Source organism: Mameliella sp. LZ-28, assembly GCF_012274245.1.
Classification (GTDB): domain Bacteria; phylum Pseudomonadota; class Alphaproteobacteria; order Rhodobacterales; family Rhodobacteraceae; genus Antarctobacter; species Antarctobacter albus.
Genome location: NZ_JAANYX010000008.1, coordinates 1 through 103,620 on the forward strand (window position 1 = coordinate 1; position 103,620 = coordinate 103,620).

The 103,620-nt window shown below is 66.1% G+C and carries 103 protein-coding genes, 1 tRNA gene, 1 pseudogene and 2 riboswitches; of the genes and pseudogenes, 66 read left to right on the forward strand and 39 right to left on the reverse strand.

The window, feature by feature from the left end; translation table 11 throughout:
- Positions 1 to 442 (reverse strand): acetyl-coenzyme A synthetase N-terminal domain-containing protein (locus G9Q80_RS05105; RefSeq protein WP_168246431.1); only part of this gene is annotated, 442 nt, incomplete at its 3' end.
- A 428-nt stretch (positions 443 to 870) separates the two neighbouring features.
- On the opposite strand from G9Q80_RS05105, the gene G9Q80_RS05110 reads away from it, so the two are divergent.
- The 3 genes from G9Q80_RS05110 to G9Q80_RS05120 all read left to right on the forward strand — a co-directional run bounded on the left by G9Q80_RS05110 (position 871) and on the right by G9Q80_RS05120 (position 4,034).
- On the forward strand, positions 871 to 1,887 hold the full coding sequence (locus tag G9Q80_RS05110) for a C4-dicarboxylate TRAP transporter substrate-binding protein (protein WP_088716741.1): 1,017 nt from the start codon (positions 871 to 873) through the stop codon (positions 1,885 to 1,887).
- Between the two features lie 117 nt (positions 1,888 to 2,004).
- Complete coding sequence (locus G9Q80_RS05115; protein WP_074623196.1) at positions 2,005 to 2,637, forward strand: TRAP transporter small permease subunit; 633 nt, start codon at positions 2,005 to 2,007, stop codon at positions 2,635 to 2,637.
- On the forward strand, positions 2,634 to 4,034 hold the full coding sequence (locus G9Q80_RS05120) for a TRAP transporter large permease (protein WP_043146503.1): 1,401 nt from the start codon (positions 2,634 to 2,636) through the stop codon (positions 4,032 to 4,034). The genes G9Q80_RS05115 and G9Q80_RS05120 overlap by 4 nt, the downstream gene beginning before the upstream one ends.
- A 63-nt stretch (positions 4,035 to 4,097) precedes the next feature.
- On the opposite strand, the gene G9Q80_RS05125 is transcribed toward G9Q80_RS05120, so the two are convergent.
- Positions 4,098 to 4,394, reverse strand: a complete 297-nt coding sequence (locus G9Q80_RS05125; RefSeq protein WP_088716740.1) for a hypothetical protein — start codon at positions 4,392 to 4,394, stop codon at positions 4,098 to 4,100.
- A 165-nt stretch (positions 4,395 to 4,559) separates the two neighbouring features.
- On the reverse strand, positions 4,560 to 5,759 hold the full coding sequence (locus tag G9Q80_RS05130; protein ID WP_088716739.1) for an aminotransferase-like domain-containing protein: 1,200 nt from the start codon (positions 5,757 to 5,759) through the stop codon (positions 4,560 to 4,562).
- A gap of 157 nt (positions 5,760 to 5,916) precedes the next feature.
- Between G9Q80_RS05130 and G9Q80_RS05135 the strand changes: the two genes are divergently transcribed.
- From G9Q80_RS05135 to arsJ, 4 genes are read left to right on the forward strand one after another with little or no spacing between them, the layout of a single operon-like run.
- Positions 5,917 to 6,744, forward strand: coding sequence for an arsenate reductase/protein-tyrosine-phosphatase family protein (locus tag G9Q80_RS05135; RefSeq protein WP_088671551.1), 828 nt, complete (start codon positions 5,917 to 5,919; stop codon positions 6,742 to 6,744).
- Complete coding sequence (locus G9Q80_RS05140) at positions 6,741 to 7,739, forward strand: ArsJ-associated glyceraldehyde-3-phosphate dehydrogenase (protein ID WP_043146499.1); 999 nt, start codon at positions 6,741 to 6,743, stop codon at positions 7,737 to 7,739. The genes G9Q80_RS05135 and G9Q80_RS05140 overlap by 4 nt, the downstream gene beginning before the upstream one ends.
- A gap of 16 nt (positions 7,740 to 7,755) precedes the next feature.
- Positions 7,756 to 8,499, forward strand: a complete 744-nt coding sequence (locus G9Q80_RS05145) for a hypothetical protein (protein ID WP_088716737.1) — start codon at positions 7,756 to 7,758, stop codon at positions 8,497 to 8,499.
- A 4-nt stretch (positions 8,500 to 8,503) separates the two neighbouring features.
- Positions 8,504 to 9,763, forward strand: a complete 1,260-nt coding sequence (gene arsJ / locus G9Q80_RS05150) for an organoarsenical effux MFS transporter ArsJ (protein WP_088716736.1) — start codon at positions 8,504 to 8,506, stop codon at positions 9,761 to 9,763.
- Positions 9,764 to 9,784: 21 nt separating this feature from the next.
- On the opposite strand, the gene G9Q80_RS05155 is transcribed toward arsJ, so the two are convergent.
- The 5 genes from G9Q80_RS05155 to cobU form a co-directional block, all read right to left on the reverse strand.
- Positions 9,785 to 10,669: a Hint domain-containing protein gene (locus G9Q80_RS05155; protein WP_088716735.1), complete on the reverse strand. Its 885-nt coding sequence runs from the start codon at positions 10,667 to 10,669 to the stop codon at positions 9,785 to 9,787.
- Positions 10,670 to 10,829: 160 nt separating this feature from the next.
- Complete coding sequence (locus tag G9Q80_RS05160) at positions 10,830 to 11,291, reverse strand: MarR family winged helix-turn-helix transcriptional regulator (RefSeq protein ID WP_069209546.1); 462 nt, start codon at positions 11,289 to 11,291, stop codon at positions 10,830 to 10,832.
- A gap of 121 nt (positions 11,292 to 11,412) precedes the next feature.
- Positions 11,413 to 12,165 (reverse strand): adenosylcobinamide-GDP ribazoletransferase, encoded by a 753-nt coding sequence (locus G9Q80_RS05165; RefSeq protein ID WP_088716734.1) that lies wholly within the window; start codon positions 12,163 to 12,165, stop codon positions 11,413 to 11,415.
- On the reverse strand, positions 12,162 to 13,169 hold the full coding sequence (cobT, locus tag G9Q80_RS05170) for a nicotinate-nucleotide--dimethylbenzimidazole phosphoribosyltransferase (RefSeq protein ID WP_088716733.1): 1,008 nt from the start codon (positions 13,167 to 13,169) through the stop codon (positions 12,162 to 12,164). Before cobT ends, G9Q80_RS05165 begins: the two co-directional genes overlap by 4 nt.
- Complete coding sequence (gene cobU, locus G9Q80_RS05175; protein WP_088716751.1) at positions 13,166 to 13,678, reverse strand: bifunctional adenosylcobinamide kinase/adenosylcobinamide-phosphate guanylyltransferase; 513 nt, start codon at positions 13,676 to 13,678, stop codon at positions 13,166 to 13,168. Before cobU ends, cobT begins: the two co-directional genes overlap by 4 nt.
- Before the next feature lie 6 nt (positions 13,679 to 13,684).
- Between cobU and G9Q80_RS05180 the strand changes: the two genes are divergently transcribed.
- From G9Q80_RS05180 to G9Q80_RS05195, 4 genes are read left to right on the forward strand one after another with little or no spacing between them, the layout of a single operon-like run.
- Positions 13,685 to 14,308: a histidine phosphatase family protein gene (locus G9Q80_RS05180; RefSeq protein WP_349237767.1), complete on the forward strand. Its 624-nt coding sequence runs from the start codon at positions 13,685 to 13,687 to the stop codon at positions 14,306 to 14,308.
- Between the two features lie 4 nt (positions 14,309 to 14,312).
- Positions 14,313 to 15,101: a propanediol utilization protein gene (locus G9Q80_RS05185; protein WP_168246432.1), complete on the forward strand. Its 789-nt coding sequence runs from the start codon at positions 14,313 to 14,315 to the stop codon at positions 15,099 to 15,101.
- Positions 15,098 to 16,033 (forward strand): adenosylcobinamide-phosphate synthase CbiB, encoded by a 936-nt coding sequence (gene cbiB / locus G9Q80_RS05190; RefSeq protein ID WP_088716731.1) that lies wholly within the window; start codon positions 15,098 to 15,100, stop codon positions 16,031 to 16,033. The genes G9Q80_RS05185 and cbiB overlap by 4 nt, the downstream gene beginning before the upstream one ends.
- Positions 16,034 to 16,041: 8 nt before the next feature.
- Entirely contained in the window at positions 16,042 to 17,019 is a 978-nt protein-coding gene (locus tag G9Q80_RS05195) for a threonine-phosphate decarboxylase (protein WP_088716730.1), read from the forward strand.
- 6 nt (positions 17,020 to 17,025) lie between these two features.
- On the opposite strand, the gene G9Q80_RS05200 is transcribed toward G9Q80_RS05195, so the two are convergent.
- The 4 genes from G9Q80_RS05200 to cobO are packed head-to-tail and all read right to left on the reverse strand — an operon-like array spanning position 17,026 to position 20,573.
- Complete coding sequence (locus G9Q80_RS05200) at positions 17,026 to 18,471, reverse strand: cobyric acid synthase (protein WP_088716729.1); 1,446 nt, start codon at positions 18,469 to 18,471, stop codon at positions 17,026 to 17,028.
- The gene (locus G9Q80_RS05205; RefSeq protein ID WP_088716728.1) at positions 18,468 to 19,076 is read right to left on the reverse strand and encodes an HAD family hydrolase; all 609 of its coding nucleotides are present in this window, start codon (positions 19,074 to 19,076) and stop codon (positions 18,468 to 18,470) included. Before G9Q80_RS05205 ends, G9Q80_RS05200 begins: the two co-directional genes overlap by 4 nt.
- Positions 19,073 to 19,960: a DUF1289 domain-containing protein gene (locus G9Q80_RS05210; protein WP_198550043.1), complete on the reverse strand. Its 888-nt coding sequence runs from the start codon at positions 19,958 to 19,960 to the stop codon at positions 19,073 to 19,075. The genes G9Q80_RS05205 and G9Q80_RS05210 overlap by 4 nt, the downstream gene beginning before the upstream one ends.
- A gap of 4 nt (positions 19,961 to 19,964) precedes the next feature.
- Positions 19,965 to 20,573, reverse strand: coding sequence for a cob(I)yrinic acid a,c-diamide adenosyltransferase (gene cobO, locus G9Q80_RS05215; protein ID WP_043146488.1), 609 nt, complete (start codon positions 20,571 to 20,573; stop codon positions 19,965 to 19,967).
- Positions 20,574 to 20,664: 91 nt separating this feature from the next.
- Positions 20,665 to 20,856: riboswitch (cobalamin riboswitch) on the forward strand.
- A 34-nt stretch (positions 20,857 to 20,890) separates the two neighbouring features.
- Between cobO and G9Q80_RS05220 the strand changes: the two genes are divergently transcribed.
- The 7 genes from G9Q80_RS05220 to cobJ are packed head-to-tail and all read left to right on the forward strand — an operon-like array spanning position 20,891 to position 29,010.
- A complete protein-coding gene (locus tag G9Q80_RS05220) occupies positions 20,891 to 21,310 on the forward strand; it encodes a DUF1636 family protein (RefSeq protein WP_088716727.1) in 420 nt (139 codons plus the stop codon).
- Complete coding sequence (gene cobW / locus G9Q80_RS05225; protein ID WP_043146487.1) at positions 21,307 to 22,362, forward strand: cobalamin biosynthesis protein CobW; 1,056 nt, start codon at positions 21,307 to 21,309, stop codon at positions 22,360 to 22,362. Before G9Q80_RS05220 ends, cobW begins: the two co-directional genes overlap by 4 nt.
- Before the next feature lie 34 nt (positions 22,363 to 22,396).
- Positions 22,397 to 25,759, forward strand: a complete 3,363-nt coding sequence (cobN, locus tag G9Q80_RS05230; RefSeq protein ID WP_088716726.1) for a cobaltochelatase subunit CobN — start codon at positions 22,397 to 22,399, stop codon at positions 25,757 to 25,759.
- Positions 25,756 to 26,901 (forward strand): ferredoxin-like domain-containing protein, encoded by a 1,146-nt coding sequence (locus tag G9Q80_RS05235; RefSeq protein ID WP_088716725.1) that lies wholly within the window; start codon positions 25,756 to 25,758, stop codon positions 26,899 to 26,901. Before cobN ends, G9Q80_RS05235 begins: the two co-directional genes overlap by 4 nt.
- A gap of 5 nt (positions 26,902 to 26,906) precedes the next feature.
- Complete coding sequence (locus G9Q80_RS05240; RefSeq protein WP_088716724.1) at positions 26,907 to 27,536, forward strand: precorrin-8X methylmutase; 630 nt, start codon at positions 26,907 to 26,909, stop codon at positions 27,534 to 27,536.
- Complete coding sequence (locus tag G9Q80_RS05245; protein WP_088716723.1) at positions 27,533 to 28,261, forward strand: precorrin-2 C(20)-methyltransferase; 729 nt, start codon at positions 27,533 to 27,535, stop codon at positions 28,259 to 28,261. The genes G9Q80_RS05240 and G9Q80_RS05245 overlap by 4 nt, the downstream gene beginning before the upstream one ends.
- Entirely contained in the window at positions 28,258 to 29,010 is a 753-nt protein-coding gene (gene cobJ, locus G9Q80_RS05250) for a precorrin-3B C(17)-methyltransferase (protein ID WP_088716722.1), read from the forward strand. Before G9Q80_RS05245 ends, cobJ begins: the two co-directional genes overlap by 4 nt.
- Here the strand turns inward: cobJ and G9Q80_RS05255 are convergent.
- Positions 28,983 to 29,738: a cobalt-precorrin-6A reductase gene (locus G9Q80_RS05255; protein ID WP_088716721.1), complete on the reverse strand. Its 756-nt coding sequence runs from the start codon at positions 29,736 to 29,738 to the stop codon at positions 28,983 to 28,985. The genes cobJ and G9Q80_RS05255 overlap by 28 nt on opposite strands.
- Here G9Q80_RS05255 and cbiE point away from each other — a divergent pair.
- The 7 genes from cbiE (at position 29,737) to G9Q80_RS05290 (ending at position 36,645) form a co-directional block, all read left to right on the forward strand.
- Positions 29,737 to 30,936, forward strand: a complete 1,200-nt coding sequence (gene cbiE, locus G9Q80_RS05260; RefSeq protein ID WP_088716720.1) for a precorrin-6y C5,15-methyltransferase (decarboxylating) subunit CbiE — start codon at positions 29,737 to 29,739, stop codon at positions 30,934 to 30,936. The two genes, G9Q80_RS05255 and cbiE, sit on opposite strands and share 2 nt — an antisense overlap.
- Positions 30,933 to 31,301, forward strand: a complete 369-nt coding sequence (locus G9Q80_RS05265; RefSeq protein WP_074623221.1) for a cobalamin biosynthesis protein — start codon at positions 30,933 to 30,935, stop codon at positions 31,299 to 31,301. The genes cbiE and G9Q80_RS05265 overlap by 4 nt, the downstream gene beginning before the upstream one ends.
- On the forward strand, positions 31,298 to 32,092 hold the full coding sequence (gene cobM / locus G9Q80_RS05270; RefSeq protein WP_088716719.1) for a precorrin-4 C(11)-methyltransferase: 795 nt from the start codon (positions 31,298 to 31,300) through the stop codon (positions 32,090 to 32,092). Before G9Q80_RS05265 ends, cobM begins: the two co-directional genes overlap by 4 nt.
- Positions 32,085 to 33,443: a cobyrinic acid a,c-diamide synthase CobB gene (locus G9Q80_RS05275; protein ID WP_088716748.1), complete on the forward strand. Its 1,359-nt coding sequence runs from the start codon at positions 32,085 to 32,087 to the stop codon at positions 33,441 to 33,443. The genes cobM and G9Q80_RS05275 overlap by 8 nt, the downstream gene beginning before the upstream one ends.
- Entirely contained in the window at positions 33,440 to 34,174 is a 735-nt protein-coding gene (gene cobA / locus G9Q80_RS05280) for a uroporphyrinogen-III C-methyltransferase (RefSeq protein ID WP_088716718.1), read from the forward strand. Before G9Q80_RS05275 ends, cobA begins: the two co-directional genes overlap by 4 nt.
- A complete protein-coding gene (gene cobF / locus G9Q80_RS05285) occupies positions 34,167 to 34,907 on the forward strand; it encodes a precorrin-6A synthase (deacetylating) (protein ID WP_088716717.1) in 741 nt (246 codons plus the stop codon). Before cobA ends, cobF begins: the two co-directional genes overlap by 8 nt.
- A gap of 184 nt (positions 34,908 to 35,091) precedes the next feature.
- Positions 35,092 to 36,645, forward strand: coding sequence for a trypsin-like peptidase domain-containing protein (locus G9Q80_RS05290; RefSeq protein ID WP_088716716.1), 1,554 nt, complete (start codon positions 35,092 to 35,094; stop codon positions 36,643 to 36,645).
- Positions 36,646 to 36,665: 20 nt separating this feature from the next.
- Here the strand turns inward: G9Q80_RS05290 and G9Q80_RS05295 are convergent, their stop codons facing one another.
- From G9Q80_RS05295 to G9Q80_RS05315, 5 genes are read right to left on the reverse strand one after another with little or no spacing between them, the layout of a single operon-like run.
- A complete protein-coding gene (locus tag G9Q80_RS05295) occupies positions 36,666 to 37,310 on the reverse strand; it encodes an energy-coupling factor ABC transporter ATP-binding protein (protein ID WP_088671529.1) in 645 nt (214 codons plus the stop codon).
- Complete coding sequence (gene cbiQ, locus G9Q80_RS05300; protein ID WP_088716715.1) at positions 37,307 to 38,095, reverse strand: cobalt ECF transporter T component CbiQ; 789 nt, start codon at positions 38,093 to 38,095, stop codon at positions 37,307 to 37,309. Before cbiQ ends, G9Q80_RS05295 begins: the two co-directional genes overlap by 4 nt.
- Positions 38,092 to 38,673 carry a NikL family nickel/cobalt ECF transporter subunit gene (locus tag G9Q80_RS05305; RefSeq protein ID WP_088716714.1) on the reverse strand — a complete coding sequence of 194 codons (582 nt, stop codon included), beginning with the start codon at positions 38,671 to 38,673 and terminating at the stop codon, positions 38,092 to 38,094. Before G9Q80_RS05305 ends, cbiQ begins: the two co-directional genes overlap by 4 nt.
- Entirely contained in the window at positions 38,670 to 39,287 is a 618-nt protein-coding gene (cbiM, locus tag G9Q80_RS05310) for a cobalt transporter CbiM (RefSeq protein ID WP_069209570.1), read from the reverse strand. The genes G9Q80_RS05305 and cbiM overlap by 4 nt, the downstream gene beginning before the upstream one ends.
- Positions 39,288 to 39,293: 6 nt before the next feature.
- Positions 39,294 to 40,091, reverse strand: coding sequence for a DUF4198 domain-containing protein (locus G9Q80_RS05315; RefSeq protein WP_232788316.1), 798 nt, complete (start codon positions 40,089 to 40,091; stop codon positions 39,294 to 39,296).
- A 128-nt stretch (positions 40,092 to 40,219) separates the two neighbouring features.
- A riboswitch (cobalamin riboswitch) is annotated at positions 40,220 to 40,422 on the reverse strand.
- Between the two features lie 132 nt (positions 40,423 to 40,554).
- On the opposite strand from G9Q80_RS05315, the gene G9Q80_RS05320 reads away from it, so the two are divergent.
- From G9Q80_RS05320 to G9Q80_RS05335, 4 genes are all read left to right on the forward strand, one after another.
- Entirely contained in the window at positions 40,555 to 41,244 is a 690-nt protein-coding gene (locus G9Q80_RS05320; protein ID WP_088716713.1) for a D-lyxose/D-mannose family sugar isomerase, read from the forward strand.
- Positions 41,245 to 41,309: 65 nt separating this feature from the next.
- Entirely contained in the window at positions 41,310 to 42,314 is a 1,005-nt protein-coding gene (locus tag G9Q80_RS05325; protein WP_088716712.1) for an aldo/keto reductase, read from the forward strand.
- A 32-nt stretch (positions 42,315 to 42,346) separates the two neighbouring features.
- Positions 42,347 to 43,042 carry a fumarylacetoacetate hydrolase family protein gene (locus tag G9Q80_RS05330; protein WP_088716711.1) on the forward strand — a complete coding sequence of 232 codons (696 nt, stop codon included), beginning with the start codon at positions 42,347 to 42,349 and terminating at the stop codon, positions 43,040 to 43,042.
- 272 nt (positions 43,043 to 43,314) lie between these two features.
- On the forward strand, positions 43,315 to 44,376 hold the full coding sequence (locus G9Q80_RS05335) for an acyltransferase family protein (RefSeq protein ID WP_157903883.1): 1,062 nt from the start codon (positions 43,315 to 43,317) through the stop codon (positions 44,374 to 44,376).
- On the opposite strand, the gene G9Q80_RS05340 is transcribed toward G9Q80_RS05335, so the two are convergent.
- Positions 44,324 to 44,749 carry a PACE efflux transporter gene (locus G9Q80_RS05340; RefSeq protein ID WP_088716709.1) on the reverse strand — a complete coding sequence of 142 codons (426 nt, stop codon included), beginning with the start codon at positions 44,747 to 44,749 and terminating at the stop codon, positions 44,324 to 44,326. The genes G9Q80_RS05335 and G9Q80_RS05340 overlap by 53 nt on opposite strands.
- Before the next feature lie 159 nt (positions 44,750 to 44,908).
- A complete protein-coding gene (gene hemN, locus G9Q80_RS05345) occupies positions 44,909 to 46,264 on the reverse strand; it encodes an oxygen-independent coproporphyrinogen III oxidase (protein WP_088716708.1) in 1,356 nt (451 codons plus the stop codon).
- A gap of 243 nt (positions 46,265 to 46,507) precedes the next feature.
- Between hemN and dusA the strand changes: the two genes are divergently transcribed.
- Genes dusA through G9Q80_RS05360 form a run of 3 tightly spaced genes read left to right on the forward strand, consistent with a single transcriptional unit; the run spans position 46,508 to position 49,091 of the window.
- Positions 46,508 to 47,503, forward strand: a complete 996-nt coding sequence (gene dusA / locus G9Q80_RS05350; protein ID WP_232788315.1) for a tRNA dihydrouridine(20/20a) synthase DusA — start codon at positions 46,508 to 46,510, stop codon at positions 47,501 to 47,503.
- Positions 47,504 to 47,508: 5 nt separating this feature from the next.
- Positions 47,509 to 48,324: a sulfite exporter TauE/SafE family protein gene (locus G9Q80_RS05355; RefSeq protein ID WP_069209577.1), complete on the forward strand. Its 816-nt coding sequence runs from the start codon at positions 47,509 to 47,511 to the stop codon at positions 48,322 to 48,324.
- Positions 48,315 to 49,091, forward strand: a complete 777-nt coding sequence (locus tag G9Q80_RS05360) for a phytanoyl-CoA dioxygenase family protein (protein ID WP_416045635.1) — start codon at positions 48,315 to 48,317, stop codon at positions 49,089 to 49,091. Before G9Q80_RS05355 ends, G9Q80_RS05360 begins: the two co-directional genes overlap by 10 nt.
- 128 nt (positions 49,092 to 49,219) lie before the next feature.
- Here the strand turns inward: G9Q80_RS05360 and G9Q80_RS05365 are convergent, their stop codons facing one another.
- From G9Q80_RS05365 to ccmI, 3 genes are all read right to left on the reverse strand, one after another.
- Complete coding sequence (locus G9Q80_RS05365; protein ID WP_043146464.1) at positions 49,220 to 49,456, reverse strand: DUF1289 domain-containing protein; 237 nt, start codon at positions 49,454 to 49,456, stop codon at positions 49,220 to 49,222.
- A gap of 16 nt (positions 49,457 to 49,472) precedes the next feature.
- Positions 49,473 to 49,970: a Holliday junction resolvase RuvX gene (gene ruvX, locus G9Q80_RS05370; protein WP_043146463.1), complete on the reverse strand. Its 498-nt coding sequence runs from the start codon at positions 49,968 to 49,970 to the stop codon at positions 49,473 to 49,475.
- 187 nt (positions 49,971 to 50,157) lie between these two features.
- A complete protein-coding gene (gene ccmI / locus G9Q80_RS05375) occupies positions 50,158 to 51,393 on the reverse strand; it encodes a c-type cytochrome biogenesis protein CcmI (RefSeq protein ID WP_088716707.1) in 1,236 nt (411 codons plus the stop codon).
- A gap of 170 nt (positions 51,394 to 51,563) precedes the next feature.
- Between ccmI and G9Q80_RS05380 the strand changes: the two genes are divergently transcribed.
- The 7 genes from G9Q80_RS05380 (at position 51,564) to G9Q80_RS05410 (ending at position 58,321) form a co-directional block, all read left to right on the forward strand.
- Positions 51,564 to 52,808, forward strand: a complete 1,245-nt coding sequence (locus G9Q80_RS05380) for a sarcosine oxidase subunit beta family protein (protein ID WP_088716706.1) — start codon at positions 51,564 to 51,566, stop codon at positions 52,806 to 52,808.
- Positions 52,805 to 53,164, forward strand: coding sequence for a hypothetical protein (locus tag G9Q80_RS05385; RefSeq protein ID WP_133066460.1), 360 nt, complete (start codon positions 52,805 to 52,807; stop codon positions 53,162 to 53,164). Before G9Q80_RS05380 ends, G9Q80_RS05385 begins: the two co-directional genes overlap by 4 nt.
- Positions 53,164 to 53,493, forward strand: coding sequence for a sarcosine oxidase subunit delta (locus tag G9Q80_RS05390; protein WP_043146459.1), 330 nt, complete (start codon positions 53,164 to 53,166; stop codon positions 53,491 to 53,493). Before G9Q80_RS05385 ends, G9Q80_RS05390 begins: the two co-directional genes overlap by 1 nt.
- 61 nt (positions 53,494 to 53,554) lie before the next feature.
- Positions 53,555 to 56,575 (forward strand): sarcosine oxidase subunit alpha family protein, encoded by a 3,021-nt coding sequence (locus G9Q80_RS05395; RefSeq protein WP_088716705.1) that lies wholly within the window; start codon positions 53,555 to 53,557, stop codon positions 56,573 to 56,575.
- A complete protein-coding gene (locus tag G9Q80_RS05400; RefSeq protein ID WP_088716704.1) occupies positions 56,568 to 57,140 on the forward strand; it encodes a sarcosine oxidase subunit gamma in 573 nt (190 codons plus the stop codon). Before G9Q80_RS05395 ends, G9Q80_RS05400 begins: the two co-directional genes overlap by 8 nt.
- Before the next feature lie 71 nt (positions 57,141 to 57,211).
- A complete protein-coding gene (locus G9Q80_RS05405; protein WP_088716703.1) occupies positions 57,212 to 57,628 on the forward strand; it encodes a hypothetical protein in 417 nt (138 codons plus the stop codon).
- 93 nt (positions 57,629 to 57,721) lie between these two features.
- Positions 57,722 to 58,321: a superoxide dismutase gene (locus G9Q80_RS05410; protein WP_088716702.1), complete on the forward strand. Its 600-nt coding sequence runs from the start codon at positions 57,722 to 57,724 to the stop codon at positions 58,319 to 58,321.
- A gap of 83 nt (positions 58,322 to 58,404) precedes the next feature.
- Here the strand turns inward: G9Q80_RS05410 and G9Q80_RS05415 are convergent, their stop codons facing one another.
- Positions 58,405 to 58,698, reverse strand: a complete 294-nt coding sequence (locus G9Q80_RS05415; protein ID WP_088716701.1) for a DUF1330 domain-containing protein — start codon at positions 58,696 to 58,698, stop codon at positions 58,405 to 58,407.
- Positions 58,699 to 58,949: 251 nt separating this feature from the next.
- Between G9Q80_RS05415 and G9Q80_RS05420 the strand changes: the two genes are divergently transcribed.
- Positions 58,950 to 59,486 carry a DUF3592 domain-containing protein gene (locus G9Q80_RS05420; RefSeq protein ID WP_088671517.1) on the forward strand — a complete coding sequence of 179 codons (537 nt, stop codon included), beginning with the start codon at positions 58,950 to 58,952 and terminating at the stop codon, positions 59,484 to 59,486.
- 69 nt (positions 59,487 to 59,555) lie between these two features.
- Positions 59,556 to 60,470: an EamA family transporter RarD gene (rarD, locus tag G9Q80_RS05425; RefSeq protein WP_088716700.1), complete on the forward strand. Its 915-nt coding sequence runs from the start codon at positions 59,556 to 59,558 to the stop codon at positions 60,468 to 60,470.
- On the opposite strand, the gene G9Q80_RS05430 is transcribed toward rarD, so the two are convergent.
- Positions 60,413 to 60,964: an LOG family protein gene (locus G9Q80_RS05430; RefSeq protein ID WP_088716699.1), complete on the reverse strand. Its 552-nt coding sequence runs from the start codon at positions 60,962 to 60,964 to the stop codon at positions 60,413 to 60,415. The genes rarD and G9Q80_RS05430 overlap by 58 nt on opposite strands.
- 128 nt (positions 60,965 to 61,092) lie before the next feature.
- Between G9Q80_RS05430 and G9Q80_RS05435 the strand changes: the two genes are divergently transcribed.
- Together G9Q80_RS05435 and G9Q80_RS05440 are read left to right on the forward strand one after the other, a co-directional pair.
- Positions 61,093 to 63,108 (forward strand): LysM peptidoglycan-binding domain-containing protein, encoded by a 2,016-nt coding sequence (locus G9Q80_RS05435; RefSeq protein ID WP_088716698.1) that lies wholly within the window; start codon positions 61,093 to 61,095, stop codon positions 63,106 to 63,108.
- A gap of 274 nt (positions 63,109 to 63,382) precedes the next feature.
- Positions 63,383 to 65,200 carry an ABCB family ABC transporter ATP-binding protein/permease gene (locus G9Q80_RS05440; protein ID WP_088716697.1) on the forward strand — a complete coding sequence of 606 codons (1,818 nt, stop codon included), beginning with the start codon at positions 63,383 to 63,385 and terminating at the stop codon, positions 65,198 to 65,200.
- Between the two features lie 78 nt (positions 65,201 to 65,278).
- On the opposite strand, the gene G9Q80_RS05445 is transcribed toward G9Q80_RS05440, so the two are convergent.
- Complete coding sequence (locus G9Q80_RS05445; RefSeq protein ID WP_043146826.1) at positions 65,279 to 65,908, reverse strand: CatA-like O-acetyltransferase; 630 nt, start codon at positions 65,906 to 65,908, stop codon at positions 65,279 to 65,281.
- A 154-nt stretch (positions 65,909 to 66,062) separates the two neighbouring features.
- Here G9Q80_RS05445 and G9Q80_RS05450 point away from each other — a divergent pair, with 154 nt between their 5' ends.
- The 3 genes from G9Q80_RS05450 to G9Q80_RS05460 all read left to right on the forward strand — a co-directional run bounded on the left by G9Q80_RS05450 (position 66,063) and on the right by G9Q80_RS05460 (position 70,235).
- Complete coding sequence (locus G9Q80_RS05450) at positions 66,063 to 68,213, forward strand: malate synthase G (protein ID WP_069209590.1); 2,151 nt, start codon at positions 66,063 to 66,065, stop codon at positions 68,211 to 68,213.
- A gap of 196 nt (positions 68,214 to 68,409) precedes the next feature.
- Positions 68,410 to 69,336, forward strand: a complete 927-nt coding sequence (locus tag G9Q80_RS05455) for a Hint domain-containing protein (RefSeq protein ID WP_232788314.1) — start codon at positions 68,410 to 68,412, stop codon at positions 69,334 to 69,336.
- A 122-nt stretch (positions 69,337 to 69,458) separates the two neighbouring features.
- A complete protein-coding gene (locus tag G9Q80_RS05460; protein ID WP_043146824.1) occupies positions 69,459 to 70,235 on the forward strand; it encodes a gamma-glutamyl-gamma-aminobutyrate hydrolase family protein in 777 nt (258 codons plus the stop codon).
- Positions 70,236 to 70,609: 374 nt separating this feature from the next.
- Here the strand turns inward: G9Q80_RS05460 and G9Q80_RS05465 are convergent, their stop codons facing one another.
- The 3 genes from G9Q80_RS05465 to G9Q80_RS05475 form a co-directional block, all read right to left on the reverse strand.
- The gene (locus G9Q80_RS05465; protein WP_133066459.1) at positions 70,610 to 70,990 is read right to left on the reverse strand and encodes a hypothetical protein; all 381 of its coding nucleotides are present in this window, start codon (positions 70,988 to 70,990) and stop codon (positions 70,610 to 70,612) included.
- Between the two features lie 131 nt (positions 70,991 to 71,121).
- Complete coding sequence (locus G9Q80_RS05470; protein WP_088716696.1) at positions 71,122 to 73,359, reverse strand: xanthine dehydrogenase family protein molybdopterin-binding subunit; 2,238 nt, start codon at positions 73,357 to 73,359, stop codon at positions 71,122 to 71,124.
- 3 nt (positions 73,360 to 73,362) lie between these two features.
- The gene (locus G9Q80_RS05475) at positions 73,363 to 73,818 is read right to left on the reverse strand and encodes a (2Fe-2S)-binding protein (RefSeq protein WP_043146821.1); all 456 of its coding nucleotides are present in this window, start codon (positions 73,816 to 73,818) and stop codon (positions 73,363 to 73,365) included.
- 90 nt (positions 73,819 to 73,908) lie between these two features.
- On the opposite strand from G9Q80_RS05475, the gene G9Q80_RS05480 reads away from it, so the two are divergent.
- Both G9Q80_RS05480 and G9Q80_RS05485 read left to right on the forward strand, forming a co-directional pair.
- Positions 73,909 to 74,493, forward strand: a complete 585-nt coding sequence (locus tag G9Q80_RS05480; protein WP_043146818.1) for a TetR/AcrR family transcriptional regulator — start codon at positions 73,909 to 73,911, stop codon at positions 74,491 to 74,493.
- Between the two features lie 190 nt (positions 74,494 to 74,683).
- Complete coding sequence (locus G9Q80_RS05485) at positions 74,684 to 76,123, forward strand: hypothetical protein (protein ID WP_133066458.1); 1,440 nt, start codon at positions 74,684 to 74,686, stop codon at positions 76,121 to 76,123.
- A 92-nt stretch (positions 76,124 to 76,215) separates the two neighbouring features.
- On the opposite strand, the gene G9Q80_RS05490 is transcribed toward G9Q80_RS05485, so the two are convergent.
- Complete coding sequence (locus tag G9Q80_RS05490) at positions 76,216 to 76,965, reverse strand: SDR family NAD(P)-dependent oxidoreductase (protein ID WP_043146814.1); 750 nt, start codon at positions 76,963 to 76,965, stop codon at positions 76,216 to 76,218.
- 124 nt (positions 76,966 to 77,089) lie between these two features.
- Between G9Q80_RS05490 and G9Q80_RS05495 the strand changes: the two genes are divergently transcribed.
- From G9Q80_RS05495 to G9Q80_RS05530, 8 genes and pseudogenes are all read left to right on the forward strand, one after another.
- Positions 77,090 to 78,043: an MBL fold metallo-hydrolase gene (locus G9Q80_RS05495; protein ID WP_043146812.1), complete on the forward strand. Its 954-nt coding sequence runs from the start codon at positions 77,090 to 77,092 to the stop codon at positions 78,041 to 78,043.
- An 89-nt stretch (positions 78,044 to 78,132) separates the two neighbouring features.
- Positions 78,133 to 78,564 carry a rhodanese-like domain-containing protein gene (locus G9Q80_RS05500; RefSeq protein WP_088716694.1) on the forward strand — a complete coding sequence of 144 codons (432 nt, stop codon included), beginning with the start codon at positions 78,133 to 78,135 and terminating at the stop codon, positions 78,562 to 78,564.
- Between the two features lie 43 nt (positions 78,565 to 78,607).
- Positions 78,608 to 79,057: a methyltransferase family protein gene (locus G9Q80_RS05505; RefSeq protein ID WP_168246433.1), complete on the forward strand. Its 450-nt coding sequence runs from the start codon at positions 78,608 to 78,610 to the stop codon at positions 79,055 to 79,057.
- Positions 79,058 to 79,419: 362 nt separating this feature from the next.
- The gene (locus tag G9Q80_RS05510) at positions 79,420 to 80,991 is read left to right on the forward strand and encodes a Re/Si-specific NAD(P)(+) transhydrogenase subunit alpha (protein ID WP_088716693.1); all 1,572 of its coding nucleotides are present in this window, start codon (positions 79,420 to 79,422) and stop codon (positions 80,989 to 80,991) included.
- 15 nt (positions 80,992 to 81,006) lie between these two features.
- Complete coding sequence (locus G9Q80_RS05515) at positions 81,007 to 82,452, forward strand: NAD(P)(+) transhydrogenase (Re/Si-specific) subunit beta (protein WP_088716692.1); 1,446 nt, start codon at positions 81,007 to 81,009, stop codon at positions 82,450 to 82,452.
- A gap of 110 nt (positions 82,453 to 82,562) precedes the next feature.
- Positions 82,563 to 83,174 carry a hypothetical protein gene (locus G9Q80_RS05520; RefSeq protein WP_133066457.1) on the forward strand — a complete coding sequence of 204 codons (612 nt, stop codon included), beginning with the start codon at positions 82,563 to 82,565 and terminating at the stop codon, positions 83,172 to 83,174.
- A 161-nt stretch (positions 83,175 to 83,335) separates the two neighbouring features.
- Positions 83,336 to 83,641 (forward strand): hypothetical protein, encoded by a 306-nt coding sequence (locus G9Q80_RS05525; RefSeq protein ID WP_043146800.1) that lies wholly within the window; start codon positions 83,336 to 83,338, stop codon positions 83,639 to 83,641.
- Positions 83,642 to 83,783: 142 nt separating this feature from the next.
- A pseudogene (locus G9Q80_RS05530) lies at positions 83,784 to 84,384 on the forward strand (biotin transporter BioY).
- Between the two features lie 55 nt (positions 84,385 to 84,439).
- Here the strand turns inward: G9Q80_RS05530 and G9Q80_RS05535 are convergent.
- Positions 84,440 to 85,846, reverse strand: coding sequence for an NAD(P)/FAD-dependent oxidoreductase (locus G9Q80_RS05535; protein WP_121497623.1), 1,407 nt, complete (start codon positions 85,844 to 85,846; stop codon positions 84,440 to 84,442).
- The gene (locus G9Q80_RS05540) at positions 85,749 to 86,960 is read right to left on the reverse strand and encodes a bifunctional alpha/beta hydrolase/OsmC family protein (RefSeq protein WP_088671503.1); all 1,212 of its coding nucleotides are present in this window, start codon (positions 86,958 to 86,960) and stop codon (positions 85,749 to 85,751) included. Before G9Q80_RS05540 ends, G9Q80_RS05535 begins: the two co-directional genes overlap by 98 nt.
- Before the next feature lie 85 nt (positions 86,961 to 87,045).
- Between G9Q80_RS05540 and G9Q80_RS05545 the strand changes: the two genes are divergently transcribed.
- Together G9Q80_RS05545 and G9Q80_RS05550 are read left to right on the forward strand one after the other, a co-directional pair.
- Positions 87,046 to 87,954 carry an endonuclease/exonuclease/phosphatase family protein gene (locus tag G9Q80_RS05545; RefSeq protein WP_088716689.1) on the forward strand — a complete coding sequence of 303 codons (909 nt, stop codon included), beginning with the start codon at positions 87,046 to 87,048 and terminating at the stop codon, positions 87,952 to 87,954.
- On the forward strand, positions 87,944 to 88,477 hold the full coding sequence (locus G9Q80_RS05550; protein WP_088716688.1) for an NUDIX hydrolase: 534 nt from the start codon (positions 87,944 to 87,946) through the stop codon (positions 88,475 to 88,477). Before G9Q80_RS05545 ends, G9Q80_RS05550 begins: the two co-directional genes overlap by 11 nt.
- 4 nt (positions 88,478 to 88,481) lie before the next feature.
- Here the strand turns inward: G9Q80_RS05550 and dddP are convergent, their stop codons facing one another.
- Entirely contained in the window at positions 88,482 to 89,822 is a 1,341-nt protein-coding gene (gene dddP, locus G9Q80_RS05555) for a dimethylsulfonioproprionate lyase DddP (RefSeq protein WP_088716687.1), read from the reverse strand.
- 159 nt (positions 89,823 to 89,981) lie between these two features.
- On the opposite strand from dddP, the gene G9Q80_RS05560 reads away from it, so the two are divergent.
- Entirely contained in the window at positions 89,982 to 90,722 is a 741-nt protein-coding gene (locus G9Q80_RS05560; RefSeq protein ID WP_088716686.1) for a heme-dependent oxidative N-demethylase family protein, read from the forward strand.
- Here G9Q80_RS05560 and G9Q80_RS05565 read toward each other — a convergent pair.
- From G9Q80_RS05565 to G9Q80_RS05580, 4 genes are all read right to left on the reverse strand, one after another.
- Entirely contained in the window at positions 90,703 to 91,371 is a 669-nt protein-coding gene (locus G9Q80_RS05565; protein WP_088671500.1) for a hypothetical protein, read from the reverse strand. The genes G9Q80_RS05560 and G9Q80_RS05565 overlap by 20 nt on opposite strands.
- A gap of 120 nt (positions 91,372 to 91,491) precedes the next feature.
- Complete coding sequence (locus G9Q80_RS05570; protein ID WP_088716685.1) at positions 91,492 to 92,292, reverse strand: lytic murein transglycosylase; 801 nt, start codon at positions 92,290 to 92,292, stop codon at positions 91,492 to 91,494.
- Between the two features lie 165 nt (positions 92,293 to 92,457).
- On the reverse strand, positions 92,458 to 93,861 hold the full coding sequence (glnA, locus tag G9Q80_RS05575) for a type I glutamate--ammonia ligase (protein WP_043146791.1): 1,404 nt from the start codon (positions 93,859 to 93,861) through the stop codon (positions 92,458 to 92,460).
- 72 nt (positions 93,862 to 93,933) lie between these two features.
- Positions 93,934 to 94,272 carry a P-II family nitrogen regulator gene (locus tag G9Q80_RS05580; protein ID WP_043146790.1) on the reverse strand — a complete coding sequence of 113 codons (339 nt, stop codon included), beginning with the start codon at positions 94,270 to 94,272 and terminating at the stop codon, positions 93,934 to 93,936.
- A 169-nt stretch (positions 94,273 to 94,441) separates the two neighbouring features.
- Here G9Q80_RS05580 and G9Q80_RS05585 point away from each other — a divergent pair, with 169 nt between their 5' ends.
- Positions 94,442 to 95,992 (forward strand): NAD(P)H-hydrate dehydratase, encoded by a 1,551-nt coding sequence (locus tag G9Q80_RS05585; RefSeq protein WP_088716684.1) that lies wholly within the window; start codon positions 94,442 to 94,444, stop codon positions 95,990 to 95,992.
- 6 nt (positions 95,993 to 95,998) lie between these two features.
- Here G9Q80_RS05585 and G9Q80_RS05590 read toward each other — a convergent pair whose 3' ends face one another.
- A complete protein-coding gene (locus G9Q80_RS05590; protein ID WP_232788313.1) occupies positions 95,999 to 96,397 on the reverse strand; it encodes a Hint domain-containing protein in 399 nt (132 codons plus the stop codon).
- A gap of 247 nt (positions 96,398 to 96,644) precedes the next feature.
- Between G9Q80_RS05590 and G9Q80_RS05595 the strand changes: the two genes are divergently transcribed.
- Positions 96,645 to 96,729, forward strand: a tRNA-Leu gene (locus G9Q80_RS05595).
- Between the two features lie 255 nt (positions 96,730 to 96,984).
- On the opposite strand, the gene G9Q80_RS05600 is transcribed toward G9Q80_RS05595, so the two are convergent.
- Entirely contained in the window at positions 96,985 to 97,743 is a 759-nt protein-coding gene (locus G9Q80_RS05600) for a class I SAM-dependent methyltransferase (protein WP_088716683.1), read from the reverse strand.
- Positions 97,744 to 97,866: 123 nt separating this feature from the next.
- Here G9Q80_RS05600 and G9Q80_RS05605 point away from each other — a divergent pair, with 123 nt between their 5' ends.
- From G9Q80_RS05605 to G9Q80_RS05625, 5 genes are all read left to right on the forward strand, one after another.
- Entirely contained in the window at positions 97,867 to 99,003 is a 1,137-nt protein-coding gene (locus G9Q80_RS05605) for an ABC transporter substrate-binding protein (RefSeq protein ID WP_088716682.1), read from the forward strand.
- Between the two features lie 56 nt (positions 99,004 to 99,059).
- Complete coding sequence (locus G9Q80_RS05610; RefSeq protein ID WP_088716681.1) at positions 99,060 to 100,121, forward strand: FecCD family ABC transporter permease; 1,062 nt, start codon at positions 99,060 to 99,062, stop codon at positions 100,119 to 100,121.
- Positions 100,115 to 100,870, forward strand: a complete 756-nt coding sequence (locus G9Q80_RS05615; protein ID WP_043146779.1) for an ABC transporter ATP-binding protein — start codon at positions 100,115 to 100,117, stop codon at positions 100,868 to 100,870. Before G9Q80_RS05610 ends, G9Q80_RS05615 begins: the two co-directional genes overlap by 7 nt.
- Positions 100,871 to 101,091: 221 nt before the next feature.
- Entirely contained in the window at positions 101,092 to 102,033 is a 942-nt protein-coding gene (locus tag G9Q80_RS05620; protein ID WP_088716680.1) for a helix-turn-helix domain-containing protein, read from the forward strand.
- A gap of 207 nt (positions 102,034 to 102,240) precedes the next feature.
- Positions 102,241 to 103,170, forward strand: a complete 930-nt coding sequence (locus G9Q80_RS05625; protein WP_088716679.1) for a Hint domain-containing protein — start codon at positions 102,241 to 102,243, stop codon at positions 103,168 to 103,170.
- Positions 103,171 to 103,620: the final 450 nt, after the last annotated feature.

The following is a 103,620-nucleotide window of genomic DNA, read 5'->3' on the forward strand; positions in this document are numbered from 1 at the left end:
GGAGGTAGATGATGACGCGGTCGCCCTTGCGCACGCCCAGGGATTCCAGGACGTTGGCCATGCGGCAGGTGCGGCGGTGCAGGTCGGCATAGGAGATGCTCTGCGCCGGTTCGTTGGGATCGTCGGGCTCGAAGATGATGGCGGTCTGGTTGGCGCGCTTGTCCAGGTGGCGGTCGATGCAATTGGCGGCGACGTTGAGCGTGCCGTCGCGGAACCACTCGATCTTGACCTGGCCGAGGGTGAAATCGGTGTTCTTGATCTCACTCGGCTGCTTCATCCAGTCCAGCCGCTGCGCCTGCTCCGCCCAGAAGGCCGCCGGATCGCTGACCGAGGCCGCGTACATCTGATCATAACGCGAAAGGTCGACGTGGGCGTGTTTCACCATGTCGGCCGAGGGCGGATAGACGGGGGTGGCTGTCTCGGGTGTGGTCTGTTCGGTCATGAAGGAGCTCCCTCTCCGTTTTGATCCGGCGGCACGCCATTCCCTAGCGTCACCGCGTTCAAGTGGGACAATACCCGAAACGGAAAAGAAATAAATATTGTTAGCGTTATGAATGATTTAGATGTAAATTATTTTCACTAATGGTCTGCAAATCGTAAACAAATTTGCCCGCGAGCCGCTAAGCCCCTTGTTTTAATGACGCCTCGGTCAGCACTTTGTAAGGGCGTCTGACCGCCAATTGTGCATCTTGTGGTTGTCGCGCTTGGCGGAGCAGGTGTGACAAAAGGATGCGGTATGCCGACGTATACCGATTGTTAGCGCTCGCCAATGCGAATCCCCTTTTGGCCCAAGGCCCTTGAACCGCGGGGGCATTCGACTAACCTCCCGGCGAGGCGGAGAATACCGCTGGACACATAGGGGAGGATCATATGTCCAATATCACTGCAAAACTGCTGGCGACGACCATTGCCGCGACCCTGGCCACACAGGCCGCCGCGACGGAATGGAACGTCTCGACCTGGGGCTCGCGTCGCGCCTTTACCGAGCACCTGCACAAGATCGCCGAACTGGTCTCGGAAAAGACCGGTGGTGCCTTCACCATGAACATTTCCTACGGTGGCCTGTCCAAGAACACCGAGAACCTCGACGGGATTTCCATCGGCGCCTTCGAGATGGCGCAGTTTTGCGCCGGCTACCATCCCGACAAGAACCGCGCGATCACCGTGCTGGAACTGCCTTTCCTGGGCGTGTCCACGCTGGAAGAGGAAGTGGCCGTCAGCCATGCCATCTATGACCATCCGGCGGTGGCCGAGGAAATGGCGCAGTGGAACGCCCGAATGCTGATGACCTCGCCCATGCCACAATACAACCTCGTGGGCACCGGAGAGCCGCGCGACGAGCTGACCGAGTTCGACGGCATGCGGGTGCGCGCCACCGGCGGCCTTGGCAAGGCGTTCAGCGCAGTGGGCGGTGTGCCGACCAGCGTGACCTCGTCCGAAGCCTACCAGGCGATGGACTCGGGCGTCGTGGACACGGTGGCCTTTGCCCAGCATGCGCACCTCTCCTTCGGCACGATCAACCAGGCGGACTGGTGGACGGCCAACCTGAACCCGGGCACCGTCAACTGCCCCATCGTGGTCAACATCGACGCCTATGACTCGCTGCCTGACGACCAGCGCCAGGCGCTGGACGAATCCGTGGACGAGGCGATCGCTTATTACCTCGAGAACTACGGCAAGCTGCTGCAGCGCTGGGACGAGGTGCTGGAGGAAAAGGGCGTTCAGAAGGTCATGATCACCGACGACGAGCTGGCCAAGTTCCGTCAGGTCGCCGGTCAGCCGCTGCACGATGCCTGGATCCAGGACATGAATGCGCGTGGCCTGCCCGCACAGGAACTCTATGACCTGGTGTTCTCGACCCTCGAAAAGGCGCGCGCCTCCAACTGAGGCGGGCCCATCGCGCCCCGGCCTTGGGCCGGGGCCTCCCGCCGGGTCTTCGTGATCCGGCCGGAGGTTCCGACATGGGGCTGGGGCCTGCGTTTCTCCGGACATGAGAGGTGAGCGATGGCGGGACATGCCTCCGTCCTCGAAGATGACAGCCTGCTGTCGCGGCTGGACCGTGCGCTTGCGCGGGTCGAATGGGGCATGGCGCTGGTTTCCGGCGTCGGGGCCTTTGCGCTGATGTGCCTGGCGGTGATTTCCGTCTCGGGCCGCAATTTCTTCAACGAGCCGCTTCGGGGGTACGTCGACTGGATCGAGGCGGCGATGCCCTTCATCGCCATTTTCGGCATTTCCTACGTTCAACGCGTTGGCGGGCATATCCGGATGGACATCGTCATCGGCGTCCTCAGGGGCCGTGCGCTCTGGATTGCCGAGTTCATCACGACGCTGCTGATCCTCGTGCTGATGGTGCTGCTGGTCTGGGGAACTTGGGCCCATTTCGACCGCAGTTTCGATTTCAGCGCCCCGAACTGGAGCCGTGACAGTTCGATCGACATCGGCTTGCCGATCTGGCCTGCGAAACTGGTGGTGCCGGTGGCCTTTGCCGTGATCTCGCTGCGGCTGGTTGTGCAGCTGGTGGCCTACGGGCGGGCCATCGTCCTGGGGCAGAGCGAGCCGGTGGCGGTGCCGCTGGTGATGTCCGCGGCGGAACAGGCGGCGGCCGAGGCCGACCAGGTACAGGGGCACGATACATGACGTCGATTGAAATTGGCCTCTGGGTCACCGGCGGCTTGCTGGTCATGGTGGTCCTCGGGATGCGTGTGGCCTTTGCCGCGGCCCTGGCCGGACTGGCCGGGCTAATCTGGATCTTCTGGTCGAAAAAGGGCTACGACCCGGAGGAATTCGGCTGGGCGCTGACCGTTGCGGTCAAGACCGCCGGGCAGGTGCCACATGGCAAGGTGGCGTCGCAGGCGCTGAGCCTGATCCCCACCTTCATCCTGATCGGCTACCTGGCCTATTACGCGGGGCTGACGCGCGCCCTGTTCGAGGCCGCAAAACGCTGGATCGCCTGGGTGCCGGGCGGGCTGGCGGTCTCCACCGTCTTTGCTACTGCGGGCTTTGCCGCCGTGTCGGGGGCCAGCGTCGCGACCGCGGCGGTCTTTGCCCGTATCGCCATCCCCGAGATGCTGAAGGTGGGGTATGACAAACGCTTTGCGGCGGGCGTCGTGGCGGCAGGGGGGACACTGGCATCGCTGATCCCGCCCTCGGCGATCCTGGTGATTTACGCGATCATCGTCGAACAGGACGTGGGGCGCCTGTTGCTGGCCGGGTTCATTCCGGGCATGTTCTCGGCCCTGGTCTACGCATTGCTGATCATCGGGCTGGCGCTGACCATCAAGGGCTTTGGTCCCCCGGTCGGCGGCTTTACCTGGCGCGAGAGGCTGGTCAGCCTGCCGCCCGCGCTGCCCATCGTGGCGGTGGTCGTCATCATCATCTTCTTCGTCTACAACCCGTTCGGCGGGGACAGTTGGGGCACGCCGACCGAAGGCGGCGCTATCGGTGCCTTCATCGTCTTCCTGATGGCGCTCTGGCGCGGCATGCGCCTGCGCGAGCTGAAGGACGCGCTGGTCGAGACTGCGAAACTGTCGATCATGATCTTCACCATCATCTGGGGCGTGCTGATCTACGTGCGCTTCCTGGGGTTCGCCGATCTGCCCTCGGCGTTTTCCGATTGGCTGACCGCCTTGCCCTATTCGCCGATGCTGATCCTGATCTGCATCCTGCTGGCCTACGCGGTGCTTGGGATGTTCATGGATGCCATCGGGATGCTGCTCTTGACGCTGCCGGTTGTCTACCCGGCGGTCATGGCGTTGAATGGCGGAATGTTCGTCAGCGCCGAAGAGGCGGCCTTTGGAATGTCGGGGCCGATGTGCGCGGTCTGGTTCGGCATTCTGGTGGTCAAAATGGCCGAGTTCTGCCTGATTACACCGCCCATTGGATTGAACTGTTTCGTGGTGGCTGGCGTGCGGCCAGAGCTTTCGGTGCAGGACGTTTTCCGTGGCGTGACGCCCTTCTTCGTGGCCGACGCGGTGACCATCGCCCTCTTGGTGGCCTTTCCGGGGATCGTGCTCTGGCTGCCCTCACTGGCCTGATACAGAAGCCGTAAATGCAAGACCCGCGCCTGGTGGCGCGGGTCCCTTTCAGTTCTCGGCAGGTCAACGGCGTCCTTTGCCGTTTCCGCCTCCGGTATCTCCTCCAGCCCGACCGGAGGCGCCGCCAGCCACTCCGCCGCCGCCCCGTGGGTTGTCCAGCTTGCCATGTGCCCGGCGGTTCATCACGCCACGCATCTCGTCCTCACCCGGCGTCCCGATGCTGCGTGCCTGGTTGGTGTCGTGGTTCTTGGCCAGAACCGTGTCATCCTCATCCGCCCAGGGGTTGGCGTGTTCGGCCTGAACCGGCGCCGACATCAGTGCAATTCCGATGGCCGCGGCAAGCGTCGTCTTGGCTGTCAATTCACTGCTCCTTCTCATACAGGCTTGGGCGTTGGTGCGCCCAAGTGATATGCAAAAAGATTTATATTTAATAAATGGAATTCGTTAGGGTGTGATTGACACAAGCAGCAATCCGCCGCCTTGAAGGCGGCGGGCGCAAAAGCGGTTTCGGTGCCAAGGGGAGAGTCAGGCGGCCCGTCTCAATTCTGTTCGTGTCGCCCTTGCCAGGCGGCGGATTCCCTCGGCCAGGACGTCGGGCGGGTTGAGCGTAAAATTCACCCGGATCGCACGCCGGTCCTGTCCCATCGGGTCAAAGACGCTGGAGGGCGAGATGCAGACACCGTGCTCCAGCCCGGTCTTCATGAGCCGGTCGGTGTCCAGGGCCGGGTCGCGCGCCACGGCCCAGACGAACATGCCGCCCTCGGGGACTTGCCAGGTGAAAAGGTCCGACAGTTCTGCCTGCATCGCCTCGCACAGCGCATCGCGCCGGGTGCGGTAGATATCCAGGATACCGGGGAGCAACTGTTCCGGAAGGCCACGTTCCATCGCCTCCAGCGCAATGCGCTGGCACAGCCCGCTAGTGAACATGTCCGAGCCCTGCTTGGCCGTGGTCATGGCCACGATGATCTCTGGCGCGGCGATGACCCAGCCGACACGCAGGCCCGGAGCCAGTTGTTTCGAGAATGTGCCAAGGTAGACGACCGGCCCGTTATAGACCTCGGCCCCGTTGGCGGAGAGCTCGAGCATCCGGGGCAGGGGGGCGCCGTCGTAGTAGAGGTGTCCATAGGGATCATCCTCGACCAGCCAGCAGCCCGTCGCCTCTGCCGCCGCCACCAGAGCGCGGCGCTGATCCTCTGGCACCAGCCGTCCGGAAGGATTCGAGAAATTGGGGACTGTGTAGGCGAACTGGGCCCCGGTCATGGCGGCCTCTGCGTCGAAGTCATTGGTCTCCATCACCATCGCACGATACTGCGGCGCGCGCGGCTTCCAGGCGTCGATGGCGCCCAGGTAGGCCGGGGACTGCGCCGCGATGGTCTGACCGGGGTCGAGAAAGACCTTGCCCAGCAGGTCCAGCCCCTGCATCCCGCCGGTGGTGATCAGCACGTTGTCCTGGGTCAGGTTCAGGTCGCCGTGGCTGAACTCTGCCGCGATGCGGTCGCGCAGGTCGGGCAGCCCGTCAATGGGCGAATAGCCCAGCACCTCGGCGGTGTGTTCGGTCACGACGCGGCCTGCGAAATCCGACAGGTCAGAAACCGGCCAGGTCGACGGATCGGGCAACCCGCCCGCCAGGTTCACGAGGTCGGGAATCTGTCCGGCGGCCAGAAAGGTCTGGGTCACATCGTTGGTGTCGTTCAGCCAGCGGGCAAGGGGCGCGCGTCCGGGCATGGGCTTTCTCCGGTCAGACAAGAAGCGAATATGCGGGTCCCCTAACATGCTTTGGTTAACGGGCGCCAACCGTCTGTCGAAATGGCCCATCCGTCTATTTCCGGAAAATCGGAAATACAGCTTGTCGCAAGGCTTATATTTCCGTATTTCCGGAAATATGAAATCTGAATCGCTCAACGCCCTTGCCGCTCTTGCCCACGGCCGTCGACTGGACGTGTTTCGCCTGCTGATGCGGCGTTTTCCGGATGCCGTTCCCGCCGGAGAGATCGCCTTGGCGCTGGACCTGGCGCCCTCGACGCTTTCGGCGGCCTTGTCACAATTGCGTAGCGCGGGCCTTGTAACCCAGTCCCGGCACGGGACCTCGCTGATGTACGCCGCCGATACCGAGGGCGCGGGGCGGCTGTTGACCTATCTCTGGGCGGATTGCTGCCGTGGCCGCCCGGATCTTTGCCTGCCAACATCCCTGACGGAGCGCGAAATGGCTGATCGCACCTACAACGTCCTGTTCATCTGCACCGGCAACTCTGCCCGGTCGATCTTTGCCGAAACCCTGCTGCGTGACCTCGCCGGAGGACGTTTTCGCGCCTTCTCGGCAGGGACCAATCCTTATAGTGAGTTGAACCCCCAGGCGCTGCAGGTCTTGCAGGACAAGGGGCATGACGTGTCCGACCTGCGCGCCAAGAACGTGTCGGAATTCCAGGGCGAGGGCGCGCCGCAACTGGATTTCGTCTTTACCGTCTGTGACCGGGCGGCGAACGAGGAATGCCCGCCCTGGCCGGGCCAGCCGATGACCGGCCACTGGGGTCAGCCCGACCCGGTCAAGGCAACCGGCACCGAGGCGGAAAGACATCTGGCCTTTCAACAGGTCTACGGCGCCCTGAAAAACCGCATCCAGGCCTTCACGGCCCTGCCCATTGGCACACTGGATCGCGAGAGCCTGCAGGCCCGGATCGACGACATCGCAAGAACGGAAGACTTCGCATGACCACCTACGCCATCAACGGGCTTGGCCGCATCGGCAAGCTGATCGTGAAACCCATGCTGGAGGCGGGGGACACGATCGCCTTTCTCAACGACGCGGTGGGCGATCCGGCCATGCATGCGCATCTGCTGGAATTCGACACCGTGCATGGCCGCTGGGACGCAGCGTTCAGCGCGGATGCCGACAGCATCACCATCGACGGCACCCGCATCCCGGTGTTCGGCACGCGCGACCTGGCGGACCTGCCGCTGGAAGGGGTGGATGTGGTCATCGACTGCACCGGCTATTTCAAGACCGCAGAGCGGATTGCGCCCTATTTCGAACGGGGCGTGAAAAAGGTGGTCGTGTCGGCCCCGGTCAAGGACGGCGGCGCCGTGAACATTGTCTATGGCGTCAATGATGACATCTATGACGCGGAACAGCACCGGATCGTCACGGCGGCCTCCTGCACCACCAACTGCCTCGCCCCGGTGGTCAAGGTGATCCACGAGAACCTCGGCATCAGGCACGGCTCGATCACCACAATCCATGACGTCACCAATACCCAGACCATCGTGGACCGCCCTGCCAAGGACCTGCGCCGCGCGCGGTCTGCGCTGAACTCGCTGATCCCCACCACGACCGGCAGCGCCACGGCGATCACGCTGATCTATCCCGAACTCAAGGGCCGCCTCAATGGCCACGCGGTGCGGGTGCCGCTGCTGAACGCCTCGCTGACCGACTGCGTTTTCGAGGTGGAGCGCGAGACGACGGCAGAGGAGGTCAACGCTCTCTTCAAGGCCGCGTCCGAAGGCGGACTGAAGGACATCCTGGGCTACGAGGAGCGTCCGCTGGTTTCGACCGACTACACCAACGACCCGCGTAGTTCGATCGTGGATGCGCCCTCGACGATGGTGGTCAACGGCACACAGGTGAAAATCTATGCCTGGTATGATAATGAATGGGGCTATGCGCACCGGCTTGTGGACGTGGCCCATATGGTCGGTGCCTCGCTCTAACCGCGGAGAAGTTCGGATGCGCGTTGCAGCCAGTCTCGTCATGGCATTCCTGGGCACATCGGCCTGCGCCGAGGGGCTTTCCTACACGGTAGGCCAGAGCGCCGCGCCGGTCGTTGGCGGGGGCTTCCTGCGTTTCGGGTCCGAATGGGTGAACGGCAGGATGGCGGATAGGGGCCACTACCTGTTCCGGGCACAGGCGGATGGCGCGGCGTCATCGGGCAAGCGCACCATTGCCGGAATGATCGAAACCTGCGGCGCCGATCCCGACCTGAACGTGGCCGTCTGCACAATCCTGTCCGGGGGCACCCGCTACGTGATCGCGGATGAAGGCACTGGCGATCCGGACCTGCTGCTGGCCCTCTTGATGGAGCCGGAATGGACCTCTGTCCTGGCGACGGTCGAGGTACTGGATGAGACCGGGACATCGGCACGGGCGACCTTGCTGGATCTGGAGGTGCGGGCGCAGGATGAATACACCCGGATGGTCGAGGCGCTTGCCGGCTCCTGGCGGGATGTTGCGCGACCCGGGTCCGGGCTGATCTTCGACGACACGCGCCTTGCCGAGACCCTGCAGGATGTTCCGATCAGAAGCGGGCCCTTCGACATCCTGTCCGAATGCCGGGACCTGCCGGGACCGCACCTGAGCGTTGCCTTCGACGACGGCGAACACCTGTGCTGGGTGATCCTTGACCAAAGCCCTGACCGTCTGCGCCTGCGCAGTGCACGCGACGGGACGGAATTCACATACGAGAAACGCTGACGCCATGAGTGACGCCACCCAAGCCCGGCCGCAGGGGTTCGCGGCCTATATCGCCGTGACCGCCGCCTACTGGGCCTTCATGCTTACCGACGGGGCGCTGCGGATGCTGGTGCTCTTGCATTTCCACACGCTGGGCTTTTCGCCGGTGCAGCTGGCCTACCTGTTCCTGCTGTATGAATTCGCAGGCATCGTCACCAATCTCTCGGCGGGCTGGATCGCGGCGCGGTTCGGGCTGACCTCGACGCTTTACGCGGGCCTGTCGCTGCAGGTCATCGCCCTGCTGGCGCTGGCCCAGCTGGACCCGGCGTGGAGCCTGACTGCCTCGGTGGTCTTCGTCATGGCGGTGCAGGGGCTGTCCGGCGTGGCCAAGGACCTGTCCAAGATGTCGGCGAAATCGGCGGTCAAGCTGCTGGCGCCAAGCGGGCAGGGCGGGCTGTTCCGCTGGGTCGCGGTTCTGACCGGGTCCAAGAACGCGATCAAGGGGCTGGGCTTTCTGACCGGCGCGGCGCTGCTGGCGCTGTTCGGCTTTGTCCCGGCGGTGCTGGGCATGGCGGCGGTGTTGGGTGCGGTGCTGCTGGCGGTGGCCTTGCGGATGCCCTCGGGCCTGCCCACCGGCAAGAAGGGCGCCAAGTTCAAGGAGGTCTTTTCCAAGGACCGCAACGTAAATTGGCTGTCGGCGGCGCGGGTCTTCCTGTTCGGCGCGCGCGATGTCTGGTTCGTCGTCGGCATCCCGGTCTATTTCTACGCGGTGCTGTCGGACGGCAGCGAAGAGGGCAACCGCATCGCCTTTTTCACCATCGGCAGCTTCATGGCGGTCTGGACGATCCTCTACGGCGCGGTTCAGGCCTATGCGCCGAAGGCCCTGCGCGCCGCCACGCGTCCGGCGGGTGAGATCGTGGGTGCGGCCCGGGGCTGGGCCCTGTCGCTGACGGTGATTCCGGCGGTGCTGGCGGTCCTGGTGCTGGCGGCGGGCGACCCGGCGCCCTGGCTGACGGCGACGATCATTGCCGGGTTGCTGGTCTTCGGGGCGCTATTCGCGGTCAACAGTTCGCTTCACTCCTACCTGATCCTGGCCTTTTCCAAGGGCGAGCGGGTGACGATGGACGTGGGTTTCTACTACATGGCCAATGCAACGGGGCGCCTGCTGGGCACGCTCTTGTCGGGGCTCAGCTACCAGGTCGGCGGGTTGCCTTTGTGCCTGGCAACGGCGGCTGTCATGGTGGCCCTCAGCGCGTTGGGCGCGGCGCGGTTGCGCGCCCGGTGACGGTTGCCCTGTGAGGCTTGGTCAGGCGACCTGGACCGGCGACAGCTGGCGCCGCGACGAGATCCGGGGCAGGGGCATCTCGCGGATCAGCCGGTCACAGCCGTTCAGCGCCAGGTATTCGTCGTAGTTGTCGAACCCGCCGCGGCGGGCATAGTCGACAAAGCTCTCGGTCGGGATGCCGTTGGCAAGGATGATCTCATGGGCATCCAGTTCGACGTGCCAGTAGGTAAAGCTTGCCGGCGCTTCCGAGGCGCGCATCATCCTGATGTCCGAATGGTTGATCAGGGCCGAGGCGTTGACCAGCATCCCGTCGAGCACCAGCGCGTGATCGGGCGAGACATAGAGGTCGCGCTTGGGCAATTCACTGCCGAGGGCGCCAGCGGCAATACGGATCGGCAACCGCCCGATGGGTTTGTTCACAGCCTGGGGGCGGACCTCCATCCGGGCAAGCCAGCGCAGGGGTAGGGCGCGGCCGTCGGCGGCAAGGATCAGGTCGCCATGCGCCAGCGTCTCTATCCGGCGAGAGCCGTCCGGGGTTGCGATGCGGGTCCCGGTCAGGAAGCAGTTGTAGACATTGGCATCATCGCCGGTCTGGGTGATGGCCTGCGTCACGGCAGAGAGGGTTAGCGCTGACAGATCCTCCTGCGCGGAATCGAAGGGGATATAGTATTCCCCCAACCCGTTGGTAAAGATTGCGTAGTAATTGCCACCGATGTTGATCGTGTAGCCGGAATAGCCGGTAGTGATCAGCCCGTAGTAATCCAAGGAGTCGATGTTGTCGTCGTTGTTGGAGTCGTTCACCGTTGCCAGTGAGGGCGTGAAGACATAGCCCGTCAGCGGCGACAGGGTCGTGCCCGTATCGGTTGCCGTGAAGGTCAAGACGCCGTCTGCTGCAAGATCTGCCATGTGCGGTCCCTTTTTTACAGGGACAGGTTAGGTCACGACATATTTGTGGCCTAGAAAATTACGCCAATGAATTACGGGGTTTATGTCGCAAGTTTAAGGAATTACAGATTGACCGTTCAATAGCGGTCGCCGCAGTGGCCGCCGAACGGGGGCGGCGGTATCACAGGTCGGGGGGCAGCGTGTCCAGAAGTCGATCCAACCCGGCCTCGAAATCGGCCAGCGTGTCGCCCAGACGGCGTTCCAGTTCCTCCTGGTAGGCCCTGGCCAGCGGCAGCAGCTCTGCCATGAGCGCGTGCCCCTTGCCTGTCAGGGCAAGGCGCACCAACCGCCTGTCACCCGCATCGGCGGCTTTTTCGATATAGCCCGCGGCCTCCAGCCGGCTGGCCGCGCGGCTGACCTTGCTTTTCTCCATCGCCACGCGGGCTTCGATGTCGCGGACAGAGACGGTGCCGCGCCCGTCCAGCGGCTGGGCCAGGTGGACCAGAACCCGCCATTCGGGGATCGAGATGCCAAAGCGCTCGCGGTACTGGCGGGCCAGCGCCTCTGAGGTCTTTTCGGCCGCAACTGCCAGCCGGTAGGGGGTAAAGCCTGAAAGGTCGAACTCTGGCAAGGGTTTGGTCATCGCGGGGTCCTGTATCAGTCTGGACGCAGTGTAGCCCTGTCCTCGTTGCAGGTGCAATGAGGGCGCAGGCCCAATTGGCAGGTCTGACAGACCTGCCCGCATTTCGAGCATCCGACCGGGTCTAGAGCACGACGGCCAGAACCAGCCAGCCCGCCGTCTCGCTGGACAGCTGTGCCGCTCCCAGCACGTCGCCGGTCTGTCCTCCCAGCAGCTTGCGGGCCCGCCAGGCGACCCAGGCTGCGGCCAGCATCATTGCAATCAGCACAGGCAGGGCAGCCATGCCGGTGGCAAGCGCCGCGCAGAGCGTCAACAGACCGCCCGGCAGCCACACGCGCCAGGGCGCGGCGATCCGGTCTGTGGCGGCCATCTGTCCCAACCCGTCGTGCCGGGCGGGTGGCATGAGGTCCAGCAGGACCAGCATCGCCAGGCGGCTGGCCGTGCTGACCAGCAACAGGCCTGCCCATGCGGCCGCGGGCAAGGCGCTCAGCGCAGAGGCTCCAAGCCCGGTGGCAAGGATCATTGCGATCACACCGTAGCTGCCGACCCGGCTGTCGCGCATGACCTCCAGCCGGTGCGCCCGGTCACGCCCCCCCATGCCGTCGGCGAAATCGGCAAAGCCGTCATGGTGCAACCCGCCCGTCAGTGCGGCCAGCACCGCCAGCACGGCAAAGCCAGTGGCCAGCGGAGGCAGGCTCAGCGCCTGAAGACCGGCCAGGATCGCCCAGGCCCCAAGCCCCAGCGGCAGACCGGCCAGCGGAAAGCTCCACCGCGCCTGTGCCAGTGTCGGCGCCGGATCATCCAGCCGTCCCATCGGCAGGCGGGTCAGCATCATCATCCCCAGCCGCAGCTCGTCGATGCGGCGGCGCAGGCTCATGCGTCCGAGACACCCGCTTCGGCGAAGGTGGCCATGCCGTTGTGGCAGGCCAGCGCACCCTTCACGATCCCGAGCGCCAGCGCCGCGCCAGAACCTTCGCCAAGTGCCATGCCAAGATCCAGCAGCGGCGGTTTCTCCATCGCATCGGCTAGGCGCCGGTGCCCCGGTTCGCGGCTCATGTGGGCGATCAGGCAATGCGCCAGAAGGTGGGGTGCGGCGGAATACAGCGGCGTGACCGCAGCGGTGCAGATGAAGCCATCCAGCAGCACCGGGATGCGGGCCATGCGCGCCGCAAGGACCGCGCCGCAAAGCGCCGCCTGCTCGCGCCCGCCAAGGGCGGCAAGGCGCATCATGGGCGCCAGCGCAGCGTGTTTCTCGACCGCCTTCGTCACGACGCGCGCCTTGAGGCTCATGCCATCGGCGTCCGATCCCGTGCCCGGGCCGACCCAGTCCGGTGCGGTGCCACCAAAGGCCGCAAGGGCCAGCGCCGCCGCAACGGTCGAATTGCCGATCCCCATTTCGCCCAACAGCAGGATATCGGCGCCGGTATCCACCGCCGCCGCGCCCCGGTGCAGCGCGTCAAGGCATTCCTCTTCGCTCATCGCCGGTTGATCGGTGAAATCCCGCGTCGGCCGGTCGAGGTCCAGCGCGATTACGTCCAGCTCGGCGCCCGTGGTCCGGCACAGCTGGTTGATCGCGGCGCCCCCGGCGGCAAAATTCGCCACCATCTGCGCCGTCACTTCCTGCGGAAACGGGTTCACACCCTGCGCGCAGACGCCGTGGTTTCCGGCAAAGACCAGTGCCTGCGCGCGTTCGATCGCCGGGCGATCGGTGCCGCGCCATCCGGCCATGAAAGCGGCCAGATCCTCCAGCCGCCCCAGCGAGCCGGGCGGTTTCGTCAGTTGCATCTGGCGCGCTGTCGCCGCCTCGGCCGCGGCCGTGTCGAAACCGGGAAGATCGAGAGAGGTCACCGCGTCCAGCGACGCAAGGGGCAGGGTGCTCATGCGGGTTTGACTTTCAGTGGGTGGCCCGCGACGCAGAACCAGAGTTCGTCGCAGGCTGTGGCGATACGTTGATTGACCAGCCCCGCCGCATCGCGAAAGGCGCGGGCCAGGGCATTTTCCGGGACGATCCCGGCGCCGACCTCATTGGTGACGAAGATCACCGGCGCGGATTGCGCGGGCAGGGCCTCTGCCAGCGCCTCGACCGCCGCCTGCCAGTCCTCTTCGGCCAGCATGAGGTTGGTCAGCCAGAGCGTCAGACAGTCGACCAGCCGGGGCGCCGTGCCATCGGTGTCCCGAAGGGCGCCCAGCAGGTCGCGCGGGGCCTCGACGGTCCGCCAGTCCGCGTCGCGGCGGGCCTGGTGCAGGGCGATGCGGTCGGCCATTTCTCCGTCATGGGCCTGCGCGGTGGCGATGTAGATCGCGGGCCGCCCGAGGTCGAGCGTCATGCGCTCTGCAAGGCTGCTCTTGCCAGAGCGTGCGCCACCCGTGATGAGGATCGACTTTCCCATGCGGTCGTGACAAAGCATGTTCCGATCTGGTTGAAAAGCCCCGAAATGACGCCGCCCGACGCCTCTGAACTGCTGTTGATTCGACATGCGCCCGCGCTGCATGACGGGCGTTTGTGCGGACGCATGGACGTGCCCGCAGAGCTGGGCGAGGCGGCGGTGTGGGCACCTCTGCGGGCCCTGGTGTCAGAGGTCGCGCACCGCGTGGTCAGCCCGGCGCTGCGTTGTCGGCAGACGGCGCAGGCGCTTTGGCCCGGGGCGGAACTGGAACAGGATCCACGCCTGTGGGAACAGGATTTCGGCGCGCATGACGGGCTGCGGTTCGACGAGATCCCGGACATCGGTGCGCTGTCCTCAGGGGAGTTGGCCGAACACCGTCCGCCCGGGGGCGAAAGCTTTGCCGACATGGTCGCGCGGGTGCGGCCCGCCCTGGAAGGGCTGGCGGAGAAGGCGCGGCAGGATGGGCCGGTCGCCGTCGTGGCCCATGCCGGTACGGTGCGCGGGGGAATTGCGCTGGCCCTGGGCGTTGTGCCGCCTGCGCTGGGGTTCGAAGTGGCGCCCTGGTCCGTGACACGCCTGCGCGCCTATCCCGGCGGGCTCTCGGTGATCTCCACCAACTGGCGTCCGATCTAGCCCAATGGTCTTTGTCGCGGGGCATTTCGGGGAATGGCTGCAGGGGCGGCTGGGGCCTGACGGGCCGGTGGCCCTGGTGACGCTGGCCTGCCCGGACCTGGGGGTCCGGGTGACGCGGCACGGTGATGGACCGTTGCGGGTTTCGGGCACGCCCGAGGTACTGGCGCCGGACATGGTGCAGTGCTTTCTGACGGCTCTTGGCGTGACGCTTGAGGGGCAGGTCACGATCACACCCGATTTCCCGCCCGGGGGCGGCGCGGGCATGTCGACCGCCGCGCTTGTGGCGCTGGGCCGGCTTGCCGGGAAGGATGGCGCTGAAGTGGCGCGGGCCTGCCTGCAGATCGAGGGCGCGAGCGATCCGCTGATGTGGCCGGGGTGCGACGGCCTGCTCTGGGCCTCGCGACGCGCAGAGGTGCTGGACGCACTCGGCCCGGTGCCGCACTGCGAGATCCTTGGCGGGTTCCTTGGCGCGCCGGAACGGACCGACCCCAACGACATGCGGTTTCCCGACGTGGCTGACCTGGTCGCCGACTGGCCGGGGTCTGGATTGGCGGGCAAGGCCGCGCTGGCCAGCGAATCCGCCCGGCGCTGCACGGCGTTGCGCGGCCCTGCCGATGATCCGACCGAGTCCCTGGCAAGGGACCTGGGCGCGCTGGGCCATGCCCGTGCCCATACCGGCCCCGCCCGCGCCTTGATCTATGCCCCGGGAACCTTGCCGGACGGGGCCGAGGCACAGATGCGGGCGGCGGGCTATGCCGGGGTCTTTCGCTTCATGACGGGAGAGCCGGAATGATCTTTGCACAGGTCATGCTGATCGGCTTGCTGCTGGACGTGGCACTGGGCTGGCCCTCGGCGCTGTTCCGGCGGCTGTCACACCCGGTGGTCTGGATCGGCTCGCTGATCTCGGCGCTTGAGGCGCGGTTGAACAAGGGGGGTGCACAGCGGCAGCTTGCCACGGGCGTGCTGACAGTGATGTTGGTCCTGCTGGTCTCTGTCTGTCCTGCCGTTCTGGTGACGGTTGTGCTGGGCAAGGGCTGGGCGGCGGTCCTGGTGCTGGGCGTATTGGCCTGGCCGCTGATCGCGGTGCGCTCGATGTACGATCACGTCGCTGCCGTCCGCGATCCGCTTTTGGCCGGGGATCTGCCCGCCGCGCGCCATGCCCTGTCGATGATCGTGGGCCGTGACCCCAGTGCGCTTGACGATGCCGGGATCAGCCGCGCGGCCCTGGAAAGCCTGGCCGAGAACACGTCGGACGGCATCGTCGCGCCTCTGTTCTGGGGCGTGGTGGCGGGACTGCCAGGTATCGTGGCCTACAAGGCGATCAACACGATGGATTCCATGATCGGCCATCGCAACGACCGATACGAGCATTTCGGAAAGGTGGCCGCACGGCTGGACGACCTGGTGAACCTTGTTCCGGCGCGTTTGACCTCGCTTGTTTTTGCATTGGCTGCCAATGGGTTTTGGAGGTCTCTTCGAGTTGTGTCTCAAGACGCCGCGCGCCACCGCTCGCCCAATGCGGGCTGGCCCGAGGCCGCCTTGGCGGGTGGGCTGGGCGTGCGTCTGTCCGGGCCGCGCGTCTACGGTGACCGCGTTGCCCAGGAACCCTGGGTCAATGAAGGTGCCGCCGATCCGGAGGCGCGTGACATCTCCCGGGGCCTTGCGCTTTATGTCCGGGCGATGTTTCTCTGCGGCGCGGTCCTTATCGGGCTGGCGATATTCTAGGGGAAAAGATGCGCGATCACGGCGGCGATCTGGACCGGGCCAAGGCCCGCTTTGGCGATGGCGACTGGCTGGACCTGTCGACGGGGATCAATGCCGTGCCCTATCCGTTGCCAGAGCTGCCGGCCCGGGCATGGGCAGCCTTGCCCACGCGGGTAGAGCTCGCCGCCTTGGAGACTGTGGCGCGGACAACCTACCGGGCCGAAGAGGACACCGAATGCGTCGCGCTCGCCGGTGCGCAGGCCGCGATCCAGCTGGTGCCGCGTCTGGGCATCGGGGGCGAGGCCCGCGTCGTCGGTCCCACCTACAACGAACACGCAGGAGCGCTGACGGCGCAGGGCTGGACCGTGACCCAGGCCGGGGATGCGGATGGCCTGAAGGGCGCGCGGCTTGGGGTCGTGGTCAACCCGAACAACCCGGATGGGCGGTTCTGGACGCCGGAAGAGCTGATCGACCTGGCGCGGGACGTGGGCCTTCTCGTGGTCGACGAAAGCTTTGCCGACCCGGCGCCGGAATATTCGATTATCCCTTTTCTCGACAGTTTGCCCGAGGGTGTCCTGATCCTCGTCCTGCGATCCTTCGGCAAGTTCTACGGGCTGGCCGGTCTGCGGTTGGGCTTTGCGCTTGGCCCGTCCGCGTTGGTGGGCGAAATGCGACGGCTGGCCGGTCCCTGGGCGGTCAACGGGCCGGCAATCGCAACCGGATGCACTGCGCTGGCGGATACGGACTGGCAAGTGCAGACGATCGCGCGGCTGTCGCGTGACGCGGTGCGCATGGATGCGCTGGCCGAGGCGGCGGGCTGGTCCGCGGTGGGGGGCACGGTCTTGTTCCGAACCTATGAGACGGGCGATGCCCTGGCCGCGCAGGAGCGGTTGGCCGAGGCGCGGATCTGGACCCGCGTCTTCCCCTACTCGGCGGGCTGGCTGCGGTTGGGCCTGCCGGGGTCCGAACCCGATTGGGCACGTCTGGAGGGGGTGCTACAGGGCTGACGGCGCTCAGCGCGCGGCGGCAAGAATTCCCTCGACGTCCAGATGTGCCTCCAGGTGATCGGCGAGCGCCTCCAGCGTCTGTTCAACCGTCGCATCATACGAGGCGCTGGCCGCGACCCCGAACCCGGTCAGCCATGCCGCGCGGAACCCGTCATCGCGGAACATGCCGTGCAGGTAGCTGCCCATGACCCGGCCATCGGCGCTGATCGCACCTTCGGGATTGTCCCCGACAAAAGCGAAAGGGCGGGCGCGGTCCGGGCCGTCGCTGCGACCGATGTGGATTTCGTAGCCGTGGAACGTGGTGCCCGTGGCCGCATGGCGGGCGTTGACCTCTGTCAGGCTCTTGTCAGCGGTCATGACGGTGTCGATCTCCAGCAGGCCAAGGCCGGGATCGCGGCCCGCCGGCCCCTCGATGCCCTGCGGGTCATCGACCACCCGGCCAAGCATCTGATAGCCGCCACAGATCCCCAGCACGCGACCGCCACGGCGGTGATGCGCCATCAGGTCCACGTCCCAGCCTTGTTCACGAAGAAAGGCAAGGTCGCCGCGGGTGGACTTGCTGCCGGGCAGGATCACGAGGTCGGCGTCGCCAGGGATCGCCTCGCCGCGCCGGAGCATGGTCAGGCGCACGTCCGGTTCCTGGGCGAGCGGGTCGAGATCGTCGAAATTGGCCATGCGCGAGAGGCAGAGGCACACCACATGCAAGCCTTCGGCACGGGTTTGAGTACGGATGTCCAATGCATCCTCTGCCGGCAGGCGCCAGGCCTCGGGGAACCAGGGGGCAACGCCATAGCCGCGCCAGCCCGTGCGCTCTTCGATCAGCTTGTAACCCTCGTCAAAAAGACGAGGATCGCCGCGAAACTTATTGATAAGAAAACCGGAAATGCGGTTGGCGTCATCGGTCGGCAGGATTGCCTGGGTCCCAACGATCTGGGCGATCACACCGCCCCGGTCAATGTCTCCGGCGAGGATGACCGGCACGCCTGCGGCCTCGGCAAAGCCCATGTTGGCGATGTCGCCCTTGCGCAGGTTCACCTCTGCCGGGCTGCCCGCACCCTCGACGATCACCAGGTCATGCGCGGACCTGAGGCGATTGAAGCTTTCGATAACGGAACCAAGAAGTTGCGGTTTCAACTTCGCGTAGTCGCGGGCCTTGGCGGTGGTCAGGCGCTTGCCCTGCACGACGACCTGGGCCCCCACATCCGTTTCCGGTTTCAGCAGCACCGGGTTCATGTCGGTGTGCAGCGGAAGGCCGCAGGCCAGCGCCTGAAGCGCCTGCGCCCGTCCGATTTCTCCGCCGTCAGAGGTCACGGCGGCATTGTTCGACATGTTCTGAGGTTTGAACGGTGCCACGGACAGCCCGCGCCGCCGCGCCGCACGGCAGAGGCCCGCCACCAACATGGACTTGCCCACGTTGGACCCGGTGCCCTGGATCATTACCGCGCGGCTCATGGCGCGATCCCCAGCCGCTTTGGCAGGTCATTGCGGTTGCGCGCGTCGAAATGAAAGGTCTGCCAGCCGCGTCGGGCGGCGGAGGCCAGGTTCTGGCGGTTATCGTCGATCAGAAGCAGGTCTTGCGGCATCAGCCCCGACCAGCGTTCGATCTGGCCGAAGAACCCCGGATCGGGCTTGGCCACGCCCATCGGGCCGGAGGCGAAGATCGCCTCAACATGTGCCGACAAGCCCATGACATCCATGATGTAATCCGCCCGTGGTGCCGGGTTGTTGGTACCGATCACGGCACGTCCGGGACTGCGTGCCAGCCAGTCGATCACCTGCGTATCGGGGCGGTCCTCGGCCCGCAACCAATGGTCCAGCAGGGTTTCGGCGCGGACATCCGTGTCCTGCGTCGCCAGCCAGTCGGCCAGCGCCCGTTCCAGCGGCAGCGCGCCGCGCAACACCCGTGCCGCCTGTCCGGGCTGGTTCAGGAAGGCGCGAAAGGCGCGCGGTGACAGGCCCAGGGTGCGGTCGAGGTCTGCCACCCAACCGAAGGGGTCGCCCGGCGGTTCGGCGTTCAACACGCCGTCGAAGTCCCAGACGACAAGCTCAGCCGTCATTGCGGGTAGATCAGGGCAGTTGCGACATAGCCCGCGGGCAAGGGCACGGTTGGCGGCGTTTCCAGCCCCTGCGCGACGTGATCCGGCAAGAGGTGCGTGTGCGGCCCTTCCGGAGATTCACCATCTGGCGGCGGGATCTCGGCATCGATTTCCAGCCGCAGGCAGGGCGTTTCGATTACGCGAACCGGGGCCGCGTCTCGCAGGGCGAGGCCGCTGCGCGACAGGTGATCCGGCCAGGCCGTGCCTTGGCTCCGGGCCAGCCGAGTGGCAAGCGCCTTGTCGCACCGCACGGTGAACCGTGCGGCGCGGCTGCCCAGCCCAAGATCAAAGCGCAGTCCGCCTGCGTCGCGCGGCAAGAGCGCGTCAGAGTCCGGGCCCAGCGCGGTCAAGGATCGGGCCGGATCGCGCAGGGCGCGGCCCAGGGGCACAGCAAGGGCGATCAGCGTCGGCGCCTCCGGGCGGTCGATCTCGAAGGCGGTGAGATAGCGCGCGGCCTCCAGCCGCAGCGCGGCATTTTCCAACCGCAGGATCAGCACGCCGTCGCCGATCTGCCCCGTACATTCGGTTCCCGGCAGGCGCGACAGCTCGCCCGAGGCGCCCCAGATGCCCGCCACGAGGCTCGCGCCTTCCTCGCCGATGCGCCGCGCCGTTTCCGTCAACAGCGTATCCCCCTGCCAGGACAGGCGGCGCGTCTTCAGTCCCATGTTCGCGGCGCGGGCGGGCAAGGCGGCCCAGACGCCGGCGCGAAAGTCGTCCGAGGCGCTGCCCCAGCAGGCGATCTCGTCCAGGCTGCGGGCGCATCCCGTGCACAGCTGCGATGCCTCGTCGATCACGCAGCGGGCCACGCAGGGGCTGGCCGGGGGCAGGCGGGTCATGCGGCTCATTGGTCTAGAACTCCACGCCTTTCTGCGCCTTCACGCCGTCGCGGAAGGGATGTTTGAGCAGCTCCATCTCTGTCACCAAGTCGGCGGCCTCGATCAACTCTGGCTTGGCGTTGCGGCCTGTCAGGCAGACATGGGTCATGGCCGGTTTCTGGTGCAGCAGGAACTCGACCACCTCGTCGATGTCGATGTAATCATAGCGCAGGGCGATGTTGATCTCGTCCAACAGGACGAACTGGATCTCGGGGTCGAGGATCTGCTCCTTGGCGATCTTCCAGCCGTTCTGCGCAGCGGCAATGTCTCGCTCGCGGTCCTGGGTTTCCCAGGTAAACCCCTCACCGGACACGAAGAACCGGCATTCATCGGCAAAGCGTTCACGGAGAAAGGTCTTTTCGCCGGTGTCCCAGTTGCCCTTGATGAACTGGACCACCGCGCAGGGCATGCCATGCGCGATGCAGCGCATGATCATCCCGAACCCGGCCGAACTCTTGCCCTTGCCCTTGCCGGTGTGGACCATGATCAGACCTTTTTCCTCGGTCTTGGTCTTCATCATCTCGTCGCGGGCGGCCTTGATGCGGCGCATCTTTTCGTTGTGGCGGGTTGTGATCTCGTCCATTGCGCGCTCCGTTGATCGATTCAGGCAGGAATTGCATCCGTGTCGCGCCCCGTCAACGTGCTTCGCGATTGACATGTCCGCCCGTCTGTCGCACCACCGCCCACACGATGGTTCCCCGGAGCACCCGGGGAGGACAACAGGGAACGCGGTGAAACCCCGCGGCTGCCCCCGCAACTGTAAGCGGTGAGCGCCCTCGCAACGTGCCACTGGCCAGACCGGCCGGGAAGGCGCGGGGGTGCCGCGACCCGCGAGCCAGGAGACCTGCCATCCCAGGTGCAACTTTAATCCCGGGCGGGGTGCCCCGGAGGAGGTCGGGAATGGATCACGATACGCAACAGGGGGCGGGCCATGCGCCGGTCGAACTGCTGGTCTGCGTCAAGTGTCGGCGTGGCGAAGAGGTGCCAGAGGGCGGTCAACGCCCGGGCCAGCGCCTGCACGATGCGCTGGCGGCGCGCGAGATGCCCGAGGGGGTCACGCTGACGCCGGTGGAATGCCTGCAGAACTGCGACTACGGCTGTTCCGTCGCCATGCGCGGCGGGGCGGAACGCTGGACCTACGTCTACGGAAACCTTCACGAAGCGTCGCATCCGGACCTGCTGGCCGAGGGCGTGGCGCTGTATCATGCGGCCCGCGACGGGGTGATCCCCTGGCGCGCGCGGCCCGAACATTTCAAACGCAATTGCATCGCGCGCATCCCGCCCGAACAGGCCAAAGCGCCGGAAAAGGACAAGACATGACCGATCTCGCCAAGCTTCCCGTCACCGTCATCACCGGCTTTCTGGGCTCGGGCAAGACGACGCTGATCACCCACCTGATGCAGAACCCGGGCGGCAAGCGGCTGGCCGTGGTGGTCAATGAATTCGGCGACGTGGGCGTCGATGGCGAGATCCTCAAGGGCTGTGCCATCCCCGATTGTCCGGCGGAAAATATCATGGAACTCGCCAACGGCTGCATCTGCTGCACCGTGGCCGATGATTTCATCCCGACCATCGAGGCGCTGATGGCGCTGGACCCGCGCCCGGAGCATATCCTGATCGAGACCTCGGGCCTGGCGCTGCCGAAACCACTGCTCAAGGCTTTTGACTGGCCGGACATCCGGTCGAAGATCACCGTAGATGGCGTGATCGCCCTGGCCGATGCCGAGGCGGTGGCCTCGGGGCGGTTCGCGCCAGACGTGGCAAAGGTGGATGCGCAGCGGCTGGCGGACGATTCGCTGGATCACGAGACGCCGCTGTCGGAGGTCTTCGAGGACCAGATTTCCTGCGCCGACATCATCCTGCTGACCAAGCCGGATCTGGCGGGTCCCGAGGGCGTGGCCAAGGCCAAGGAGATCATCGCCGCCGAGGCGCCGCGTCCGCTGCCGGTGATCGAGGTGGCCGAGGGCGCCGTCGACCCGCGCGTGATCCTGGGGCTGGAAGCGGCGGCAGAAGACGACATGGACGCCCGTCCCAGCCACCACGACGACCACGATGACCACGAGCACGACGATTTCGAATCCATTGTCGTGGACATTCCCGAGGTGTCCGCCCCCGCCGACCTGGTGGCGCGGATCGAGGACCTGGCCAAGAGCCAGAACATCCTGCGGGTCAAGGGCTATGCCAGCGTTGCCGGCAAGCCGATGCGCCTGCTGGTGCAGGCGGTGGGCGCACGGGTGCGGCACCAGTACGACCGTCCCTGGAAAGCGGACGAGGCCCGCCAGGGTCGGCTTGTCGTGATCGCCGAACATGACGACATCCACCCCGAGGCGATCCGTGCCGTGCTGGGCGTGGCCACGGAGGCGGCAGAGTAGGGCGGGGGTCTCCCCGCCGCGCCGGAGCGGTGCCATGCACGTCATCTTTCGCGAAAGCCACGGACTCGAAGAGAGCGAGACCCCGACCGACCTGGCGCAAAGCCCGGCGGACCTCGTGGTGCTGTCCTTCTCGGATTCCGACCTCGGCGCCTTTGCTGCGGGATGGGAACGGGGCGGCGGGCGCGAGGGGCGGATGCCCTCCCTGCGTCTGGCGAATATCGCGGCGCTGAAGCATCCGCTATCGGTCGATACCTATGTCGAACAGACGCTTGAGGGCGCCAAGGGCATCCTGATCCGCCTGATCGGTGGTGTGCCCTACTGGTCCTACGGCATCCAGCAGATCGCTGCCCTGGCGCAGGCGAAGGGGATCGCCTTGGCGGTTTTGCCCGGTGACGGGCGGGTCGATACGCGGCTGGACGAGGTTTCTACTCTTCCGGTCTCCACCCTGCGGCGGTTGGCCCATCTCTGCGACGCGGGCGGCGCGGTGGCGGCCCAGGCGGCGCTGGCGCAGATGGCGCTGGCGGCGGGGCTTTATGCCGGGCCGGTGCGTGGCGCCAAGGGGCTGCCCCAGGTGGGCGCCTGGCTGCCGGAGCACGGGGTCTGTTGCCCGGTCCTGGCCGCTGTGCGGGATGGCGAGGGCAGAGGGGGGCCGTCTGCCCCCCGCTTGCCGGAGGCAAGCCCCCCCGAGGGTATTTTCGCCAAGAAGAAACCGCGCCCGCTGGTCTGCCTGGTCTTCTATCGCTCGTATCTCGTCTCGGCGGATATGGCGCCGATGGAGGCGCTGTGCGCGACCTTGCGGGACCGCGGCTTTGACGTGATTGGGCTCTTTGCCCCGTCCTTGAAGGCGCCGGGTGCTTCGGGTTGGCTGGCGCGGCAGGTGGCGCATCTGGCCCCCGTCGCCATCGTCAATGCCACCGCCTTTTCCGGGCGCGGGGCCGAGGGGGCCTCGCCGCTGGATGCGGGCGATGTGCCCGTTTTCCAGGTTGCTCTGGCCACCTCCTCGCGTGCGGCCTGGGCCGAGGCGGAGCGTGGGTTGTCGCCAGCCGACCTTGCGATGCACGTGGTGTTGCCGGAGGTTGACGGGCGGTTGTTCGCCGGGGTGGCCTCGTTCAAGGAGCCGCAGGGGCGCGACCCTGACCTGCAATTCGCCCGGATGGTTCATGCGCCCGATGCGACCCGCGTCTGCGCGGTGGCCGACAGGGTGGCGCGTTGGCACGGGTTGGCGTCGTCCCCGGCGGCGGCACGGCGCCTAGCGCTGGTGCTCTCGACCTATCCGGGGCGGGACTGGAACCTCGCCCATGCGGTCGGGCTGGATGCCATCGCCTCGGCGGAGGCAATCCTGAAGGACCTCGCGGATGCCGGGCATGGGGTCGCTCAGGGGCTGGACGCCGATGACCTGCGGGCGGCGCGCATGACATGGCCGCTGCAGGACTACCTGGCGGCTTTGGCGCGTCTTCCCAGGGTGTTGCAGGACGATCTTTTCGCCGCATGGGGCGCGCCGGAGGCGGATCCGGATTTTGCGGAGGGCGGGTTTGCCTTTCGCGTTCTGGACCGGGGGAAGGCGCTGGTGGCGCTGCAGCCGGAACGCGGCACGCCCGAGACGCGGGACGACGACTACCACGACCTGTCCCGCGTGCCGCGCCATGCCTATGTCGCCTTTTACCTGTGGTTGCAGGGGCAGGCAGATGCGCTGATCCACATCGGGGCGCATGGCACGCTGGAATGGCTGCCGGGCAAGGCGGTTGCGCTGTCCGGGGCCTGCTGGCCCGAGGCGCTGACAGGCGGTATGCCGGTGATCTATCCCTTCATCGTCAACGACCCTGGTGAGGCGGCGCAGGCAAAGCGCCGCATCGGCGCGGTGACGCTGGGCCATGTGCCGCCGCCCTTGCGAGATGCCGCGGTTCCGGAACGGCTGGCCCGGCTTGAATCCCTTCTGGACGAGTTTTCAAATGCCGACGGGCTGGACCCGAAGCGGCGCGACCGGCTGATGCAGGACATCCGGGCAGAGGCGCAGGCGGTTGGCGTGGAAGGCGACCTTGGCCTCGAGACCAGCGCCAGCAGTGCCGAGGCGATCACCCGGATTGACCGGTTCGTCTGCGACGTCAAGGAAAGCCAGTTCGGCGACGGTCTGCATGTCTGGGGCCGGGCGCCCGTGGCGGGCGGCGGGTTCGATGCGGCAGAGTCCGCTGCGGCCGAACGGAGGGCGCTGATCGACGCGCTGGATGGCAAGCGGATCGCTTCCGGTCCGTCGGGGTCACCTTACCGGGGGCGGACCGATGTGCTGCCGACCGGGCGCAACCTGTTTACCACCGATCCACGCTCGGTTCCGACACGCAGTGCCTATGCGCAGGGCGTCAAGCTGGGCGAGGAACTGGTGCGGCGGCATCTGCAGGACGAGGGCGACTGGCCGCGCGGGCTGATCGTCGATCTCTGGGGATCGGCCACCATGCGAACGGCGGGCGAGGAATTTGCGATGGCGCTGCACCTGCTGGGCGTGCGGCCGGTCTGGGACCAGGGCAGCGAGCGGGTGAGCGGGGTCGAGATCATCCCCATTGCCGAGCTGGAGCGGCCCCGGGTCGACGTCACGCTGCGGGTGTCCGGCCTGTTCCGCGATGTCTTTCCGACGCTTTCGGTGCTGTTTGGTCAGGCGGTCAAGGCGCTCTCCGAACGGGACGAGGCGCGCGACTGGAACCCCTTTGTCGGGCGGGCCGGGGCGCGGGTCTTTGGCCCGGCGCCGGGGTCCTTCGGGCTCGGGATCGGGGCGCAGATCGGGGACTATTCGGACGGGTCGCGGCAGGCCGCGGGCGAGGCATGGCTTGCGGCCTCGGCCTGGGCCTACGACCGGGGGGAGGGCGAAAGGGATGCCGAGGGCCTGCGGGACCGGGTGCGCGCGGCAGAGGCATTTGTGCACCTGCAGGACCTGCCGGAAACCGACCTTCTGCTGGCGGAGGATTACGCCAGCCACGAGGCGGGTTTTGCCGCGGCGCAGGGTGTGACCGGGGGCAAGGCCGCGCTGTATCACATGGACAACACCGATCCGTCGCGGCCCCGTGCGCGGGGCCTGACCGAAGAGATCGCCCGGGTGGTGCAGGCGCGGGCGGCGAACCCGGCCTGGCTGGCTGGGATGCAACGCCACGGGTTCCGGGGGGCGGCGGAGATCGCGGCGACGCTGGAGAACATGGCCGCCTTTGCGCAACTGGCGGACGTCGTGCCGGGGCATCTCTTTGACCTCTATTACGACGCGACGCTGGGCGACGATGCGGTGACGGCGTTCCTGCAGGACGCCAACCCCGAGGCACTGGCGGCCATGCGGGCGCGGTTTGCAGCCCTGCACGCGGCGGGACTCTGGCAAACGCGGCGCAACTCGATCCTCGCCGCGCTGGAGGCGGCGGAATGAGCGTCCCCGAGATCAAGGGCTGGTGCCCTGGGGCCTGGCGCCCGATGCTGTCGGGCGACGGGCTGGTGGTGCGGGTGCGCCCGCATCTTGCGCGGCTGGATGCCGATCAGGCGCGGGGGCTGGCGGATGTTGCCGATGCCCTTGGCAGCGGCGTGGTCGAGGTGACGGCGCGAGCCAATCTGCAACTGCGCGGTGTCACGGAGGCGGGCTATCTGCAGGTGATCGCCCGGCTGGATGCGCTGGGCCTCTTGCCCGGCGATGCCGAGAGCGAGGCGCGCCGCAACGTGATCCTCGATCCCTTTGACGATGGCCGGGCCGAACGCATGGCCGAGGCGCTGTACCTTGGGCTGGAGGCAGCGCGCTTTGCGGCTCTGCCGGGGAAGTTCGGCTTCGTGGTCGATCCGGGGCCCAAACGGAGGCTGGAGGGGATCAGCGGGGACATCCGGATCGAAGCGGCGGAGGGTGGTTTGATTGTCCGGGCCGATGGCTGCGCCACAGGGCGACCCGTGGCCGAGGCCGAGGCGGTGTCTCTGGCGCTGGACCTGGCGGCCTGGTTCCTTGACAGCGGTGGCGTCGGGGGTGACGGGCGCGGGCGTATGGCGCGGCACATCGCGGCGGGCGCCGAACTGCCAGACCATTTGCGCGGCGATGCCGTCCCGTGCGCCGCAGTCCCGGCCCCCGAGCCGGGACCTCTCACCGGCGGGTTCTGCGTGGCCGCCCCCTTTGGCCTCTTCAGCGCGCAGGCCCTGCGTCACCTCGCCGAAACCGCCCCGGACCTCCGCGTGACGCCCTTCCGGATGCTCTACCTGCCCGGTGTCTCGGCACTGGACGCCCACGCGGTCCTCGTCACAGATCCGCGCGACCCGATCCGCCGGATCGAGGCCTGCACCGGCGCGCCCGGCTGCCCGCAGGCCAGCGTCGCCACCCGCGACCTGGCCCGCGCCCTTGCCCCGCATGTGCCCGACGGCCAGCGCTGGCATGTCTCGGGCTGCGCCAAGGGTTGTGCCTTTCCGCGCTCTGCCGACCGTACCCTGGTGGGGCGCGACGGCGCATTCGATCTTGTCATGCCGGGGGCGCCGTGGGATGAGCCGCACCGCCGCGGGCTGACCCCTTCGGACATCAACGAACTCAGCAGGCCCTGAACTCAATGCCCTATACATACGAAAAAGACGGCGCGGCTATCTACAAGGAGAGCTTTGCCACCATCCGAGCCGAGGCAGAGCTGGACCGTTTTGCGGCGGACGAGGAACAGGTGGTTGTGCGCATGATCCACGCCGCCGGGCTGGTCGGGCTGGAACGCGACGTGAAGGTCTCGCCCGGCATGGTTTCGGCGGCGCGGACGGCGCTGGAGGCGGGCGCGCCGATCTTTTGCGATGCCTTCATGGTCTCCGAAGGCGTGACGCGCAAACGCCTGCCTGCGGGCAATGACGTGATCTGCACCCTGCGCGAGCCCGAGGTGCCGGATCTGGCCGCGAGGCTGGGCACGACGCGCTCGGCGGCGGCGCTGGAACTGTGGCGCCCCCGGCTGGCGGGCGCCTTGGTGGCCATCGGCAATGCGCCCACGGCGCTGTTTCACCTGCTGGAAATGCTCGAGGACCCGGAGTGCCCGCGCCCGGCGGCGATCATCGGCTGCCCGGTGGGTTTTGTCGGCGCGCGCGAAAGCAAGGATGCCTTGTGGGAGGCACAGCCGGTGCCCTCGCTGATCGTCGAGGGACGGCTGGGCGGCAGCGCCATCACCGTCGCGGCCATCAACGCCATCGCGAGCCGCGCGGAATGAGGGGCGGGACGGTTTTCGGCGTCGGGCTGGGCCCCGGCGACCCCGAGTTGATGAGCGTGCGCGCCGATCGTCTGGTCCGCAACGCGCGGCACGTGGCCTTTTTCCGCAAGGCGGGGCGGTCAGGCCGCGCACGCGGGATCGTCGACGGGATGCTGCGCGAGGATGCGGTGGAATTCGCGATGGAATACCCCGTGACGACGGAAATTCCTCTGGAGGACCCGCGCTACAACCAGATCCTTGCGGCCTTCTACGCCGATTGTGTCGCGCACCTGAAGGCGCTGGTGGCGGCGGGTGAGGACGTGGTGGTGCTCTGTGAAGGAGACCCCTTCTTCTACGGCTCTTTCATGCATCTCTATACCCGGCTCAAGGACGACGTGCCGGTGCAGGTGGTGCCCGCGATCACCGGCATGTCAGCGGCCTGGACGGCGACCGGCGCGCCCGTCACCTGGGGCGATGACATCCTGTCCGTGCTGATGGGGACGCTGCCCCTGGCGGAACTGACGCGCGGCGCGCTGGATGCGGATGCGCTGGTGGTAATGAAGATCGGGCGCAACCTGCCCAAGATCCGCGAGGCGCTGCAGGCGGCGGGCAAGATGGACCGCGCCTGGCTGGTGGAATACGCCAGCATGGAGGGCCAGACCGTCATGCCTCTGGCCGAGGCATCGGATCGCGTGTCGCCCTATTTCTCGATCGTCATCGTGCATGGACAAGGACGGCGGCCATGAGCGGATGGGTCGTGATTGCCGGGCTGGGCCCGGGGGACGAAGCGTTGGTGACCCCCGAAGTGTCGGCGGCCGTGCAGGAGGCGACCGATATCGTCGGCTATATTCCCTACGTGCGCCGCATCGCGCCGCGCGACGGGCTGCGCCTGCACGAAAGCGACAACCGCGTGGAACTGGACCGCGCGCGCCATGCACTGGAAATGGCGGCAGAGGGGCGACGGGTGGTCGTGGTGTCCTCTGGCGATCCGGGCGTCTTCGCGATGGCATCGGCGGTGTTCGAGGCGGTGGAGGCCGGACCCGACGCCTGGCGCGCGCTGGAGATCCGAGTGCTGCCCGGCATCACCGCGATGCTTGCGGCGGCGGCCAAGGCCGGCGCGCCCTTGGGTCATGATTTCTGCGCCATCAACCTTAGCGACAACCTCAAACCCTGGACGTTGATCGAAAAACGCCTGCGGCTGGCGGCAGAGGCGGATTTTGCGATGGGGTTTTACAATCCCCGATCCAAGTCCCGTCCCGAGGGCTTTGGCCGTGCCTTGGACGTGTTGCGCGAAGCCTGCGAACCGGAGCGGGTGATCATCTTTGCCCGTGCCGTGTCGACGCCCGAGGAAGAGCTGCGGGTGGTCCGCCTGAGCGATGCCACGCCCGAAATGGCCGACATGCGCACCGTCGTCCTTGTCGGCTCGTCCCTGACACGGGTGATCGAGCGGGACGGCGCGCCTTGGGTCTACACTCCCAGGTCCGTCCCGGCATGAGCCAACCAGTCGAGCACTTCTGTCGGCGTCGCGACCTCGTGCCTGTCCGGCAGGGCGGGGCGGTCGATCATCACGACGGGGATGTTCAAGGCACGCGCGGCGTCGAGCTTGGCCGAGGCGCCGCTGCCGCCCGCGTTCTTGGACACCACCAGGTCGATGCCGTGTTCCTGCATCAGCGCGCGGTCGCCATCGGGGGTGAACGGCCCACGATCCACGATGACATGGTATTCGGCAAAGGGCGGCGGAGTTTTCGGCGGATCGACCAGCCGCAGCAGGTAGAAATGCTGCGGGTTGGGGGCAAACTCGTCCAGGTGCATCCGGCCCACGGCCAGCATGACGCGGCGGGGCGCCGTGTCCAGCGCGGCGACCGCCCCGGCAATGTCCGGCACGTGGCGCCAGCGGTCGCCGGCCTGCGGCTGCCAGGCGGGCCGGGTCAGGGTCAGCATGGGGATACCCGCCTGTTGGGCCGCGTGCACCGCGTTCGCGCTCATCTGCGCGGCAAAGGGGTGGGTGGCGTCGACCAGGTGCGTGATGCCGGTGTCACGGATGTACCTTGCAAGCCCCTCGACTCCGCCGAACCCGCCGACCCGCTGCGGCAAGGGCTGGCGGCGCGGGCGGTCGACCCGTCCCGCAAAGCTGACGGTGCCCCGAAGCCCGCGTTCCGCCATCAGGTTGGCCAGCGCCGTGGCCTCTGTCGTGCCGCCCAGGATCAGGAGGTTCGGGGTCATGTCTGAGGGCGCTCCCTGGCTGGTGATCATCGGTCTGGGCGAAGATGGACCGGAGGGGCTGTCCCCTGCAAGCCGTGCCGCGCTGGAACGGGCCGAAATCATCATGGGGCCACCGCGTCACCTGGCCTTGCTGCCGGACATGGGCGCGGAGCATGTGGAATGGCCAGTGCCTTTTGCCGATGGGCTGGATCTGTTGGAAGGGTACAGGGGCCGTCAGGTGGCGGTACTGGCCTCGGGGGATCCCTTCTGGTTCGGCGCGGGCAGCGTGATCGCGCGGAGGTTCGAACCCGGCGAGTGGCAGGCCTTGCCGGGTGTGTCCTGTTTCTCGCTTGCGGCGGCGCGGCTGGGCTGGACCCTGGACAAGGTGCTGTGCCTCGGGCACCACGCGGCGCCCTTGACGCGGTTGCGATCTTACCTGGCCCCTGGCGTGCGGATGATCCTCACCCTGCGCGATGGCGACGCCGTGGCGGACCTGGGCGGATACCTTGCCGGGCTTGGATTCGGCGCCTCGCGGCTTTGGGTGATGGAGGCGCTGGGCGGTCCGCGGGAACATGTGACCGAGGTGCAGGCAGATGCGGTATCCGGGGTGTTCTCGCACCCCGTTGTCGTGGCGGTCGAGATCGCGGGCGAAGGGGCCGTGTTGCCCTGTACCTCGGGCATCGACGACGGTTTTTTCGACAGCGACGGCGTGATGACCAAGCGCCCGGTGCGGGCGCTGACGCTGTCGGCGCTTGCGTCGAAACCGGGGGAACGGCTTTGGGACATCGGTGGAGGCTCTGGCAGCATCGGGATCGAGTGGCTGCTGAGCCATCCGACGACCCAGGCCGTGACCGTCGAGCCGCGCGCGGACCGGATTGCGCTGATCCGCGCCAATGCGGCAGCGCTGGGCGTGGACCGCTTGCAGGTGGTCGAAGGCCGCGCGCCGGAGGCTCTGGCGGGGTTGGACGCGCCGGACGTGGTCTTTGTCGGCGGGGGATTGAGCGGGGACCTGCTGGACTGGCTGTTTTCGCACCTGCCCGGCGGAACGCGATTGGTGGCCAACGCGGTGACGCTGGAAAGCGAGGCGCAGTTGATCGCGGCCCATGCGGCGCGGGGCGGTGACCTGTTGCGGATCGAACTGGCGCAAGCGGCGGCACTTGGCCCGCGCCGGGGATGGAAAGCCGCCTACCCGGTGGTGCAATGGAGCGTGACGTTGTGATCGTCGCGGGGTTCGGATTTCGTGGCGCGGTCTCGGTGCAGGGCCTGGCCGATGCATTGGACGGGGCTGGATCGGGGCAGACGGTCTCGGCGCTTGCCACTGCTGCGGACAAGGCGGAAACGCCAGTATTCATGGCCTTCGCGCGCCAGATGGGGCTGCCGGTGATCGGGATTGACGCCGCCACGCTCTCGGCGCAGGAGGTGAGAACGCAATCGGTGGCCAGCACGGCGGCGCGCCAGACCGGCAGCCTTGCCGAGGCGGCGGCACTGGCGGCGGCGGGGCCGGGGGCGCGGCTGATCGTGACACGGGTCGTGTCAGAGGACCGCATGGCGACCTGCGCGCTGGCAGAAGGAGAGGGCGCATGACAGTTCATTTCATCGGGGCAGGACCGGGGGCAGCGGACCTTTTGACCCTGCGCGGGCGCGACCTGATCGCCGCCTGTCCGGTCTGTCTTTACGCGGGGTCTTTGGTGCCCGAGGCCGTGCTGGGGCATTGCCCGCCGGATGCGAAGATCGTGAACACGGCGCCGATGGATCTTGACGCCATCGTCGCGGAAATCGCCGCGGCCCATGCAGAGGGCAAGCACGTGGCGCGGCTGCACTCCGGCGACCTGTCGGTCTGGTCGGCGATGGGTGAACAGTTGCGGCGGCTGGACGCTCTGGGCATTCCCTATGACGTGACGCCGGGCGTGCCCTCTTTCTCGGCGGCGGCGGCAGCTCTGGCGGTGGAGCTGACGGTGCCGGAACTGGCGCAATCGGTTGTCTTGACGCGCACGCAGGGCCGCGCCTCGCCCATGCCCGAGGGCGAGAGCCTTGCGAATTTCGCCCGCACCGGCGCGACGCTGGCGCTACACCTGTCGGTGGGGCAACTAGAAAAGGTTCAGGCCGACCTGCTGCCCGGCTATGGCGCCGATTGCCCCGTGGCCGTGGTCTATCGCGCCAGCTGGCCCGACCAGCGGGTGATCCGCTGCACGCTGGGCACGTTGACAGAGGCGGTGGACGACGGGATTTCGCGCACGGCGCTGATCCTTGTGGGCGCAGCGCTGGGCGAGGGGCCGCGTGCGGAAAGCCGGCTCTATGCGGCGGATTATGACAGGCGCTACCGGCCGCAGAGCGCCGATAGCCCCTGGGCGGAGTGGCAACATGGCGATGACTGATCTTCCCCCCGGCCTGATGATCTCGGCCCCCGCCTCGGGCACCGGCAAGACCACCGTCATGCTGGGGCTGCTGCGGGCCTTGCGCGACGAGGGTCTATCTGTGCAACCCTTCAAGTCCGGCCCGGACTACATCGATCCGGCCTTTCACCTCGCGGCCAGCGGGCGGGCGTCGTTCAACCTGGATACCTGGGCGATGGAAGGTGGCTTGCTTGATGCGGTCGCGGCGCAGGCTAGTGGCGCGGATATCTGCATCGGTGAAGGGTCGATGGGGCTTTATGACGGTGTGGCGACGCGCGGGCAGTCGGGCTTCGGCTCTTCGGCAGAGACGGCGCGGCGCATGGGCTGGCCCGTCGTGCTGGTCGTGGACGTGGGTGGACAGGCGCAATCGGCGGCGGCCACGGCGATGGGATTCCGGGACTACATGCCCGATCTGCCCTTCGCTGGCGTGATCCTGAACCGCTGCGCCTCTCCCCGGCATGAACGCCTGACGCGGCTGGGCATGGAGAAGGCGGGGATCAATGTCCTGGGCGTGCTGCCCCGGCGCGGTGATCTGACCCTGCCGGAACGGCACCTGGGCCTGATCCAGGCGGTCGAGCACCCCGACCTTGAGGCGGCGATCGCGGGCTACGCCGATTTCCTGCGCGACCATGTCGATCTTGCGACGATCCGGGCCGTTGCGGATGGGAGGTCGGACGCCCCGGCCACCGGGCTGCGCCCGGCAGCGGCCCGCCCGCCAGCCGCATCCGACCTGCCGCGCCCCCCGGCGCAGCGTATCGCGCTGGCCCGGGACGCGGCTTTTTCCTTTACCTATCCGCATTTGCTGGAAGGCTGGCGCGCGGCAGGAGCCGAGATCCTGCCGTTTTCGCCGCTCGCGGACGAGGCGCCGGACGTGAGCGCCGACATGGTCTGGCTGCCTGGCGGCTACCCCGAGCTGCACGCAGGGCGGCTGGCGGCGGCAGACCGCTTCCGTGCCGGGCTGCGGGCCTTTGCCGAAACGCGGCCCGTGCATGGCGAATGCGGTGGATACATGGCGCTTGGCGCAGCATTGGTGGACAAGGAGGGTGTTTCGCATCGGATGGCGGGCCTTTTGGGGCTGGTCACCTCGTATGAAAAACGCAAGTTCCACCTGGGGTATCGCCGCGCCGTGCTGGAGGCGGAGATGACGGGCTTTGCGCCTGGGACAGCCCTGCGCGGGCATGAATTCCATTATTCCACCATCCTGGACCAACCCGACGCGCCGCTGGCGGCGGTCGCGGATGCGGATGGCAACCCGGTGCCAGAGACCGGCTCTCGCAAGGGGCATGTCACCGGCACCTTCTTTCACCTGATCACGGCGGAGGTTCCGGCATGAGCGGTTTCGTCAGTTTCGTGGGCAGCGGTCCGGGCGATCCCGAGCTTCTGACGCTCAAGGCCGTGGACCGGCTGAGACGCGCCGACGCGGTGCTCTTCGATGACCTGTCCTCTGGACCGATCCTGAGCCATGTGCGGCCGGGTGCCGACCTGATCGGCGTGGGCAAACGGGCCGGGCGGCCCTCGCCCAAGCAGAACCATGTCAGCCAGTTGCTGGTGGAGTACGCGCAGGAGGGCGGGCGGATTGTCCGTTTGAAATCAGGGGATTCCGGGCTGTTCGGGCGGCTTGAGGAAGAACAGGTGGCGCTGCGCGCGGCGGGCATCGACTATGAGATCATTCCCGGCATTCCCTCTGCCGTGGCGGCGGCGGCGGCCTGTGGCATTCCCCTGACCCGGCGGCTGACGGCGCGGCGGGTGCAATTCGTCACCGGGCATGATGCCAGCGGCGCGTTGCCCCCGGACCTGGACCTCAAGGCGCTGGCCGATCCCGGCGCCATGACGGTGGTCTTCATGGGCAAGCGGACCTTTCCGAAACTGGCAGAAGCCTTGATTTCCAATGGCTTGCCAGGGACGACCCCGGCCATCCTGGCCGAGGCGGTCTGTACCTCCGAGCAGAGCCTGCACAGGGACACGGTGGCGGGTCTGTCGGCGCGACTGGCGGGCGAGATCGGGACCAAACCGGCGCTGATCCTGTACGGGCCGATGGCCGAATTGGGGGTGGGGTTTGACTGAGCTCTGGCTGGTCGGGATCGGGACAGGCAACCCGGACCATCTGACCTTGCAGGGCCAGCGCGCATTGCGCGAGGCCGCGACGGTGCTGATCCCGAGAAAGGGCGCCGCCAAGGAGGATCTGGCCGAGGTGCGCCACGAGATATTGCGGCGCGCGGGCGCGGTGGCACAGGTTGTGCCCTTTGACATGCCGGTTCGGGATGAGAACCTGCCCTACCAGGAGCGGGTGGCGCGCTGGCACGACGCCATTGCCGACCGCTGGATCGCGGCGCTGGACGGCGCGCCCGAAGGGCCCGTGGCTCTGCTGGTCTGGGGCGATCCGGGGTTGTACGACAGCACGTTGCGGATTGCGGAACGGCTGAGCGGCGAGGTGAAAGTCAAGGTTTTCCCGGGGGTTACGGCGCTTCAGGCGCTGACGGCCGCCCATGCGATCCCGTTCAACACGGTCAATGGCGCGGTCATGGTCACGACCGGACGACGTCTGCGCGATCACGGCTGGCCCGCGGGGGCAGAGACCGTGGTGGTCATGCTGGATGGTGAGTGTTCCTTTCAACAGATTGATCCAAAAGGGGTTTCGATCTGGTGGGGCGGCTTTCTGGGGATGCCGGAACAGGTGCTGGAGGCCGGGCCTTTGGCGGATACGGCCGCCCGGATCGTGGCCACGCGAGCCGAGGCGCGGGCGCGGCACGGCTGGATCATGGACACTTATCTGATGCGGAAAGACGAGCGGGGCTGAGGCCCCGGATCTTGTACGTTTTGTACAAAACGTACGTCGAAATCAGCATTTTGTACAAAGCGGCAAGGGATCGTTAACCCATTGCCGTGACCGTCGCGGACCGCGCCGGGAAATCCGGACTCGGTTGCCGGGAAAGTCCTGTTAGACTGCAGGCGGATTTTCCCCTGCCGAAGGACGTTCGTCCGTGTCTATTGCCCGCCTTGCCGCTGCTGTTTCGTTCATCTCATTTGCCGGCGCGGCCCCGGCGCAGGACCTGATGCTGTTCCCGCCCGAGACCTTCGGGCAGGTGGTGGCACCGCGCAACGAGTCGATGCTGGACGTCCAGCTTGAGGCGCAGGTGGGGTCCTACAACAACGAGTTCGTGTCCAGCTATGGCGACAGGTCGATCTTTGCGCGCACGGGCCGCGCGGTGGGGATGTTGCAGATCCTGACCAATGTCGGCCATGCGCCCTGCACCGCCTTTCTTGTCGAGGGCAACAAGCTGGTGACCAATCACCATTGCGTGCCGGGTATCCTGAAACATCCCAGGATGGTCGAGAAGGGCGCAACCAGTATCGCGGCGGTGCAGTTCCACGCCGGTTTCCTGCGCGACGGGATCGAGGCGGGGGTCAAGAGCTTTCACGTCAACCCGGTGCCGCTGGAGACCAGCGAGGCGCTGGACTACACGGTGCTGCAGGTGCTGGGCGATGCCAATGCCGAGTTCGGCGCGCTGGAGCTTTCGGCGGCGGTTCCCAATGACCGCGATCCCTTCTGGGTGATCGGGCACCCGATGGGCGAGGCGCAGCGGATCAGCCGCGAGAAATGCCAGGCGGACAGTCCGGCCCTGGCCGGACATAGGCTGCGGCACACCTGCGATACGCTGCCGGGGAATTCCGGTTCTCCGGTGATCGACGCAGGGTCGCAGAAGGTGATCGGGCTGCACCACGCGGGCAGCCGGGCCGGAAAGGTGAATTTCGCGGTGCCGATGGCAGAGATCCTGGCGCAGTCGAAGGTGTTGAAGGCGGTCGCCAAGGCGCCGCCAGCCAAGGCGGACGCCGAAAGGGACGCTGAACGGGCGTTGGAAGCGGCGCTGGCCGAGCTGGAGAAGCTGCGCGCGGAAAAGGCGGAACAAGCCGTTGCGGTGCAGGCGAAACCGGTTGAGCCCGTCGACCCGGCGCCGGTTGCAGAGCCGGTGGACGCGCGCGACATCCTGCGCCAGACGCAATCGCATCTGAACAGGCTGGGCTGTGATGCGGGCACGCCGGACGGGATCACGGGGCCACGGACCCGCGAGGCATTCCGCCGGTTTCTTGTCGCGACGGATGTTGCGCTCGAGGCTGGCGATCTTGGGACGGCGCAGGCGCTGGAGGCCATCAAGGTGCGGTCGGGCACCGTCTGCAAACAGGTGGTCGCGGCCCCTGCACCGGAGGCGGACACACCTCGGGAACCGGGGCAGTCCACGCCTCCTGCACCGGTTTATTCGATGGTCGGGACATGGAGCTGGTCTGCAACCTGTCCGCTGGGTGTGGCCTCCGGGACCACCACCTATCGGTCGGCGGGGGGCAATGCCTTTACCGGGACGATCAGCGGCACGTCTGGCAGCGGGACCACGCGGGGCACTCTGAACGGGCGCAGCTACTCGGCCACGGAGACCTTTGGTTGGGTCACCAATACCGCCAGTGGCACCTTGTCCAAGGATGGCCGGTCACTGAGTATCAGCGTTTCGAATGGCTGTCGCGTCACGGTCCGCAAGAATTAGCGCGGCGGGATGGGCCGTGCCTAGACCGGCACCAGCCGCCCCTCCCGCAACTCCAGCGCGCAGGGCGCGATCCTCTCCCGAAACGCCGGGTCGTGTGACACCAGCAGGATCGGCAGCGGCAGGGCGTCGATGATCTCGGTCAGGCGGGCCTGGTTTTCCGGGTCGAGCGCGTTGGTCGGCTCGTCCAGCAGCAGCACCTCGGGGGACATGGCGAGGACGGTGGCGAGGGTCACGAGGCGTTTCTCGCCGCCCGACAGTTTATGCGTGACACGGTCGCGCAGGTGCAGCAGGTCGAGCACCATGAGGGTCTGTTCGACCACGGCCAGCGCCTCGTCCCGGCTCTTGCCCAGGTTCAGGGGGCCAAAGGCCACGTCCTCGGCCACGGTGGGACAGAAGAGCTGATCGTCGGGGTCCTGGAACACCAGCCCGATGCGGCGGCGGACCTCGTGGAAGTCCCTTTCACGGCTGCGGGTGCGGTCAAAAATGGTCACGGTGCCCGAGGTGGGCCGTTGCAGCCCGAGGATCATCCGCAGAAGCGTCGACTTGCCGGCGCCGTTGGGGCCGGTCAGGGACAGCCGCTCGCCGGGGCCAAGGCGCATCGAGGCGCCGTTCAGCACCGGGGGCTGGCCGGGATAGGCAAAGTGCAGATCGTCCAGTTCGATCATCGCAGCGTCAATTCCAGTGTCAGCAGCAGGGCGAAGGCGCCGAGGAGAACCAGCGCAAAGAGCGCGTCGGCACGGGTACAGCGGAACTCTTGCAAAAGCACGATCCGGCCCGAGAATCCACGGCATTTCATCGCGCCCAGCAGGCGTTCGGAACGCTCGATGGCGCGCACCATCATCATCCCGACCAGGTAGCCGAAGCTGCGGTAGCTGTGCCAGTTGGTGCCGGGGCGAAAGCCGCGCACCTTCATCGCGGCGCGCAGGCGCAGGTATTCCTGGCGCAGCACTTCGACGTAGCGGATGGTGAACATCATCAGGTGCACCAGGGTTTCCGGGGTCTTCAGGCGGTAGAGCGCGTGGCCCAGCGTGACCGGCTCCATCGTGCCGACAAGGGTGATGAGGGCGAGGACCACGGCATTGGCGGTCAGGCCGATCTGGATGGCGCGGGCAAACCCCTGCCAGGAGGCAGGATAGCCCCAGAGGGTAAAGATCGGGTCGCCGGGCACGGTGAAGGGCAGGAGCAGCAGCATGAAGAGGATGAAGCCGTCGACCATCGCGACACGTTTCAGCGTCCTTGCCGGGGGCAGGCGCGACAGCGCCAACAGGGTCAGGGACAGCGCCAGCGCGGCGGTGAGCGCGACTAGGTTGTCCAGCGCCACCACGAAGACGCCATAGGCGATGGCGGACAGGATGCGCACGCGCGGGTCCAGCGCGGCGATGGGGCCGGGGCCGCGGCGGGGGCCGTCACCGGGCAGGGCGGCGCTGGTGTTCGACAGGATATGCGTCACGCCCCGGCCTGCGATTTGAGCTGGCGCCGGGCGGCGATGTAGAAGCCCAGCCCGAAGAGCCCGAGGATATAGCCCATGCCGCCGAGGATCGTCTGCAGGTCGTTCTTTTCACGGTAGGCGGCGATCTCGCGGCGCAGGGGGCGCATCTCGTCGCGGACGATGCGGGCAATCTCGGCCCGGTCGGCATCCGACAGCGCCACGCCGGGGGCGGCGGGCGCCGTCGTGGGGGCGGGCGCTGCGGGTTCGGGCGCGGCGACACCCAGGATGCGGGCGACCTCTTCGGCGGGCATGGTGACATTGGCCAGGTGCCCGGCGCCGAGGTCCGAGCGGAAGGTATGGGCGACGGGTTCGGTCGGCGTGTAGATGAAAAACCCGTCGGCGTCGGTCACGGTCTCGCCCAGCAGCGTGCCGTCGGGGCCATAGACCTCGACCGGCTGGTCGGTGGCCATGTCGCCGTTGGAAAAGCCGATTTCGCCCTCGATGGCGCTGCCGGAGGGGAAGACGGCGGCGATCACCTTGTGAGCCAGTGCCGGGACGGGCAGGGCCAGCAGGCAGAGGACAAGCGCCAGCCGGATCATGCCTCGGCCTCCTTCATCGACAGGAAAAGGTCCGGTTTGACTTTGCGCGCCAGCAGGACCGCAAAGCCGGTCAACAGGCCCTCGATGACCATGATCGGCAGGTGGGCGACAAAGACAAGGTGCGCGACGGCGAGGAATTCGTCGCCCGAGAACATCAGCGAGAGGGCGACGAAGAGCGTCGTCAGGGCGGTGGCGCAGGCGCCGCCGATGCCGCCCCAGATCGCCGCCCCGACAGGACCGCCGCGCAGGATCAGCGGGCGGAAGACCAGCCCGACGAGGACCGCCGCAAGGGCGATATTGACGGTGTTCACCCCCAGCACGGTCAGCCCGCCAAAGCCGAAAAAGACCGCCTGCAGCACCAGTCCGACGAAAAGCGCCGGGAAGGCGGCCCAGCCGAGGATCAACCCGGCCAGACCGTTGAGGATGAGATGCACCGACGACGGACCCACGGGCACATGGATCAGCGAGGTCACGAAGAAACTGGCCGAAAGCACCCCGGCCGCCGGGATACGGTCCAGCGGCAGGGCGCGCAGGCCAAGGGCGATGCCCCCTGCCGCCGCCACCGCGCCGCCGATGACGACCGGGTTCGAGAGGGCTCCGTCGACGATGTGCATCTTGGGTTACTCCAGTTCCCAGGCGCGGATCCAGAGGACCGCGTCCTGGCTCAGCTCCTTGCCCTCATGTTCGGTCACCGGACCGGCGCCAAGGGCGGCAAAGCCCCAGTACCCGGCCTTGGGGATGCCGAAGGTGAAATAGCCGTTGGCGTCCGAGATCGCCACGACGGCCCCTCCGGGCGGCGGGCTGGCCACGGGGGCGGTGGCCGAGGATCCGTCCATGTCCGGTTCGGCCGCCATGTACTCGATCTCGATTTCCGCGCCGGCAACGGGTTCACCATTGGCCAGCACCTGCCCGGTGAAGGTGGACCCGGCGATGATGTTGTAGGGCTTGTTCAGGGGCAGGATCTCTGTGGGCAGGCCCACGGGCGCCATCCAGTCGGTCGGCAGCGTGTTGCGGTTCAGCACGGACTTGGTGAACTGCTGGATGTACTTGTCCTCGGATTCCTCGAAATAGGGCTGGGGCACCGTCACCAGCACATAGTCGCCAGACCGTTTCACCGGGACCGAACCGAGGAAGGCGGCAGCGGAATTGCTGGCGCCGGTAAAGGTGATCGGCTGCAGCGTGTCCATCAGGTCGGTCTTTTCGCCGCGATGAATGACATAGAACTCCTGCGGGCGCTCCAGGTCCATGACATGGCCGTTTTCGAAGGGGTGCCAGAACACCAGCTTGACCGGCACGTCACCGGGACGGTCGATCAGCGCGTCGGTGGTGTATTCCAGCAGGAAATGCGCGGGTGCCGCCGTGGGCAACGCCAGGAGCGCGCCAACAAGGGCCTGTTTTCCGAGGGTAAAAAAAGTCACTGATATCGTCCTTGTCCAGTCTGCGCCATCCCCGGCGCAATGCGGTGGAGACGTGGGACAAGGCGGCCGGGGTCCGAACAGGACACAGGCCAGACGCTCACCCCGACGTCCGGTGGAGCCGTGGCCATCTGGGCCGCGGGTGTCCGGCAGGTCTCCTGACTCGCGGGTCGTTGCCTGGGCCTGCCTTCCCGGATTGCTCCAGTGGCGTCTTGGCCCGGCTCTCCGCTTACAGTTGCGGGGGCAGTTGCCGGATTGGCGCGGATGCGCCGCACGGCATTCCCTCTTTCCCCCGGAAAGTCGCCTTTCCGGGACCGGTCACGGTTCTGTGTGTGACAGGTTCGCCAATGCGGGGCAATGGTCAAAGTGACATGCGCGGTCCCTCGTTCGGGTAGTTGGTTGACGGAACCGAGTCGGTGGCGGATAGCTGTCACAAAGCCGCTATCGCTAACGGGAGGACTGGGGCATGAAACGGTCACGCATCAACGCCATCATGACGGAGGCGGACGAGATGATCCGCCGCCACGGGTTCACCCTGCCGCCCTTTGCGCAATGGTCGCCAGAGGCCTTCGTGGCGCAGGCGGGCGCGGCGCGGCATGTCATCGACTCTCGTTGTGGTTGGGACATCACCGACTATGGCGCCGGGCGCTATGACGAGATGGGGCTGTTCCTGTTCACCCTGCGCAACGGGCTGCTGTCGGACCTGACCTCGGGGCGGGGGATGTGCTACGCGGAAAAGCTGCTGATCTCGAAACAGGACCAGCTTTCGCCGATGCACACCCATGTCATCAAGGCCGAGGACATCATCAACCGGGGCGGCGCGACACTGGTGGTGGAGCTGTACGGATCTGACGACCAGGGCGATTTCGCCGAGGATCGCGGCGGCACCGTGATGTGCGACGGGATCGTGCACGACTATGTGGCGGGCGAAAAGCTGCAACTGGCGCCGGGCGAAAGCGTGACCCTGCGGCCCGGCGACTGGCACGCCTTCTGGGGCGAGGGCGGCGACGTGCTGATCGGCGAGGTCAGCACCGTGAACGACGACGAGACCGACAACATCTTTCGTGAACCGATCGGGCGCTTTTCCGACATCGAGGAGGACGAGGCGCCGCTGCACCTGCTGGTCAGCGACTACAAGGCCTGGCTGGGGGCCTGAGGCCGGGACTTGCCAATGCGGGAGGCGGGCGCCACTCTGCGCCCGTCGGCAAGAGGGGGCAGGACATGCTGAGACGGGCACTAGGACAGGGCGGGCCGGAGGTATCGGCGCTGGGCATCGGGGCGATGTCCTTTGCGGGCTTTTACGGCGCGGTGAGCGAGGACGAGAGCCACGCGGTGCTGGATGCGGCGCTGGACGCCGGGGTCGATCACATCGACACCTCGAACGTCTATGGCATGGGCAAATCCGAAGAGATCATCGGCAGCTTCCTGAAACGCTACGCGGGCAAGGGCGGCACCCCGTTCCGCATCGCCACCAAGGCCGGGATCACCCGCGACCCGGACACGGGCGCGCGCATTTTCGACAATACCGCTGCCCATCTTGAGGCGGAGCTGGACAAGAGCCTGCAACGGCTGGGGCTGGAGCAGGTCGACCTGTTCTACGTCCACCGCCGCGATCCCCGGATCGAGATCGAGGAGGTGACGGAGTCGCTGGCGGCGCTGATCCGCAAGGGCAAGATCGCCTCTTTCGGCTATTCCGAGATTGCTCCCACCAGCCTGCGCCGTGCCGCTGCCGTGCATCCGGTGGCCGCCGTGCAATCGGAGTATTCGCTGCAGACGCGCCTGCCCGAGATGGGCCTGTTACAGGCCTGCGAAGAGCTGGGCGCCGCGCTGGTCGCCTTTTCGCCGGTGGGGCGGGCGCTCTTGTCCGATACGCCGCCGACGCCGGAACGGGTGGCGGCGGCGGGGTTCCTCAAGGTCAATCCGCGCTTCATCGGCGGCAACCTGGAACGCAACATCGCCGCCAGCCAAGGCTTGCGCGACCTGGCCGCAGAGGCGGGTTATGCCACGGCGACGCTGGCCATCGCCTGGGTGTTGTCGCAGGGCCGGACGGTGCACGCGATCCCCGGCACCCGCAGCCCGGGGCACCTGCACGAACTGGTGCGCGGGGCCTCGATGATGCTGGGCGACGACCTCAAGGCCGAGATCGAGCGCCGCCTGCCGCTGGGCTGGGCGCATGGGTCGCGCTATTCGGCAGAGCAGTGGATCGGCCCGGAATCCTATGGTTGAGCCCGGCCTTCCCAAACACGAGGACAGTTGACATGGAATACGTTTTCCCGCCCGCACCGCAGGCCGGTGCCGCCGTCGCAGGCAGCGCGGCGCGTTTCCCGGTGCGCCGGATCTTTTGCGTCGGGCGCAACTATGCCGCCCATGTGCGCGAGATGGGCAAGGACCCGGACCGCGATCCGCCGTTCTTCTTCACCAAGCACGCGGGCGCATTGGTCGACAGCGGCGCGACCGTGCCCTATCCGCCCGAGACCGGCGATTTCCACCACGAGGCGGAACTGGTGGTGGCCATCGGCACGGGCGGGCGCGACATCGCCGAGGCGGACGCGCTGTCCCATGTCTGGGGCTATGCCGTGGGCAACGACCTGACCCGGCGCGACCTGCAGGCCGAGGCCAAGAAACAGGGGCGGCCCTGGGACTGGGCCAAGGATTTCGATGCCTCCGCCGTGGTCGGCCCGGTGCATCCGGTGGCCTCGGTCGGCCATCCGGACAAGGGGGCGATCCGGCTGACCGTCAACGGCGAGACGCGCCAGGACGGCGACCTGGCCGAGATGATCTGGACCGTGCCCGAGGTGATCTCGATCCTGTCGCACTCGATGAAACTGGCCCCCGGCGACCTGATCATGACCGGGACGCCCGCGGGCGTGGGCGCGCTGGCGCCCGGGGACATCTGCGTGGTCGAAATCGCGGGGCTGGGCCGGATCGAAACGTTGATCGGCCCGCGCGGCTGAGGCGGCGCCCGGTTTCCGGGCCATCCGGGTGACGCAACGACACCCTGCGTCAAAAAACTTGCCAGCCCGGATATTCGGGCGCACGCTCGTCGGAATTTTCCGTGTCCGGATTTTCTGATGAGTGTTTCTGTTCGCGCCCCCCTGGGGCGCCCGCACGCCCGACCCGCAAGGACCTCAAGACCTGAAATCGCAACGGGCCGCGCCACGGCAAGGCCCAAACGAGGCGCCAAGTAATGCCGCCCCCCGCCGTTGGCAGGGGGAGGTCCGGCGTCGTGTCCGACACCGGGCGATACCGCAATTTCGACACGCTGCGCCTGTGGGCGGCGGTGGCCGTGGTGCTGTCGCACAGTTTCCTGATCGCCACCGGGACCGAGGACGGAGACCTGTTCAAAGTGCTGACCGGCGAGGTCGCAGGCTTCTACGCGGTGCAGGTGTTCTTTGTGCTCAGCGGTTTCCTGGTCACGCGCAGCCGGTTCGCCTGTGACAGCTCGTGGGATTATGCGCGCAGGCGTTTCCTGCGGGTCTACCCGGCCTACGCGGTCAGCGTGTTGCTTGTCTTTCTCCTGGTGCCGTTCCTGATTGACGGGGCCGGCGCGCATCTGGCGGATGAGCGAACCTGGCGGAACCTGCTGAGGACGCTGGCCGCGGATTCCACCCGGGCGAAAGTGCCGGAGTTCACCTATTACGACGCCCCGGTGGGGGAGAGCCTCAACCCGGTCTACTGGACCATCGAGGCCGAGGTGCTGCTGTACCTGCTGGTCGGTCTGCTGTATGCGCTGCGGCTGCTGACGCTGCCGGGCTGCCTGTTTTTCCTGGTGCTGGCCATCTGGGTGCGGCTGTTTGCGCCTTTCGCCGACGACCTGCACCGCTGGGCCTTGCAGTACGGTGCGCCCGGGTTCTTTTCCGGGGCTGTGATGTGGTTCGTCTTTCGCCACCACAGGCCACGGGCGTGGATCGCCGCTCTGCTGGCGGTGGTGACGCTGGCGGGGATCTTCCTGTCGGATGCCACCCGTGTCCTGTTCCCGGTCTTCGCGGCCTATCCGCTTCTCTGGCTGGGCAGTCGCGGGGCGCCGGATCTTGGAAACTGGACGCGCGCGGGTGACCTGTCCTACGGCATCTACCTGTTCGGCTGGCCGGTCCAGCAGGTGATCCGTTCGATCACCGGGCCGATGGAGGGCTGGAGTTTCTTCCTCCTTTGTCTCGGCCCGGTCCTGCTGGCGGGCTGGCTGTCCTGGCACCTGATCGAACGTCCCGCCCTGCGGCTGAAGGCAGGTGCGGGCGTCAGGCCTCCTGGCCGTCGGGCAGGGGAAACAGCAGGTCGTAGGCCCAGTTGAACGCGAAGGCATAGACCAGGAAGAAGGCGGCAAAGGACAGGTCCATCACCAGCGCCTGCCAAAGCGAGATGTCCAGATACCAGGCCAGGAAGGGCATGAGCAGCGCCAGCAGCCCGGCCTCGAACAGCACCGCGTGCAGCAGCCGCAGGCGCAGAGTCTTGGCCGTGGTGCCGCGCCGGTGGTGCAGCACCCGGTCGAACCCGGAATTGTAGAGAATGTTCCACAGCGTCGCGATCGCGGACCCGACAAGACTGACCGCGCCGGTGTCATGGGCGGGCATGTGAAAGGCGATCATGCCAAGGGGGACGATCAGGCCAAGAGCAAGGATTTCAAAGCAAAGCGCGTGGCGCAGACGGTCAAGCGGGCGGCGCATGGCAACCTCCTGGAAATTGCCGGGCCGTCCCGGGACTGTTCCATCGCTGGAGGTCGTCCTCTGCCGTCTAGATGGGACAGTCTGACTTGGGGTTCAAGCCTGCGGTCAGACGTTTTTCCTGCCCCCGGCGGCCCTGTCGCGGGCCGTCGGGGGCCGGTGTCAGGAGGCCTGGCTGTAACGCGCGCCGTCGGGCGTGTAGCCGTCGAACAGGCGCGCCACCATCCGCGTCAGGGCGCGGCCCTCGGGGGGGATGGCCAGGGTGTCGTCGCCAAGCGTGACGAGGTCGCCGAAGCGTTCGGCGGCCCGGGTCATTTCCCCCCGCAGGCCGTCGGCTTCGGGGCCGAACTCTGCCCGCAGCGCGTCCAGGTCCAGCCGGAAATCGCACATGATCATCTCGATCGCGCGGGCGCGCAGCAGGTCGTCGCCGGTCATGAGATGGCCGCGCGCGCCCGCGAGGTCCCCGGCCTCGATCCGCTGGACATAGGCGGGTGTCGCCGGGGCGTTCTGGACAAAGCCCGTCGGCAGGCGCGAGATCGAAGAGGCGCCAAGCCCGATCAGCGTGGCACAGCGGTCGTCGACATAGCCCTGGAAGTTGCGGCGGAGGTGCCCGGTGCGGGCGGCCAGGGCCAGCCCGTCGTCGGGGCGGGCGAAATGGTCGATGCCGATGCTGTCGAACCCGGCCTCGGCAAAGCGGCGCGCGGCCAGTTCCGCCAGCTGGTAGCGTTCCACCTCATGCGGCAGCGTGGCCTCGTCGATCAGTTTCTGCCGCTTGGACATCCAGGGGACATGGGCATAGCCGAACAGCGCGATGCGGTCCGGTGCCAGTTCCAGCACCTTGGCCACGGTGTCGTTTAGCCGCGCCGCGTCCTGGTGCGGCAGGCCATAGACGAGGTCGGCGTTCAGTGAGCGGATGCCCGCCGCGCGCAGATCCTCGACGCAGGCGCGGGTCACGTCGAAGGGCTGCAGCCGCCCGATGGCCTCTTGCACGACCGGGTCGAAATCCTGGATGCCGATGCTGGCGCGGTTCATGCCCTCGGCGGCCAGCGCGGCGATCTTGGCCCGGTCCACCATGGTCGGGTCGATCTCGACCGAGAATTCGCAATCCTCGGTGGGCGGGATGACCGCCTTGACCGCCTGTGCCAGCCGGTGGATCAGCGCCGGCGGCAGGATCGTGGGCGTGCCGCCGCCCCAGTGCATCCGGCCCATGCGCAGGCCCGGTGGCAGGGTGTCCTTCAGCAGGGCCAGTTCCTGTTTCAGTGTGCCGATGTAGCTTTCGACCGGGGCCAGCGTCTGCGTGCCCTGGGTGCGGCAGGCGCAGAACCAGCACAGGCGTTCGCAAAAGGGGATGTGGATATAGACCGAGACCGGCACATCCGGGTCCAGCGCGGCCAGCGCTTGCGCCTGGTCCGTGGCGCCGACCTGCGGGGTAAAGACCGGGGCGGTCGGGTAAGAGGTATAGCGGGGCACCCGGGCGTCGAAGAGGCCGAGGGATCTGAGGCGGTCGATCTGTTTCATGTCTTCCCCATGCGCCTTTCGCGGGCCGCGCACTTTGCGCCTGATCAACTTCGCTTGCGAAAATGCCAGGGCCGCGCGGGCCTGTCGTTCCGATCTGGCCCAGACGGGCGCGACAGGGTACCCCGTCCGGACCGTGGATTCGCGCGTCCGGTTGGGGCTGAAAAGACTTTCGGAAGCTGCTAGGGAATGGCGGTCATCGCGCGTGGCACCAGGATGCACAGGGCCAGAGGAGCAGGTGGAGACATGAGAGCAGAGGTAGTTTCGGCCGCCCGCCTGTCCGTGGCGCCGATGATGGACTGGACCGACAGGCATTGCCGCTATTTCCACCGGCTGATCTCGGGCCGTGCGCTGCTTTACACAGAGATGGTGACGGCCCCCGCGCTGGTGCGCGGTGGGGCGCTGCACCTGCTGGACTTCGATCCTTCGGAACATCCCGTGGCGCTGCAGCTGGGCGGGTCGGACCCGCGCGAACTGGCGCAGGCCGCGAAACTGGGACAGGCGGCGGGCTATGACGAGATCAACCTGAACTGCGGCTGCCCCTCCGACCGGGTGCAATCGGGCACCTTCGGCGCGGTGCTGATGAAACACCCGCAGACCGTCGTCGACTGTGTCAGTGCCATGCAGGATGCGGTGGATGTCGAGGTGACGGTGAAATGCCGCATCGGCGTCGACGACCAGGACCCCGAGGAGGTCCTGCCCGAGTTCCTCGCCCGGCTGGGCGCCGTGGGCTGTTCGCGCATCATCATTCACGCGCGCAAGGCCTGGCTGCAGGGGCTGAGCCCCAAGGAAAACCGTGACATTCCCCCGCTGGACTATGACCTGGTGCAACGGATGCGGGGCCTGTTCCCGCACCTGCATCTGTCGGTCAACGGCGGCATCACCGATCTCGACCAGGCGGCGGCCTTCCTTGAACAGGGCCTGGACGGCGTCATGGTGGGCCGCGCCGCCTATCACCAGCCCTGGGACATCCTCGGCGAGGCGGATGCGCGGATCTGGGGGCAGGGCGGCGGGCAGACCGCCGAGGGCGTGGCCCGCGCCATGCTGCCCTACATCAAGGCGCATCTGGCGGCAGGCGGCAAGCTGCACCAGGTCACGCGGCACATGCTTGGCCTCTTTTCCGGTCGTCCGGGCGCACGGCGCTGGCGGCAGGTACTCTCGACGGGGGCCACGCGCGAGGGCGCGGGGCCGGAGCTTGTCGAAGAGGCGCTTTCACATATCGGACCAGCAAAGGCGGCCTGAACAACATGGATCTTTCGGTACTTCTGCCCCTCGTGGGCATCCTGGTGGTGGCGGCGGGTTTCGCCGGTATCCTGGCAGGGCTTTTCGGCGTGGGGGGCGGGATCATCCTGGTCCCGGCCTATTTCTACGTCTTCTCGGCAACGGGGTTTGACGGGCCGCAGCTGATGCAGATCTGCCTGGCGACCTCGCTGGCCTCGATCATTGTGACCTCGACCCGCTCGGTCATGGCGCACAACAAACGCGGCGCGGTGGACTGGGACATCCTGAAATCCTGGGCGCCGGGGATCGCGCTGGGCGCGGTGGTGGGCGTGCTGATCGCCGCCGGGCTGCGCTCGGACGCGCTGGCGGTGATCTTTGCCGTGCTGGCGACGATCGTGGGGATCTACCTGGCTTTCGGGCGCAAGGACTGGCGTATCGCGCCGCAGATGCCGGGAACGGTGACGCGGTCCATCCTGTCACCGGTGCTCGGGTTCCTCTCGGTGCTGATGGGGATCGGCGGTGGCAGTTTCGGCGTGCCGCTGATGACGCTCTACAGCGTGCCGATGCACCGGGCGGTGGCGACGGCGGCGGGCTTTGGCCTGCTGATCGCGGTGCCCTCGGTGCTGGGGTTCCTCTTCGTGCAGGTCGATGGCGCACCGCCCTGGACCCTGGGCGCGGTCAATGGCCCGGCCTTCCTGATCACCATCTGCATGACGGTGCTGACGGCGCCCCTGGGGGCAAAACTGGCCCATGCGTTGGACGCGATGGTGCTGCGGCGGATCTTTGCGGTCTTCATCCTGATCGTCGCGGCCAACATGATGCGCGAGGCGCTGTGGGGCTGAACGACCTGGAGACGCAGGGCTGGACCCGCTTCGCCGCCGACCCCGCGACGCTGAAATGGGCCGCGGCGGCGCATGAGGCGGGCCGCGCCGTGCTGGCCGATCCGGCGATGCGGGCGCAATGGCTGCAATGCGAAGGCACCTGGTTCGTGGGCGTCGATGCCCTGCCCACGGCACCCGACGGCAGCATCGGCGGCGTGCCCCTGGCGGGCGCCGCGCCCGCCGCGCTGGCGCCGCTGCCCGCGCTGCACCCGGCGCAGCTCTCGATCACCTTTCCCGGCTACCCGCGCCCCCGCGCGGGCGAAAGCGAGGCCGGGTTTCGCTACCGCCTGAACCGCGACGCGGCCCATGTGGACGGGGTGCTGGCCGAAGGCGCGGCGCGCCGCCGCCATATCCGCGAACCCCATGCCTGGATCCTCGGCCTGCCGCTGACAGAGGCCGATCCCGGCGCCAGCCCTCTGGTCGCCTGGGAGGGCAGCCACCACGTCATGCGCGACGCCCTGCGCGCCGCGCTGGAAGGGAAGCCGCCCGAGACCTGGGCCGATGTGGACGTGACCGAGGCCTACCAGGCCGCGCGCCGCACCTGTTTCGAAACCTGCCGGAGGGTGGTACTGCCCGCCGCGCCGGGCGAGGCGCTTTTGCTGCATCGGCTGACCCTGCACGGGATCGCGCCCTGGGCCGAGGGCGCCCAGGCGCCACCGGAAGGCCGCATGGTGGCCTATTTCCGCCCCCAGGTCATGGGCGGCGCGGAGGCGTGGCTCGCCGGGTGAGTTCCGCGCCAGGCCCCAGGGTTTCTTCTTGGCAAAAATACTCCGGGGGAATCGACCGCAGGGAGATGGGGGCGGCGCCCCCTTTGGCCTGTCCCCGGATCTTCGTCGGAGCGGTCGGCCAATGGCATTCAGTTCCGGGATTTCATCCGAGCGGCGCGCCCGCCGCGCCGTTTGCGCAGCCGCCCGGCACGGTCAGGCAGGTCGTCCATCACTTCGCGGCGTTCTTCTGTGCTCATGCTGGACCACATCGAGATTTCCCGCGCGGTGCGCAGGCAGCCGGTGCAGAGCCGTTCCTGCGGATGGATGACGCAGACCTTGATGCAGGGGCTTTGGACCTCGTTGCGGGACCAGATATCGTCTTTCATACCCAATTGCTCCGGCCTACTCGGGCGCGTCCGCCGCGCCCGGTTGCGCGTTCAGGTACCGCATCCGGTCCAGCGCTCCTTGCAGGATATAGGCGGCGGCGACATGGTCGATGACCTCGGAGCGACGTTTTCGGGTCGTATCCGCCTCGAGCAGGGCTTTTTCCGCCGCCACGGTCGACAGGCGTTCGTCCCAGAAGGTGATCGGCCCCTCCCAGAGGGCGGTGAAATTGCGGGCGAAGGCGCGCGTCGACTGGCAGCGCGGCCCCTCGCTGCCATCCATGTTGCGCGGCAGGCCCAGAACCACCCCGCCGATGTTGCGGGCCTCGAGGATCTTGACCAGTGCCGCCGCATCGACGCCGAATTTCTTGCGCTTGATGGTTTCCAGCGGTGTCGCGACAGAGCGGAAGCTGTCGCTGACGGCCACCCCGATGGTCCGCGTCCCGAGGTCGAGCCCGGCCAGGGCCACCATCGGCGGCAGGTCGGCGGTGAATGTGTCGATGCTGTCGTGGATCATCGTTGCGGCGCTCCGTGGATGGCGGCAATCCGGATGGGCGCCTTGCGGCGCGCAGGTCGTCTCGCCTGCGGCCTTCGGCCTCCGGCTCTTGGCAGGGGGCGCTGCCCCCGTCGCGCGCGGCGCGACTCCCCCGGAGGTATTTGCAGGCCCAAAGAAGGCCAGCGCGCGCAGGGGGCCGGCATGCAGGTCAATCGGCAACCCCGGCGCGTTGGGCGGCGCCTTTCAACAGCTCCAGCGCCTCTGGGCTTTGGGCAAAGACCGTCCGGGCCTCCGTGTAGATCGCGCCGGCGCGCTCCGTCTCGCCGATCACGCCCAGCGAGGAGATCAGCCGCGCCCAGTCCTCGACCGGGCCGCCTTCCTCTGCGAGGCGGCTGGAGAGCTGGCTGACCATGCCGCGGATCATTTCCTGCCGCTCTTCCGGCGTCATGTCGCGGGCGGCGTCGATGTCGGCGGCGCTGGGCCCGCGCGGCGTGGCACCGGCGAGTTGCGGCATCTGGAAGTTCTGCACCCCGGCCATGAAGGCGAGGTCCTCGATCTGGTCGCTGATCGGCTGCACCCAGGGGTCCTGCGCGCTGCTTTCGCGCAGCAGCTTGTTCCAAATGCGGAACCCGACGTCGGGGCGGCCCACCTGGGCCATCATCAAGCCGCCGTAGTAGCGCGCCACGCCGTTGTCCGGATCGCGCGACAGGGCCTGTTCCAGCACCGCTTGCGCCTCGGGCGAGACATAGCCGCCGGCGGCCAGGATCATCATGTCGGCAAGATCGGTGAAGTCCTTGGCGGTGGCCGCGTCGCCCTTGAGCCGGATGACCTGCGCCTGGGCATTGTAGGCGGCGGAGAAATTCCCCAGCGCCGCCTCGGACCGGGTCAGCAGGACGTGGCCCTGGATGTCGTCGGGGCGGGCCTTGACCGCCTCGCGCAGCCGTTCGACCAGCGCCAGGTATTGCGGGGTGGCGTCCGGCGCGGCCTGGGGCGGAATGCGCGCCTCCATTGTGGCCTGCGAGGGACGGCTTTTCAGCGCCTCCTCGGCACGGGCCAGCCGCGCCTTGAGCGGCACGTCACCATAGCCCGCCGCGCCGATCCGGGCGTAGAGCCCGAAGGCACCGCCCACCACCACCAGCGCGATGACCGCCGCAAGGGCAAATCCCAGCGCACGGGGTTGTTCGGCCCGCTCGCCGCGCGCCTGCAGCTTGGCGTCCGCCGCCAGCAACCGGCGCGAGATCTCGACCCGCAGGCGCTCTGCCTCCTCGGCGGGGATCTTGCCGCGTGCCGCGTCCGCCTCGATCTCTTTCAGCTGATCGCGGTAGACCTCGAGGTCATAGGCCTCTGCCGGGCCCGTGGCGCGCCGTCCGCGCAAGAGGGCCAGAACCAGGGCCCCTGCGCAGAGCAGGGCCAGGGCGGTGGTCACTATCCAGAATACGGTCATCGGCCTCCCTTTCTGCTACCTCACTTAAGGCGCTGGCGGGTCGGAAAAAAGGACAAAATCCCACTGTGACGCGCCATGTCGCAACCACACGAGATAGTGACGGTTGCATGCGCCTGGGCTATGACTTTTGTGTGCATCACACCCGAAACGGACCGACCGGATTCGAGCCCATGAAACGTTATTCCGCCTTTGCCATTGCCCGAGAAGCCCTTTCCGGCCACAAGAACTGGGAACGCGCCTGGCGCAATGCCCAACCCAAAAGCCGCTATGACGTGGTCATTGTCGGCGCGGGCGGACACGGGCTGGCGACCGCCTATTACCTGGGCAAGAACTTTGGCATCACCAATGTCGCGGTGATCGAAAAGGGCTGGCTGGGCGGCGGCAACACCGGGCGCAACACCACGATCATCCGCTCGAACTATCTTCAGGATCCCTCTGCCGCGATCTATGAAAAGGCGCGCAGCCTCTACGAGACGCTGAGCCAGGAGTTGAACTATAACGTCATGTTCAGCCCGCGCGGCGTCATGATGCTGGCCCAGACAGAGCACGAGGTGCGCGGCTATTTGCGCACCGCCCATGCCAACGCCCTGCAGGGGGTCGAGACGCGCTTCATCACCCCGCGCGAGGTCAAGGAGATCATGCCGATCATCAACCTCGACGGGCCGCGATACCCCGTGCTGGGGGCGCTCTGGCAGGAACGCGCCGGCACCGCGCGCCACGACGCCGTGGCCTGGGGCTATGCCCGCGCCTGTTCCGCAATGGGCATGGACATCATCCAGAAATGCGAGGTGACGGGCGTGCGCCAGGAGGGCGGGCGCGTCACCGGGGTGCAGACCACAAAGGGCGACATTTCCTGTGAAAAGCTGGGCATCGTCGTGGCCGGACACTCGGGCGACATGGCGGCCAGGGCGGGGTTCCGGCTGCCGATCGAATCCGTGCCGCTGCAGGCGCTGGTGTCAGAGCCGATCAAGCCGGTCATGGATTGCGTCGTCATGGCCAACACCGTGCACGGCTACATGAGCCAATCCGACAAGGGCGAGATGGTCATCGGCGGCGGCACCGACGGGCACAACGCCTATACCCAGCGCGGCAGTTTCCACCACATCGAGGAAACCGTGCGCGCCCTAGTCGAGACCTTCCCGATGGTCTCCCGGCTCAAGATGCTGCGGCAATGGGGCGGCATCGTGGATGTCACCGGCGACCGCTCGCCGATCCTGTCGAAAACCCCGCTGGAGGGCTGTTTCATCAACGCCGGCTGGGGCACGGGCGGGTTCAAGGCGATCCCGGGCTCGGGCTGGGGCTTTGCCGAGCTGATGGCGCGGGGAGAGTCGCCGCTCTGCGAGGAGTTCTCCATGTGGCGCTTCGGTGAGGGGAAATTCATTGATGAGTCGGTCGCGGCGGGGGTGGCGCATTGATAAGCTACTCGCCCGATCCCAAAGCGGTTGCAGTTCTACTGCATCCCTTGTCGATTTCTTTCGCGATTTTTGCGTTTGGTCTGATCGGCGGCTACATTGCCGAGGATTTGCTTGGCAATTCCATGTTTGAACGTTTCGGGGCTTTGACTGCGGGTCTGGGCGTGCTTGTTTTCGGCTTTGTTGCTGCCGAACTGCTAAATCGCTCTCAAGACGCTCGATTTGCCCGCGAAGATGATGACCCTAGCGACCCATTCTCGGTGTCCAACATCAGAAGTGCTCCGAATTATCAAGCATTTCTTGTATTTGTTGGCACCCTCCAATGGGGTTTCGGAAGTATTGTCATGGGAGGCAATTGATGCTGACCCTCAAATGCCCCTATTGCGGCGTCCAGGCCGATGAAACCGAACTGCACGCGGGCGGCGAGGCGCATCTGACGCGGCACGGCCCCGGCTCCTCGGACGCGGACTTCGAATCCTACCTCTTCATGCGGGAAAACCCCAAGGGCGTGCATTTCGAACGCTGGCGCCACGTCAACGGCTGCGGCAAGTGGTTCCACGCCGCGCGCTGTACCATGACGCTGGAGGTCTTCGGCACCTATCCCGCCCAGACCTCTGAGCCGCCGAAAAAGATCCGCGACGCGATCACCGCCAAACGCCCCGGCTGGACGTGGAGAGAGCTGTCCTGATGTTTCTTCTTGGCAAAAATACCCCAAAATTCACCGTCCTCACAGCGTGGAGCCCTGAGACATGAGCACCCGTCTCACCACAGGCGGCCGCCTGGTCGACCGCAGCAGCGACATCCGGTTCACCTTCAACGGCAAGACCTTCCGGGGCCACGAGGGCGACACGCTGGCCTCGGCGCTCTTGGCCAATGACCAGATGCTGGTGGGGCGCAGCTTCAAGTATCACCGTCCGCGCGGCGTGGTCGCCTCCGGCGCCGAGGAACCCAACGCGCTGGTCAATCTCGGGCGAGACAACAGGCATGAGCCCAACCAGCGCGCCACGACGACAGAGCTGTTCAACGGGCTGCAGACCACATCGCAGAACCACTGGCCTTCGCTCGACCATGACATCGGCGCGCTGAACGGGCTGTTCGGGCGCTTCCTGACGGCGGGTTTCTACTACAAGATGTTCATCCACCCGCGCCCCTTCTGGAAGCACCTGTACGAACCCTTCATCCGCCAGTCGGCGGGGCTGGGCCGCGCGCCGGACCCGGAAACGCGCGACCCCGACACCTACGAACATTTCCATGCCTTCGTCGATGTCGTCGTGATCGGCGGCGGCGTGGCCGGGCTGCAGGCGGCCAAGGCGGCGGCGGACTCCGGCGCCAAGGTGCTGGTCCTGGAACAGACGGCCCATTGGGGTGGGCGTGCGCCGGTGGATGGCGGTTCGATCGACGGGATGACGCCCGGGGAGTGGGTGAACAGGACCGTAGAAGCCCTTGAAGGCATGGAGAATGTCACCCTGCGGACCCGCAGCATGGGGGCAGGGGTCTATGATCACGGCTACCTGCTGGGCTACGAGCGTCTGACCGATCACGCGCCTTTCATGAAAGGCCCGCGCCACCGTTTGTGGCGCATCCGCGCGAAACAGATCGTGACGGCGACCGGCGCCATCGAGCGGCCGCTGAGCTTTGCCGGCAACGACATTCCCGGCGTCATGCTGGCCTCTGCCATGCGCGATTACCTCGTGAACTACGGCGTCGTGGCGGGCCAGAAGACCGTCGTCGTCACCAACAACGACGACGCCTACCGCACGGCGATCGCCCTGAAACAGGCGGGGGTGCAGGTGCCGGCAGTGATCGACGCGCGCCAGATGGGCGGCGGCGCGCTGATGGAAGAGGCGAAATCGCTGGGCATCCGCGTCGAAACCGGCCGGGCCATCGCCAAGGTCAAGGGCGGCAAGCGCGTCACTGGCGTGGCGATTTGCGCGATGGCCGGCGTCGGCGCCATGCTGGAAGAGATCAAGTGCGATGCCGTGGCCATGTCGGGTGGCTGGTCGCCGGTGGTGCACCTCTGGTCCCATTGCGGTGGCAAACTGACATGGGACGAGGAACACGCCTTTTTCCGCCCCGATCCCGAGCGTGCACCAACCAGCCACGACGGTCTGCCTTTCGTCACCGTGACGGGCAGCGCCAATGGCGAAATGGACCTCAAGAGTGTTCTGGAAGATGCTGACAGGGCAGGGAAAACATCCGGGAAGGCCGCCGGCGGCAAACCCCGCCGCTTTGCCCCGCCCAAGGGCGAGAGCGCAGAGGAAATGCCGCTGCGTCCCGTCTGGCTGATGCCGGAAAACGCCTGGGATGATCTGCGCATGAAGTCGTGGCTGGACTACCAGAACGACGTCAAGGTCTCGGACGTGCAGCTGGCCGCCCGCGAGGGCTATGAAAGCGTCGAACATACCAAGCGCTATACCACCCTGGGCATGGCCACGGATCAGGGGAAACTTAGCAACATCAACGGTCTGGCGACCCTTGCTGCGTCACTGGGTGAAGAGATCCCGCAGGTGGGCACCACAACCTTTCGCCCGCCCTATACGCCCATCAGCATGGGGGCCATCGCGGGCGAGGCGCGCGGCGAGATATTCCAGCCGATCCGCAAGACGCCGATGCACGCCTGGCACGAGAAACACGGCGCCGCATGGGAGCCGGTCGGCCACTGGCGCCGCCCCTACTGCTATCCGCAACAGGGGGAGAGCAAGCACGACGCGGTCCACCGCGAGGTGCTGGCCACCCGCGAGAGCGTCGGCCTGCTCGATGCCTCGACTCTTGGCAAGATCATTGTGAAAGGGCCGGATGCGGGGCGCTTTCTCGACATGCTTTACACCAACATGATGAGCACGCTGAAACCGGGCCGCTGCCGCTATGGGCTGATGTGCACGGAAAACGGCTTTCTGACCGATGACGGCGTGGTGGCACGGATCGACGAGGACACCTTCCTCTGCCACACCACCACCGGCGGCGCGGACCGCATCCATGCCCACATGGAGGAATGGCTGCAGACCGAATGGTGGGACTGGACAGTCTACACCGCCAACGTGACCGAGCAATTCGCGCAGGTCGCCGTGGTTGGCCCCAATGCGCGCAAGCTGCTGGAAAAGCTGGGGGGCATGGATGTCGGCAAGGACATGCTGCCCTTCATGGCCTGGGCCGACGGCACTCTGGCGGGGTTCCCCGTGCGGGTCTACCGGATCTCCTTCTCGGGCGAACTCAGCTACGAGATCGCGGTGCCCGCCAACCTTGGCCGCGCCTTCTGGGACAGGGTTGTCGAGGCTGGCAAGGAATGGAACATCACGCCTTACGGCACCGAGGCGCTGCACGTCATGCGGGCCGAGAAGGGCTTCATCATGATCGGGGACGAGACCGACGGCACGGTGATCCCGCAGGACCTGGGCCTGCATTGGGCGATCTCGAAAAAGAAAGAAGACTATCTGGGCAAGCGCGCGCAGGAACGCAGCCACATGGCCGATCCGAACCGCTGGCAGCTGGTCGGGCTGGAAACCGTTGACGGCTCTGTCCTGCCGGATGGCGCCTATTCGGTGGCACCGGGCAGGAACGCCAACGGGCAGCGCAACACGCAGGGCCGGGTGACCTCGACCTATCACTCGCCGACGCTGGGCAAGGGGATCGCGATGGGCCTTGTCCACAATGGCCCCGACCGGATGGGAGAGATCATCCCCTTCATCAGGGACGATGGCGAGACCGTGGTCGAGGCCAGGATCGTCAGCCCGGTGTTCTTTGACCCCGAAGGAGAGAAGCAGAATGTCTGATCCGGTTCTGCCGCTCGGCGGCGCACAATACGAGGGCCTGGTGGACGTCCGCGAGACCGGGCCGCAGGGCATGATCGCCCTGCGCGGGGACCTGGCGGATGCATCCCTGCAAGAGGCCGTTACCAGCCTGACCGGGCTGCCCATGCCCGACATGCGCGGCGCGCAGGTTCTGGGCGAAAGCGGGGTGCTCTGGATGTCGCCGGACGAACTGCTGCTGCTGGTGCCCTACCGACAGGCCGCGCGCGCCTGCGCGCAACTGTCCGAGGCCCTGCAAGGGCAGCACGCGCTGGTCGAGAATGTCTCGGACATGCGGGCGATGTTCCGGCTGCGCGGCACGCAGCTGCGCGACGTACTGGCCAAGCTGGCCCCGGTGGACTTTGCCCGTGACGCCCTGCCGGTGGGCGAATTGCGCCGCACCCGGTTCGCGCAGGTGGCTGCGGGTGTCTGGTTCAGCGATGACACCACGGCGCAGGTCTTCTGCTTCCGCTCGGTTGCGGAGTACATGTTCAACCTGCTCTGCACCGCCGCCGATCCCGACGCCTTCGTGGGGTTTCACGCCGGCTGACCGGGCAGGGCGGTTGCCTTGGAGGGCGGCTCTGCCGATAGTGGCCGGGCCCACCCCGAAACGGAGCCGCCATGCGCCGCCTCATCCTGTCCGCTTTCTTCCTGGCCGCCCTCTCCGGGGGCGCGGCGGCGGAAAAGATGGCCTATCATTGCCGGATCGACGGCACGTCAGAACGCCAGTGGATTCAGCCGATGATCTTCATCGCGCTGGACCGGGCCATCGACCGCGTGGTGGTCTCTGACGCCTCGATCCTGGTTTTCAACGACGGCGTTCCGGTCGAAGGGCAGCTGGTCCGTGACAACAGCTCTCGGGTGACCGTCTCGTGGGAGCTGGAAGTGCGCGCCTCGGGGAACCGCCGCCTGCTGCTGGACTATCGCGCGACATTCCTCAAGGCCAGCCGAAAGGTCAACGTGACGGCGCAACCCCGTGGGAAGGGGACGCTTTTCAACAGGGCGGGAAACTGTTTGCCGACAAAACTTTCTCCTTGAAGTCACCTTTGGGGACCGAGGCAGGGTTGACCTTCGGCGGGAAGGGGGACACCTATTGGGGCAATGAACCGCCACATCACGAAGGGGTGAACCATGTCTTTCGAACTTCCCGATCTTCCCTATGCGCACGACGCACTGGCCAGCCAGGGCATGAGCCAGGAGACGCTGGAATACCACCACGACATCCACCACAAGGCCTATGTCGACAACGGCAACAAGCTGATCTCCGGCACCGAGTGGGAAGGCAAGAGCCTCGAAGAGATCGTCAAGGGCACCTATGACGCGGGCGCCGTGGCGCAGTCGGGCTTCTTCAACAATGCCTCGCAGCACTGGAACCACATGCAGTTCTGGGAAATGATGGGCCCCGGCCCGAACGCCATGCCGTCCGAGCTGGAAGCGGCCATCAAGGACAGCTTCGGCACCGTCGACGAGTTCAAGTCGCAGTTCTCCGCCGCGGGCGCGGGCCAGTTCGGCTCGGGCTGGTGCTGGCTGGTCAAGGACACCGACGGCGGCCTGAAGGTCACCAAGACCGAGAACGGCGTGAACCCGCTGTGCTTTGGCCAGACCGCGCTCTTGGGTTGCGACGTGTGGGAGCATTCCTACTACATCGACTTCCGCAACAAGCGTCCGGCCTACCTGACCAACTTCCTCGACAACCTGGTGAACTGGGAAAACGTGGCCTCGCGCCTGTAATTCCATGTGCGGGGCCGTGTGCGCCCCGACCGGATGAGAAAGACGCCCTCGCAGATTGCTGCGGGGGCGTTTTTCGTGTGATCCTAGGCAAGCCGGTCCACCAGCACGGCGTTCAGCGACGATCCGCTGCGCCGCAGCCGGGCAAGGTCCTGGAACTCGTCGGAATTCCAGAAAGCCCTGGCATGGTCACGGTCCGGAAAGGCGAGGATAAAGGCCGCGTCGGGCAGGGGATTGTCCCCCTCCAGGTGTTCCGGTGCGCCGCCCCGGACAAGGAATTCGCCCGAGTGGGCGGCCACAACCGCCGGGATCTTGGCGAAATAGGCCTCCATCCAGTCCCGACTGTGAATCTGCATCTGGCCGATGACAAATGCCCCCATATCGCTGCTCTCCCGCTGTCTTGCCCTGACAGGCTATGCGGATATGGACCGTGCGACAATCCTCATGCCGGACGCCGCCAAAGCCGGAACCCCACGATTCACAAGGGCGCAAGGACGCCCTATGGTAAGGTTATCCCGGGTCCATCCGGGCCGTCGGCAGCATTTCGGGAAGGTTATTTTTGCATGGATACGACAGGGGCTTTCGTGGATCGCCCGGACGGCAGTCCGGCACGGTCGGGGACAGGTCAGACATGGGGGGCACGATGCTGCGCAACCTGATCGTCCAGATGAACCAGACCCAGCAATTCCTGTGGCGGACGCATCCGGACGGGCGGCGGCAGGTGTCCTGGCGGGTCTGGCTGCTGATCTTCGTGACGCCGGTGCTGTTCCTGGCGACGGCGGCGCTGCTGGCCTATGACAGCGTCAGTTTCGTGTCGCGCGCGGACCGCACCACCGGCGAGGTGGTGCGCGTCTACGAGTGGGAGGACTGGACCCCCTGGGCGGGCAACCATACGGTCTACGGCCCGGTCTTCCGCTATGAATTCCGCGACGGCGAGATGACCGAGGCCAGCCTGGGACAGTCCTCGGCCAACTGGGGGTTCGAGATCGGATCGCGGCACGAGATCCTGTTCAATCCCGAGACCAGGGGCAATGTCAGGCTGCCCCTGTTCGAACACCTCTGGGCGCTGCCGCTGACGATTCTCTGCATCGGGCTGATCACTCTCATCCCGGCGCTGTTCGGGGCATGGCGGGTGCGGCGCTGGCTGCGCGGCGGGGCAGGTGGCTGAGCAGCCGTCGCGTCGGCTTGCAGTGGTCGGCGCGGCTCTGTAGGGCAGGGGCACTGACCGGAGACGACCATGCCCCCCCAGACCCAAGGCATCCTCCTGATGATCGGCGCCTGTTCGATCTGGGGGCTTTCGCCGATCTACTACAAGCTGCTGCTGCACGTCCCGCCGCTGGAACTCCTGGCGCATCGCACCTTCTGGTCGCTGATCGTCTTTGCCGGGCTGCTGGCGGTGCAGGGCCGCCTGCGAGAGTTGCGCGGCGCGGTCGGTCGGCCAAGGGCCGCACTGATCACCGCTATCGCGGCGCTGATGATCACCGCCAACTGGTTCCTCTTTATCCTCTCGGTGCAGATCGGCCAGGTGCGTGAAACCTCGCTGGGCTATTACACCTTCCCGCTGGTCGCTGTCCTGCTTGGGGTCGTCGTCCTGCGCGAACGGCTGTCGGCGCTGCAATGGGTCGCCGTGGGGCTGGCCACGCTGGCGGTGGCGCAGCTGACCTGGGGGCTGGGGGCGGCCCCCTGGATCGCGCTGGTCCTGGCCACGACCTTCGGCATCTACGGCATTGTGAAGAAACGGCTTTCCGTCGGTCCGGTCGTGTCTGTCACGGGGGAGGTGCTGTTGCTGGCGCCCTTTGCCCTGGGCTGGCTTGCGGTGCTGGAACTGCAGGACAAGGCGATCTTTGGCGATGACCTTTATACCTCGGGCCTGCTGGTCTTTTCCGGCTTGCTGACGGCGCTGCCGCTGGTGCTCTTCTCGGCCGCGGCGCAGCGGGTCAACATGACCACGCTGGGCGTGCTGCAATACCTCAACCCGACGCTGCAATTCCTCTGCGCCGTGGTTATCTTCAAAGAGCCGCTGACCCCCTTCCACCTGATTGCCTTCGGCCTGATCTGGGCCGCGCTGGCGATCTACTCGGTCGCGGGGTTTGCTCAGGACAGGGCGCGCCGCAGAAGTGTCATGACATCCTCCGCCGAACCGCCGCTCTGAACGAATTCCAGCAACGAGGGATCGGCAAAGCCTGTGTCCACGACATGGTGCATCAGCGCCTTCAGCGGTTCCCAGTAGCCGGCCACGTCCAGCAGGATGATGGGTTTCGCATGCAGGCCCAGCTGGCGCCATGTCAGTACCTCGAAGAACTCGTCCAGCGATCCCGCGCCGCCGGGCATGACCACCACCGCGTCGGCGTTCATCAGCATGACCTTCTTGCGCTCGTGCATGGTCTCGGTGACGACGAAACTGGTCAGATCGGTCTTGCCGACCTCCAGCTGCAGGAGATGGGTGGGGATCACGCCGAAAGTCTCTCCGCCAGCGGCCTGCGTGGCACGCGCGATCAGCCCCATCAGGCCCACGTCGCCCGCGCCGTAGACCAGCCGCCAGCCTTCCTGCGCCAGCGCCTCGCCCAGGGCGGTGGCCTCTGCCGCGTAGTCGGGATTTCCCCCCTTGCGGGAACCGCAGTAGACGCAGATGGACATGGTGGACATTTCAGGCTCCAAGGCTTGCAGAAAAAACGACTTTTGACGCTTCGTAGCCTGTGGTTTATAAACGCTCAACCATCCTGTGGCCCCGCTGGGGGGCCGAGGCCGCAGGCGCTGTCATTCGGAAGGCTGCCATGAGCAAGATCGCACTCTACTTGGCCCTCGCCGGCGCCGGCACTGCCGGGGCGGTGACTGTCATGGTCGCCACCGGCATGATCGACCCGCCCTGGGGCGCAACGCCCGATGGACCGGCTCCCGATCCGGTGGTCGCCGCGCCGGATGCGCCGCCGGTTCCCAGCGTCGACGCGCCCGACACGCCGCTGGCGGCCTCGACAGTTGCCAAGCCGTCCGCAGACCCGGTCAAGAGCGACGATCCCGTGCCTGCGCCCTCGGCCACGGTGGACAAGCCCGATCCCGCAACCCGCCCGGTCGAAACCGCGGATGGCCCGGATCCGGCTGACCCGGCAGAGGCGACCGATCCGGTGGCGCCGCCGCTGGATACCGCCGATGCTCCTGTCCCGGCAGAGGCACCGGACGCGCCGGCCCCGACCCCTGCCGAAGGGGCAGAGGCCGCGGCGCCGGATGTCTCGATCGCCGCGGTTGATCCCGATGGCCCCGCGCCGGACCAGACCGTGCCCGGCCCGGCCCCGGACGACGCCCCCGACGAAACCGTCGCCGCAGCCGCCCCCGTGGCAGGGGCCCCCGATCCCGACAGGCCCGATCCAGACAGACCCGAGGCCGAGTCCCCCGACCCCGAGGCACCGGAGGCAGCAGGTGCGCTCCTGCCGCTCTTCGATCCCGACGCGGCGCCGGTGCAGGAACTGCTGCTGGATGGCGACGAGGCAGTGATCCGCCCCAGCTTTGACGTGGTACGGGCCGAAACCGACGGCTTTTCGCTGATCGCGGGCGGCGGTGAACCGGGCGCCCTGCTCGAGGTGATCGTGAACGGCGAGCCGGTCGAAAAGCTCAAGATCGGTGGCGACGGAAAATTCACGACCTTCCTCAACCTGCCGCCGGACCAAGGCGCCGTGATCACCCTGCGCCAGACCGCCAAGGAACGCACCGTCCTGTCCGAGGGCGAGGTCATCGTCGCGCCGCGACAGGTGGCCGCCGCCGACCTGACGCCTGAACGCCAGCCGAAAACGCCCGTGGCCACCGGCCCGATCCTGGAACAGGAACCGGACGTGGATGCGCCTGCCGGTGATGCCCCGCTGGCCACCGCCGGTCCCGATGCCGGTCCCGTCGATCCCGAGGGCGCGCCGCCCGCGCCGGGCGATCAGCTGGCCCGGGTCGATCCGCAGCCCGAGGTCGGCGCCGGTCCCGACCCACTGGGTGCGCCCAAGTGGAACGGCGCCCCCCAGCGCGGCCCTCTGCCGGGCACCGATCCGGGGCCTGCCATCGCCGGCGCCCCGCCGCGTCCCGGCGGCCTTCCGGGCACGCAGGCGCCGGTGGACAGCCAGGACCCGACCGCGCCCCGCGCCAGCACGCGCGACCCGGCCAGCCCCGATGGCGCGGTGCCCGTTGCCGGAACCGCCGCTCCGCGCGCCGGGGATGACCCTGTGATCACCGCGCGGGCTGAACCGGACGTGGGCGACGCCCCGCCGACCGCGCTGCCCCCCGCCGTCCTGCTGTCCTCGCCGCGCGGGATCGAGGCGCTGTCGACCGCGCCCATCGCGCCGGGCGACGTGGCGCTCGACTCGATCAGCTATGACGACGAGGGCGACGTGCTGCTCTCGGGCCGGGGCAAGACCGCGGCCTTCGTGCGGATCTACCTGGACAACACCCCCGTCACCACCTCGCGCATCCGCGAGGATGGCCGCTGGCGGGTGCAACTGCCCGAGGTCGACCAGGGCACCTACGTGTTGCGCGTCGACCAGATCAACGAACGCGGCCAGGTCATCGCCCGAGTCGAAAGCCCGTTTCTGCGCGAGAGCGCCACGGTGCTGGAACGGGTGGTCTCCGAGGGGGCAGGCCCGGTGCGCAGCGTGACGATCCAGCCGGGCAACACGCTCTGGGGGATCTCTCGCCAGCGCTACGGCGACGGGATGCAATATGTCCGCATCTACGAGGCCAACCGCGACCGCATCCGCGACCCTGACCTGATCTATCCCGGCCAGATCTTCGACCTGCCGCAGACGGTGACCGACTGAGCCAGGTTCAGCGTCCGTAACTGGCGGAAGCCGGGCAGAATGGGGCATGCCCCTTGTTCCCCTCCTGTGCCCTCGCGGTCGTCCCCTGGGCTCTCTTGCAAACCGGGGAAGCTGCGGGGGCCTCCTGCCTTCTTTGGTTTCGCAAATACCTCGGGGGTGAATGCGCCCCTGGCGCAGAGGGGGCAGCGCCCCCTTCTCCCACGCCGGAGCCGGGCGCCGCTTGCAGATCCGGGCGCCGCGGCCTAGGTGATAGGGCCAAACAGGAAAGCCTTTCATGCCCCCCGACACCTCTACCGATGCCCAGATCGCCCGCGACGAACGCCGTTCGGGGTGGCGCACGATCCGTCGTGTCGGCCCCTATCTCTGGCCCGAGGGGCAGACCTGGGCCAAGCGTCGCGTCGTCATCGCGCTGGGCTTCCTGATCCTGGCCAAGCTCATCGCCGTGGCCACCCCGATCCTCTACAAGCAGGCGGTCGACACGCTGTCGGGGGATGTCTCGGACCTGATGCTGGGGGCGGTGGGGCTGACGGTGGCCTATGGCATGGCGCGGCTGATGACCGTCGGGTTCCAGCAGTTGCGCGACGCGGTCTTTGCCAAGGTCGGCCAGCGCGCCCTGCGGCGGCTGGCGCTGGAAACCTTCACCCATATCCACCGCCTCTCGATGCGCTATCACATCACGCGCAAGACCGGCGGACTGAGCCGCATCATCGAGCGCGGCGTGAAAGGCGTGGAATTCCTGCTGCGCTTCCTGCTGTTCTCCATCGGGCCGCTGATGCTGGAGCTGATCCTGGTCGCGGCGGTGCTCTTCTATCTTTTCGACGTCTGGTACCTGGTCGTCGTGGTGGGTGTGATCGCGCTCTATGTCGCCTTCACCTTCAAGGTGACGGAATGGCGGGTGAAGCTGCGGCGCGAGATGAACAAGCAGGACACCGACGCCAACCAGAAGGCGATCGATAGCCTGCTGAACTTCGAGACGGTCAAGTATTTCGGCGCCGAGGCGCGCGAGGCGGCACGCTATGACCGTGCCATGCAGGGCTACGAACAGGCGGCGATCAAGACGGCCACCTCATTGGCCATGCTGAACGTGGGCCAGTCGCTGATCATCACCTCGGGGCTGGTGGCCGTCATGGTCATGGCGGCTGTGGGGGTGCAGAACGGCGCGCTGACGGTGGGCGATTTCGTCATGGTGAATGCCTACATGATCCAGATCACCATGCCGCTGAACTTTCTCGGCACGGTCTACCGCGAGATCCGCCAGGCGCTGGTGGACATGGGCGAGATGTTCGACCTGCTGGAACAGCCGCGCGAGGTGTCCGACAAGCCCGGCGCACCGGACCTGGCGGTCTCCGGCGGAGTGGTAGACTTCGCCGGGGTGCGGTTCGGCTATGACCCGGCGCGCCCGATCCTCAAGGGCATCGACGTCGCCGTGGGCGCGGGCGAGAACGTGGCGCTGGTCGGTCCCTCGGGCTCTGGCAAGTCCACCATCGGGCGGCTTCTGTTCCGCTTCTACGACGTGGACGGGGGCGCCGTGCGCATCGACGGACAGGATCTGCGCGACGTGACCCAGGACAGCCTGCACGCGGCCATCGGCGTGGTGCCGCAGGACACGGTCCTGTTCAACGACACGATCCGTTACAACATCGCCTACGGTCGCGACGGCGCCAGCGACGCCGAGATCGTGGCGGCCGCGAAAGCCGCGCAGATCCATAGCTTCATCGAAAGCCTGCCCGAGGGCTACGACACCCAGGTCGGCGAACGGGGGCTGAAGCTTTCGGGGGGCGAGAAACAGCGGGTGGGCATCGCGCGCACCCTGCTCAAGGACCCGCCGATCCTGCTTCTGGACGAGGCGACCAGCGCGCTGGACACCGAGACAGAGGCCAGCATCCAGGACGCGCTGCGCCGCGCGGGCGAGGGGCGGACGGTCATCACCATCGCGCACCGCCTGTCCACCATCGCCGACGCGGACCGGATCGTGGTGTTGCAAGAGGGCGAGGTGGTCGAGCAGGGCACACATGACGCGCTCCTGGCGCAGGGCGGGCGCTATGCCGCGCTCTGGGCGCGGCAGCAGGCCAGCGAGGAAGAGGCGGCCTGATTGTCTAACCCCGTCCCGGGCCTGACCCGGGACCCCGCTGTTGCGGAGCGCGGCGCAAGCCGGGACGGGGGCGTTGCCTCACCCCGCGTCCAGCGCGGTCTGCACCCCCTCGAAGAACCCGCCCAGGTGTTCGCCGTCCACCAGAGCATGATGCACCTGGATGCCCATCGCCATGCGCCAGCCGGTGCCCTCGGGCACGATCTTGCCCCAGGCCACCCGGGGGATGCAGTCATCCGCATGCGGCAGGGCATTGTCCAGCGCCGTGAAATCCAGCCAGGGCAGGCAGGACATATAGGCCACGCCGTCCATCCCCTCGGCATTGCCGGCCAGCGTCGCGCGGTTGCGCGCCTCCTCGATGGCCGCCTCTGCGCCCGCGTCGAAACGCGCAAAATCGGGGTCGAAAGGAACGTAGGAAAAGTTGAACCCGCCGTCCGGTCGCGGCACCGGGGTCGACAGCATCACCCTGTCATGCCGCACCACGCTGTCGCCGCGAAACCGCATGTTCAGTTCCGGCACGCCGTGCAGCCCGCAGCCGATGGCATGCAGGCTGGCGCGGAACAGCGAGTGCCCCGCCGCCTTGCGCACCTTCATCAGATGTGTCGCATCCATCCGCACGGTCACCGCGTAATGCGGCTTTTCAAAGCTGCGGAACCAGCGGAACTGCGGCGTGCGTGGCCATGTCTCCAGGTCGACGGGGTGTTCGGCCATTTGGGCATCTCCGGTAAGGCCCCGTCCGGATGCCGGTTTCAAACGCACCTTGAAACTGTTTAAGGCCGCGCAGGGGCAATCCGGAGGGTGTGAAATGTTGCCTATCGGAAACAGGATGCTAGGGTCTGCGTCAAGCCATCACGAGAGGTATACTATGGTCGACCGAGTGGAACGCGCCGGGTTGAACGTCGACGAAGGACTGGCCAGCTTCATCGAAGAGCAGGCCCTTCCGGGCACCGGTATCGGGGCCGAGGGGTTCTGGCAGGCGCTGTCGGAGCTGGCGCATGACTTTGGTCCGCGCAACCGCGCCCTGCTGGACAAGCGCGAGGCGCTGCAGAAACAGATCGACGACTGGCACAAGGCGCGCGCCAACCAGCCGCATGACCACGAGGCCTACAAGGCCTTCCTGACGGAAATCGGCTACCTTCTGCCTGAAGGCGGCGATTTCGAGATCGAGACCGCCAATACCGATCCAGAGATCGCCACCGTCCCCGGCCCGCAGCTGGTGGTGCCGATCACCAATGCCCGTTACGCGCTCAATGCCGCCAATGCCCGCTGGGGCAGCCTTTACGACGGGCTGTACGGCACCGACGCGATGGGCTCGCTGCCACCGAAAGGCGGGTATGAGAACGGCCGTGGCGCCCGGGTGATCGCCCGCGCCCGCGTCTTCCTGGACGAGGCCTTTCCTGTCGAGGGGGTCAGCCATGCCGACGCCCGCCGCTACCACGTTCAGGGTGGCGCGCTGCTGGTGGACGATCAACCGCTGATCGACCCGTCGAAATTCCGCGGTTACCGCGGCCACCCCAAGGCGCCCGATGCGGTGCTGCTGTGCAACAACGGTTTGCATGTCGAGCTGGTCTTTGACCGTACCCATTTCATCGGCGCCCGCGACCAGGCGGGGCTGGCGGACGTGCGGCTGGAATCGGCCGTCTCGGCGATCATGGACTGCGAGGATTCCGTGGCCTGCGTCGATGGCGAGGACAAGACCCTGGCCTATGCCAACTGGCTGGGCCTGATGCAGGGCACCCTGTCGGAAACCTTCGAGAAGGGCGGCAAGAGCGTTACCCGCAAGCTGACCCCGGATCACGAGTTCCTGGGCGCCGACGGCGCGCCTTTCACCGTCAAGGGCCGCGCGCTGATGCTGGTGCGCAACGTCGGCCACCTGATGACCAACCCGGCGATCCTCTTGCGCGACGGCTCGGAGATCTTCGAGGGGCTGATGGACGCGCTGATCACCGTGCTGATCGCCCGCCATGACCTGCAACGCACCGAAGGCGGCTTGCGCAATTCGCACACCGGCTCGGTCTACGTGGTCAAACCCAAGATGCACGGACCCGAGGAAGTGGCCTTCGCCGACGAGGTATTCACCTTCGTCGAGAAGGCGCTGAACCTGCCGCAATACACCGTCAAGCTGGGCATCATGGACGAGGAGCGCCGCACCTCGGTCAACCTCAAGGAATGCATCCGCGCCGCGAAACACCGGGTCGCCTTCATCAACACGGGCTTCCTTGATCGCACGGGCGACGAGATCCACACTTCGATGGAGGCCGGCCCCTTCAGCCGCAAGGATTTCATCAAGCGCAAGGGCTGGATCGGCGCCTACGAGGCGCGCAACGTAGACATCGGGCTGGAGTGCGGCCTGTCCGGCAAGGCGCAGATCGGCAAGGGCATGTGGGCCATGCCCGACAAGATGGCCGCCATGCTGGAGGCCAAGATCGAACATCCCAAGGCAGGCGCCAACTGCGCCTGGGTGCCGTCGCCCACCGCCGCCACGCTGCACGCGCTGCATTACCACAAGGTCGACGTCTTCGCCGTACAGAAGGCCCTGCGCGCCGGTGGCCGCCGCGCCCATGTGGACGCGGTGCTGGAGATCCCGCTGGCCTCCTTCCGCAAGTGGCGCCCCGAACAGGTCCGCCGCGAGGTCGAGAACAACGCCCAGGGCATTCTCGGCTACGTCGTGCGCTGGATCGACGCCGGGGTCGGCTGTTCCAAGGTGCCCGACATCAACGATGTCGGCCTGATGGAAGACCGCGCCACCTGCCGCATCTCGGCCCAGCATATCGCCAACTGGCTGCACCACGGCGTCGTGTCGCGTGACGAGGTCATGGAGATCATGAAGCGCATGGCCGAGGTCGTGGATGGCCAGAACGCGGATGACCCGTCCTACCAGCCGATGGCGCCGGGCTTTGACGGCATCGCCTTCCAGGCGGCCTGTGACCTGGTCTTCGAAGGCCGGGTGCAACCCTCTGGCTATACAGAGCCGGTGCTGCACAAGCGTCGGCTGGAGCTGAAGGCGGCGGGCTGACCCTCCGACCGTGGAACCGGCCCCCGTGCGGCGGGGCCGGTTGCCCGGGATTGCAACACTTTTGGGCCGGAAAACCTTGATCTTGTATTAATGATTTGATTGCCATTGGCAAAGAAACCAGACTGCTGCCCGAAAGCGCGCCAGTCGGATCTTGTGCGCAGTTCATTTGACATCATGAAACGTGGGGTAATCAGTCGTGGCCATTACATATACAACCGAAGGATATATCGGCCTGTCCGGCGTCACCATTACAGGCGGGCAGGGGCAACCCGGCAGCACGCTGTCGTGGACAGGGTTGTACAACTTCGCTGATGAAGACGACAACTACCCGATAACCGACGTTGACGAAGACGGGTTGCTCGATGCAGGAACCGACTGGTTCGTCGGCGATAGCGTTGATTTCACGGGGTACACGATCACCATTGGCGGTGTCGAGTATCCCGTTTTTTTGGGCGTTGGTGGTTATGGTGTTCCCCTGCCGCAGAACGGGTCCACCCAGACCCTGATCCCCTCCAGCGGCACGACAAACGCCTACCAGGCCGAGGCCCAGACCTATCTCTGCTTTGCCGCCGGGACAGAGATCGCCGGACTCGAGGGCGCGCGTCCTGTCGAAGACCTGCGGATCGGTGACATGATCCTGACGGCGGATGGCCGGGCGGTGCCGGTGAAATGGATCGGGCGCCAAACCCTGCACAAGCGGTTCACCCCGGCAGAGCGCTTTGCGCCCGTGCGGGTGCGGGCCGGGGCGCTGGGGCAGGGTGTTCCGCACAGCGACCTGGTGCTGACCGCCGACCACGCGCTGATCCTCGACGGGCTGGCTGTCAACGCGGGCGCTCTGGTGAACGGCACCACGATCACGCGTGACCCGCTGGCCAGTCTGCCCGAACGCGTGACCTATTACCACGTCGAAACCGAAGGCCACGAAGTCATCCTTGCCAATGGCGCAGCGGCGGAAACCTTTGTCGACTACCTTGGGCGGCGCGCCTTCGACAATTTCGCGGAATACCTCGCCCTCTATGGAGAAGACCGCACCATTTTGGAAATGAACCGCCCTCGCGTCAGGTCCGCCCGGCATCTGCCCGCCGCGCTCAGTGCAAGGTTGGCCGGGGGGGCCGCTGCCTGAGGATGCCCGACTGACAGGCAATTCCGCGCCCTGTGTGCCGCCGCAGGTCCGTCTGTGCGGGCGGACACTTTTCGGGCGCGCCCATGTGGTCTACATATTCGCTGTTCACAAGGAGCAGGAACATGGCGCGCCCCATCGTCGGCATCATTGGCAACCAGTACCTGATCAACGATCAGTATCCGACCCACGCGGGCGGCACGATGAACTCCGAGGCCGTCTCCGAGGTGTCGCACTGCCTGCCTGTCGTGATCCCCTCGGACCCGCGGCTGGTCAGTGTCGACGAACTGCTCGAAGCCTTTGACGGCTTCGTGCTGACCGGCGGGCGCCCCAATGTCCACCCCGAGGAATACGGCGAGGAATGGACAGAGGCGCACGGCCAGCCCGACCGCAACCGCGATGCCATCACGCTGCCGCTGGTGCGGGCCTGCGTTCAGCGCGGTCAGCCCTTTCTGGGCATCTGCCGTGGCTTCCAGGAGGTCAACGTGGCGATGGGCGGGTCGCTTTACCCGGAAATCCGCGAATTGCCGGGCCGGATGAACCACCGGATGCCCCCCGACGGCACGCTGGAAGAGAAATTCGCCCTGCGCCACAAGGTCTCGCTGACCGAGGGGGGACCGTTCCACAAGCTGTTCGGCTCTGCCGAGGTGATGACCAACACGTTGCACGGGCAGGGGATCAAGACCGCCGGGTCGCGTATCGTGATCGACGGCTTTGCCCCCGATGGCACGCCAGAGGCGATCTACGTCAAAGATGCGCCGGGCTTTACCCTCTCGGTGCAGTGGCACCCGGAATGGAACGCCGCCAGCGACCCGGTATCGCGTCCGCTGTTCGAGGCCTTCGGCGCCGCCGTACATGCTTGGGCGAAAAAGGGCGCCGAGGGGCTGCGCGTCGCGGGCTGAAATCCCGTCATCTATCGATTTGGCAACGAAAAAGCCCCTGCCGTGATGGCAAGGGGCGGGTAATCGTTAAACAAATGCCCGAGAACAATGATACGGGTCTGGCCTATACTTTAGGGTATATTTCCCGCTTTGCCTAGGGAATGTGGACGAAAGATGGCCCTCTTTACGCGACGTCTGCTTTCGGCCCCTTGATGCAGCGCGTCGGACGATCTGATGCTGCGCCGCAGCTTCGCCAGTGCGGCCATTCGTGCATCGTGCAGCATGTTCTTAGGTCAAATGACCGCAACGCGGGACATTATGAACTTTCGCTGCGGCTGCGCTGATGGCAGCAATCCGTTGCGCCCGATTAGTCGCCGGAACCAGTTCATGGAACACTAGCTGCGCGCATTTAGCTTCGCTCTTGCAAACTTGCCTTGCGCTTGTTGCAGATCTTGTAAGCCCTTGTCTGGAAGCTTGTTGCGTCGAAGAAAATTAAGCGCATGCCCAGATACGATATGCGCGTGCCCTATGCGCTCTTGAATCGTCAATAACTTAGACGCTGTGCGGTCTTCCAAGAGTATCAGTGAACCGATAACAGCCTCGTCCAATGACATTACTACAATGTAGTCCGCGATCTGCCTTTCAGACAAGGCTCCGGTTCTTTCGGAAATATAGTCAGATAAAGGAATTCGGTTGATTTTCGACTCCACGTGGCTGCCTCGCTTTGCTCCGAAAGATTGATAGCAGGCATTCGTCGATGTCGCAGCATCGATCAACAGGGCTCGAACCCGTCATGCGGCGGGGCTGCGATCAGGGCCGACAGCTTTGCCAGGCGCAACGTCCGCTTCCGGCATTTCGGGGGCAAGGCGCCCGGCCTTGGGCCGGGCAGACCTCCGGGTATCGGGCCTCAGGTGTAAAAGTCGAAGGCCTTGTTCAGCGGCAGTTCGCGCACCCGTTTGCCGGTCAGGTCAAAGAGCGCGTTGGCCAGTGCCGGGGCGGCGGGCGGCGTGCCGACCTCTCCGATCCCGTTCAGACGCTCCTGGTTTTCCAGGATCGTGACCTGCGTGCGCGGCATCTGGGCCATGCGCAGCGGCTCGTAATCGGGAAAGTTCTTCTGGTCCACGACACCACCGGCGAATGTGATCTCTTCGCCGATGGCGGCGGACAGGCCATAGGCCATCGCCCCGGTCAGCTGCGCCTCGATGATCGACGGGTCCAGCGCCACGCCGGGGTCGGCGGCGATCCAGGCATCGGTCAGGCGCACCGCGCCGTCCACGTCGCGCACCTCGATCACCATCGCCGTGGGCGTGCCGAAACTGTAGACCATCGCAAGGCCCCGCCCGACGCCCTCCTCGGTCTTGCCGGTCCAGCCGGACATGTCGCGCACCGCCTCCAGCGCGTAGAAGGCGGGCAGCCATTCGTCGCGCGTCAGGTGCAGCCGCATCTCCAGCGGATCGGCCCCGGCGGCCACCGCCAGCTCATCCATGAAACATTCGTGGAAGAACCCGTTGAAGCTGGCACCCACCGATCGCCAGAAGCCCAGCGGCGGCACGACGTCCGCCTTGTGGCCCGCGACGCGGTAGTTCGGAATGCCGTAGGGCTGGTTGTAGATGCCGTCGACGATCCCCTTGTCCGGCCCGCCGGGGGCGAAACCGACCCAGCGTTTCAGCGCCTGCGCGGCGATCGAGGGCGAGGCGACCCTGGCGTCGAAGGCCACCGGTGCGCCGTCCGCCACGGCCCCCGTGATCCGCGCGATGGCGGGTGGGCGGTAGTAATCGTGGGTCATGTCCTCTTCGCGCGACCAGGTGACATTGACCGGAGTGCCGGGCATGGCCTTGGCGACCTTGGTCGCCACCACGGCATAGTCGAACTCGCCCCGGCGGCCAAAGCCGCCGCCCATCAGAGTCACGTTCACCTCGACCTCTGACGGGTCGACGCCGGCCTCGGCGGCGCAGGCGTCGCGCAGGAATGTCGGCCCCTGGTTGCCGCACCACAGCCTCAGGTGCTGGCCGTCGAACCAGGCGGTGGCATTCATCGGCTCCATCGTGGCATGGGCCAGGAAGGGCACGCGGTATTCCGCCTCGACCGCCGTCGCGCCTGCGGGCAGGCGGTCTGGATTGCCGTCGTCGCGCAGCACGGAGTCCGGTTCGGTGTCAAAAGCCGCCTCGACCGCGGCCACCATCGCCTCGGTGCTCTCGGGGTAGGGGGCGGGGTCCCACTCGACCTCGATGGCGTCCACGGCCTGCTGGGCCAGCCAGGTGTTGGTGGCGATCACCGCCAGACCGTCGCCCAGGTCCACCACCTTTTCGACGCCGGGCATCCGTCCCGCCTCGAAGGCATCATAGCGTTTCATGCCGCCGCGCGTGGGCGAGCGGCGCACAGCCGCAAAGCGCATCCCCGGCAGACGCGTGTCGATGCCGAATTGCGCGGTGCCCGTGGACTTACCCAGCATGTCGACGCGCGGCAGCGACGTGCCCAGTAGATGCCATTCGCTGCGCTCGCGCAGTTCGATCCGGGGCGGTTCGACCTCTGCCGCCTCGGCGGCCAGGTCCGTGTAGGGAATGCTGGTGCCATCGGGGGCGATCACCGCGCCGTTTTCCGTGCGCAGTTCGACCACGCCGACATTCAGCCGCTTGGCGGCGGCGGTCTTCAGCATCTCGCGCGCAGCGGCGCCGGTGACGCGCATCCGCTCATAGCCGTCCTTCATGGCGGTGGACCCGCCCGTGACCTGCATCGAGAAGACCTTGCCCATGACGCCCATCATCTCGCCCAGCGAATGTTGGAAGGCAGAGGCGTCATAACCCTTGTGCGTCTGGCCCTCGCCCATCAGGGCGCTGTTGTAATAGGCCTGTGCGGGCGGGCCGTGGATGACACGCACGTCCTCCCAGGCCAGGTCCATCTCCTCGGCGATCAGCGCGGCCCAGGTGGTCATCGTGCCCTGGCCCATCTCGGCGCGCGGAGCAACGAGGGTCACGCCCTCGCCGTCGATCAGGACAAAGGCGTTCAGGCTGGCCTCGCCCTCGCCGGGTTTCAGCGGGTTGGAGGCGGGGCGGGTGACGTACCAGGCGCCGAAGGCGGCGCCACCGGCGACGGCGACGGCCCCGAAAAGGAATGTGCGGCGGGCGATCTTGCCGATGCGGGACATGGCTCAGGCTCCTTGCGCGGCGGATTTGATGGCGGCGCGGATGCGCGGGTAGGTGCCGCAGCGGCAGAGGTTGCCGTTCATGGCCGCGTCGATGTCATCGTCCGTGGGGTTCGGGGTTTCGGCCAGCAAGGCGGCGGCCTGCATGATCTGGCCGGACTGGCAATAGCCGCATTGCGCCACCTGGTGATCGACCCAGGCCTGTTGCAGCCGGTGCAGCGCGTCCGGCGTGCCCAGCCCCTCGATTGTCGTCACCTCGCCCCAGACGTCGCCGACCGGCACCTGGCAGCTGCGCACCGCCTCGCCGTCGATATGCACCGTGCAGGCGCCGCAGGCCGCGACGCCGCAGCCGAACTTGGTTCCGGTCAGGTTCAGCGCATCGCGCAGCGCCCAGAGCAGCGGAACCTCGTCGGGCAGGTCCACCTCATGCGAGGTGCCGTTGACGGTGAGCGTGGTGGCCATGTCGTCCTCCTGGTCGGTTTCTGACAAAATGGGTGAAATGTGTCAGGGTGTCAATTGACAGTTTTGCGTATTTTTGTCAGGACTGATGCCATGATGGATGCACCCCCAGCCGATCAGGTCAAGCAAGAGGCCATACTCACAGCCGCCCTGGCGGTGATGTGCCAGTATGGCTATCGCCGCACCTCGATGGGGGACATAGCGCAGGCAGCGGGCATGTCCCGTCCGGCGCTCTACCAGCATTTCCAGGGCAAGGAGGACATCGCCCGCCGCATGGTCGAAGTCTATTTCGACACCGCCGCTCGCGCGGTTTCCCAGGCACTGGCGGGCACGGGCAGCGTCGAGGACCTGCTGGCGCGGGGGCTTGCCGCCAAGACCGGGCCGATGGTCCGCGACATGCTGGACAGTCCGCACGGGGCCGAACTGCTGGACGTCAAGGACAGCCACGCGCGCGAGGTCGTCGCGGCCGGGACCGCCCGGCTGACCGGCGTCTTCGCCGACTGGCTGGCGCGCGAAGCGGCGGCAGGCCGCGTGCGGCTGGACGGTACGGCCGAAGAGGTGGCCGTGCTGATCCTCGGCGCGCTCGACGGGATAAAGCGCCCGCCCTACGCGCAATTCGTCGAGGCCCGCGAAAGGCTGGCGCATGTGCTGGGGCGGGGGCTGGCGACGGGAAGCTGACGGCGCTGTCCCCAAGGGAACACCGTCGTGTAATACTGCGTGCACGCTTTCTACCGGCCCGGTCCGGTCAGGGCCGCCACGCAAAGGAGATGCACACATGCGTCCGATCCGCCGCCCTCTGGCCTGTCTTGTCCTTCTCGGCGTTGCACTTGCGCAGCCCGTATTTGCTCAAGCGCCATTGTCGGCGCAGATGGATGACGTTGAAAGACTGGAACAGGCACTGGAGGACAGGATCGGCCCCGACGCGGCTCTTGACGTGATGGCGCGGGCCCTGTCCGCGACAGAGGTCACCGAAGGCCATGTCCAGGCCTGGGCGAACGGGCTGACCGCGGTGTATTTCCGTTTCGACGATCTCTACGAGGACGCGGGGATCGCGCTCCGTGCATGGCGCCGGGCGGTCTGGGACGACCGTTATACAGAGCGCGAGGCACGGCAGCACGTCGACGCCGGGCTGCATGATCTTCGGCTGGCCCATGATGAGATCGTCGCGAGCCTGCCGGACTATCTGTTTCATGTCGCCCGGTCGCAGACGTGGAGCGATCGGGCCCGTCGGATCGCGCGCACCACGTCGATCGCAGGGGAGGGATGTCGCCCGTACTACCGGGCCCTGAACATGGCCGATATGGAACGGTCAAGGGCCCGGGCCTCCTTGCCCTATCATCTCTTGGACAGGTCCCTGTTGCCGCTGCCAGAGGAAGAACCGCGCGGGGACGATCTGTTGCGGATCTTCGCGGCAGTCCTGCCCAGGGACCCGGTTCCCCCCGCGGTCCTGCGCCGCCGGTATGATCGTCTGCTTTCGGAACTGGAATCAGCCGGGCTGCCAGCGGAGGATCCGCTGGTGTTTTTTGTCAGGATGGCTGCAGCGCAGACCGGGCAATGGCAGACGACTTTGCCAGTCCTGGTGGGCGGGCTCGGCAAGGTCGACGGACAAGCCCGCGACCGGATCGCAGCCGAAACGGCGGGGATCCTCGCGACCCGGATTTCAGAGCTTTTGCCATTGCTTGCCTTGATCGAGCCTGGGGAAGGGGGGCTCGACAGGGCACATGATCTGGTCGACGTCGCCCAGCGGCTTGTGCTCTTGCATGACGACCTTGAACGGCGCGGGGTCGATGCCAGTCCGCTTTTGCGCGGGCTTTCGGCGGTGCGGTCGGCCCTTCTGGTCCTGCGGACGCCCGGCAGCGGCGAAGAGGCCCGGCGTCTCAACGCGGCCATTGCCGACCTTGGCCGCTTTGCAAGCCGCGACATTCCTCCGACGGCGCCGATTGCCGTGCCGGCCGCAATAGCCGCCGGGGTGATCGACGTGGCCGGGGAGGGTTTCGACCAAAGCGCCCAAACCCTTGACCACTTGGCGCGCTACCTGGAAACAGGCGATCCGGCGGACTACCAGCGTATTCTCGAAGCGGCCCGGGGCGTTCAGGACGTGCTGAGCCCCCGCAATTTCCTGCGCCATGCGGTCGTCGGCGGGATCGAGGGCGTGGTTTCCAACGTGCCGGGCCTGCGGAGTTTCCTGGGTCGTCATATCGAGGAACTTGCCGAATGGGCCCTCGACTCGGAGCCTTATGACTGGGAGGTGTCATACGATCCCGGCCTGTTTGGTCCGCGAGGGCAGGGTGTGTGCCCTCGGTCGTGACAGACCCACTTGCCAAGGCCGGCAGGGGCCGTCCCCGAGCTTTTGTACAAAATGCTGATTTCCGTGTACGTTTTGTACAAAACGTACAGGCCTCAGATCTCGCCGCCCGCGATCTGGATGGCCTGTCCGTTCACGCTGCCAGAGGCCGCGTGGCACAGCCAGACCGCCGCCTGCGCCACTTCCTCGGGGGCGATCAACCGCCCGTGTGGGTTGACGTCGACCATTGCCGCGCGCGCCTCTGCCTCGGACCAGCCGGTGCGCTTCATGATGTTGTCGACGTTCATGGTCACGATGTCCGTGTCCACGTAGGCAGGACACAGGGCGTTGAAGGTAAAGGGTTTTCTTGCGTAATCCGCAGCCAGTGCCCGGATCAGCCCCATGAGCGCGTGTTTCGAGGCCGTATAGGTCGGCGCGCCCTTCAGCCCCTTGATCCCCGCGATCGAGGACACGGCGATCACCCGGCCCCAGTCGGTCTCGACCATGCTTTTCAGGCATTCGCGAATGGTCAGAAAGGCGCCGTCGACATTTGTCGCCATCATGGTCCGCCAGAATTCCATATCCGTCTTGAGGATCGCCCGCCCCTCCGCGATCCCGGCATTGGGCACGCAGATCTGAACCGGGCCGCGTGCGTCCACCGCCTCTTTAACCCCATGAATTACCGAGGTTTCATCCATCACGTCCATCGAGATCGGAAAGATCCGCTCGCCCCGCGCCGCCTCCAGCCGCGCGGCATTGCGCCCGGTGATGGTGACCAGTGCGCCTTCGGCCGCCAGCGCCTGTGCAATCGCCAGTCCGATGCCGCTGCCGCCGCCAGTCACAAGCGCGTGTTTGCCTTCGATCATGTCTGCCTCCCTGTCGTGGCCTGAACCCTACCGCGCCCCGACGCTGTGACAAGAGGTCCGCGAGAGGTTGCTTGGCAATGCTATTCACGCATGCGAATATGTTGGAGATTTTCGGGAGGATCTCATGAACACACGTTTTGCCCTGACCTCGGCGTTGGTACTGGCGGCTGTCACCGCACAGGCCAGCGAGGACATCGCCGACAAGTACCCGCAGTCCGAGCTGTACGACAAGCCGGTCGAAGTCATCCCGCATGTCTTCTCGGCCATCGGCGCAACGGCGCCGCCGACCTATGAAAATTCCGGCCATAACAATAACTTGTCTTTTGTCATTACCGGCGACGGCGTGGTGGTCATCAACGGCGGTGCCTCGGCGCGGCTGGCCAGGGCCTTGCATGACGAGATCAAGGCGATCACCGATCAGCCGGTGAAACTGGTCATCAACGAGAACGGGCAGGGCCACGCCGTGCTCGGCAATTCCTACTGGGCCGACCAGGGCGTCGACATCCTTGCCCATGCCGAGGCCATCGAGGAGGTCGAGGAGAACGGTGATTTCATCCTGCAGGGGATGCAGCGCTACAACCGGGACAAGGCCGAGGGCACCCGCGTCGTGGTGCCGAACATGTCCTTTGACGATGAATACGCCTTTACACTGGGTGAGGTCGAATTCCACGTCCTGCACCTTGGCCCCGCCCACGGCCCCGGCGACACCCAGGTCTGGATCCCGCAATGGGGAATCGTGATCGCCGGCGACATCGCCTTTCACGAACGCATGCCGCCGATCTTTGCCGATACCTGCACCAGCTGCTGGATCGAGACCTTCGACGGCCCCTTCACCGGACTTGGCGCGACCTATGTCATTCCCGGGCACGGGCACCCGACGAACATGGCGCAGGTGACGCGGTATACCACCGACTATCTCAAGGACCTGCGGGCCAAGATCGGCGACCACATCGACGAGGGCGGCGAGCTGGCGGATGCCTATTACATCGACCAGTCCAACTGGGCGCATCTGGATACCTTCGAGGAACTGGCCACCAAGAACGCCGGGCGGGTCTTTGAAGAGATGGAGTGGGAATAACCGGTTTCGGGTATAGGATAAGGGACGCGGCGCCGGGCGATTGTCCGGCCCCGCGTCCTGCCTTTGGCGAAACGACAAGGGGACCTGCCATGCATTCCAGTCTCAAAGCGGCCGCCTGCGCGGTCGGCCTCGCGGCGGTTGCGCCCATTGCCCCGGCTCTTGCCGGAGAGCTGGAGGACGAAATCATCGGCTACATGGACTTTGCCACCGAGACCGCGGGGATCATCCTGCCGCAGCAGCTGACGCGCGAGGTCTGGGAGGGCATCCATTTCATCGACACCCGCAGCCTGGCGGATTTCGAGGCCGGCACGATCCCCGGCGCGCGTCACATCGAGTGGCGCGAGGTGCCGGGCCGGCTGGACGAGATCCCGGAGGAAGGCATGGTCATCCTGTTCTGCAACACTGGTGTCAGGTCGTCGCAGGCCACTTTCGCGGCGCGCGTGATGGGACGGGAAAACGTGCTTGTCATGCAGTCGGGGTATGAGGGGTGGCTGAGGGACGGTGCCTATCATCCCGAATAGGCTTCGCCGGTCCGGAGCAACAGTTGCAGGAGAGTGCTTGGTGATGAAATGGATCGACATGCCGCCGGTCTGGCTGCTGGGGGCCTTGTGTCTGGCCTGGGTGCAAAAGACCCATTTCGGCTATGGTCTGGGGTTTGGCCCTGTCGTCGCCGATCTTCTTGGTGGGCTGCTGGTCGGGGGCGGGATAGTCCTGATGACGCTGGCGTTCTACGAGATGCGGCGCCATCGGACCACCGTCATCCCGCACCAGGAGGCGGACAGGCTGGTGACAAGCGGCATCTTCAAACGGTCGCGCAACCCGATCTACCTTGGCGATTCAATGATCCTCCTGGGGATGATCCTTTACTGGGACGCGGTCCTGGCGCTGCCACTTGTGCCGATCTTCGTCTGGGTGATCGAACGGCGTTTCATCACGCCCGAAGAGGATCGACTGCGCCGGAAATTCCGCGCCGCCTTTGCCCGCTACGAAAAGGATGTGCGGCGGTGGGTCTGATCGCCGAATGACTGCGGATTAAGCACTAATCCTTTGGTAGAAGTGACCTGTGGTCGCATGGTGCCCGTAGCATGCCGACCACGGTTGTTCCCGGGCCGGGGGTCCGGCACATGTTGCACCGGGCAAGTTACCGAAACCACTAGGAATATTCCGCCGATGTGTCGGGCTGGTATACGATCGTGCGCAATATTGTTTCGATATTGCTGCATGTTGCGCAATAATAGTTGTCTGGCTTTAACTTTGGGTCATGGTGTGTTTTACAACCCGCGCTGCCTGTCGCTGCAGAGCCGCATGATTGCGCTGAAATGCGAATTAACGCCTCATCAGGGGCGTAGGAGTACCTGAGAACAAAGGGGAATACCGTGAAGATAGGGACGCCAAGAGAGGTCGAAGCAGGAGAGAATCGCGTTGCGATGACCCCGGATTCGGCCCGCCAGCTGCAAAAGCTGGGCTATGAATGTTTGATTGAATCCGGCGCGGGGTCGCGGGCAGAGTTCTCCGATGCGGATTACGAGGCTGCGGGCGTCAAGGTTGTCGGCAGTGCCGCCGATCTCTGGGGTGAGGCAGACATCATTGCCAAGGTGCGCATTCCGACGCTGGACGAGCTGGAGCACCTGACACCAGAGAAGACGCTGATCACCTTCTTCAATCCGGGCGGCAACCAGGAAGGTCTGGACATCGCCAAGGCGAAGGGCGCCAACGTCATCGCGATGGAAATGGTGCCGCGGATCAGTCGCGCCCAGAAGATGGACGCGCTGTCCTCGATGGCCAATATCGCTGGCTACCGCGCCGTGATCGAGGCCAGCAACAACTTTGGCCGGTTCTTCACCGGGCAGATCACCGCCGCGGGCAAGGTACCCCCGGCCAAGGTTCTGGTCGTGGGCGCCGGTGTTGCCGGCCTGGCCGCCATCGGCACCTCGACCGCGCTGGGTGCAGTCACCTACGCCTTTGACGTGCGGCCCGAAGTGGCCGAGCAGGTCGAATCGATGGGCGCCGAGTTCGTCTATCTCGACTTCGAGGAAGAGCAGCAGGACGGCGCGGCCACCGGCGGCTATGCCTCGGTCTCGTCCCCAGAGTTCCGCGAGGCGCAGCTGGCCAAGTTCCGCGAGCTGGCCCCCGAGGTGGACATCGTCATCACCACCGCCCTGATCCCCAACCGCGAGGCGCCCAAGCTGTGGCTCGAGGACATGGTCAAGGCCATGAAGCCGGGGTCGGTCATCGTCGACCTGGCCGCCGAAAAGGGCGGCAACGTCGAAGGCACCGTCAAGGACGAGAAGGTCGTCACCGACAACGGCGTGACCATCGTCGGCTACACCGACTTCCCCTCGCGCATGGCGACGCAGTCCTCGACGCTTTACGCCACCAACATCCGTCACATGATGACCGATCTGACGCCCGACAAGGACGGCAAGATCAATCACAACATGGACGATGACGTGATCCGTGGCGCAACCGTCACCCACCAGGGCGAGATCACCTTCCCGCCGCCGCCGCCCAAGGTACAGGCGATCGCGGCCAAGAAGCAGGAAAAGCCCAAGGAGCTGACGCCCGAGGAGAAGCGCGCCCAGGAAGTCGCGGCCTTCAAGGCGCAGACCAAGCAGCAGTTCACGCTGCTGGGGATCGGCGGTGTGCTGATGCTGCTGGTGGGCCTCGTCGCCCCGGCCAGCTTCCTGCAGCACTTCATCGTCTTCGTCCTGTCGGTCTTTATTGGCTTCCAGGTGATCTGGAACGTCAGCCACTCGCTGCACACCCCGCTGATGGCGGTCACGAACGCGATTTCGTCGATCATCATCCTTGGCGCCCTGATGCAGATCGGAACCAGCGGAACGCTTGTTCTCATCCTTGCCGCCATCTCGGTCTTCTTTGCCGGGATTAACATCTTCGGCGGCTTCCTCGTGACCCGGCGCATGCTCGCCATGTTCCAGAAATCGTAAAGAGGACACGGACCAATGGAATACGGATTTACCACGGCGGCCTATGTGGTCGCGGCTGTCCTCTTCATCCTGTCGCTGGGCGGCCTGTCTGGCCAGGAAAGCGCCAAGCGCGCGGTCTGGTACGGCATCGTCGGCATGGCGCTGGCGGTCTTCGCAACGCTGATCGGACCGGGTTCGGGCCTCTGGATCCTGTCGATCATCCTGATCGCCGCAGGCGGCATCATCGGCTACTTCCTGGCCTCCAAGGTCGAGATGACCCAGATGCCGGAACTGGTTGCCGGGATGCACGCACTGGTCGGCCTGGCGGCCGTCTTTGTCGGCTATAACGCCGAACTGGTCATGAACACCGTTGCCGCGCTGCAGGCCGAGGGCGCCACCGAGGCGCTGGAGGCGCTCAAGGGCTTCTCGGCCAAGGTCGCGCACAAGACCCCGGCAGAGATCAACATCCTCAAGATCGAGGTCTTCCTGGGCGTGTTCATCGGTGCCGTGACCTTTACCGGGTCCGTCATCGCCTATGGCAAGCTCTCGGGCAAGGTGACCTCGGCGGCGAAAAAGCTGCCCGGCGGCCACATGCTGAACGCCGGCGCGGCGTTGATCTCGATCCTGCTGCTGATGATCTACATGGGCAACTCGGGCGGCTGGACCCTGCTGTTGATGTCGGTTGCGGCCTTCTTCATCGGCTATCACCTGATCATGGGCATCGGCGGCGCCGATATGCCGGTCGTGGTCTCGATGCTCAACAGCTACTCTGGCTGGGCGGCGGCGGCGATCGGCTTCAGCCTCGGCAACGACCTCTTGATCGTGGTTGGCGCGCTGGTCGGCTCGTCGGGTGCGATCCTGTCCTACATCATGTGCAAGGCGATGAACCGGTCCTTCGTCAGCGTCATCCTGGGCGGCTTCGGCGGCACGGGTGGCCCGGCGATGGAGGTCGAGGGTGAACAGGTTGCCATCGACGCGGACGGTGTGGCGCAGGCCCTGGAAGAGGCCGACAGCATCATCATCATCCCCGGCTACGGCATGGCGGTGGCTCAGGCCCAGCAGAATGTGGCTGAACTGACCCGTCGGCTGCGCGCCCAGGGCAAGGAAGTGCGTTTCGCCATCCACCCGGTCGCGGGCCGTCTGCCCGGGCACATGAACGTGCTGCTCGCAGAGGCCAAGGTGCCTTACGACATCGTGCTGGAGATGGACGAGATCAACGAGGACTTCCCGGACACGGACGTGGCCATCGTCATCGGCTCGAACGACATCGTGAACCCGGCGGCCCAGGAAGACCCGAACTCTCCCATCGCGGGGATGCCGGTCCTGGAATGCTGGAAGGCCAAGCAGGTCTTCGTTTCCAAGCGGGGGCAGGGCACGGGCTACTCGGGCATCGAGAACCCGCTGTTCTACAAGGAGAACACGCGGATGTACTACGGCGACGCGAAACAGTCACTGGGCGAGTTGCTCAACCGGATCAGCTGAGGCTCGACCGAAATGTTCCAGCGGCCCCGCCTTGTGCGGGGCCGTTTTTCTTTTGCAGGCCTTGATCTGGGGCAACGACGCGCAACGGGCGTTGTTTCAGCCTTCGTCCCATGTCTGTCTTTCGCCTCTCGCCAACGCTAACCGCAAAGTTTGATCATGGCGGGCTTCCGCGCCTGGCAGCGATTGCCGGAGCGATGGCGGGCGGCGCAGTCTGCGGCGTCATCCTTGATCTGGTGTTCCTGCAAGCGGCGACCCGGACCGAGGGCGCCTTCGCGCATGACAACGCGCAGGCAGTTGGGTTATTCATCGGGATCGAAGTGGCTGGTCTGATGTTTCTGGCACCGGTCGGTCTGATTGGCATTTTCGCCTTGCTGCAATGGGCAGCGCGTCACGGCTTCATGACGCCGGCGAGTTTCATGCTTGGGGGCTTTGGCATCACCGCATTTCTGGTGCTCGTGGTCCTGCTGGTGCTCATCCTCGCCAATCTTGCCCTCGCGACCGGCAGCGTGACAAATTTCAGCGTCGTGTTCCTTCTGCTGTGGCCCGTGCATATTGGTGTATTTTACGGGCTGCCCGCTGGTATTTCCCTCTGGACGATCCTTGCACATGCGCATTCGCAGCTGCGCCCGATGGGCGGCGGAGGCGCGGTGCTGCTTGTCGGGGCGGTCCTGATCCTCCTTTGGGGCAGCATCGTCGTTCGCATATTTCAGGGTGCCGGCTGAATGCCGGAATTCCTTGCCTCGACGCGCGCCAATGGCGCTGCGCCGGTGCTGAGTTGAGAGCAGGACGCGGCGGGTTTCCGCCTTTGCCACATCTCGACAAGATCATTGGGGTCGCCGTTTCGGCGGCCTCATTTTAGTCTGACGCGAAAAGAGGGGACACTATGGAACTGGCACTGCAGATCAATTCGGTGTTTCGCGTGGCTGGCTGGCAGATCGTCAAGCCTCTGGAGCCGCTGACACCGGATCACTTGATCGAGGATCTCGCGCAGTATTCAAAGCGCGCCGTGGTGGTCGACCTGGGGTACTATCCCGAGAACGACGCCGAGAACGGGGCCTTTCGGATTCATGCCGTGCGCGACCAGGACTGGGAGCATCCCTTGGTCGATATCAAGGTGCGGGACGCGAACATGGCGCTGGACCTGTTGCGGCAGATGCCGGGTTTGCTGGGGCGGCTGGGTCCGCTTTGAGTCCCGGCTTTGCAACCTGTTTCCCTAAATTTTGCAAATGGCTGGGTTGGCAGGGTTTGCACATCTGCTCGATGCTCCCTTGCGGCGACGCAGCAAGTCGAGCAACAACATGAGTGAAATATTCATGGCGAGGGGGAGCGCCATGAACCTGACGATAAACCGCAATGTCCTGGCCGAAGCCTTCGGCGCCAACGAGGGCGCTGCGCTGCGCCTCAAGCAGGTGGCGCTGGTGGTGCTGGGCATCGCCGTGCTGGCCGCTGCGGCCAAGATCAAGGTGCCGATGTGGCCCGTCCCGATCACGATGGGCACCTTTGCCGTGCTGACCGTCGGCGCCGCCTACGGTCCGCGCCTGGGTCTGGTGACGATCCTTGGGTACATGATCATCGGCGCGCTGGGTTTCGATGTCTTCGCGGGTTCCTCGGTCGAGGCCTTCGGCATCGAATACATGATGGGCGGCACCGGTGGCTACCTCCTAGGCTACGTCCTGGCGACCGTCGCGCTGGGTGTCCTTGCCCGTGCTGGCTGGGACCGCTCGGCCCCGAAGATGGCTGGCGCCATGCTGCTGGGCAACGTCATCATCTACTTCCCGGGCCTGATCTGGCTGGGGCATGCTCTACGGCTGGGACAAGCCGATCCTGGAATGGGGCCTGACGCCTTTCCTCGTCGGTGACGCGATCAAGCTGGCGCTGGCTGCCGTGATCCTGCCGCTGGCCTGGAAACTGGTGGGCCGCGCGCGCGGCTGATCCCCAACGATCCGATTGACCGAAAGGCCTGGCGCATCGCCCGGCCTTTTTCGTTTCAGCCCCTGCGATCGGCGGCGAAGGCCGAGAGATCGGCGTTCACCGGTTCGCCCGCCAACATCTGCGCCAGCCAGCGCCCGGTGCGCGGGCCGCCTGTCAGGCCGATATGCTGATGTCCGTAGCCCAGATAGACATTGGCCAGCCGGGGACTGGGGCCGATCACGGGCAGGGAGTCCGACGTGGCGGGCCGGTGGCCCATCCATTCGCTGGTGTGGCTGTAGGTCAGATCGGGAAAGATGCGCGCCACGCTGCGCCGCATCAGGTCGAAAGGCGCGCGGGAAGCCGGGGCTTTCAAGCCGCCGAACTCCACGATGCCCGCGGCCCGCAGGCGCCCACGCATCGAGGTGGCGACGAATTTGCCCGAGGCCACCATCACCGGCGCGCGCAATTCGATGTTGGGGGAATGGAATTCGACGTGATAGCCGCGTTCGCTTTCCAGTGGCACCGTGACGCCAAGGGCGCCTGCAATCCCGCCCGACCACGCGCCAAGCGTCACGGCAAAGCCCTGTGCCGCTATCTCGCCCTTGTCGGTCAGCGCGGCCACGGCGCGTCCGTCTTCCTCGCGAAAACCCGTCACGCTGGCCTGTACGATCTGCCCGCCACCTGCCTCGAAGGCGGCAGCCAGCGCGCGGACATAGGCGCCGGGGTCGGTGATCGTGCCGTGCCGGGGGCTGTCGACGCCATAGCCAAAGCGCCCCGCCAACACCGGGTCGAAGGCGGCCATGTCCCCGGGCGTCATCTCGCGTACCGTGTAGCCATTGCGCCGCCGCAGGTCCCAGCCATAGGCATCTGCCTCGAAGGCCTGCTTGCTGGCATAGCCGTGCAGGTAGCTGCCGGGCCGGACGACTTGGACGTCCTCCGTTCCCTCTGCCAGGGCCTGGTGCTGGTCGGCGCTGTCCTGCAGCAGCAGGGTCAGCGCGCGGGTGATCTGCTCGACCTTGGCCTGCCGTGCGTGCCCCATGTAGCGCAACAGGAAGGGCAGGAGGCGCGGCAGGTAGCCCCATTTCAGGAACAGTGGCTGTCGGGGATCGAACAGCATCTGCGGTGCCTTCCAGATCAGGCCGGGGACGGGCAGGGGCACCACGGCCCCCGCCGCGATGATGCCCGCGTTGCCGGTCGAGGCACCGGCCGCCGGGCCTTCGCGGTCGATCAGCGTGACCTCGCATCCCATGCGCTGCAGCCAGAGCGCGGTGGAGACCCCCACCATGCCCGCTCCGATCACGGCCACCTGACGATATGCCTTCATGCTGCCCCCCCATGTTGCGGCGCGACAGTGGCGCGGATCAGGGACCGGAGGCAAGAGGGCTTCAGGCCAGTTCCGTCTCGATTTCGGCGCCCTGTTCCAGCGTCTTGTGGACCGGGCACTTGTCCGCGATTTCCAGCAGCCGGGCGCGTTGGTCGGCATCGAGGTCGCCTTCCAGCGTGATCCGGCGCACAAAGCGGTCCACCCGTGTCGTCGCGCTTGTTCCCGCGTCCTGGGCATGAACCTTGTCGTGGGTCACGTCCACGCTGATCCCGGTCAGCGGCCACCCCTTGCGCCGGGCGTACATGCGGATGGTCATCGAGGTACAGGCGCCCAGCCCCGCCGAGAGGAACCCGTAGGGCGACATGCCCCGGTTGCTGCCGCCATAGGCCTCGGGCTCGTCCGCAAGCGCATGGTGATGCGGCCCGTTCTGGATGTCCTGCAGAAAGCCGTCGGCGGCGGCCTCTGTCACGCGCACCACGCCCTCTGGCGCGCCGATGGGCGGGGCAGGTGCGGGCAGGTCGAGGTAGCGATCGGCCCAGGCCGCGATCACCTCGGCGACATATTCCGCATCCTCGGGGGATGAGACGAGGTGGTCGGCATCGTCCAGCGTGACAAAGCTCTTGGGATGTTTGGCGGCGGTGAAGATCCGCGTGGCGTTGGAAATATCCACCACGGCGTCGCGCGGCGCGTGCAGCACCAGCAGCGCCTTTTTCAGCGATCCGATGACCGGTTCCAGTTCCTGCGCTTTCACGTCCCGCACGAAGTCTCGCCCGATGGTGACGGGCCGGCCGCCCAGGTCCACCTGTGCCTGGCCCTCTTCCTCGATCCGGTCCAGCGCATCGGCAAAGTTGTGCGTGACGTGATCGGGATCGAAGGGCGCACCGATGGTCGCCACGGCCCGGGCCGAGCCAATGTCGGGCGCCGCCCGCAGGACCGCCGCCCCGCCAAGCGAATGGCCGATCAGCAGGCTGGGCGCCATGCCGCGTCCCTCGAGGTAGTCGGCGGCGGCCTTCAGGTCGCCCACGTTGCTGTGAAAGGTGGTATTGGCGAACTCGCCACAGGAATGGCCCAGCCCGGTGAAATCAAAGCGCAGCACCGCGATCCCCATCGCGGAAAGCCGCTGGGCGATGCGCCGCGCGGCGGCGATGTCCTTGCCGCAGGTAAAGCAATGGGCGAAGAGGGCAGTGGCGAGCGGTGTGTCCTCGGGCAGGTCCAGCCGTGCGGCCAGCCTGTCGCCGGCATGACCGGGGAATGTGATGCGTTCGGTGGGCATTGGGTCGTCCTGACGTTTTGTGGTTGGGTCAGAGAATGGGTCGGGCCGGGGCGGCTCACAAGCAAACTGTCAGGAGCGTCACGGCATGGTGAGTTTGATGCGCGCGCTGGTGAGCATTGTTGCAGGGGTCTTGGTGCTGGTCGCGCTGGCCACCTGGGGCGGGGCGCTGCACCCGGCAGGAGACTCCCTGGCTGTTGCGCGCCTGCCGCTTGTGGCGCTGGCGGGTTTGGCGGTGGTCTGGACGGGTTGGCCGCGCTGGCTGCGCTGGGGGCTGGCGTGCGCGGCACTGGTGGTGTTGGGGCAGGCGGTTGTCATGAAGTTGGCCGCGCCGTCACCGGGCGGATTTGCCGTCTACCAGAAGAACCTTCTGTACCGGAACGCGCAGATCCCAGAACTGGCGGCGGACATGCTGGCCCAGGCGCCGGACGTCATCACCCTGCAGGAACTGACCAGCCGCAATGGCGATATCCTTGATCGGCTGGCACCGGTCTATCCACATCGCGCCACCTGTCCCTTCTACAGCTGGAGCCGCAATGCCGTGCTCTCGCGCCACCCGGTGCTGCCCGGCGGGACGCTTTGCCTGCCGGGGCAGGGAGTGGCGGGCCTGCACCTGGACACGCCACACGGGCCGGTCTGGGTTCTGTCGGTGCACCTGCGCTGGCCCTGGCCGCATCCCCAGGCGTCTCAGGCAGAGGCGCTGGAAGAGGTGCTGGCCGGGCTGGAGGGGCCAGTGGTCCTGTCCGGCGATTTCAACATGATGCCCTGGGGGCATTCGGTGCGGCGACTGACGCGGGCTGCGGGTGTGCGGCGCGCCGGGCCATTGCAACCGACCTACTGGCTGGCGCCACATGGCTGGCCCGCCGGGCAGGCGTTGCCGATCCCGCTGCCGCTGGACCAGGTCTGGGCGCCCGGCGGCGGACAAGTTGAGACGCGACCGCTCTGGGGATCGGATCATGCAGGGGTTCTGGCACGGGTGCATCTGGATGCAGATTGACGGTATCGGGCGTTTCGTGCCGCGTGACGCGCGGGACGGGGAAGAATGGGACCGATTGAGGGATTTTTGTGCACGGTGGGGGCTTGCCGCCTTTTCGCGCGACCCATTCATCGGCGGTCATGTCACCGGCTCTGCCTTTGTGCTGTCGCCGGACGGGCGGTCCGTCCTGCTGACCCATCACGCCAAGCTGGATCGCTGGTTGCAGCTGGGGGGCCATTGCGACGGCATCGCGGATGCGCGCTTCGTGGCCCTGAAAGAGGCCTACGAGGAAAGCGGGCTGGCGCGGATCGCGCTGCTGTCGCAGGACGTCTTCGACGTCGATATCCACGAGATCCCGCCGCGCGGGACCGAACCGGCGCACCTGCACCATGACGTCCGGTTCCTGATGCGGGCCGAAGCGGGTGAGCCAAACGCCACGGCAGAGTCGAAGGCGCTGGCATGGGTGCCGCTGGACAGATTGCGGGACTTCACGCAGGCAGAGTCGGTCCTGCGCATGGCACACCGGGTAAAGGCCGGGGCGTGACGCCCTAGGTGCCCATCAGCATCGGGTCGAAAGGGTAGGAAATGAGGTTCTCGTAGCCGTCCTCGGTGATCAGCACCTGTTCCTCCAGCTTGATCGAGAAATCGCCGCCGTCCGGCGAAACCAGCACCTCGACACAAAGCGTCATACCCGGCTCCAGCTCATAGTCGAAGGCGCCGTCCACCATCTGGTCCGGGTAGGCCACCAGGGGCCATTCATCGCAAAGCCCCACACCATGCATGAGGCAGCCGTATTTCAGCCGCTGGAACTCGGGCCTCAGGACGTGGGTGTTGCGGGACAGATCCTGGATGTTCACACCGGGGCGCAGCATCTCCATGTTGGTCATGACGTGTTCATGCCCGTGGCGCATGGCATCGATCATGTCGGGCCGGGGTGCCCGATCACCCACCCACCAGGTGCGCGAGATGTCGACGCAGATGCCGTAGCTGCCGACAAGATCCGTATCGAAGGCGACGATTTCATTGTTCTGCACGATCCTCGGGCCACATTCCTGGAACCAGGGATTGGTGCGGGGGCCCGACGTCAGCAGGCGCGTTTCGATCCATTCGCCGCCGCGTCGGATGTTCTCGGCGTGCAGGACGGCCCAGATGTCGTTCTCGGACACGTCGCCACGCGGGACGTTCAGACGGGTAAACCGCTCCATCTCGTGCATCGCGGCTTCGCAGGCGTTGACGGCGCAGCGCATGGCCTTGATCTCGTCCGGCCCCTTCACGGACCGGGCCTTTTCGGTGACTTCTTCGCCGGGGAAGACGGTCAGGCCCTGCGCCTCGAGCGCGCGCAGCCCGTGGATCATCGGTTTGTCCACCGCCAGCCGTGTGTTACCGGGCGCGTGCTGCGCCAGCAGGTCGGCGACCTCGGCGGCAAAGCGGTCGGCGGCCACGTCGACGCAATCCCCCCGGTCGAAATAGAACAGGTCCGCGCCCGAGCGCGCCTCGCGCACCAGCGGGTTGAACGAGGACAGGAAAGGTGCGTTCTTGTAGTCCCAGATCACCATGTACCCATCGGCGCATACCAGCACCGCCCGGAACGGGTTGTGGGTGTTCCAAAGCTGCATGTTCGTGCTGTCTGTCGCGTAGCGGATGTTGAGCGGGTCAAAGACCAGCAGCCCGGCAAGATCACGCGCCACGACATGATCGGTCAGCCGCTGCCATCGATAGCGCCGCATCTCCTGCAAGTCGGGCAGTTCCAGCCCCGCCGCGGCCCATTCGCCCAGTGCAAGGCGCGTGGGGCCGATCTCGATCCGGTCCATGTCGTTGGGGGTGTTGTCGCCGGTCAGGGCGCCGCGTGTCGGGTCGATTTTGCGGGTATCGCGGAAATGGGTGTTCATGGCGTCTTCCGAAGGCTGGTTGCATCAGCCTGCCGGGGCGCCCCGGGGCTGGCGCGCGAAATTGCGACCGTACAGCGGGTCGTTTTTCGACCGCTTTCGTTCAGGTGACGTGGGGTCGCGCGGCTGGCGGAGGCCGCGTCGCGGGCCTAGCCTGCGCGCATGATCCTGCAAGACCGAATCCCGTATGATGTCACAGCGCCGCGCCCCTTGCCGGGGATCGCGCCGCTGGACCCGTCGGAATGGTTGATCGTGGACGAGGCCTATGCCGGGCAGATGGCAGAGCGCCGCCGCCTGCTGGCCGACAGCCGCAACGAGGTGCTGGCCTTGTCGTCCGGGGCCGTCCCGGCGGCGGAAGAGTTGCTGGAAACGGTGCTTGCGGCGCTGCCTGACGGGTTTTCGCGGGCCGAAGACAGTGTTCTTTGCCCCGATGGCGCGCGTGTCGCGCTGGACAGGACCGATCCGCTGGGAACGCTGGGGCGGATCGTGCAGGAAGACCTGTGCCTGATGGAAAAGCATGGCGATCAGCATGTGCTGACCGGGGCCGTGCTATGTTTCCCGGCCAGCTGGCGCCTGGACGAGAAATTCATGCGTCCGATGACGGATATCCACGCGCCGGTCGACAGTTTCGACGACAACATCGCGCGCCGGGTGCAAAGACTGTTCGATGGGGTGCAGGCGGGGCGTCCGCTGTGGCGGTTCAATGCCCTGCGATACGCCGAGTCAGAACTGTTTCATCCACGCTCGATGCACAACCCGCGCGCGCCGGTCGATCCCGCCGCCGCACCCTTCTGGAGGTCAGAGCGGCAGTGCATCCTGCGCCTGCCACGGACCCGCGCGGTGGTCTTTTCTATACACACCTACCTGGTGCGCAGCGAAGCGGTCACTGCAGCAACTGCCTGAGGAAATAATCCATCTGGCCGGTCGTGCTGAGCACGGCGATCAGGCTGGTCACGGCCATCATCTGGCTGGCGCGCCGCAGGCCGAACCTGGACGGGCGCCGTTGCATCGCGGATTGCGCCACCACGGCGGGCAGGTTGGGGATGTCGGCCGGTTTCGAGCGTTTGGGGTAGAGCGTGCCGCAGATGCCCTGCGCGGCGGCGGCGCTTTCGAACAGTGCGTCCTCGATTTCCGTGTCGACCCGGCCGATGCGGCGCGGCGAGACGAAGTTGCGCAGCCGGATGAAATCGTCCCGGTCGATCAGTGTATCGGGGGCGAACCATTCCAGGATGTCCGCCGAGGAGTGATCCAGCGCGGCGCGCACAGTGTCCGACAACAGGCGCGCAGCGTCGGTTTCGTCGGGCGGTGTCCCGTCGGCGGTCACCACCTCCAGCACCACCCGGGGGCCGTAGTCGCTAAGTTCTTCGGACAGCACCGAGATGCCCAGATGGTGGCCCATCACGCGGCCCGGTTGTCGCCGTGTCGGAGACTTGGCGTCCGGGCGTGGATCAAGACGGGCCAGCACCTTGGCGGCGCTTTCGAGATAGGGCTCGGGGTGCAGATCCCGCACGTCCGGCAGGATCATCCCCGCGTAGGGGTATTCGAAGGTCATTCTGCTCTCCTGTGGCGGCATTCTTGTCCGCACAGGGAAAGACTGACCCCGAAACATGTTAACAATCGGGCGATTCGGGGAAAATTACGCGGTTTTGCGCTCTTTGTTTCCGGATCGGGCTCAGCGGCCGATCCTCTCGGCCGCGGCCGCGATGGCCTGCTGATAGACGGTGGCGGCGTTCCATTCGTTCAGGACGCGGAAGTTATGCGTGCCAGGTCCGAAGGGCTGCCCCCGCTTCCATCCCTTCTGGCGCAGGAAATTGGCGGTCGAGGCCAGTGCATCGGCCTGGTTGTAGAAATCGACCCGTCCGTCACCAGTGGCATCGACGCCGTAGCGCATGGCATTGCCGGGCAGGAACTGGGTGTGGCCCAATTCGCCGTGAAAGGCGCCCTTCTGGCTCGGGGACAGCATCCCGCGATCCACCATTTTCAGCGCCGCGATGGCATGGGGCCGGAACAGTTGCGGGCGGCGGCAGTCATAGGCGACCGTCAGGATCGAATTGATCACAGGTTCGGTGCCCATCGTGCGGCCATAGCCGGTTTCCATGCCGTGAATGGCGACGATGATGCCTGCCGGAACGCCAAAGTGCTTTTCGAGGCTGTCGTAAAAGGCCTTGTTTTGGTTGATCCGGTTACGGGCACCGTTGGCGAAACTGTCGAGCGACCCAAGGCGGATCTGCACGAACCGTTCGAAGCTGTATTTTACGCCCTTCTGGTTGCGGTCCGCGCCGATCGTCTTGGTGGAATAGCGCGCGTTCATCAGGGCGTTGATGCCCCGGTCGCCGACCCCGGCGCGGCGCGCCTCGGCGGCGAATTCACCTTTCCAGGCGTCAAAGCCCGAGGCGGTGTTCCCGCAGCCTGCGGCAAAGGCGGGGACAGCGGTCAGAATGGCAAAGGCAAGGGCAGGGGCGAGGCGGCGCATGGCAGGGCTCCGGTTCGGACAGGTTTCCTGGAAGGTTAGCCGCGACTGGAGGAGGCGCCAAGAGGGTAGAGCGCGGGGTGGCGGGCTGCCGCCACGCGCGGGGGAGGGGCGGACATGAAAACGGGCGCCGCAGGGGCGCCCGTTCCGCTGTAGATCGCGTGGCGATCAGCAGCTGTAGTACATGCCGAACTCGACCGGGTGCGGCGTGTGTTCGAACAGTTCGATCTCTTCCATCTTCAGTTCGATGTAGCCGTCGATCTGGTCCTTGGTGAAGACGTCGCCGGCGAGCAGGAACTCGTGGTCGGCCTTCAGGCAGTCGATGGCTTCACGCAGCGAGCCGCAGACGGTGGGGATGCCTTCCAGCTCTTCGGCCGGCAGGTCGTAGAGGTTCTTGTCCATCGCCTCGCCGGGATCGATCTTGTTGGTGATGCCGTCCAGGCCGGCCATCAGCAGCGCTGCGAAACACAGGTAGGGGTTCGCCGACGGATCGGGGAAACGGGCCTCGACGCGCTTGGCCTTGGGGCTTTCGGTCCACGGAATACGGACGCAGCCGGACCGGTTGCGGGCCGAGTAGGCGCGCAGAACCGGGGCTTCGAAGCCGGGGATCAGGCGCTTGTACGAGTTGGTGGACGGGTTGGTGAAGGCGTTCAGCGTCTTGGCATGCTTGAGGATGCCGCCGATGAAGTACAGTGCCTCCTGGCTGAGGTCGGCGTACTTGTCACCCGCGAACAGCGGCTTGCCGTCCTTCCAGATCGACATGTTGCAGTGCATGCCGGTGCCGTTGTCGCCGTAGATCGGCTTGGGCATGAAGGTGGCGGACTTGCCATAGGCATGTGCCACGTTGTGGATGATGTACTTGTACTTCTGCAGCTCGTCCGCCTGCTTGGTCAGCGAACCAAAGATCAGGCCCAGCTCGTGCTGGCAGGACGCCACCTCGTGGTGGTGCTTGTCGACCTTCATGCCGATGCGCTTCATGGTCGAGAGCATTTCCGAGCGCAGGTCCTGCGCGTCGTCGGTCGGGTTGACCGGGAAATAGCCGCCCTTGACGCCCGGACGATGACCCATGTTGCCGGTCTCGTACTCGGTGTCGGTGTTCCACGATGCGTCGACCGCGTCGACCTCGTAGGAGACCTTGTTGATCTTGTTCGAGAAGCGCACGTCGTCGAACAGGAAGAACTCGGCTTCCGGACCCCAGTACGAGATGTCGCCGATGCCGGAGGACTTCAGGTAGGCTTCTGCCTTTTCGGCGGTGCCGCGCGGGTCACGCTCGTAGGGTTCGCCGGTGTCGGGCTCGACGACCGAGCAATGCAGGCAGAGCGTCTTTTCGGCGTAGAACGGGTCGATATAGGCGCTTTCCAGGTCGGGCATGAGTTTCATGTCCGAGGCTTCGATCGACTTCCAGCCGGCGATCGAGGAGCCGTCAAACATGAAGCCCTCTTCGAGGAAATCCTCGTCCACCTCATCTGCGATCACGGTCACGTGCTGCAGCTTGCCGCGCGGGTCTGTGAACCGGATGTCGACGTAGGCGACGTCCTCTTCCTTCATCATGTCGAGAACAGCGTTGCTCATAACTGTTGAGTCCCTTTCTGTCATACTTTGGGGATGCCTGCGGCCCAGCAGTGCCGCGGTCAATTTCTGGAATTACAGCGCGTCCGAGCCGGTTTCGCCGGTGCGGATACGGATGGCCTGTTCGACGTGGCTGACAAAGATCTTGCCGTCGCCGATCTTGTCGGTCTTGGCGGCCTCGACGATGGCCTCGATGGCGGCATCGACCTGGTCGTCGTCAAGAACGATCTCTATCTTCACCTTGGGCAGGAAGTCGACGACGTACTCCGCGCCACGGTAGAGCTCGGTATGGCCCTTCTGGCGGCCAAAGCCCTTCACCTCGACGACGGACAGACCCTGGATGCCCGCTTCTTGCAGCGCCTCCTTCACCTCATCAAGCTTGAATGGCTTGATGATCGCTTCGATCTTTTTCATGAGACCTCGCTCTCCCTTGCGCTCTTCGTGGACTTGGCAGATCACTTCTGGATGATCGCCACAATCCGATAGGCCCCGCGAGGGCCGGAAGCGAAGAGCGAATTTTTGGGCGAGGTCAAATTTTGTGCGAGTTGCGCAAAAATAGTGCAGAATTGAATCGCGAGGCAAAATGACAGAGCTTTTGACCTCGGCGCAGATGCGCCAGATCGAGCAGGCGGCCATCGACAGCGGCGCCGTGACGGGCCTTGAGTTGATGGAGCGGGCAGGTGCCGGCGTGGTCGAGGCGGTGTTCGAGGAATGGCCGCAACTGGGGCAGGGCGCGCATCGGGCGGTCGTTCTCTGCGGGCCGGGGAACAATGGTGGCGACGGGATTGTCGTGGCGCGATTGTTGCAGGAGCGCGGGTGGGACGTAGGGGTGTTCCTTTATGGCGATGCCGAAAAGCTGCCACCGGATGCGAGAGTGAATTATGAGCTGTGGCGGAAGATGGGCGCCGTCTCGTCTTGGGAAGACTTGAACGCTGAGCAAACCACCGCGGACCTGTTCATCGACGCGGTCTTTGGGACTGGCCTTACACGGCCCTTGCCCGAAGAGGTCGGGCGCGAACTGATCATGACCGCAACGCACGACAAGACGACAACAAAAGTTGTGGCCGTGGACATGCCATCGGGACTTTGCGCGGACAGCGGCAAAATGCTTGGCGGCGGCGGGGATTTCAGCGACCTCGTGGTATCGTTCCACTCGGCAAAGGTTGGGCACTATCTGGATCGTTCGTATCAGCGCTGCAATTCGTTGGTCGTCAAGGATATCGGCTTGGACCACGTGTTTGGTGAAAGCCAGGTGCATCTGGTGGACCAAGCCCGCCTGTCGGACGACTCGTTCCCAAGGATTTCGAAACGGAAGTTCGACCACAAGTACACCCACGGCCACGCGCTGATCCTGTCCGGCGGTTTCGGCAAAACCGGCGCAGCGCGTCTGGCGGCGCGCGGCGCCCTCAGGATCGGGGCCGGGCTGGTGACTATGGGTGTGCCGGGTGCGGCGCAGATGGAGGTGGCAAGCCGGATCACCGCACTGATGCTGACCCGGGTCGAGGATGCCAGCAACCTGACCGAGGTTCTGGAGGACAGGCGCCTCAACGCGCTATGTCTCGGGCCCGGCATGGGGGTTGAGCGGGCACGCGATCTGGTGCCTGTGGCGTTGGCTGCAAGGCACGGGCCTCGCGTGGTGCTCGATGCCGATGCCTTGACCGCCTATGCGGATTGTCCCGAGACGCTTTTTGCAATGCTGCACGCGAATTGCGTTCTGACACCGCATGGCGGGGAGTTCGCGCGGCTCTTCCCCGACATCGCGGAAAGGTTGAACAAGGAACCAACACGCGGCCCGGCCTATTCCAAGGTGGACGCAACGCGGGACGCTGCCGCCCGCGCGGGCTGCGTCGTGCTGTTCAAGGGGCCCGACACGGTGATCGCCCACCCAAGCGGGGCTTGTTCGATCAATGCGGCAGTCTACGACAGGGAGGCGCCCTGGCTGGCCACTGCCGGATCGGGCGACGTATTGGCGGGTTTCATCACGGGGTTGCTGGCCCGTGGCTTTGCACCGATGCAGGCCGCAGAAACCGGCGCCTGGCTGCACGTTGAGTCCGCGCGCAGTTTCGGCCCCGGCCTGGTCGCCGAGGACCTGCCCGAGGAGCTGCCCAAGGTGTTTCGCAGGCTCGGGCTGTGACGCCTGTCAGGCGGTGACGTCTCTCGTGGCAGAGGCCAGTTCCAACCCGTCCGCATAAAGGATGTGCGGCGCGTCGAAGGCCAGTGCGACCAGTTGCATGTCGATTGTGCCCGCGCTGCGGATGAACTTGCCGTCGATAAGACGTGACAGGGGCACCAGCGCCCGGTCCTTGCCGAACAGCGTCCTGGCCCGCCAGTCGCGCAACAGCACCTCTTGTGCGGCGGGCAGGACCAGCGTCAGGTCGGGCCGCATGTGCCCGAGGCTGCCAGGTGCCACGAAAACCGCTGGCAGGCGTCGGCGCAGGGGCCGCAGCGCTGCTAGCCGTGCCGTCCCGCTGTCGCGCGTGATGATCCTGTCCCCAGAGGAGAGGTATTCCACCGGCAGCGCGCCATCGAGCGTCAGCACGAGAGTGCCGAGAGGGAGCGCATTGCAGGGGGCATTGGCGGATGCTTGGCACACGGACTCCACACCGTTGCCACGCCGGACCATGTCATGGGCCATCGTTTCTTGTTCCTGTATGTTACTGCCGGTCTTTTCTTGTTTTGCGGCAGGATAGGCCAAGATCCGGTTTATGTCGCCTGCAATTGCATAGGCTTTTCCAAGAATTTTCCGCTCGCCTCGGTCACGGCGCTTTGCTATTCAGCGCGACGTTGCGGGTGTGGCGAAATTGGTAGACGCACCAGATTTAGGTTCTGGCGCCGCAAGGCGTGGGGGTTCAAGTCCCTCCACCCGCACCATATCAAGCCGAGGCAAGGGCCAAGACCCCAATTAGGTCAAGGCGTTGTTCCGCTCTTCTGCAATAGCTTGCGGCGCGGGCTGTCGCGAAGGGCTGCGGGCAAGTGGTCACGCCCGCTGGGCGCTGGATGTCTCTTCCCGGTGTCGCGCTTCAGGCCATGATGGTTTCAAGCGACCAAGGTCCTGTTTCCGGATTTATTGGCCCGCTTGTCCGGGCGTGTGGCACGCTTGGTCTGCAGGGGCCTTTCGGCAGCCCGTCAGGATGGGGCCGGTTTCCTGGCGCTGATCGCATAGCGGTGTTCCGACCGGCGAAGCAGGGCCTTTTGCCAGCCGAACTGCCTTGCCTGCGCGCGGTGGACCGGCCCGAGGTTCGTGTCGACCCGCAGATCTGTGAATCCCGCCGCTTCAAGCATGTCCGCCACCTGATCTGCGCGGGCGCCTCCCGAGAAATGGACCTGGCTCAGGATTCTCTGGTGTCGTGTGCGCTGGCCGTTGACCGGCGCGCGGCGAAGCCCGCCCAGCAGGCGCGCAGCCAAGGACTTGGTGACAAAGTCACCGTCCACCACCAGAAGTCGCCCGCCGGGAGCAAGGATGCGCAGCCATTCGGCGAAGGCCGCCGCCGGATCGACCAGCGTCCAGACCAGGTGCCGTGTCACGATCACATCGGTGCTGGCCTCGGGCTGCATTGTCCGTTCCGCATCGGCCTGCAGAAAGGTGACTTCGGGCAGTTTGCCGCGGGCCCGCTCCAGCATCGGTTCCGACCAGTCCAGCCCGGTGACCACAAATCCCATCCCCTGGCAGAGCCGCGCGATTTCTCCGGTGCCGGAGGCCAGGTCGAGCAGGCGGCGCCCTTCTGGCGGGCCGAGGTGGCGGCGGAACAGCGCCGCCCAGGCGGACATCTCGGCCCCGTCGGAAATCCTGTGCCCGGGATCGTCGTCGAAGGTGGCGGCGCGGTCGGACCAGTAGTCGCGAATCTCGTCGCGCAGGTTTCGGTTGCTGAGGGGGGCTGTCTGCATCTGCGGGCCTCTTGGTCGGTTTCGCGGGATGTCGCAGATGTTGACTGAATAAGTCAACTTAGTTGTTGACTGAAACAATCGGAATTAATAGCGGTGCACCATCCGATACCAAGAGGATTCCAAATGACCCTTCGCAGCCTACTCGGCGCCTCGGCGCTGAGCCTCATCGCAGCCAGCCTCGTGCAAGCCGACCCCATCACCCTCACCGACATCGCCGGTCGCGAGGTCACGGTCGACGGGCCGGTCGACCGCGTGATCCTGGGCGAAGGGCGGCAGATCTTCTTTGCCGCGGTGCTGGACCCTGAAAACCCGTTCGAGCGCGTGGTCGGATGGCGTGACGATTTCCGCCAGGCCTCGCCCGAAAGCTATGAGATCTACGCCGAGACTTTCCCGGCTCTGACAGAGATCCCGGTTTTTGGCGGGTTCAAGGACGGCACTTTCGACATCGAACAGGCTGTCTCGTTGAACCCGGACGTGATGATCATGAACCTCGAGGCCAAGGCCGCGACCGACGAGGCCGGCTACGAGGACAAGCTGGCCAAGGTCGGCATCCCGATCGTCTATGTCGATTTCCGTGAAAAACCCTTCGAGAACACGGCGAAGTCTATGCAGATCATCGGCAAGCTCTATGGCGAAGATGCCAAGGCGGCCGAGTTCAACGATTTCTACCAGGCGCAGATCGCCCGCGTTACCGACGTGATCGAGGCGCAGACGGACCTGGACCGTCCGCTGGTCTTTGTCGAACGGGCCGGCGGTTATTCCGAAGATTGCTGCATGTCTTTCGGCGACGGCAACTTCGGTCGTTTCGTGGCGCTTGCGGGTGGCACGAACTTGGGCAGCGAGTTCATTCCCGGCACCTTCGGCACGGTGAACGCCGAACAGGTCATCGCCTCGGACCCCGATCAGATCGTGGTCACGGGCGGCAACTGGGAGGCCTATGTGCCCGGCGGCGACTGGGTCGGCATGGGGCCGGGGTCCGACGTGGCAGAGGCCGGGCGCAAACTGGCCGCGCTGATGGAGCGCCCCGCCTTCACCGGCGTGAAGGCGGTCGAGACCGGGCAGGTGCACGGCATCTGGCACCAGTTCTACAATTCGCCCTACAGCTTTGTCGCGGTTCAACGCCTGGCGACCTGGCTGCACCCCGAGTTGTTCCCCGACATGAACCCCGAGGCGACCTTGCAGGAACTGCACGAGCGTTTTCTGCCGGTGGATTATCGTCCGGGCTACTGGGTGTCGCTGCAAGCCGCCGAAACCAACTGATCCGATGAACGTGCAGGGTGGCCCGGGTTGGGCCAACTTTTCCTGACGGAGCGCCCATGACCACAGTCACGACAGAGATGTCCACGCATGCCGGTGCCTATCGCGGATTGGTTGCCCGGCGTATCGCGATCCTGGCCGGGCTCTCCGCGCTCCTTGTCGTGTCCGTTGCCGTGGATGTGTCGCTGGGACCCGCGCGGTACGCGGTCTGGGATGTACTGAAGACGATCCTTGCCCCCGGCGCGGCGGAGCTGCAGATGCGGGTGGTTGTCTGGGACATCCGGATGCCGATGGCCGTTCTTGCCGTGACCGTGGGCGCGAGCCTGTCACTGGCGGGCGCCCAGATGCAGACCATCCTTGCCAACCCTTTGGCCAGTCCCTTTACCCTTGGACTCTCCGCGGCCGCCAGTTTCGGCGCGGCGCTGGCTATGGTTCTGGGGGTGGCGCTTTTCCCGGCGGCGCTGTCGCTGATGGTGCCGATCAATGCCTTTGTCATGGCGATGGCGGCCTCGCTGCTGATTTTCGGCCTCAGCACCCTGTGTGGCGTGACCGTGGAAACCATCGTTCTCCTCGGTATCGCCCTGGTGTTCTCCTTCAACGCGGCGCTGGCGTTGCTGCAGTATTTCGCCTCGGAACAGGCGCTTTCGGCGGTGGTTTTCTGGACAATGGGCAGCCTGACCAAGGCGACCTGGGGCAAGGTCGCGGTCACCGCCGTCATCCTGGCGATCTGCACGCCGCTCTTTGCCCGCCGCGCCTGGGCGCTGACCGCGATCCGCTTGGGCGAGACCCGCGCGGCGGCAATGGGCGTGCCGGTCAAGCATCTGCGGCTGGAGGCGCTGGTGCTGGTCTCGCTGTTGGCGGCGGTGCCGGTCAGTTTCGTCGGAACAATCGGGTTTATCGGCATCGTCGGCCCGCATGTGGCGCGCCTGCTGCTGGGAGAGGACCAGCGGTTCTTCCTGCCCGGAGCGATGCTGTCTGGGGCGGTGATCCTCTCGGCGACCTCGGTCCTGTCCAAGGCGATCCTGCCGGGCGCGGTCCTGCCCATCGGGATCATCACCGCGCTGGTCGGCGTGCCGTTCTTTGCGGCCCTCATTCTGACGAAAGGACGCAAGTCATGGTGAGCCTGACGCTTGAGCGTGTCGGTGCCGGTTACGGGCGCCGGAAGATCCTGACCGAGGCGAGCACGCCGCCGATCGCGGGTGGCATGTTGACCGCGCTGGTGGGCGCGAATGCCGCCGGCAAGTCGACACTCTTCCGCCGGATCGCGGGGCAGTTGCGCGGGGCAGGGGCCGTGCGGCTGAACGGCGCCGCGCAGGCGGACCTGCGGTACATGCCGCAGGACACGGGCATGAACGCGGCGCTGACGGTCTACGAATCCATCATTCTCGCGCTCAAGCAGGGGGAGGGGGGATGGCGCCTGTCGTCGGGTGAACTGGCAGCCGTGGACGAGGTTCTGGGCCGGTTCGGCATCGCACATCTCGCGGATCACCAACTGCCGGAATTGTCCGGCGGCCAGCGTCAGGCGGTATCCGTTGCGCAGACGCTGGTGGCGCGCCCCCGCGTGGTGCTGATGGACGAGCCGACCTCGGCGCTCGACCTCTATCGCCAGTTCGAAGTGCTGGAGGCGCTGCGCGCATATGCCGAGGAAACCGGCGCGGTGATGATCCTTGCGTTGCATGATCTCAATCAGGTGATGCGCTGCTGCACGACGACGATTGCCCTCGCCGAGGGGCGGCTGCTGGCCTGTGGCGATACGCTGGAGGTTCTGACCCCGGAGCTGATCCGCCGTCTTTATGGCATCGACAGCCGGGTTGAACGCTGCTCGCGCGGGTGCCCGATGATGATCGTGGACGGGCCGGCTGCGGCCTAGGAAAGAGGGCAGGCCAGGCCTGTCTGAATAGGGCGCACTGGTGATTGTCCTGCGCTCGAGTTTATTCAACCGGGAACGATTGACTGCCGGTCCTTGTCCTCGGTTGTGACGGAGTGCAATGGCGGCAGCGGTGCGAACTGAGTCATCGCAGACTTTTCTTAACTTTTGAAACACGTTAGCCCTGTGTCCGCTGCGAACAGTAACGGCACAGGATCAATGTCATGAGTAACGGGCGTGTATCGCCGATCGAGCTTTATCTCGGGAACGGCCGGGCACATAACGTCGTCCAGCGGCAGGCCGGAACCGTCGAGATGACCTGGCAAAGACAACCCGGCACGGACGGCAGTGGTGTCAGTTGGAGCCTGTCGCGATTCCGGACCTCCGGACCGGACAGCGTCGAGGTTACGAGTTCGCGCAACTCGGGTTTCGTGTTCACCCAGGTCGTGCTCAAGGGCGGTTTCCAGGCAGAGCTTGCCTGTGGCCGGCGCTACCAGGACAGTGCGCCGGGCTTGATCCGGCCCAGTGTCTCCGGGGCGCTGTATCGCTTCGGAGCGGGCGACAATGCCATCTTCGGTGCGCTTGTCTCGCTTGAGACGGTCAAGGATTGGTTCGGCGGCCCGGTTCCCAAGGGCATCCGCCCCTTGCTCGAGGGCGGAAGCAACACCTACCACCGCGCAAGGGCGTTGCCGGTACACCTGCGACAGGCATTGATGACTGCCCTGTCGAACAACTCGCCGCTGGGGCGCCGCATGGTGAGCGCCGCGGCCCAGCAGATCCTGGGATTTCACCTGCAAAGCCTGTGCGAGGATGGCGTGCCGAATGTGACGCCCCTGGCTGGCAGCCTTGCCCGCGATGCGCATGCGCTCTTGCAGGAGTGCCCAGAGGATCCGCCCTCGCTTGCCGAAATCGCCAACCAGTTCGGGGTCTCGCCCCGCCGCCTGGATCGGGCGTATCGTGTCGAGTTCGGGATCAGCTTCAACCGGTCTCTGCAACAGGTTCGCTTGGCGGCGATCTGTACCGCGTTGCAAGAGGGCATGCCAATCAAGGTTGTGGCGCACAGGTTCGGCTATTCCAGTGTCAGCAATTTTTCTTCGGCCTTCCGCCGCTGGACCGGGCTGCCGCCGCGCCAGTGGTTGGAACGACAGGCAGCCTCCCGCACCTGACCCTGTCGAATGCAGGGGCGCTGTGGTCGTTCGCAAACAAACTCTACCGGAAATCAACAAAGACGCGGCTGGGGGGCCGTTTCGCTCCCCCGTAGGGTCCCGCGTGCGGAGCTTCTCCGCGCCGGGCGTGGCCACCGGATCAGCCCCCCCGTTGTCGGGAGGCCGCGCCAGGCTGATCCAAACCCCTGCAGTGGAGAAAATGATTCTATGCCCACATCTTTTACGTTCGGAAGTTCCGTCGGCTCGGACGGGTTAGCCGCTACTTGGCAAGACGACGAAGGAACGATCACCGCTGTCCTGGATGATGGCAGCATCCTGCCCGGTGACGAGGTCGCCATCACAGGGTTCGACGTCAACACCATGTCCTTTGGCGGGGTATCGGGGGGAACCGGTTTCTACCTCGGGAGCGGGATGTTCAACGGAACCAAGGGATATGTCTTCGGCAGTGCCGATACCGTGGCCGGCAACACGGCTTTCTTCGTGGTCTTCGATGCCCCCGATGGCGCCCAGTTCGGCACAGCCATCGGGGTCAATGTATACGCGGATGATCCGTCGTCCCAGGTTCTGAGCAGCGATGCGGCCTGTTTTGCCTCCGGAACGCTGATTGCCACGCCGGACGGCGAGCGCGCGGTCGAGGCGCTGAAGATCGGCGATCTTGTCACGACGGCGGACGGTCGGACTGTTCCGGTCCGGTGGATGGGTCGCCAGACCGTGCACAAGGCCTTTGCTTCGGCGCGCGTGCAGCCTGTCCGGATCACCGCCGGGGCATTCGGCGACAGGGCGCCCTACCGTGATCTGGTGCTGACCTCCGACCATGCGGTCATCCTCGACGGTGTGGCGATCAATGCCGGGGCACTGGTGAACGGGACGAGCATTCAGACCGTGCCGATGGAACAGCAACCGGACCTCGTTACCTATCACCATGTGGAAACGGATTCGCATGACATCATCCTGGCAAACGGGCTGCCAGTGGAAACCTACGTGGATTTTGTCCGTCGCCAGGCCTTCGACAACTATCAGGACTACCTGTCCTTGTACGGCGAAGAGCGGAGCATCGCGGCGATGCCGGTGCCAAGGGCATCTTCGGCGCGATTGATTCCCGCGGCGGTGCGCATGCATTTGGGCCTGGGCGCCTAGCCGGGAAGGGGGGCTGACTGTCGGGGCGCGGCGGTGCGTGTAGCGTGCGTGCCTTATGCGCCCGCGGCCTGAGGCGGCCTTGCGCACAGAACGGGGCATTGAATCACCGGGGGCGTGATTCAATGCCGGGGCAGGGGGCATCTAGGCATCTGCCTGTCTTCGCTGAACTGGAAAATGCGCAGGGCGGTTCTAAAATTTACCTTCAAAACAATGTCTTGAAAGGTATTTTGTATTTTTTGGCGATTTCTCCAAAAAACTGCTTGCGGGTTTTGTTGGGTAACCGTAAAAGCCCTTCACCGGCGGCGCTGAGGCGCTGATCGGGGGGCCGGACGGGACGGCGGGGCGATGCTCCGGGGACTGCGAGGCAACAATCTGAGGCAATGACGGGCGGGCGCGCCGAGCAAGTTAGGGCGCACCGGTTCGGTTTTTGTCTCTACGCTATTTGACATT

What these genes read in the sequence shown, in the direction of transcription:
- G9Q80_RS05110 (WP_088716741.1), top strand. Translation starts at nt 871, where the DNA reads ATGTCCAATATCACTGCAAAACTGCTGGCGACGACCATTGCCGCGACC.
- G9Q80_RS05115 (WP_074623196.1), top strand. Translation starts at nt 2,005, where the DNA reads ATGGCGGGACATGCCTCCGTCCTCGAAGATGACAGCCTGCTGTCGCGG.
- G9Q80_RS05120 (WP_043146503.1), top strand. Translation starts at nt 2,634, where the DNA reads ATGACGTCGATTGAAATTGGCCTCTGGGTCACCGGCGGCTTGCTGGTC.
- G9Q80_RS05130 (WP_088716739.1), bottom strand. Translation starts at nt 5,759, where the DNA reads ATGCCCGGACGCGCGCCCCTTGCCCGCTGGCTGAACGACACCAACGAT.
- G9Q80_RS05135 (WP_088671551.1), top strand. Translation starts at nt 5,917, where the DNA reads ATGAAATCTGAATCGCTCAACGCCCTTGCCGCTCTTGCCCACGGCCGT.
- G9Q80_RS05140 (WP_043146499.1), top strand. Translation starts at nt 6,741, where the DNA reads ATGACCACCTACGCCATCAACGGGCTTGGCCGCATCGGCAAGCTGATC.
- G9Q80_RS05145 (WP_088716737.1), top strand. Translation starts at nt 7,756, where the DNA reads ATGCGCGTTGCAGCCAGTCTCGTCATGGCATTCCTGGGCACATCGGCC.
- arsJ (WP_088716736.1), top strand. Translation starts at nt 8,504, where the DNA reads ATGAGTGACGCCACCCAAGCCCGGCCGCAGGGGTTCGCGGCCTATATC.
- G9Q80_RS05155 (WP_088716735.1), bottom strand. Translation starts at nt 10,669, where the DNA reads ATGGCAGATCTTGCAGCAGACGGCGTCTTGACCTTCACGGCAACCGAT.
- G9Q80_RS05160 (WP_069209546.1), bottom strand. Translation starts at nt 11,291, where the DNA reads ATGACCAAACCCTTGCCAGAGTTCGACCTTTCAGGCTTTACCCCCTAC.
- G9Q80_RS05165 (WP_088716734.1), bottom strand. Translation starts at nt 12,165, where the DNA reads ATGAGCCTGCGCCGCCGCATCGACGAGCTGCGGCTGGGGATGATGATG.
- cobT (WP_088716733.1), bottom strand. Translation starts at nt 13,169, where the DNA reads ATGAGCACCCTGCCCCTTGCGTCGCTGGACGCGGTGACCTCTCTCGAT.
- cobU (WP_088716751.1), bottom strand. Translation starts at nt 13,678, where the DNA reads ATGGGAAAGTCGATCCTCATCACGGGTGGCGCACGCTCTGGCAAGAGC.
- G9Q80_RS05185 (WP_168246432.1), top strand. Translation starts at nt 14,313, where the DNA reads ATGGTCTTTGTCGCGGGGCATTTCGGGGAATGGCTGCAGGGGCGGCTG.
- cbiB (WP_088716731.1), top strand. Translation starts at nt 15,098, where the DNA reads ATGATCTTTGCACAGGTCATGCTGATCGGCTTGCTGCTGGACGTGGCA.
- G9Q80_RS05195 (WP_088716730.1), top strand. Translation starts at nt 16,042, where the DNA reads ATGCGCGATCACGGCGGCGATCTGGACCGGGCCAAGGCCCGCTTTGGC.
- G9Q80_RS05200 (WP_088716729.1), bottom strand. Translation starts at nt 18,471, where the DNA reads ATGAGCCGCGCGGTAATGATCCAGGGCACCGGGTCCAACGTGGGCAAG.
- G9Q80_RS05205 (WP_088716728.1), bottom strand. Translation starts at nt 19,076, where the DNA reads ATGACGGCTGAGCTTGTCGTCTGGGACTTCGACGGCGTGTTGAACGCC.
- G9Q80_RS05210 (WP_198550043.1), bottom strand. Translation starts at nt 19,960, where the DNA reads ATGAGCCGCATGACCCGCCTGCCCCCGGCCAGCCCCTGCGTGGCCCGC.
- cobO (WP_043146488.1), bottom strand. Translation starts at nt 20,573, where the DNA reads ATGGACGAGATCACAACCCGCCACAACGAAAAGATGCGCCGCATCAAG.
- G9Q80_RS05220 (WP_088716727.1), top strand. Translation starts at nt 20,891, where the DNA reads ATGGATCACGATACGCAACAGGGGGCGGGCCATGCGCCGGTCGAACTG.
- cobW (WP_043146487.1), top strand. Translation starts at nt 21,307, where the DNA reads ATGACCGATCTCGCCAAGCTTCCCGTCACCGTCATCACCGGCTTTCTG.
- cobN (WP_088716726.1), top strand. Translation starts at nt 22,397, where the DNA reads ATGCACGTCATCTTTCGCGAAAGCCACGGACTCGAAGAGAGCGAGACC.
- G9Q80_RS05235 (WP_088716725.1), top strand. Translation starts at nt 25,756, where the DNA reads ATGAGCGTCCCCGAGATCAAGGGCTGGTGCCCTGGGGCCTGGCGCCCG.
- G9Q80_RS05240 (WP_088716724.1), top strand. Translation starts at nt 26,907, where the DNA reads ATGCCCTATACATACGAAAAAGACGGCGCGGCTATCTACAAGGAGAGC.
- G9Q80_RS05245 (WP_088716723.1), top strand. Translation starts at nt 27,533, where the DNA reads ATGAGGGGCGGGACGGTTTTCGGCGTCGGGCTGGGCCCCGGCGACCCC.
- cobJ (WP_088716722.1), top strand. Translation starts at nt 28,258, where the DNA reads ATGAGCGGATGGGTCGTGATTGCCGGGCTGGGCCCGGGGGACGAAGCG.
- cbiE (WP_088716720.1), top strand. Translation starts at nt 29,737, where the DNA reads ATGTCTGAGGGCGCTCCCTGGCTGGTGATCATCGGTCTGGGCGAAGAT.
- G9Q80_RS05255 (WP_088716721.1), bottom strand. Translation starts at nt 29,738, where the DNA reads ATGACCCCGAACCTCCTGATCCTGGGCGGCACGACAGAGGCCACGGCG.
- cobM (WP_088716719.1), top strand. Translation starts at nt 31,298, where the DNA reads ATGACAGTTCATTTCATCGGGGCAGGACCGGGGGCAGCGGACCTTTTG.
- G9Q80_RS05275 (WP_088716748.1), top strand. Translation starts at nt 32,085, where the DNA reads ATGACTGATCTTCCCCCCGGCCTGATGATCTCGGCCCCCGCCTCGGGC.
- cobA (WP_088716718.1), top strand. Translation starts at nt 33,440, where the DNA reads ATGAGCGGTTTCGTCAGTTTCGTGGGCAGCGGTCCGGGCGATCCCGAG.
- G9Q80_RS05295 (WP_088671529.1), bottom strand. Translation starts at nt 37,310, where the DNA reads ATGATCGAACTGGACGATCTGCACTTTGCCTATCCCGGCCAGCCCCCG.
- G9Q80_RS05305 (WP_088716714.1), bottom strand. Translation starts at nt 38,673, where the DNA reads ATGATCCGGCTGGCGCTTGTCCTCTGCCTGCTGGCCCTGCCCGTCCCG.
- cbiM (WP_069209570.1), bottom strand. Translation starts at nt 39,287, where the DNA reads ATGCACATCGTCGACGGAGCCCTCTCGAACCCGGTCGTCATCGGCGGC.
- G9Q80_RS05320 (WP_088716713.1), top strand. Translation starts at nt 40,555, where the DNA reads ATGAAACGGTCACGCATCAACGCCATCATGACGGAGGCGGACGAGATG.
- G9Q80_RS05325 (WP_088716712.1), top strand. Translation starts at nt 41,310, where the DNA reads ATGCTGAGACGGGCACTAGGACAGGGCGGGCCGGAGGTATCGGCGCTG.
- G9Q80_RS05330 (WP_088716711.1), top strand. Translation starts at nt 42,347, where the DNA reads ATGGAATACGTTTTCCCGCCCGCACCGCAGGCCGGTGCCGCCGTCGCA.
- G9Q80_RS05340 (WP_088716709.1), bottom strand. Translation starts at nt 44,749, where the DNA reads ATGCGCCGCCCGCTTGACCGTCTGCGCCACGCGCTTTGCTTTGAAATC.
- hemN (WP_088716708.1), bottom strand. Translation starts at nt 46,264, where the DNA reads ATGAAACAGATCGACCGCCTCAGATCCCTCGGCCTCTTCGACGCCCGG.
- dusA (WP_232788315.1), top strand. Translation starts at nt 46,508, where the DNA reads ATGAGAGCAGAGGTAGTTTCGGCCGCCCGCCTGTCCGTGGCGCCGATG.
- G9Q80_RS05355 (WP_069209577.1), top strand. Translation starts at nt 47,509, where the DNA reads ATGGATCTTTCGGTACTTCTGCCCCTCGTGGGCATCCTGGTGGTGGCG.
- G9Q80_RS05365 (WP_043146464.1), bottom strand. Translation starts at nt 49,456, where the DNA reads ATGAAAGACGATATCTGGTCCCGCAACGAGGTCCAAAGCCCCTGCATC.
- ruvX (WP_043146463.1), bottom strand. Translation starts at nt 49,970, where the DNA reads ATGATCCACGACAGCATCGACACATTCACCGCCGACCTGCCGCCGATG.
- ccmI (WP_088716707.1), bottom strand. Translation starts at nt 51,393, where the DNA reads ATGACCGTATTCTGGATAGTGACCACCGCCCTGGCCCTGCTCTGCGCA.
- G9Q80_RS05380 (WP_088716706.1), top strand. Translation starts at nt 51,564, where the DNA reads ATGAAACGTTATTCCGCCTTTGCCATTGCCCGAGAAGCCCTTTCCGGC.
- G9Q80_RS05390 (WP_043146459.1), top strand. Translation starts at nt 53,164, where the DNA reads ATGCTGACCCTCAAATGCCCCTATTGCGGCGTCCAGGCCGATGAAACC.
- G9Q80_RS05395 (WP_088716705.1), top strand. Translation starts at nt 53,555, where the DNA reads ATGAGCACCCGTCTCACCACAGGCGGCCGCCTGGTCGACCGCAGCAGC.
- G9Q80_RS05400 (WP_088716704.1), top strand. Translation starts at nt 56,568, where the DNA reads ATGTCTGATCCGGTTCTGCCGCTCGGCGGCGCACAATACGAGGGCCTG.
- G9Q80_RS05405 (WP_088716703.1), top strand. Translation starts at nt 57,212, where the DNA reads ATGCGCCGCCTCATCCTGTCCGCTTTCTTCCTGGCCGCCCTCTCCGGG.
- G9Q80_RS05410 (WP_088716702.1), top strand. Translation starts at nt 57,722, where the DNA reads ATGTCTTTCGAACTTCCCGATCTTCCCTATGCGCACGACGCACTGGCC.
- G9Q80_RS05415 (WP_088716701.1), bottom strand. Translation starts at nt 58,698, where the DNA reads ATGGGGGCATTTGTCATCGGCCAGATGCAGATTCACAGTCGGGACTGG.
- G9Q80_RS05420 (WP_088671517.1), top strand. Translation starts at nt 58,950, where the DNA reads ATGGGGGGCACGATGCTGCGCAACCTGATCGTCCAGATGAACCAGACC.
- rarD (WP_088716700.1), top strand. Translation starts at nt 59,556, where the DNA reads ATGCCCCCCCAGACCCAAGGCATCCTCCTGATGATCGGCGCCTGTTCG.
- G9Q80_RS05430 (WP_088716699.1), bottom strand. Translation starts at nt 60,964, where the DNA reads ATGTCCACCATGTCCATCTGCGTCTACTGCGGTTCCCGCAAGGGGGGA.
- G9Q80_RS05435 (WP_088716698.1), top strand. Translation starts at nt 61,093, where the DNA reads ATGAGCAAGATCGCACTCTACTTGGCCCTCGCCGGCGCCGGCACTGCC.
- G9Q80_RS05440 (WP_088716697.1), top strand. Translation starts at nt 63,383, where the DNA reads ATGCCCCCCGACACCTCTACCGATGCCCAGATCGCCCGCGACGAACGC.
- G9Q80_RS05445 (WP_043146826.1), bottom strand. Translation starts at nt 65,908, where the DNA reads ATGGCCGAACACCCCGTCGACCTGGAGACATGGCCACGCACGCCGCAG.
- G9Q80_RS05450 (WP_069209590.1), top strand. Translation starts at nt 66,063, where the DNA reads ATGGTCGACCGAGTGGAACGCGCCGGGTTGAACGTCGACGAAGGACTG.
- G9Q80_RS05460 (WP_043146824.1), top strand. Translation starts at nt 69,459, where the DNA reads ATGGCGCGCCCCATCGTCGGCATCATTGGCAACCAGTACCTGATCAAC.
- G9Q80_RS05470 (WP_088716696.1), bottom strand. Translation starts at nt 73,359, where the DNA reads ATGTCCCGCATCGGCAAGATCGCCCGCCGCACATTCCTTTTCGGGGCC.
- G9Q80_RS05475 (WP_043146821.1), bottom strand. Translation starts at nt 73,818, where the DNA reads ATGGCCACCACGCTCACCGTCAACGGCACCTCGCATGAGGTGGACCTG.
- G9Q80_RS05480 (WP_043146818.1), top strand. Translation starts at nt 73,909, where the DNA reads ATGATGGATGCACCCCCAGCCGATCAGGTCAAGCAAGAGGCCATACTC.
- G9Q80_RS05485 (WP_133066458.1), top strand. Translation starts at nt 74,684, where the DNA reads ATGGATGACGTTGAAAGACTGGAACAGGCACTGGAGGACAGGATCGGC.
- G9Q80_RS05490 (WP_043146814.1), bottom strand. Translation starts at nt 76,965, where the DNA reads ATGATCGAAGGCAAACACGCGCTTGTGACTGGCGGCGGCAGCGGCATC.
- G9Q80_RS05495 (WP_043146812.1), top strand. Translation starts at nt 77,090, where the DNA reads ATGAACACACGTTTTGCCCTGACCTCGGCGTTGGTACTGGCGGCTGTC.
- G9Q80_RS05500 (WP_088716694.1), top strand. Translation starts at nt 78,133, where the DNA reads ATGCATTCCAGTCTCAAAGCGGCCGCCTGCGCGGTCGGCCTCGCGGCG.
- G9Q80_RS05505 (WP_168246433.1), top strand. Translation starts at nt 78,608, where the DNA reads ATGAAATGGATCGACATGCCGCCGGTCTGGCTGCTGGGGGCCTTGTGT.
- G9Q80_RS05515 (WP_088716692.1), top strand. Translation starts at nt 81,007, where the DNA reads ATGGAATACGGATTTACCACGGCGGCCTATGTGGTCGCGGCTGTCCTC.
- G9Q80_RS05520 (WP_133066457.1), top strand. Translation starts at nt 82,563, where the DNA reads ATGTCTGTCTTTCGCCTCTCGCCAACGCTAACCGCAAAGTTTGATCAT.
- G9Q80_RS05525 (WP_043146800.1), top strand. Translation starts at nt 83,336, where the DNA reads ATGGAACTGGCACTGCAGATCAATTCGGTGTTTCGCGTGGCTGGCTGG.
- G9Q80_RS05535 (WP_121497623.1), bottom strand. Translation starts at nt 85,846, where the DNA reads ATGCCGACCAACGCGCCCGGCTGCTGGAAATCGCGGACAAGTGCCCGG.
- G9Q80_RS05540 (WP_088671503.1), bottom strand. Translation starts at nt 86,960, where the DNA reads ATGCCCACCGAACGCATCACATTCCCCGGTCATGCCGGCGACAGGCTG.
- G9Q80_RS05545 (WP_088716689.1), top strand. Translation starts at nt 87,046, where the DNA reads ATGGTGAGTTTGATGCGCGCGCTGGTGAGCATTGTTGCAGGGGTCTTG.
- G9Q80_RS05550 (WP_088716688.1), top strand. Translation starts at nt 87,944, where the DNA reads ATGCAGATTGACGGTATCGGGCGTTTCGTGCCGCGTGACGCGCGGGAC.
- dddP (WP_088716687.1), bottom strand. Translation starts at nt 89,822, where the DNA reads ATGAACACCCATTTCCGCGATACCCGCAAAATCGACCCGACACGCGGC.
- G9Q80_RS05560 (WP_088716686.1), top strand. Translation starts at nt 89,982, where the DNA reads ATGATCCTGCAAGACCGAATCCCGTATGATGTCACAGCGCCGCGCCCC.
- G9Q80_RS05565 (WP_088671500.1), bottom strand. Translation starts at nt 91,371, where the DNA reads ATGACCTTCGAATACCCCTACGCGGGGATGATCCTGCCGGACGTGCGG.
- G9Q80_RS05570 (WP_088716685.1), bottom strand. Translation starts at nt 92,292, where the DNA reads ATGCGCCGCCTCGCCCCTGCCCTTGCCTTTGCCATTCTGACCGCTGTC.
- glnA (WP_043146791.1), bottom strand. Translation starts at nt 93,861, where the DNA reads ATGAGCAACGCTGTTCTCGACATGATGAAGGAAGAGGACGTCGCCTAC.
- G9Q80_RS05580 (WP_043146790.1), bottom strand. Translation starts at nt 94,272, where the DNA reads ATGAAAAAGATCGAAGCGATCATCAAGCCATTCAAGCTTGATGAGGTG.
- G9Q80_RS05585 (WP_088716684.1), top strand. Translation starts at nt 94,442, where the DNA reads ATGACAGAGCTTTTGACCTCGGCGCAGATGCGCCAGATCGAGCAGGCG.
- G9Q80_RS05600 (WP_088716683.1), bottom strand. Translation starts at nt 97,743, where the DNA reads ATGCAGACAGCCCCCCTCAGCAACCGAAACCTGCGCGACGAGATTCGC.
- G9Q80_RS05605 (WP_088716682.1), top strand. Translation starts at nt 97,867, where the DNA reads ATGACCCTTCGCAGCCTACTCGGCGCCTCGGCGCTGAGCCTCATCGCA.
- G9Q80_RS05610 (WP_088716681.1), top strand. Translation starts at nt 99,060, where the DNA reads ATGACCACAGTCACGACAGAGATGTCCACGCATGCCGGTGCCTATCGC.
- G9Q80_RS05615 (WP_043146779.1), top strand. Translation starts at nt 100,115, where the DNA reads ATGGTGAGCCTGACGCTTGAGCGTGTCGGTGCCGGTTACGGGCGCCGG.
- G9Q80_RS05620 (WP_088716680.1), top strand. Translation starts at nt 101,092, where the DNA reads ATGAGTAACGGGCGTGTATCGCCGATCGAGCTTTATCTCGGGAACGGC.
- G9Q80_RS05625 (WP_088716679.1), top strand. Translation starts at nt 102,241, where the DNA reads ATGCCCACATCTTTTACGTTCGGAAGTTCCGTCGGCTCGGACGGGTTA.